The sequence below is a fragment of the Streptomyces nitrosporeus genome (assembly GCF_008704555.1).
Taxonomy (GTDB): Bacteria; Actinomycetota; Actinomycetes; order Streptomycetales; family Streptomycetaceae; genus Streptomyces; species Streptomyces nitrosporeus.
Map to the genome: position 1 here is coordinate 1,656,719 of NZ_CP023702.1, position 115,343 is coordinate 1,772,061.

95 protein-coding genes, 5 pseudogenes and 1 riboswitch (2 of these 101 running past the window's edge) are annotated in these 115,343 nt (G+C 71.6%); of the genes and pseudogenes, 44 read left to right on the forward strand and 56 right to left on the reverse strand.

Going from position 1 to position 115,343, the window contains the following annotated elements; all coding sequences use genetic code 11:
- The 3 genes from CP967_RS07025 to CP967_RS07035 form a co-directional block, all read right to left on the reverse strand.
- Nucleotides 1-121, reverse strand: the 5' end (the start) of a protein-coding gene (locus CP967_RS07025; RefSeq protein ID WP_150487122.1) for a non-ribosomal peptide synthetase. The gene continues 14,429 nt to the left of window position 1, outside the view; 121 of the gene's 14,550 nt are visible here — the first part of the coding sequence; the start codon lies at nt 119-121; its stop codon lies off the left edge, out of view.
- Between the two features lie 430 nt (nt 122-551).
- Entirely contained in the window at nt 552-770 is a 219-nt protein-coding gene (locus CP967_RS07030) for an MbtH family protein (protein WP_150487124.1), read from the reverse strand.
- Between the two features lie 548 nt (nt 771-1,318).
- Nucleotides 1,319-2,095 carry an IclR family transcriptional regulator gene (locus CP967_RS07035; RefSeq protein WP_150487125.1) on the reverse strand — a complete coding sequence of 259 codons (777 nt, stop codon included), beginning with the start codon at nt 2,093-2,095 and terminating at the stop codon, nt 1,319-1,321.
- 96 nt (nt 2,096-2,191) lie between these two features.
- On the opposite strand from CP967_RS07035, the gene CP967_RS07040 reads away from it, so the two are divergent.
- The 7 genes from CP967_RS07040 (at nt 2,192) to CP967_RS07070 (ending at nt 7,573) form a co-directional block, all read left to right on the forward strand.
- Nucleotides 2,192-3,352 (forward strand): cupin domain-containing protein, encoded by a 1,161-nt coding sequence (locus tag CP967_RS07040; protein ID WP_150487126.1) that lies wholly within the window; start codon nt 2,192-2,194, stop codon nt 3,350-3,352.
- A 2-nt stretch (nt 3,353-3,354) separates the two neighbouring features.
- Complete coding sequence (locus tag CP967_RS07045; RefSeq protein WP_150487127.1) at nt 3,355-4,182, forward strand: fumarylacetoacetate hydrolase family protein; 828 nt, start codon at nt 3,355-3,357, stop codon at nt 4,180-4,182.
- Nucleotides 4,179-4,811, forward strand: coding sequence for a maleylpyruvate isomerase N-terminal domain-containing protein (locus CP967_RS07050; protein ID WP_150487128.1), 633 nt, complete (start codon nt 4,179-4,181; stop codon nt 4,809-4,811). Before CP967_RS07045 ends, CP967_RS07050 begins: the two co-directional genes overlap by 4 nt.
- 27 nt (nt 4,812-4,838) lie before the next feature.
- On the forward strand, nt 4,839-6,104 hold the full coding sequence (locus tag CP967_RS07055) for an FAD-dependent monooxygenase (RefSeq protein WP_150491742.1): 1,266 nt from the start codon (nt 4,839-4,841) through the stop codon (nt 6,102-6,104).
- 126 nt (nt 6,105-6,230) lie between these two features.
- Nucleotides 6,231-6,584, forward strand: a complete 354-nt coding sequence (locus CP967_RS07060; RefSeq protein WP_150487129.1) for an STAS domain-containing protein — start codon at nt 6,231-6,233, stop codon at nt 6,582-6,584.
- Between the two features lie 94 nt (nt 6,585-6,678).
- Nucleotides 6,679-7,131 (forward strand): ATP-binding protein, encoded by a 453-nt coding sequence (locus CP967_RS07065; protein ID WP_229888338.1) that lies wholly within the window; start codon nt 6,679-6,681, stop codon nt 7,129-7,131.
- Nucleotides 7,132-7,210: 79 nt separating this feature from the next.
- Nucleotides 7,211-7,573 (forward strand): STAS domain-containing protein, encoded by a 363-nt coding sequence (locus CP967_RS07070; RefSeq protein WP_150487130.1) that lies wholly within the window; start codon nt 7,211-7,213, stop codon nt 7,571-7,573.
- A 51-nt stretch (nt 7,574-7,624) separates the two neighbouring features.
- On the opposite strand, the gene CP967_RS07075 is transcribed toward CP967_RS07070, so the two are convergent.
- From CP967_RS07075 to CP967_RS07090, 4 genes are all read right to left on the reverse strand, one after another.
- Nucleotides 7,625-8,014 (reverse strand): STAS domain-containing protein, encoded by a 390-nt coding sequence (locus tag CP967_RS07075; RefSeq protein ID WP_150487132.1) that lies wholly within the window; start codon nt 8,012-8,014, stop codon nt 7,625-7,627.
- Nucleotides 8,011-9,123, reverse strand: a complete 1,113-nt coding sequence (locus CP967_RS07080) for a cobalamin B12-binding domain-containing protein (protein WP_150487134.1) — start codon at nt 9,121-9,123, stop codon at nt 8,011-8,013. The genes CP967_RS07075 and CP967_RS07080 overlap by 4 nt, the downstream gene beginning before the upstream one ends.
- Nucleotides 9,120-10,799 carry a PP2C family protein-serine/threonine phosphatase gene (locus CP967_RS07085; protein WP_150487135.1) on the reverse strand — a complete coding sequence of 560 codons (1,680 nt, stop codon included), beginning with the start codon at nt 10,797-10,799 and terminating at the stop codon, nt 9,120-9,122. The genes CP967_RS07080 and CP967_RS07085 overlap by 4 nt, the downstream gene beginning before the upstream one ends.
- 295 nt (nt 10,800-11,094) lie before the next feature.
- Nucleotides 11,095-12,849: an ABC-F family ATP-binding cassette domain-containing protein gene (locus tag CP967_RS07090; protein WP_150487136.1), complete on the reverse strand. Its 1,755-nt coding sequence runs from the start codon at nt 12,847-12,849 to the stop codon at nt 11,095-11,097.
- A gap of 635 nt (nt 12,850-13,484) precedes the next feature.
- Between CP967_RS07090 and CP967_RS07095 the strand changes: the two genes are divergently transcribed.
- Entirely contained in the window at nt 13,485-15,896 is a 2,412-nt protein-coding gene (locus tag CP967_RS07095; RefSeq protein WP_229888337.1) for a glycoside hydrolase family 9 protein, read from the forward strand.
- A 335-nt stretch (nt 15,897-16,231) separates the two neighbouring features.
- On the opposite strand, the gene CP967_RS07100 is transcribed toward CP967_RS07095, so the two are convergent.
- On the reverse strand, nt 16,232-17,161 hold the full coding sequence (locus CP967_RS07100) for a quinone oxidoreductase family protein (RefSeq protein WP_150487137.1): 930 nt from the start codon (nt 17,159-17,161) through the stop codon (nt 16,232-16,234).
- A gap of 82 nt (nt 17,162-17,243) precedes the next feature.
- On the opposite strand from CP967_RS07100, the gene CP967_RS07105 reads away from it, so the two are divergent.
- Together CP967_RS07105 and CP967_RS07110 are read left to right on the forward strand one after the other, a co-directional pair.
- Entirely contained in the window at nt 17,244-17,729 is a 486-nt protein-coding gene (locus CP967_RS07105; RefSeq protein WP_150487138.1) for a MarR family winged helix-turn-helix transcriptional regulator, read from the forward strand.
- Nucleotides 17,730-18,104: 375 nt separating this feature from the next.
- Nucleotides 18,105-18,640, forward strand: a pseudogene (locus CP967_RS07110) (transposase); the annotation flags it as partial.
- A 33-nt stretch (nt 18,641-18,673) separates the two neighbouring features.
- Here CP967_RS07110 and CP967_RS07115 read toward each other — a convergent pair.
- A complete protein-coding gene (locus CP967_RS07115; protein WP_150487139.1) occupies nt 18,674-19,027 on the reverse strand; it encodes a hypothetical protein in 354 nt (117 codons plus the stop codon).
- A 9-nt stretch (nt 19,028-19,036) separates the two neighbouring features.
- Between CP967_RS07115 and CP967_RS07120 the strand changes: the two are divergent.
- Nucleotides 19,037-19,577: pseudogene (locus CP967_RS07120) on the forward strand (transposase); the annotation flags it as partial.
- Nucleotides 19,578-19,604: 27 nt separating this feature from the next.
- Here CP967_RS07120 and CP967_RS07125 read toward each other — a convergent pair.
- The 5 genes from CP967_RS07125 to CP967_RS07145 form a co-directional block, all read right to left on the reverse strand.
- A complete protein-coding gene (locus CP967_RS07125; RefSeq protein WP_229888336.1) occupies nt 19,605-20,006 on the reverse strand; it encodes a hypothetical protein in 402 nt (133 codons plus the stop codon).
- A gap of 124 nt (nt 20,007-20,130) precedes the next feature.
- Nucleotides 20,131-21,114, reverse strand: coding sequence for a phosphotransferase family protein (locus CP967_RS07130; RefSeq protein ID WP_150487140.1), 984 nt, complete (start codon nt 21,112-21,114; stop codon nt 20,131-20,133).
- A 277-nt stretch (nt 21,115-21,391) separates the two neighbouring features.
- Entirely contained in the window at nt 21,392-22,816 is a 1,425-nt protein-coding gene (locus CP967_RS07135) for a non-reducing end alpha-L-arabinofuranosidase family hydrolase (protein WP_150487141.1), read from the reverse strand.
- 645 nt (nt 22,817-23,461) lie between these two features.
- A complete protein-coding gene (locus CP967_RS07140; protein ID WP_150487142.1) occupies nt 23,462-24,112 on the reverse strand; it encodes a response regulator transcription factor in 651 nt (216 codons plus the stop codon).
- Nucleotide 24,113: 1 nt separating this feature from the next.
- Complete coding sequence (locus CP967_RS07145; RefSeq protein WP_150487143.1) at nt 24,114-25,340, reverse strand: sensor histidine kinase; 1,227 nt, start codon at nt 25,338-25,340, stop codon at nt 24,114-24,116.
- Between the two features lie 84 nt (nt 25,341-25,424).
- On the opposite strand from CP967_RS07145, the gene CP967_RS07150 reads away from it, so the two are divergent.
- Together CP967_RS07150 and CP967_RS07155 are read left to right on the forward strand one after the other, a co-directional pair.
- Nucleotides 25,425-26,390 carry an ABC transporter ATP-binding protein gene (locus tag CP967_RS07150; protein WP_150487144.1) on the forward strand — a complete coding sequence of 322 codons (966 nt, stop codon included), beginning with the start codon at nt 25,425-25,427 and terminating at the stop codon, nt 26,388-26,390.
- 2 nt (nt 26,391-26,392) lie between these two features.
- Nucleotides 26,393-27,142, forward strand: coding sequence for an ABC transporter permease (locus CP967_RS07155; RefSeq protein WP_150487145.1), 750 nt, complete (start codon nt 26,393-26,395; stop codon nt 27,140-27,142).
- Nucleotides 27,143-27,366: 224 nt separating this feature from the next.
- On the opposite strand, the gene CP967_RS07160 is transcribed toward CP967_RS07155, so the two are convergent.
- Complete coding sequence (locus CP967_RS07160) at nt 27,367-28,089, reverse strand: NUDIX hydrolase (RefSeq protein ID WP_150487146.1); 723 nt, start codon at nt 28,087-28,089, stop codon at nt 27,367-27,369.
- 169 nt (nt 28,090-28,258) lie between these two features.
- Here CP967_RS07160 and CP967_RS07165 point away from each other — a divergent pair, with 169 nt between their 5' ends.
- The 6 genes and pseudogenes from CP967_RS07165 to CP967_RS35375 all read left to right on the forward strand — a co-directional run.
- Nucleotides 28,259-29,929 carry a hypothetical protein gene (locus CP967_RS07165; RefSeq protein WP_208838863.1) on the forward strand — a complete coding sequence of 557 codons (1,671 nt, stop codon included), beginning with the start codon at nt 28,259-28,261 and terminating at the stop codon, nt 29,927-29,929.
- Nucleotides 29,926-30,846: a 5'-methylthioadenosine/S-adenosylhomocysteine nucleosidase family protein gene (locus tag CP967_RS07170; RefSeq protein ID WP_150487148.1), complete on the forward strand. Its 921-nt coding sequence runs from the start codon at nt 29,926-29,928 to the stop codon at nt 30,844-30,846. The genes CP967_RS07165 and CP967_RS07170 overlap by 4 nt, the downstream gene beginning before the upstream one ends.
- Before the next feature lie 49 nt (nt 30,847-30,895).
- On the forward strand, nt 30,896-31,561 hold the full coding sequence (locus tag CP967_RS07175) for a hypothetical protein (protein ID WP_150487149.1): 666 nt from the start codon (nt 30,896-30,898) through the stop codon (nt 31,559-31,561).
- A gap of 751 nt (nt 31,562-32,312) precedes the next feature.
- Nucleotides 32,313-33,746, forward strand: coding sequence for an endo-1,4-beta-xylanase (locus tag CP967_RS07180; protein ID WP_150487150.1), 1,434 nt, complete (start codon nt 32,313-32,315; stop codon nt 33,744-33,746).
- Between the two features lie 461 nt (nt 33,747-34,207).
- A pseudogene (locus tag CP967_RS35370) lies at nt 34,208-34,423 on the forward strand (transposase); the annotation flags it as partial.
- Nucleotides 34,424-34,548: 125 nt separating this feature from the next.
- A pseudogene (locus tag CP967_RS35375) lies at nt 34,549-34,803 on the forward strand (IS3 family transposase); the annotation flags it as partial.
- Between the two features lie 227 nt (nt 34,804-35,030).
- Here the strand turns inward: CP967_RS35375 and CP967_RS07200 are convergent.
- A complete protein-coding gene (locus CP967_RS07200) occupies nt 35,031-37,865 on the reverse strand; it encodes an AfsR/SARP family transcriptional regulator (protein WP_150487153.1) in 2,835 nt (944 codons plus the stop codon).
- A 100-nt stretch (nt 37,866-37,965) separates the two neighbouring features.
- On the opposite strand from CP967_RS07200, the gene CP967_RS07205 reads away from it, so the two are divergent.
- On the forward strand, nt 37,966-39,522 hold the full coding sequence (locus tag CP967_RS07205; protein ID WP_150487154.1) for an MFS transporter: 1,557 nt from the start codon (nt 37,966-37,968) through the stop codon (nt 39,520-39,522).
- 524 nt (nt 39,523-40,046) lie between these two features.
- Here the strand turns inward: CP967_RS07205 and CP967_RS07210 are convergent.
- Entirely contained in the window at nt 40,047-43,148 is a 3,102-nt protein-coding gene (locus CP967_RS07210; protein WP_229888335.1) for a VCBS repeat-containing protein, read from the reverse strand.
- Between the two features lie 260 nt (nt 43,149-43,408).
- On the opposite strand from CP967_RS07210, the gene CP967_RS07215 reads away from it, so the two are divergent.
- The 3 genes from CP967_RS07215 (at nt 43,409) to CP967_RS07225 (ending at nt 50,731) form a co-directional block, all read left to right on the forward strand.
- Nucleotides 43,409-49,804, forward strand: a complete 6,396-nt coding sequence (locus CP967_RS07215) for an RHS repeat domain-containing protein (RefSeq protein ID WP_150487155.1) — start codon at nt 43,409-43,411, stop codon at nt 49,802-49,804.
- 25 nt (nt 49,805-49,829) lie between these two features.
- Nucleotides 49,830-50,321 (forward strand): hypothetical protein, encoded by a 492-nt coding sequence (locus CP967_RS07220; protein ID WP_150487156.1) that lies wholly within the window; start codon nt 49,830-49,832, stop codon nt 50,319-50,321.
- A gap of 146 nt (nt 50,322-50,467) precedes the next feature.
- Nucleotides 50,468-50,731 (forward strand): DUF6191 domain-containing protein, encoded by a 264-nt coding sequence (locus CP967_RS07225; RefSeq protein ID WP_150487157.1) that lies wholly within the window; start codon nt 50,468-50,470, stop codon nt 50,729-50,731.
- 15 nt (nt 50,732-50,746) lie between these two features.
- Here CP967_RS07225 and CP967_RS07230 read toward each other — a convergent pair whose 3' ends face one another.
- A complete protein-coding gene (locus CP967_RS07230; protein ID WP_150487158.1) occupies nt 50,747-51,517 on the reverse strand; it encodes a hypothetical protein in 771 nt (256 codons plus the stop codon).
- Between the two features lie 193 nt (nt 51,518-51,710).
- On the opposite strand from CP967_RS07230, the pseudogene CP967_RS07235 reads away from it, so the two are divergent.
- The 6 genes and pseudogenes from CP967_RS07235 to CP967_RS07260 form a co-directional block, all read left to right on the forward strand.
- A pseudogene (locus tag CP967_RS07235) lies at nt 51,711-52,125 on the forward strand (spermine/spermidine synthase domain-containing protein); the annotation flags it as partial.
- A 307-nt stretch (nt 52,126-52,432) separates the two neighbouring features.
- The gene (locus CP967_RS07240) at nt 52,433-52,717 is read left to right on the forward strand and encodes a hypothetical protein (protein WP_150487159.1); all 285 of its coding nucleotides are present in this window, start codon (nt 52,433-52,435) and stop codon (nt 52,715-52,717) included.
- Nucleotides 52,714-53,115: a type II toxin-antitoxin system VapC family toxin gene (locus tag CP967_RS07245; RefSeq protein WP_150487160.1), complete on the forward strand. Its 402-nt coding sequence runs from the start codon at nt 52,714-52,716 to the stop codon at nt 53,113-53,115. The genes CP967_RS07240 and CP967_RS07245 overlap by 4 nt, the downstream gene beginning before the upstream one ends.
- A gap of 290 nt (nt 53,116-53,405) precedes the next feature.
- A protein-coding gene (locus CP967_RS07250; protein WP_150487161.1) for an IS3 family transposase occupies nt 53,406-54,610 on the forward strand; the annotation gives its coding sequence in 2 pieces (ribosomal slippage) (nt 53,406-53,697 and nt 53,697-54,610; 1,206 coding nt in all).
- Nucleotides 54,611-54,738: 128 nt separating this feature from the next.
- Entirely contained in the window at nt 54,739-55,068 is a 330-nt protein-coding gene (locus CP967_RS07255; RefSeq protein ID WP_280116542.1) for a toxin glutamine deamidase domain-containing protein, read from the forward strand.
- Between the two features lies 1 nt (nt 55,069).
- Nucleotides 55,070-55,351, forward strand: a complete 282-nt coding sequence (locus CP967_RS07260) for a hypothetical protein (RefSeq protein WP_150487162.1) — start codon at nt 55,070-55,072, stop codon at nt 55,349-55,351.
- 425 nt (nt 55,352-55,776) lie between these two features.
- Here the strand turns inward: CP967_RS07260 and CP967_RS07265 are convergent, their stop codons facing one another.
- Together CP967_RS07265 and CP967_RS07270 are read right to left on the reverse strand one after the other, a co-directional pair.
- A complete protein-coding gene (locus CP967_RS07265) occupies nt 55,777-57,120 on the reverse strand; it encodes a class I SAM-dependent RNA methyltransferase (RefSeq protein ID WP_150487163.1) in 1,344 nt (447 codons plus the stop codon).
- Between the two features lie 256 nt (nt 57,121-57,376).
- Complete coding sequence (locus CP967_RS07270) at nt 57,377-59,431, reverse strand: APC family permease (RefSeq protein WP_150487164.1); 2,055 nt, start codon at nt 59,429-59,431, stop codon at nt 57,377-57,379.
- 369 nt (nt 59,432-59,800) lie between these two features.
- Between CP967_RS07270 and CP967_RS07275 the strand changes: the two genes are divergently transcribed.
- Nucleotides 59,801-60,469, forward strand: a complete 669-nt coding sequence (locus CP967_RS07275) for a potassium channel family protein (RefSeq protein WP_014153600.1) — start codon at nt 59,801-59,803, stop codon at nt 60,467-60,469.
- Nucleotides 60,469-61,146 carry a potassium channel family protein gene (locus CP967_RS07280; RefSeq protein WP_150487165.1) on the forward strand — a complete coding sequence of 226 codons (678 nt, stop codon included), beginning with the start codon at nt 60,469-60,471 and terminating at the stop codon, nt 61,144-61,146. The genes CP967_RS07275 and CP967_RS07280 overlap by 1 nt, the downstream gene beginning before the upstream one ends.
- 98 nt (nt 61,147-61,244) lie before the next feature.
- On the opposite strand, the gene CP967_RS07285 is transcribed toward CP967_RS07280, so the two are convergent.
- The 13 genes from CP967_RS07285 to CP967_RS07340 all read right to left on the reverse strand — a co-directional run bounded on the left by CP967_RS07285 (nt 61,245) and on the right by CP967_RS07340 (nt 74,082).
- Nucleotides 61,245-62,093 carry a DUF3159 domain-containing protein gene (locus CP967_RS07285; protein ID WP_150487166.1) on the reverse strand — a complete coding sequence of 283 codons (849 nt, stop codon included), beginning with the start codon at nt 62,091-62,093 and terminating at the stop codon, nt 61,245-61,247.
- Between the two features lie 3 nt (nt 62,094-62,096).
- Nucleotides 62,097-62,513, reverse strand: coding sequence for an OB-fold nucleic acid binding domain-containing protein (locus CP967_RS07290; RefSeq protein WP_167535342.1), 417 nt, complete (start codon nt 62,511-62,513; stop codon nt 62,097-62,099).
- A 269-nt stretch (nt 62,514-62,782) separates the two neighbouring features.
- Nucleotides 62,783-63,475: a response regulator gene (locus CP967_RS07295; protein ID WP_150487168.1), complete on the reverse strand. Its 693-nt coding sequence runs from the start codon at nt 63,473-63,475 to the stop codon at nt 62,783-62,785.
- Nucleotides 63,476-63,597: 122 nt separating this feature from the next.
- Nucleotides 63,598-66,141, reverse strand: coding sequence for a sensor histidine kinase (locus tag CP967_RS07300; RefSeq protein ID WP_150487169.1), 2,544 nt, complete (start codon nt 66,139-66,141; stop codon nt 63,598-63,600).
- A gap of 139 nt (nt 66,142-66,280) precedes the next feature.
- Nucleotides 66,281-67,015, reverse strand: a complete 735-nt coding sequence (locus CP967_RS07305; protein ID WP_150487170.1) for an ABC transporter ATP-binding protein — start codon at nt 67,013-67,015, stop codon at nt 66,281-66,283.
- A gap of 142 nt (nt 67,016-67,157) precedes the next feature.
- Nucleotides 67,158-67,841, reverse strand: coding sequence for a potassium-transporting ATPase subunit C (locus CP967_RS07310; RefSeq protein ID WP_150487171.1), 684 nt, complete (start codon nt 67,839-67,841; stop codon nt 67,158-67,160).
- Nucleotides 67,842-67,861: 20 nt separating this feature from the next.
- Nucleotides 67,862-69,958, reverse strand: coding sequence for a potassium-transporting ATPase subunit KdpB (kdpB, locus tag CP967_RS07315; protein ID WP_150487172.1), 2,097 nt, complete (start codon nt 69,956-69,958; stop codon nt 67,862-67,864).
- Nucleotides 69,959-70,101: 143 nt separating this feature from the next.
- Nucleotides 70,102-71,766, reverse strand: a complete 1,665-nt coding sequence (kdpA, locus tag CP967_RS07320) for a potassium-transporting ATPase subunit KdpA (protein WP_150487173.1) — start codon at nt 71,764-71,766, stop codon at nt 70,102-70,104.
- Between the two features lie 7 nt (nt 71,767-71,773).
- On the reverse strand, nt 71,774-71,863 hold the full coding sequence (gene kdpF / locus CP967_RS07325; protein WP_150487174.1) for a K(+)-transporting ATPase subunit F: 90 nt from the start codon (nt 71,861-71,863) through the stop codon (nt 71,774-71,776).
- Nucleotides 71,860-71,988, reverse strand: a complete 129-nt coding sequence (locus CP967_RS35080; protein ID WP_268253019.1) for a hypothetical protein — start codon at nt 71,986-71,988, stop codon at nt 71,860-71,862. The genes kdpF and CP967_RS35080 overlap by 4 nt, the downstream gene beginning before the upstream one ends.
- A 210-nt stretch (nt 71,989-72,198) precedes the next feature.
- Nucleotides 72,199-72,969 (reverse strand): DUF3710 domain-containing protein, encoded by a 771-nt coding sequence (locus CP967_RS07330; RefSeq protein ID WP_150487175.1) that lies wholly within the window; start codon nt 72,967-72,969, stop codon nt 72,199-72,201.
- A gap of 1 nt (nt 72,970) precedes the next feature.
- A complete protein-coding gene (dut, locus tag CP967_RS07335; protein ID WP_150487176.1) occupies nt 72,971-73,498 on the reverse strand; it encodes a dUTP diphosphatase in 528 nt (175 codons plus the stop codon).
- Entirely contained in the window at nt 73,498-74,082 is a 585-nt protein-coding gene (locus CP967_RS07340) for a PaaI family thioesterase (RefSeq protein ID WP_150487177.1), read from the reverse strand. The genes dut and CP967_RS07340 overlap by 1 nt, the downstream gene beginning before the upstream one ends.
- A 58-nt stretch (nt 74,083-74,140) precedes the next feature.
- On the opposite strand from CP967_RS07340, the gene CP967_RS07345 reads away from it, so the two are divergent.
- Entirely contained in the window at nt 74,141-74,599 is a 459-nt protein-coding gene (locus CP967_RS07345; protein WP_150487178.1) for a DUF3093 domain-containing protein, read from the forward strand.
- 78 nt (nt 74,600-74,677) lie between these two features.
- On the opposite strand, the gene CP967_RS07350 is transcribed toward CP967_RS07345, so the two are convergent.
- From CP967_RS07350 to CP967_RS07365, 4 genes are all read right to left on the reverse strand, one after another.
- Nucleotides 74,678-75,634 carry a hypothetical protein gene (locus tag CP967_RS07350; protein ID WP_150487179.1) on the reverse strand — a complete coding sequence of 319 codons (957 nt, stop codon included), beginning with the start codon at nt 75,632-75,634 and terminating at the stop codon, nt 74,678-74,680.
- A gap of 12 nt (nt 75,635-75,646) precedes the next feature.
- On the reverse strand, nt 75,647-75,943 hold the full coding sequence (locus CP967_RS07355; RefSeq protein WP_003965732.1) for a DUF4193 domain-containing protein: 297 nt from the start codon (nt 75,941-75,943) through the stop codon (nt 75,647-75,649).
- A gap of 402 nt (nt 75,944-76,345) precedes the next feature.
- A complete protein-coding gene (locus CP967_RS07360; RefSeq protein WP_150487180.1) occupies nt 76,346-77,578 on the reverse strand; it encodes a sensor histidine kinase in 1,233 nt (410 codons plus the stop codon).
- A gap of 7 nt (nt 77,579-77,585) precedes the next feature.
- Nucleotides 77,586-78,239, reverse strand: coding sequence for a response regulator transcription factor (locus CP967_RS07365; protein WP_150487181.1), 654 nt, complete (start codon nt 78,237-78,239; stop codon nt 77,586-77,588).
- A 410-nt stretch (nt 78,240-78,649) separates the two neighbouring features.
- On the opposite strand from CP967_RS07365, the gene CP967_RS33890 reads away from it, so the two are divergent.
- Complete coding sequence (locus CP967_RS33890) at nt 78,650-78,823, forward strand: hypothetical protein (RefSeq protein WP_167535343.1); 174 nt, start codon at nt 78,650-78,652, stop codon at nt 78,821-78,823.
- Nucleotides 78,824-78,990: 167 nt separating this feature from the next.
- Here the strand turns inward: CP967_RS33890 and CP967_RS07370 are convergent, their stop codons facing one another.
- Entirely contained in the window at nt 78,991-79,791 is an 801-nt protein-coding gene (locus tag CP967_RS07370) for an inositol monophosphatase family protein (RefSeq protein ID WP_150487182.1), read from the reverse strand.
- 100 nt (nt 79,792-79,891) lie between these two features.
- Nucleotides 79,892-81,019 carry a ferrochelatase gene (locus CP967_RS07375; protein WP_150487183.1) on the reverse strand — a complete coding sequence of 376 codons (1,128 nt, stop codon included), beginning with the start codon at nt 81,017-81,019 and terminating at the stop codon, nt 79,892-79,894.
- A 144-nt stretch (nt 81,020-81,163) separates the two neighbouring features.
- On the opposite strand from CP967_RS07375, the gene CP967_RS07380 reads away from it, so the two are divergent.
- On the forward strand, nt 81,164-82,408 hold the full coding sequence (locus CP967_RS07380) for an MFS transporter (protein WP_150487184.1): 1,245 nt from the start codon (nt 81,164-81,166) through the stop codon (nt 82,406-82,408).
- Complete coding sequence (locus tag CP967_RS07385) at nt 82,368-83,687, forward strand: D-arabinono-1,4-lactone oxidase (RefSeq protein WP_150487185.1); 1,320 nt, start codon at nt 82,368-82,370, stop codon at nt 83,685-83,687. The genes CP967_RS07380 and CP967_RS07385 overlap by 41 nt, the downstream gene beginning before the upstream one ends.
- A gap of 101 nt (nt 83,688-83,788) precedes the next feature.
- On the opposite strand, the gene CP967_RS07390 is transcribed toward CP967_RS07385, so the two are convergent.
- Nucleotides 83,789-84,898 carry a hypothetical protein gene (locus tag CP967_RS07390; protein WP_150487186.1) on the reverse strand — a complete coding sequence of 370 codons (1,110 nt, stop codon included), beginning with the start codon at nt 84,896-84,898 and terminating at the stop codon, nt 83,789-83,791.
- Nucleotides 84,899-85,393: 495 nt separating this feature from the next.
- Between CP967_RS07390 and sepH the strand changes: the two genes are divergently transcribed.
- On the forward strand, nt 85,394-86,452 hold the full coding sequence (gene sepH, locus CP967_RS07395) for a septation protein SepH (protein WP_150487187.1): 1,059 nt from the start codon (nt 85,394-85,396) through the stop codon (nt 86,450-86,452).
- A 72-nt stretch (nt 86,453-86,524) separates the two neighbouring features.
- Here the strand turns inward: sepH and CP967_RS07400 are convergent, their stop codons facing one another.
- The gene (locus CP967_RS07400; protein WP_150487188.1) at nt 86,525-87,346 is read right to left on the reverse strand and encodes a sulfurtransferase; all 822 of its coding nucleotides are present in this window, start codon (nt 87,344-87,346) and stop codon (nt 86,525-86,527) included.
- Between the two features lie 230 nt (nt 87,347-87,576).
- Here CP967_RS07400 and CP967_RS07405 point away from each other — a divergent pair, with 230 nt between their 5' ends.
- Nucleotides 87,577-88,350 carry a VOC family protein gene (locus CP967_RS07405; protein ID WP_150487189.1) on the forward strand — a complete coding sequence of 258 codons (774 nt, stop codon included), beginning with the start codon at nt 87,577-87,579 and terminating at the stop codon, nt 88,348-88,350.
- A 45-nt stretch (nt 88,351-88,395) separates the two neighbouring features.
- Here CP967_RS07405 and CP967_RS07410 read toward each other — a convergent pair whose 3' ends face one another.
- The 4 genes from CP967_RS07410 to CP967_RS07425 all read right to left on the reverse strand — a co-directional run bounded on the left by CP967_RS07410 (nt 88,396) and on the right by CP967_RS07425 (nt 93,881).
- Nucleotides 88,396-89,046, reverse strand: coding sequence for a thymidine kinase (locus CP967_RS07410; protein ID WP_150487190.1), 651 nt, complete (start codon nt 89,044-89,046; stop codon nt 88,396-88,398).
- A 63-nt stretch (nt 89,047-89,109) separates the two neighbouring features.
- The gene (locus CP967_RS07415) at nt 89,110-90,297 is read right to left on the reverse strand and encodes an alkaline phosphatase family protein (RefSeq protein WP_150487191.1); all 1,188 of its coding nucleotides are present in this window, start codon (nt 90,295-90,297) and stop codon (nt 89,110-89,112) included.
- Nucleotides 90,297-90,893, reverse strand: coding sequence for a DUF5998 family protein (locus CP967_RS07420; protein WP_150487192.1), 597 nt, complete (start codon nt 90,891-90,893; stop codon nt 90,297-90,299). The genes CP967_RS07415 and CP967_RS07420 overlap by 1 nt, the downstream gene beginning before the upstream one ends.
- Before the next feature lie 90 nt (nt 90,894-90,983).
- A complete protein-coding gene (locus tag CP967_RS07425; RefSeq protein ID WP_150487193.1) occupies nt 90,984-93,881 on the reverse strand; it encodes a bifunctional acetate--CoA ligase family protein/GNAT family N-acetyltransferase in 2,898 nt (965 codons plus the stop codon).
- Between the two features lie 180 nt (nt 93,882-94,061).
- On the opposite strand from CP967_RS07425, the gene CP967_RS07430 reads away from it, so the two are divergent.
- Nucleotides 94,062-94,343 (forward strand): HPr family phosphocarrier protein, encoded by a 282-nt coding sequence (locus CP967_RS07430; protein ID WP_150487194.1) that lies wholly within the window; start codon nt 94,062-94,064, stop codon nt 94,341-94,343.
- A gap of 227 nt (nt 94,344-94,570) precedes the next feature.
- Here the strand turns inward: CP967_RS07430 and CP967_RS07435 are convergent, their stop codons facing one another.
- Together CP967_RS07435 and CP967_RS07440 are read right to left on the reverse strand one after the other, a co-directional pair.
- Nucleotides 94,571-95,266 (reverse strand): GntR family transcriptional regulator, encoded by a 696-nt coding sequence (locus CP967_RS07435; RefSeq protein WP_150487195.1) that lies wholly within the window; start codon nt 95,264-95,266, stop codon nt 94,571-94,573.
- 484 nt (nt 95,267-95,750) lie between these two features.
- Complete coding sequence (locus CP967_RS07440; protein ID WP_150487196.1) at nt 95,751-96,089, reverse strand: MerR family transcriptional regulator; 339 nt, start codon at nt 96,087-96,089, stop codon at nt 95,751-95,753.
- Between the two features lie 921 nt (nt 96,090-97,010).
- Here CP967_RS07440 and CP967_RS07445 point away from each other — a divergent pair.
- Nucleotides 97,011-97,367: a hypothetical protein gene (locus tag CP967_RS07445; protein WP_150487197.1), complete on the forward strand. Its 357-nt coding sequence runs from the start codon at nt 97,011-97,013 to the stop codon at nt 97,365-97,367.
- A gap of 400 nt (nt 97,368-97,767) precedes the next feature.
- Here CP967_RS07445 and CP967_RS07450 read toward each other — a convergent pair whose 3' ends face one another.
- Complete coding sequence (locus CP967_RS07450) at nt 97,768-97,971, reverse strand: cold-shock protein (RefSeq protein ID WP_014047008.1); 204 nt, start codon at nt 97,969-97,971, stop codon at nt 97,768-97,770.
- A 487-nt stretch (nt 97,972-98,458) separates the two neighbouring features.
- Between CP967_RS07450 and CP967_RS07455 the strand changes: the two genes are divergently transcribed.
- Together CP967_RS07455 and CP967_RS07460 are read left to right on the forward strand one after the other, a co-directional pair.
- Nucleotides 98,459-98,956 (forward strand): DUF2975 domain-containing protein, encoded by a 498-nt coding sequence (locus CP967_RS07455; protein WP_150487198.1) that lies wholly within the window; start codon nt 98,459-98,461, stop codon nt 98,954-98,956.
- Nucleotides 98,956-99,174: a helix-turn-helix domain-containing protein gene (locus CP967_RS07460; RefSeq protein ID WP_150487199.1), complete on the forward strand. Its 219-nt coding sequence runs from the start codon at nt 98,956-98,958 to the stop codon at nt 99,172-99,174. Before CP967_RS07455 ends, CP967_RS07460 begins: the two co-directional genes overlap by 1 nt.
- 135 nt (nt 99,175-99,309) lie before the next feature.
- Here CP967_RS07460 and CP967_RS07470 read toward each other — a convergent pair whose 3' ends face one another.
- The 3 genes from CP967_RS07470 to CP967_RS07480 all read right to left on the reverse strand — a co-directional run bounded on the left by CP967_RS07470 (nt 99,310) and on the right by CP967_RS07480 (nt 103,251).
- Entirely contained in the window at nt 99,310-100,074 is a 765-nt protein-coding gene (locus CP967_RS07470) for a M23 family metallopeptidase (RefSeq protein ID WP_150487200.1), read from the reverse strand.
- Between the two features lie 13 nt (nt 100,075-100,087).
- A riboswitch (cyclic di-AMP (ydaO/yuaA leader) is annotated at nt 100,088-100,254 on the reverse strand.
- A gap of 217 nt (nt 100,255-100,471) precedes the next feature.
- Nucleotides 100,472-101,854: a M16 family metallopeptidase gene (locus tag CP967_RS07475; RefSeq protein WP_150491747.1), complete on the reverse strand. Its 1,383-nt coding sequence runs from the start codon at nt 101,852-101,854 to the stop codon at nt 100,472-100,474.
- A gap of 26 nt (nt 101,855-101,880) precedes the next feature.
- Nucleotides 101,881-103,251 (reverse strand): M16 family metallopeptidase, encoded by a 1,371-nt coding sequence (locus tag CP967_RS07480; RefSeq protein ID WP_150487201.1) that lies wholly within the window; start codon nt 103,249-103,251, stop codon nt 101,881-101,883.
- Nucleotides 103,252-103,563: 312 nt separating this feature from the next.
- Here CP967_RS07480 and CP967_RS07485 point away from each other — a divergent pair, with 312 nt between their 5' ends.
- The gene (locus CP967_RS07485) at nt 103,564-106,020 is read left to right on the forward strand and encodes a DNA gyrase/topoisomerase IV subunit A (RefSeq protein ID WP_150487202.1); all 2,457 of its coding nucleotides are present in this window, start codon (nt 103,564-103,566) and stop codon (nt 106,018-106,020) included.
- Between the two features lie 132 nt (nt 106,021-106,152).
- Here the strand turns inward: CP967_RS07485 and CP967_RS07490 are convergent, their stop codons facing one another.
- Nucleotides 106,153-107,232: a CobW family GTP-binding protein gene (locus CP967_RS07490; RefSeq protein ID WP_150487203.1), complete on the reverse strand. Its 1,080-nt coding sequence runs from the start codon at nt 107,230-107,232 to the stop codon at nt 106,153-106,155.
- A 21-nt stretch (nt 107,233-107,253) separates the two neighbouring features.
- A complete protein-coding gene (locus CP967_RS07495) occupies nt 107,254-108,417 on the reverse strand; it encodes a citrate/2-methylcitrate synthase (RefSeq protein WP_150487204.1) in 1,164 nt (387 codons plus the stop codon).
- Between the two features lie 138 nt (nt 108,418-108,555).
- On the opposite strand from CP967_RS07495, the gene CP967_RS07500 reads away from it, so the two are divergent.
- Nucleotides 108,556-109,971 carry a citrate synthase gene (locus CP967_RS07500; RefSeq protein ID WP_150487205.1) on the forward strand — a complete coding sequence of 472 codons (1,416 nt, stop codon included), beginning with the start codon at nt 108,556-108,558 and terminating at the stop codon, nt 109,969-109,971.
- A 250-nt stretch (nt 109,972-110,221) separates the two neighbouring features.
- Here the strand turns inward: CP967_RS07500 and CP967_RS07505 are convergent, their stop codons facing one another.
- Entirely contained in the window at nt 110,222-112,348 is a 2,127-nt protein-coding gene (locus CP967_RS07505; protein WP_150487206.1) for a DNA gyrase/topoisomerase IV subunit B, read from the reverse strand.
- Between the two features lie 431 nt (nt 112,349-112,779).
- On the opposite strand from CP967_RS07505, the gene CP967_RS07510 reads away from it, so the two are divergent.
- On the forward strand, nt 112,780-113,010 hold the full coding sequence (locus tag CP967_RS07510; protein ID WP_014048767.1) for a DUF7455 domain-containing protein: 231 nt from the start codon (nt 112,780-112,782) through the stop codon (nt 113,008-113,010).
- Nucleotides 113,011-113,116: 106 nt separating this feature from the next.
- On the opposite strand, the gene CP967_RS07515 is transcribed toward CP967_RS07510, so the two are convergent.
- Both CP967_RS07515 and CP967_RS07520 read right to left on the reverse strand, forming a co-directional pair.
- Nucleotides 113,117-113,947 carry a S1 family peptidase gene (locus tag CP967_RS07515; RefSeq protein WP_150487207.1) on the reverse strand — a complete coding sequence of 277 codons (831 nt, stop codon included), beginning with the start codon at nt 113,945-113,947 and terminating at the stop codon, nt 113,117-113,119.
- A 169-nt stretch (nt 113,948-114,116) separates the two neighbouring features.
- On the reverse strand, nt 114,117-115,343 hold the 3' portion of the coding sequence (locus CP967_RS07520) for an RNA polymerase sigma factor (protein WP_150487208.1). It continues 318 nt past the right edge of the window; the window shows 1,227 of its 1,545 coding nt (coding positions 319-1,545); its start codon lies off the right edge, out of view — the gene reads right to left on this strand; it ends in the stop codon at nt 114,117-114,119.

The following is a 115,343-nucleotide window of genomic DNA, read 5'->3' on the forward strand; positions in this document are numbered from 1 at the left end:
CGTACCAGACGCCCTGCTGGGCCGGGGTCATCTCGAAGAACTCGCCGGAGAGCCCTTCGGAGGGCTCGCCGGAGAACTCTCCGGGAACCGTTCGCGAGGGGACGGAGCCGTTTTCGCGCATACCGATCTACACCTTTGGGGAGAGTTTTCGGGGACGAAGAGGAGGGCAGGCGAAAGCCGCCCGTGCCGGTGCGGTGGCGAAGGCCGGCACGGGCCCGGCGAGAACGACGGCGAGTGTCGCCGGTCCCGTGCCGTCAGTTACTACCGGGTCCCGCCGGCGCATCGCACGGCAGGCAGAACTCGCGGGAAGACCTCGTTCTTCTCCGTGCACCGAGGACGAGCAGTCCGAGTGCGCCGAGGACGAGTAGTCCGATAGCCCGGAAGAAGGATTCTGAATGCCTCATCAAGGCATAAGGAACATTCACAAACACGGCGCGATCGATTGACGCCCATACATGACCGATTCTGTTCGAATCAGAGTGGAATCGATCGAGTCTGGGCGTCAACACGTCGCCGACCTGGGATGCCGCACACAGCGGCCCGCTCCCCGGTCAGCCGGCGTCGGCCTCCATCGCCCGCACCAGGCCGGCGGGCCGCATATCGGTCCACACGGTCTCCACCGCCTCCAGACATTCCTGGCGCGTGCCTTCCCGGCCCTCGACACGCCAGCCGTCCGGGATGTCGATGTGCGCGGGCCACAGCGAGTACTGGGCCTCATCGTTCACCAGGACCACGAACCGCCCCGACTCGTCATCGAAAGGATTGGCCATGACCTTCCCCCACTTGTTCCGTTCCTGCTCTTTCCGGAGACGGTCACCGGTCGCCCGCGGGCGCCCGCACCGGACCGTTCCGGCGGTCGCGCCACGGGCAGATCCCCTCGTGGCGCACCCCCGACCGCGTGAATCGAAGATACGTTACGCCTTCGGATACGAGGGCACCCCCGATGACCGGGCCGGGTTTTCCCGGCTGCCCCGTTCACGCCAATCACACTAGAGGACCAACGACGGCTGCCGGTGCGAATTCCCTCGCTCATCCGGGAGGAATTAATCGAACACATAAAGAACGGATCCGCCGGGGACATATGCCCGCGCCTCGTGTACGAAAATATCAAGCCATGCGGTGTCCCTTTTATTCCGCTATCGCCCCATAGGGACAACCCCATTCCGGATAGCCTCCGGCGCGCGCCCGCAGACGCCACAGCACGCAAAGCGCACCCCGCGCTTCCGTGCGCCGGGCGTGTGCGCCCCGCGCAACCCGCCCCCGGCCGTAACCCCGAGGGGCATGGGTCCGCGCCACCGCGGTCACGGACGCGCGGCCGTCACCCCTCCCCCGCCAGGTCCCCCTCCAGCGCGTGTGCCGCGGTGTTCAGGACGGCCACCAGGGACCGGAGGTGCCGCGGGTCGTAGCGCGCGCCGGGCATGGACACCGACAGGCCGGCCACCGCCGTACCGTCCCGGTCGCGTACCGGTACGCCGACGGCGGTGAGTCCGCGCTCGGAGCGCCCCTGGTTGACGGCGAACCCGTTGCGGCGCAGACGCCGCAGCTCCGTGCGGAGGCGGGGGAGGTCGGGGAGCTCCCCGGGGCGGTCCCGGTAGCGCTTCGGGTCGTAGAGCTCGTCCAGTTCCCCGTCGGACAGGTCCGCGAGCAGCAGCAGGCCCGCGGTCGTGCGGTCGGCCGGGAAGACCATGCCCTCGCGGGAGCCGACCCGCAGGGCCTGGCCGCACTCGACACTGGCGATGAAGCGGGCCGTGTCCCCGGTGCGCACGGTCAGGTTCGTGGTCTCGTCCAGGAGGGCGGCGACCCGGTGCAGATGGGGCATCGCCACCGCGCGCAGCCGTGAGACGAGGGACCGGGAGTGCGCGGCGAGTTCCAGCACGGGTCCCGCCCGGTAGGCGCGGTTCTCGTCCTGCACGGCGAAGTCCCGGTAGACGAGCATGGCCAGGATCCGGTGGGCGGTGGACCTGGCGACGCCCAGCCGCTCGGCGATCCGCGCCACGGTGGTCTCGCCCTCCATCTGCAGGATGGTCGCCGCCCGCAGCGCGTGGTCCACGCTGGCGATGGGGTACGGCGGGGGCGTCCTGAGCTGCTTGTCCATGGCCCGTCCTCGTGTCGCCCGAGGTCCGTCCCCGGCTCGGATTCTGCTCTCCAGAATCTACATGTTCCTCTGGGCGGCACGGTGCACGCTGAGCCGGTGACTACCCCACCCGTCTCCCAGAACCCCGCCACGGTCTCCCCCGTCCGGCTCCAGGCCCTCCCCGGCGAGGGACGCCCCCAGGTCACCCCGGCTCTCGAAGAGCTGTACCGCGGCTTCGAGCAGGAACTGCTGGTGCCGCTGTGGACCGAGATCGGCGATCTGATGCCGGCTCATCCGCGCTCGCGCGCCGTACCGCACCTGTGGCGCTGGGAGCGGCTGCGGGAGCTGGCCGCACGGGCCGGCGACCTGGTGCCGGTCGGCCGGGGCGGCGAGCGCCGTGCGATCGCGCTGGCCAACCCCTCCCTCGGCGGCCGGCCGTACGCCACCCCGACCCTGTGGGCGGCCATCCAGTACCTGATGCCCGGTGAGGACGCCCCCGAGCACCGCCACACCCAGCACGCCTTCCGCTTCGTCGTCGAGGGCTCGGGCGTGTGGACGGTCGTCGGCGGCGACCCCGTGCCGATGAACCGCGGTGACTTCCTCCCGCAGGCGGGCTGGAACTGGCACGCCCACCACAACGCGTCGTCCGAGCCGATGGCCTGGATCGACGGCCTGGACATCCCCTTCCAGTACGCCACCGAGGCGCAGTTCTTCGAGTTCGGCCGCGACGGGATCAGCGACGCCGAGCGGATCACCCCGGAGCGGTCCCGCTCCGAGCGCCTGTGGGCCCACCCCGGCCTGCGCCCGCTGTCGGCCGCCCCCGCGGCGCCGGGCAGTCCGCTGCTGTCGTACAAGTGGGAGTACACGAACGCCGCCCTGGCCGACCAGCTCCTGCTGGAGAAGGAGGGGTTCGGCGGCACCGTCGGGCCCGGCCACGCCGCGGTGCGCTACTCCAGCCCGCACGACGGCTCCGACGTGCTGCCGACCGTCCGGGCGGAGTTCCACCGCATCGCCCGCGGTGCCGAGACCGTCCCGGTGCGCGAGACCGGTTCGTCCGTCTACCAGGTCTTCGACGGTTCCGGCGTGGTGACGGTCGGCGACAGGTCCTGGACGGTCGCCCGCGGCGACCTGTTCGCCGTCCCGTCCTGGGAGCCGTTCTCCGCCCGGTCCGAGGCCGGCCGGACCGACTCCGACGAGGGCGCCCTCGACCTCTTCCGCTTCTCCGACGCGCCCGTCTTCGAGGCGCTAGGGCTCAACCGCACCCAGAAGGACGCCTGACCATGAAGCTCGCCACCATCCGCACCGCCGCCGGGACCCGCGCGGTCCGCCTCGACGGCGAGGTCCTCGTCGACCTCGGGTACACCGACCTGGGCGCGCTGTTCGCCGAGCCCGGCTGGCAGGACGAGGCCGCGGCCGCCTCCGGCACCGCCTACCCGGCCGAGGGCGCGGACTTCGCGCCGGTCGTCCCCAGCCCTTCCAAGATCATCTGTGTCGGCCACAACTACACCGGCCACATCAAGGAGATGGGCCGGGAGCTGCCGAGCTACCCGACCCTCTTCCCGAAGTTCGCCGAGACCCTGCTGGGCGCGAACGACGACATCGTCAGGCCGGCCGAGACCGAGGCGTTCGACTGGGAGGTCGAACTGGCCGTCGTGATCGGGCGGAAGGTACGCCGTGCCGACGAGGAGCAGGCCGCCGGTGCCATCGCCGGTTTCACCGTCATGAACGACATCTCGGTGCGCGACTGGCAGTTCCGCACCATCGAGTGGACCCAGGGCAAGATCTGGGAGGCCACCACCCCGGTCGGCCCGTACGTCGTCACCCCCGACGAGGTCGGCGGCGTCCGCCCCGCCCTGGAGGTCAGGACGGTCGTCGACGGCCAGGTCATGCAGCGGGACGACACCGGCACGCTGCTGTTCGACCCGGTCTTCCTGGTGCGGTACATCTCCACCGTCATCACCCTGAACCCGGGCGACATCATCGCCACCGGCACCCCGGCCGGTGTGGGCAACGCCCGCGACCCCAAGGTCTTCCTCCTCCCCGGCCAGACCGTGACCACCGAGATCTCCGGTCTGGGCGCCTGCGTCAACAAGGTGGCCGGGGCGTGACCGGCGGCACACGGACCTTCGCCGACGCGCGGGAGTGGGCCCGCGCGGGCACCGCGCTGGTGCTGGACGCCGTCGCCGGCCTCGACGAAGCCGGCTTCGCGGCGGACAGCGCGCTGCCCGGGTGGACCCGTAAGCACCTCGCCGCGCACGTCGCCGCCAACGCCGACGCGCTGGGCAACCTGGTGCACTGGGCGGCCACCGGCGAGGAGCGGCCGATGTACGCCTCCGCCGACGAGCGCGCCGCCGGCATCGCCAGGGGGCCCGGACTCTCCGCCGACGAGCTCCGTTCCTGGCTGGCCGGCTCCGCGCACAGGCTGGCCGAAGGGCTGGACGCCCTCACCGAGGAGCAGTGGCGGCGCGAGGTGGTCACCGCTCAGGGCCGTACCGTCCCCGCCACCGAGCTGCCCTGGATGCGGGCCCGTGAGACCTGCGTCCACGCGGCCGACTTCGGCACCGGCGTGTCCTTCGCCGATCTCCCGGAGGGCTTCCTGGCCGCCCTGGCCGGCGAGATCAGCACCAAGCGCGGCCTCACCGGGCTGCCCGACGGCCCCCTCCCCGAGGTCGCCGCCTGGCTGGCCGGCCGGCCCCACACCCTTGCCGACGCCCCCGGGCTCGGCCCGTGGCTCTGAGGAGTGGAAGTCATGTCCGAACCTGATGTGATCATCGTCGGCGGCGGGATCGGCGGCCTCGGCGCGGCGTTCTCGCTGACCCGCCAGGGCCTGCGGGTCCGCCTGCTGGAGAGCGCCCCCTCCTTCGGCGAGGTCGGCGCGGGCATCCAGCTCGCTCCCAACTGCACCCGCATCCTCGACGACTACGGCCTTCTGGACGAGGCCAAGAGCCTCGGTGTCGTACCGGACGCGATGGTGATGCGCGACGCGGTCGACGGCGGCGAGCTGACCCGGCTGGACCTGCGCGACCTGGAGAAGCGTTACGGCTACCCCTATCTGGTCATCCACCGCAGCGACCTGCACGGGCTGCTGCTGCGCGCCTGCGAGCGCGCGGGCGTCGAGCTGGTCAACGACGCCCGGGTGGTGGCGTACGAGAACACCGCTGCCGGGGCCCGCGCCACCCTCGCCTCCGGCGGGACCCACGAGGCCGGCCTGGTCATCGCGGCCGACGGCCTGCACTCCGCCGCGCGCGGGCTGCTGGTCGACGACGAGCCCGTCTCCTCGGCGTACGTCGCCTACCGCGGGACGGTGCCCGCCGCGCAGCCGCGGGTCCAGGGCGCCGACCTCGGCGAGGTCGTGGTGTACGTCGGCCCGAAGTGCCACTTCGTCCACTACGGGCTGCGCGGCGGCGAGCTCCTCAACCAGGTCGCCGTCTTCGAGTCCCCCAGGGCTCTCGCCGGCCAGGAGGACTGGGGCACCCCGGACGAGCTCGACCAGGCCTTCGCCCGGACCTGCGACTTCGTCCAGGAGGGCCTGCCCTTCATGTGGCGCGACAAGTGGTGGCGGATGTTCGACCGCGAGCCGCTCATGAACTGGGTCCACGGCCGGATCGCCCTGCTCGGTGACTCGGCGCACCCGCCCCTGCAGTACATCGCGCAGGGCGCGATCATGGCGATCGAGGACGGCTGGGTGCTCGGTGAGCACGTCGCCCGCAGCCGGGCCGCCGACGGCACGGTCGACTGGGACGCCGCCCTCTGCGCCTACCAGGCGGTCCGCCCCGAACACTGCCGCCGGGTGCTCACCACCTCCCGCGCGTGGGGCGAGCTGTGGCACCTCGACGGCCTCGCCCGCGAGCAGCGCAACGCACTGCTGCGCGCCCGCGACACCTACGACTACGCGTTCGTGGACTGGCTGTACGGCCCGACCGCCCTGACGGCGGACCAGGAGCCCCCGATGTTCACCCCCGTCCCGCTGTCCTCGGTGGACCTCGGGGACGCGGCGGGCACCCCGGCGGCGGCCGGCACCGCCGTGTGAACCACCCGCCCCCGCGCCGGCCCGCACCCCTCCCCGGGTGCGGGCCGGCGCCGTCGTGTCCTCCCGGGGCCGTGGTGGGCACGGGCCCCGGCGCAACCTCTCCGAGGGCTGTAGGAAGATATGCCCATGGCAGGAAGCGATCTGCGGGTGGTCACGGAGACCGGGCCCGGCGGGGTTGTGGTGATCCGGGTGCACGGCGGTCTCGACGGGTGGTCGGGCTGCTCCGAGCTGTCCGACGCCCTGGTGGTTGCCGCCGGGAACAGTGCGGGACGTACGGTGGTAGACCTGTCCGGGGTCGGGTTCGCCGATTCCGCGGGGCTGCACGCGCTGCTCCGCGGCCTTCGGGCGCACGGGGAGACCGGAGCCCTGCTCATGCTGGCGGGTCCCCTCTCCGCGGGGGTGCACCGGCTGTTCGAGGTGACGGGGACGCTGGGCGCCTTCCGGTTCGTGAAGGACGTGGAGGCGGCCTTCACACCGTGACCGCGGTGCGCGGTCTCCTCGCGCCCTCGGTGACGGCACGTGTGATCCGGGGCACGTCGGGAACGCGAACGATGCGGTGAACGGGGAGTGGGGCATGACAGTGGACGGCGATCATCCGGTCGACGGCCCGGGCGGAGCCGTCGGCGGCGGCCCCCCGGGCCCTTCCGCGGTGCCGCACGTACCGCGGAACGCGGCCGCGGCCCGTGCCGTCGTCGCCGGTCTGCTGGACGCACGGTCGAAGGAACCGGGCGCGGCGCACCTCGCGGACACCACGCTGGCGGACGCCCTGCTGGTGACCTCGGAGCTGGTGACCAACGCGTTCCGGCACGGCGGCGGCCTCACCGGCTTCACGGCGGAGGTCAGCGCCGAGGGACTGCTGCTCACCGTGTCCGACGCCAGCCGCGAGGTGCCGTCCGTGACGGTCCACGGCCCCGGCTCCGACCTGGTGGGCGGTTACGGCTGGCCGCTGGTGCACCGGCTGTCGAGCCGGCTGACCGTCACCCCGTACCCCGGCGGCAAGCGCATCGCCGTCCTGATCGTCCTGTGATCCGCCGCCCCGACCGGGAAAAACGTCCTGACACCCGGTCACCTGCGGCGGAACCACGGCGCCTTGGCATACTCGTCGGATGATCGGCAACATCCCCCCACATCACGACGGGCCCGGTACGTCCTCGGTGCTCGCGGAATTCGAGCGGGCCGGCTGCTGGGTGGTCCAGGCACAGGGCGAGCTCGACTCCGACACCGTCGACCCCCTCTATCTGGCCATGTGGCAGGCCGCGGCCTCGTACGGCGTCGTCGTCCTGGACGCCACCTCGGTGACGTTCGGGGACTCCACCTTCCTCGGTCTGCTGCTCCAGATGCGCGAGGAGACGGAACTGCGCGTGGTCGCCACGAGTCCGCAACTGCTGCGTCTGTTCTCGCTGGCGGGGCTGGACCGGATGCTCGACTGCTACCCGGACCTCGGCGCGGCTCTGGCGGGACCGGGCTGAACATCCCGGCGCGGCCCGCGCCTCCGCCCCCCGGCCCTGCCCCCTGAGGGGTCAGGACCGGGGGGCGGGCCCGTCGTCGGCCCGCTCCTCGCCGTCCCGCGGGGCGCGCGCGCCGGAGGCGAAGACGACACCGATGCCGGTCACCTCGAACAGCCGCGTGAGGAAGGGCGGGGAGTTGTCCACGTGCAGCCGGATCCCCCGGGCGGCGGTGCGCCGGTGCACCAGGAGGAAGGTGGAGACCCCCATCGAGTCGCACAGGGTCAGGCGGGCGCAGTCCAGGTGCAGGTCCGTGAGGTCCGGGTCCCCGGCCAGGCAGGCGTCGGTGCGTCTCACGAGTTCGTCACAGCTGTCGTAGTCCAGATCGCCGGCCAGCCTGAGGTGTACGACGCCCGGCCGCGCATCCGTGAGGACGGTGAAGGGCGGAAGCGGCAGCGGGGTCATACGGGTTCTCCGGTTGTCGTGCCGGCCGGCGCGAGGAAGGCACCGAGGGCGCGGCGTGCGTTCGTCAGCAGCCGTCGGCTCCGGGGGAAGTCCGAGAGCTCGGCGGTGAGGATGTCCAGGGTCGGGTCCAGGGACACGGCGGGGACATGGCGTGCGGTGAGGATGCCGGCCGTCCAGGTCACGAAGGTGCTGAACAGCTCGTCGTCGTCCACGTAGAGCGCGACCGCCAGGTGGTCGAGGAGGTGGGCGACGTCCTCGGCCGTGCGCTCGCGCTGTTCCTCCGTGTAGGCGGCCATCGCCGGGAAGCGCTTCTCCAGCCGGGGCAGGACCTCGCGGACGAGCCGGGCCCGGTCGCGGGCGACATGGGTGTACTCCTGGTCCGACAGGTGCGGCAGGTCGTCCGTACGTACGTGCGCGCGGGCCCGGTCGGGCACCGGGACGCCGTCCTGGAGCAGCCGGGCCGCGGCGCGGGCGTCCGGCGCCCAGGCGTCGGCGCCCAGCAGGCGGGCGTAGCGCCCGTCGGGCCCGAAGGCCGCCCCGCCGACCAGGACGGGGACCCCCACCGCCTGGCAGGCGGTGACCGCCGCGTGGGCGACCGGCAGCCGGGTGGCGAGGGAGGAGGACAGGGCGACCGCGTCCGCGCCGCTGCTGTGCAGATGGGCCACGAGGTGCGGAGTGGGGACCTGGGCGCCCAGGAAGTCGACGCGCCAGCCGCGCAGTGTGAGTACCTCGGCGAGGAGCCTGGCCGGCAGCGCGTGCCATTCCTGGTCGACGCAGGCCACGGTGATCCGGCCGAGCCGGGGCGCGGTGCGGCGGGCCGGCCGGTGGGCGAGCGCGGCGATGACCCGCTCGGCTATCGCGCTGGCGGCGTGCTCGTTCGCCACGCTGAACCGGTTGGCCGCCCACTCCGCGCCGACCCTGGCCTGCACCGGGGCGATGACGTCCAGCAGGGCGGACTCGACGTCCAGCCCCTGGTCGATGGCCGTGAGGATGTGTCCGGTCGCGGTGTATTCGTCCCCGTCGGCCACCGCGGCCCACACCTGGTCCCGCAGAACCGGCAGAACCGGCGGGACCGGAAGATCCGTGCTGTTCTCGGTGTGCGTGTTCATCCGGTATACCTGCCCCGCGTGTGCCCGTTCACCGCACTTAGGTGGGTGGTGCGGGGGGCTGTGATCGCCACCACGGCCATGTCGTCGCGCCTGCCGTCGCCGAGCCACTGGGAAGCGAGCATCTGGACCCGTTCCACGACGGCCTCGCCCGGCATCCCCGCGCAGTCCGCCAGGGCTCTCGCCAGTCGCTCCTCGCCGAACATCTCGTCGCCGAGCGGGCCTCCCCGTGCCTCGGTGACGCCGTCGGTGTAGAGCAGGCACGTCTCGCCCGGCTGGAGAGAGGTCTCCACGGTCAGGGTCTCGATCCGGGGGAGGGCGCCGATCAGCGTGCCGCGGGTGGAGACCTCCTCGACCCGGCCGTCGTTGCGCACCACCAGCGGGGCGGGGTGGCCGGCGGAGGTGAGCAGGAGGCGTACCAGGCCCTCCTCGCGCTGGGCCGAGGCCAGCACCATGGTCGCGAAGCGGGTGTGGTGGGAGTTGAGGAGCGCGCCGTTCAGCAGTTGCAGCATCCGCTCGTGGTCGTGGGCCACGGGGGTCAGGGCCTCCACGGTGTTGCGGATCTTCCCGGTGAGCACCGCGGCCTCCAGGCCCTTCCCGCACACGTCACCGAGTACCACGAGGGTGGATTCCGAGTCCGAGCTCCCCGGGTGGACGTCGTAGAAGTCGCCGCCGACCCGTTCCCGGCTCCCGGCGGGCCGGTACCCGCCGGCGAACTCGACGCCGTGCGTACGGCGCAGCTGGGGCGGCAGCAGGTCGCGCATCAGCGTCTCGGTGATCGCGCTCTGCTCGGCGTACAGCCGTGCGGCGGAGAGGGCGGCACCGGCCCGCGCCGCGAACAGCCGGGCGAAGATCTCCTCGTTCTCGCTGAACTCCGCCCGGTCGCCGGTACGCAGCAGGATCAGAGCCCCGGCGGGCACTCCGTGGCCGGGCAGCGGGGTGACCGCGACCGAACCGACCTTCCCGGGGAACCCCTCGGGCAGCAGCCACGCGGGCAGCGCGGCCGGATCGATCCAGCGGGAGGGCACCGGCGGGAAGCCCTGGAGCGCCTCGCCGAGCCCGGGCACCAGGGAGAGGTCCGCCGTGACCGTGCTCCGGGTCACCCCCTGGCCCGCGACCGCGCTGGTGACGGGGAACTTCCGTCCGTCGCCGGGGGCCACGACGACGGCCGCGTCGGCCAGGTGCCGGGCGGCGAGCTGGGCCGTGACCTGCATGCACCTCTCGGTGTTGAGCGAGGAGAGCAGCACGTTGGACGCCTCGGCGAGGAAGCTGGTGCGCTCGCGTTCGGTGCTGAGCGCCTCCTCCGCCAGCCTGCGGCCGGTGTCGTCGACGAGCCACCACGCGGTGTCCCCGTCCGGCAGGTGTGAGGCGTGGGCCTCGTAGCTCCGGGCGCCTACCGTGCCCCGGAAACCCTGGAGGAGCGCCGGTGCGTCCGGACCGGCCGGGCCTCCGCGGCGCGCGCGGGTCTCGTCGTGGGCGCGCCTCAGCCAGGCGGGGACCGTGTCGGCGGGGGCGGCCCCGGGCGCCGCCTCTTCCAGCAGTGCGGTGGCGGCCTGGTTGGCCGTGCGGAGGGCTCCGGTGCGGTCGAGGACGAGTACGGGGTACGGGGCCGGGCCCCAGGCGTCGGCGGTGGGCCGGAGTTCGGAGATCGTGACGGAGGTGTCCTTCGGGTAGGCCATGAGGGGGACCCGTCGATGACGAGCCGCACCACCTTCCAACTGGACGGAAAAAGGATCTGTTCTGTGGCCACCATTGCCCAGAGGACTCACGGCTGGCAACCCGCCTCCCGCAGCCAGGGGTCCGGCTCATGGGTCAAAACACCGCAAAACGTCCATAATTATATGCCTCTATGTGATGTTTTTCCGGTTTCCTTCATGTGTCTTCGCACGCGGTGCGCCGGGGGCATCGCCGGTGGGCCGGGCACGCGGCGCGCAGGGCACGCGGTGCCGGCCGCGAGCCGCCGGTCCGCCCGGCTCACCGGGGCGCGGACGGCTGCCGGATCCGGCCGGGGCGGCGCAGGACGCCGTCCGCCAGCTCGACCACGTGGTCCGCGTAGCGTTCCCTCAGCGCCCTGTCATGGGTGACCAGCACCTTGGGTCCGGTGAACTCCTCGATGGCCTCCTGGAGTTGTTCCACCAGAGGAAGGCTGAGGTGGTTGGTCGGCTCGTCGAGGAGCAGCAGGCCGGGACGGGCGGCGAAGAGTTCCGCGATGCTCAGGCGGCGGCGCTGACCGGTGGAGAGCCGGTCCACCGGCACCGCGAGGTCCCTGCGGCGGAAGAGGCCGAACCGGCCGAGTTCGGCGTACGCCGTGTCCTGGTCGAGGGCCCGGCGCCGCGCGTAGACCTCCAGAAGGCTGCGGTGGCCGTCCTCGTACACGGTCTCCTGGGGCAGGTACCCCACGCGCACGCCTTCGCCCAGGGTCACGTCGCCGTGCTCGGCGGGCAGCACTCCGGCGAGGATCCGCAGCAGGGTCGACTTGCCCGCGCCGTTGGGCCCGGTGATCACGGTGAGGTCGCCGTCGCGGAGGGTGAGACCGATGTCGTGCAGGACGTCCCGGAACGCGATGTGGGCGGCCTCCAGCAGGGGCGGACCGGCCTCGGCCTGCTGCGGTGCGGGGCGCGGGGCGGTACCGGGCCCGCCGTCCCCGGTCCGGGCCCGGAAGCGCAGCGGCTCGGGGGGGCGCGGCACGGGCCGGTCGAGCAGGCGCTGGAGGTCGAGGCGGGCCGAGCGGGCCCGGTGCGCGAGGCCGGCCTGCACCCTGCCCCCGGTACGGCCGTAACTCATCTTCTCGTTGTCCCGTTTCAGGCCGCCGCCGTCGTCGGCGGAGGAGGCCCGCGCCAGCCGCTCGCGCACCCGGTCGGTCTCGTCCCGCCACTGGGCGTACCGGCGCTCCCAGCGGGCGCGGGCCGCACGCTGTTCCGCGAGGTAGTCGCGGTAACCGCCGCCGTGGCGTACGACGGTGCCGCGGGGGCCGTCCAGGTCCACGATGCCGGTGACGGCGTCCGTGAGCAGCGCGCGGTCGTGGGAGGCGATGACGCACGGACCGCGGTAGCGGCGGAGCCAGTCGGTCAGCCAGTCCGCCGCGCGGTCGTCCAGGTGGTTGGTGGGTTCGTCGAGGAGCAGGGCACAGGGGTCGGCGAGGACGAGTTCGGCGAGGGCGAGACGGGCCCGCTGCCCGCTGGAGAGCCGGGCCACCGGATGTGCCGGGGCCAGGCCGCCGAGCCCGAAGACGGCGAGGACCTCGCCGGTGCGGGCCTCCCGCTCCCAGCCGCCGCGGGCGCTGTGGAGGTCCTGGGTGCGGCTGTAGTCGGCGAGCAGGGCATCGAGGGCGGGCCCTTCGGCGTGCGTCATGTCCTCTTCGAGGACGCTGAGCCGGGCGGCGAGCGCGTCCAGTTCGGCGTGCGCGCGGTCCAGTACGTCGGTGACGCACCAGCCGGCCGGGAAGCCGGGCTCCTGCGGCAGGAATCCGACGCGGCCGGTGACCGCGCGCAGCACACTGCCGCGTTCGGGGGTGAGGTCGCGGGCGAGGACCCGCAGCAGGGTGGACTTGCCCAGCCCGTTCTCCCCGATCAGTCCGATGCGTTCGTCCGCCGCGACGGTCAGCGAGATGTCCCGCAGGACGGGCCGGTCGCCCAGGGCGTGGGACACACCCTCGGCCGCCAGGTGGGCCGCGCCGCGGCTGCCTGACAGGACGTCAGCGGGGTCGGGGAGCCGAGTGGTGTGTTCCATGGCTCCAGTATCGGGGGCGGTGGTTTCCCCGGACCGTTCCGTACTCACCCGTTGACAGGACGCGCTCACGCTGGCTTTATGAGCACGTCCATGGAAGCGCTCCCACGACGGCGCCGAAAACGCCGCCGCGGGCTGCCGCTCCCCTGGGCCAGGGCCGACCGCCACCCCCTCCGGTCACCGTCCCTGCCCGGTTCCCGGCTCCCCGGCCGGAATGCGGGAGCGCTCCCGCACCACCTGCGCCACCCCGCACCGCGCACGTGCACCACCGCACCGCACCGCACCGCACCACCGCCCCTCCGCACCGCGCACCACCGCACCGGCCCGCACCCCGCACGTGCACACCGCACCGCCTTGCATCGTCCCGCGCCACTGTCCAGCGCCCCGCCCCGCCCCGCACCCCCGCACCGCGCACGTGCACCACCGCACCGCCCCGTATCGCTCCGCGCCCCACCCCGCACCGCTGTCCAGCGCCCGCATCCCCGCCCCCACCCCGCTCCGCCTCCGCACGAGCCGCGCACCTCACGCCCCACCCGCCCCCTCCGCCGCATCGGCCCCGCCGGTACCGCCGTCCCCCGGCCCCGGCGGGGCGCCCACACCCGCCCGCCTGCCCACCTGCCCCACGGAAGGACGATCCGTTGCGCCTGTCCGCCCTCTCCCGCCCCTCACGCGCACCCTCCCCCCGCCCTTCCCCGCCCGGTGGTCCCCGCCGCTCCCGCTGGGGTGTCGCCCTCACCTCCGCGGCCGCGTTGCTCGCCGCCGCCCTCACGCCTCTCGCCGCCACCCCCGCCGAGGCGGCTCCGGCGTTCGCCTACGGTGAGGCGCTGCAGAAGTCCCTCTTCTTCTACGAGTCCCAGCGCTCCGGCCGTCTGCCCGAGGACAACCGTGTCTCCTGGCGCGGTGATTCGGCCCTGGACGACGGCAAGGACGCCGGCCTGGACCTGACCGGCGGCTGGTACGACGCCGGCGACCACGTGAAGTTCGGCCTGCCCATGGCGTACAGCGCCACCGTCCTGGCCTGGGGCGGCATCGAGCAGAAGGACGCGTACGCCGCCTCCGGCCAGCTGGATCACCTCAAGGACAACCTCCGTTTCGTCAACGACTACTTCGTCAAGGCGCACCCCTCCCCCACCGTGCTGTACGGGCAGGTGGGCAACGGCGCCGACGACCACAAGTGGTGGGGCCCGGCCGAGGTCATGCCGATGGCCCGTCCCGCGTACCGGATCGACGCCTCCTGCCCAGGGACGGACCTCGCCGGGCAGACCGCCGCCGCGATGGCCGCCTCCTCGATGCTGTTCACCGAGGACGACCCGGCGTACTCGGCGAAGCTGCTCACCCACGCGAAGCAGCTGTACACGTTCGCCGACACCTACCGCGGGAAGTACAGCGACTGCATCACCGACGCGAAGTCGTACTACAACTCCTGGAGCGGCTACCAGGACGAGCTGGTGTGGGGCGCGGTCTGGCTCTACCGGGCCACCGGTGACGCCGGCTACCTCGCCAAGGCCGAGACGTACTACGACGGCCTCTCCACCGAGCCGCAGACCACCACCCGCTCCTACCGGTGGACGCTCTCCTGGGACGACACCTCCTACGGCTCCTACGTCCTGCTCGCCCAGCTCACCGGCAAGCAGAGGTACATCGACGACACCAACCGGTGGCTGGACTGGTGGACGTCCGGGGTCAACGGTGCGAAGGTGCGCTACTCCCCCGGCGGCCAGGCCGTCCTGGACTCGTGGGGCTCCCTGCGGTACGCGGCCAACACCGCTTTCGCCGCGCTCTCCTACAGCGACTGGCTGACCGGCGACGAGACCCGCAAGGCCCGCTACCACGACTTCGCGGTACGCCAGATCAACTACGCGCTCGGTGACAACCCGCGCAAGGCGAGCTACGTCGTCGGCTTCGGCTCCAACCCGCCCACCAAGCCGCACCACCGCACCTCGCACGGCTCGTGGACCGACCAGATCAGCAGTCCCGCCGAGAGCCGCCACGTCCTCTACGGCGCCCTCGTCGGCGGACCGAGCGCACCTGACGACACCTACACCGACGACCGGCAGAACTACACGAACAACGAGGTCGCCACCGACTACAACGCGGCCTTCACCGGTGCGCTCGCCCGTCTGTACGCCGAGTACGGCGGCGATCCGCTCGCCGCGTTCCCGCCGGCCGAGACGCCGGACGGGCCCCAGGTGCTGGTGCAGGCCTCGGTGAACGCCTCCGGGGCGAACTTCACCGAGATCAAGGCGTACCTGGTCAACAAGTCCTCCTGGCCGGCACGCCCGCTGACGGACGCGTCGCTGCGGTACTACTTCACGCTGGAGCCGGGAGTCTCGCCCAAGGACATCACGGTCACCACCAACTACAACCAGTGCGGCACGACGAGTGGCCCGACGCGGCACGCGGACGACGTGTACTACGTGAGTGTGGACTGCTCGAACACGGTGATCGCGCCGGCCGGGCAGTCGGCCTACCGCAAGGAGGTCCAGTTCCGCATCGCCTCCTCGGGCGCCTGGGACCCCTCCGACGACTGGTCCTTCCAGGGGCTGCCCGCCACTGCGGGCGCCACCCCGGTGGACGCGCCGAACCTGGTGCTGCTGGACGGGGACGCGCGGCAGTGGGGAGCCCTGCCCGACGGATCCGGCCCCACGCCGACCCCGACACCCACGCCGACCCCTACACCCACGCCGACGCCCACGCCGACCCCCACTCCCACGCCGACGCCCACCCCCGCCCCGGGTGCCGCCTGTGCCGTCACCTACAAGGTCGGCTCCTCCTGGGGCAGCGGCTTCACCGCCGATGTCACCATCCGCAACACCGGCACCACCGCCGTGGACGGCTGGCGTCTCGGCTGGAACTTCACCGGCGCCGAGAAGGTGGCCAACGCCTGGAACGCGACCGCCACCCAGTCCGGCGCGGCCGTGACCGTCACCGACGGCGGCCACAACAAGGTGATCCCTCCGGGCTCTTCGGCGTCCTTCGGGTTCCAGGGGTCCGGCGCACCCGCCGCCTCCCCCACCGCCTTCACCCTCAACGGCGTTCCCTGCGCCTGAGCGGTGCCCCCGCGGGACTTCCGCAGGCTCTCGCGGGACTTCCGCGGGGCGGGGCAGGCCGTCGGGCCCACCACGAGGCTGTGGTGGGCCCGACGGCCGCGCCGCCCGGCTCCCCCTGCCCTGCCCCTGCCCCGGACACCGGCCCGCCCCTCGTATGCACCGTCCGCTGACCACCTCCCGCCTCCCGCCTCCCGCCTCCCGCCTCCCGCCTCCCGCCTCCCGCCTCCCGCCTGACGAAGCATCAGGCGACCCGAGAGGGGACCGCACGAGGCGGAGCCACGCCCCCCGGAAGCCTTCTCCGGCCTACGGAGCGGCGAGGGCGGGGCCCGGAGGCCCTACGGCACGAGGACGAGGCGCTCGTCGGTCCGGTGGTCGTTCCACGCCGCGCCGACCCGGGCCAGCGGCACGGCCCGTGCCTGGACGTCGATGCTGCCGTCGGTCACCGCGGCGGCCAGTTCGGGCAGTTCGGCGATGAAGTCGCGGGGGCTGACCGATCCGATGCCGCTGCCCACGATCCGCAGCCGGGCCGCGCGCAGCGCGGCCGAGGGGACCGGGGCCGAGTCGCCCGCGACGGAGCCGATCTGGACCCAGGTGAGCGGGGCGGAGCGGTCGGTCCGGGCGGTGAGGAGCGGGAGCATGGCGTCCGCGGCGGGCGCCCCCCACACGAAGTCGAGGACGACGTCGGCGTCGGCCGCTGCGGCGATCCCGTCGAAGGTGAGCACCTGGTCCGCACCGAGGCCCGGCAGGGTTCCGAGGCGGGCGGTGTCACGGCCGGCGGCGAAGACCTGAGCGGCGCCGAACCGCTTGGCGATCTGGACGGCCATGCGCCCGGCGCTGCCGGTGGCACCGAGGACAAGCACGCGCTGCCCCTCCCGGAAGGTGATGCGGCGGCGCAGCGCGACCCAGGAGGACATGCCCGGGTTCATCGCGGCGGCGATCCGGACGGGGTCCACGTCGTCGGGCAGGAGGACACTGCGGCGTACGTCGATCACGGTGCGCTCGGCGAACGTACCGGAATCCGTGTCGTCCAGGACCGCGTAGCGCAGCCGGCCCGAGGCGTCGCGGACCACGCCGTCGACGCCGGGCACCAGCGGAAAGCGGCCGGTGGCGGAGTAATGGGTGCCGTTCGCCTTGGCCCGGGTGAGGTGGTGCAGGCCCGCCGCGAGGACCTCGACGACCCTCTCGTGCTCGCCCCGGGCGACGGGTTCGGGGCGTTCGCCGTAGGCGGGCGGTGCGTCGTGCGCCGTGATGACCGCAGCATGCATGAGGGACTCCCTGGTTGGTTTGTATTCCCAATCAAAACCAGAGTTATTGGTAATACAAACAATGTCAAGTAGGGTGGCGGTCATGGCTCACGACGACCCCACGGGCGCCCCGACGGCTCACGACGACCCCACGGACGCCCTGATCGACGGCCTGGTCCGCAGCGCCTTCCAGATCATGGGCGTGCTCACCCGCATCGGGGCCGAGCACGATCTGTCCCTCACCCAGCTGCGTGTGCTCGGAATCCTGCGGGACCGCCGCCCCCGCATGAGCGACCTGGCGGCCTTCCTCGGCCTCGACAAGTCGACCCTGTCCGGCCTCATCGACCGCGCCGAACGGCGCGGGCTGCTCGCACGCGGCGCCAGCCCCGAGGACAGGCGTGCCGTCGTCGTCCTGATCACCGACGCGGGACGCGACCTCGCCGAACGTATGGACGAGGAAATCCGGGAGGCCCTCGCACCGGCCACCGGCCGCCTCGGACCGGAACAGCGCCGGCAGCTCGCGCAGCTCCTCGAACCCGTCCTCACCCCACCGCTGCCGGCCGCGCCGCGCCCCACCGGCCGGCGCTGAGGAGAGGCCGCGGGCCCACGGCCGGGCGCGTCCCCTGAAGGCTGTCCCCTGCGCGTCATCCCGACACTGTTGGCCAATTCCTTGGGCTGAACGTGGCGTCGGCCTTCACGGCCCGGTGTGGCCGTGAAGGCCGACGTCGTGTCCGGGAGGGCCGGTGTCGTTGCACGCCAGGAAGATCGACGGGGTTCTGGAGGAGACGGCCCGAATGGCACGGGCCGCGTTCCCGAGGGGCAGCCTGGCGATGCGGATCCGTGACGAGTCGGGCGAGCCGTTCCCGGACGCGGACTTCGCCGGGCTGTATCCGAACAGGGGGAGCCGGCGTGGTCGCACGCCAGGCCGGCCCTGGTGTGCGGGCGGTAAAAGAGCTACTGACTGGTGATCAACGGCCTTCCCTTCCGGCAACGGACCGGCATCCCGTGGCGGGACCTGCCCATGCGATTCGGCAAGTGGAAGGCGGTGCATGACAGGCACCGCAGGTGGTCGGCGGACGGCACCTGGGACAGGATCTCGCGGGCCGTCCAGGCCGACGCCGGTAGCGAGGGCCGTCCCGACCGGACGATGGCGACGGGTGGACTCGACGGTCTGCCGGGCGCACCAGCACGCGGCCGGAGCATCCTCAGCCGCGACAAGGCGTACAACTCCCGCCACAACCGCCGCTGTCTGCGACGCCGACAGATCCGGCACACCCTCCCCGAGCGCCGCGACCAGCAGCCCACCGGCAAAACCGCGGTAGCAAAGGCGGGCGGCCAACCGGCTTCGACCGGGCCCGGTATGCCCGCAGGAACGAGGTCGAGCGCACGATCAACGCCCCCAAGGGCTTCAGTGCCGCACCCACTCGATTCGGCAAACGGGCTTACGTCTTCCACGGCACGGTGACCGTCACCGCGATCCGGCTCCGGCTCCGCTCTTGAGCCTCTTCTCGCCTGCTTCCGGCCCGCCCCGGCCTACCGCAGGACGGGCCGGTTGGCGGATGTGTACTCGGCCGCGATGTCGAACACGCCGGCACAGCGGGGGCATTCAGCCTTGCCGAAGAGGGAGGCGATTCCGTCAGCGAGTACCTCGTGCCCGTCGAGGACAGCGGTCTCGTACATCCACCGGCCGGTACCGGAGAGCGCCTCGGAGGGCGCCGGCCGTAGGTCACGGCGGTCCACGTCGCCCAGGTTCCGGTCCCGGATCGCTGAATAGTGCCCGTGGTCCCCGACGGCGATCGTCACTTCCACGGCGCAGTGGGGGCACGCCAGGTGGGAGAAGTCATCCGTGAAGTCCCCCAGGACGGCACTCCAGTGGTACTCCTCCATGGCCGCGAGCGCATCGAGGAAGGCCGCGACGCCGAGCCCAGCGCCTGCATCCTCGACGCCCGGAGCATCAAGACCTCGGCCAACGTGCCCGCGACCGGCCAGGGCATCGACGCGGGCAAGAAGATCGCAGGCCGCAAACGGCACATCGGCGTCGACACCGTCGGCCTTCTCCTGGCCGTCTGGGTACTGCCGCCGGCGTCTCCGACAAGCCGGCGGAATCCGCCTGCTCTCGAACATCGCCGGAGGCCACCCTTGCGTCACCAAGGCGTGGGCCGACAGCGGCTACCGCACCAAGGCCATCGACCACGGCGCCCGCCTGGGCATCGACGTCGAAGTCATCCGCCGCGACCCCGCCCAGAAGGGCTTCAAGGTGATCCCGCGGCGCTGGGTCGTCGAGCGGGCCTTCGGCTGGCTCATGCACCACCGCCGCCTCGCCCGCGACTACGAAACCCACCCACACCGCTCCGAAGCCATGATCAACATAGCGATGATCGACCTCATGAGCCGCAGACTCACCCGCGAATCGACCCACAACTGGCGCGACAGCTGAACGGCGGCAGCGTCGGGCTCCTGCGAATCACAGCAGGTAGGGCCACAAGCTGACGGTGTTCCGCTCCACACTGATCTCGACCCACGTTCCATCAACAGCAGTCGATGGCGGCAGGTCGGCGAGGTCGAACAGGATGTGGGTTCCAGCTACTTCCAGCATGGCTCCGCCATCGCCCGCCAAGCCCAGCCGCCCCCGAAAGACGATCCGACCGCCTTCCTCCTCATCCACCCCGGGTGAAAATGAAGTGGCCGGTCGAGTGTTGCCGCCCCAGACCACGTCCTCTTCAACAGTCCACTCCACATGATGTTCGCGGCCCACTCCCGTCGGTTCGCCGCACCAGAACGCCGCAGCGGCACCCACCTCCGAGCGCACCCGAACCGTCGCCCGCCCGTCGGCGACCTGCCCCACCGCCTCCACCTGAACCAACACCCCGCAAGCATCCACGACAGTTTGGTGTTCCCAAACACTCTCGCCAGGACAAAACGCTCTTCAACAGCCCTCCGGCCCACTCCGCAGGACTCCTGCCCGTAGGCGTTCGCTCCAGCGATGAGGTTCAGGCATAGCGGCCGAAAAGGGCTCCAATGTATCCCTCCAGCCTTTGAGCCAGTACACCGGCTGTCAGATCGACGCGGCCCAGTTCACGCCAGGGGACGGCGACCTTCTCCGCGTCCGGAGCGAATCCCAGCGCGTCCAGCAGCCGCCAGTAGAGAGGAGCAGTGCCGTCTTCAGCCAAGGTTCCTCCCGCGGCGACGTAGCGGTCGGCAAAGCGCATACCGGCGGGAATCCCGTGCAGCAGAGCGAGGGCCGTCGAGCAATGAGCCACGTCCAAGTCGGCCGGCCCCCAGGAAGTCTCCACCCAGTCGACGACCCCACTGATCTGGAGATCATCACCGGTACCCGTGAAGAGGACGTTGCCGGGATGGAAGTCCCGATGCAGGAAGCAGCCCTGATAGGCCGGGGGCTCCTGGCGGATGACGTCGACAGCCCGCTGCCAGAGCTCAGGCCGCTCGGTCGCCACGGGCAGAGTCACTCGCTCGGGGGCGGCCCATGCCTGGTAGGTGCGAGGCCGTTGTCGCGTGGTCACCGCCAGCTGATGGATCCGCACCAGCTGCCGGGCCAGCAGTTCAGCGCGGTCATCAGCGTCCTGGTCGTCCAGGCGCACGGTCCCTGGCAGCAGGGACATCAGCAAGGAGGGGTGATCGCAGTACTGCGCCGTCGCATCCACCGTTACGAGCGTGGCCGCAGGCACGTCCGTGTCGCCGAGGAGGCGCAGGACAGCCGCCTCACGGGTCAGCAGACCCCCCGCGTGCCGAACGAAGAAGGGCTTGACGAAGGACCGGAGGACGAGTGAGCGCCGGCCGCCTGGACCACGGAGGTCAAGGCGGCGCATCTCCGACGTCCAGCCGCCACGCAGGTGCACAACATTTTCGATGTGCTCCGCCTCGGACAACCCCTTCTCCACCCAGGAGCGCGTGGCACCCCAGCCTTGACCGCCGGGATCCGCGCCGATGCCCTCGACCCCCTCATCCGAAACCATGCGGGCAGACTATCCGCCCCCCAGTCAGCGCATCCCGGGAACCGGGTTCGCCAACAGTGTCGTCATGCCTGCCGGGGAAAGAGGAGGAGGGCGCGTCGCGTCACCGGGGCGGCCGAGGGCCGCCGGGGGCGACCGGCGTGCGCTCGGGGCGCAGAAGGCGTCATGGAACTCCGCCCCCGTCTTGGCCCGGCCCGCGTGCACCCCCCTCCGCACACCGGTGGCCGTGTCCCGTCCCGGTCCCCGGGGATCGCATCGCGGCCCCCGGGAACCGGCAAGGTCAGCGCCGCAGGGTGAGGACCCCCGGCCGCCACGGCAGCCGGTTGTACTCGCCGCCCGCGTCGGGCGCCTTGCCCTGGTAGAGGAACCGCAGGTTGCAGGGGTCGACGGTCATGGTCTGGTCGGGGTTGTCGCGGACCAGGTCGCCGTGGCTGATGTCGTTGGTCCAGGTGGCACCGCTGTTGGCCTTGCCCGCGAAGGGGCTGCTCTCGGTGGCGGCCTGCGGGGTCCACGTCCCGTTCAGGCTGGAGGCCGTGAAGGAGCGGAAGTAGCGCCCGTTCGCACCCATCGCCTCGACGATCATGAGGTACTGGCTCCGGTCCTTGACCTTGTAGACCTGGACGCCCTCGAACAGGTTGGCCTTCGTGTCGCTCATGACCGTCGTGTACGACGAGCCGAAGCTGCCCGGGAAGTTCCCGATCGGCATGCTCGCCCGGTAGATCTTCCCGTTGTCACCGGCGAAGAACAGGTACATGTTCTGTCCGTCGGCGATCAGGGTCTGATCGATCGGGCCGGTGTCGGATCCGGAGATGCTCCCGGTGAACAGCGGCTGCGGGGAGGACCAGCCGTTGGGGTCGGCGGGGTTGCTCGACGTGCGGTAGATGAAGGGCCACGCGCCCCACTGGTACGCCAGTACCCAGATGTTCTTGGGCGCGAAGTAGAACAGCGTGGGCGCCACCGCGGCCTGGCTCATTCCCGTCTGGCCGGCCGACGCCATGTCCGGCCAGTCCGTGAAGGGACTGAACATCATCGAACCGTACGACGACCCCGACACGTTCGACGCGTAGACCAGGTGCTTGCCGTTGTGGGTCACGGTGGTGAAGTCCTTCACCGCGGCCCACCCGTTCGCCGGCTGCGCCAGCACGCCCGTAGACGTCCACCGGTACGCCGACGGAAGGGAACACGTGCCGTCCGTCGGCGGCGTCGCGGGCAGACCGGTCCACTTCTGGTTGCTGCCGCCGTTGCACGTCCAGAGCTGGACCGCTGTGCCGTTGGCCGTACCGGCGCCCGCGGCCTCCAGGCACAGCCCGGACTCCACGCCGACGACCGTGCCGTCGGAGTTCACCCGCCACTGCTGGTTCGCACCGCCGGAGCAGCCCCAGATCTGCACCCTGGTACCGGGTGTGGTGGCGTGGCCCGGAACGTCCAGGCACTTGTCGCCGTACACGGTCAGCTGGCCGCTGTCCGTCGACGTCCACTGCTGGTTGGTCCCGCCCCAGCAGTCGTAGAGCTGGAGGGTAGTGCCGTCGGTCCGTTCGCCGCCCGTCACGTCGACGCACCGGCCCGAACCGGCACCGCGCAGGGCGCCGCTGGCGGCCGCCTGGGCCGGGGTGGCGACAAGCATCGCCGCCAGCGCCGCCAGGACCGCGACCGCGGCGGCGAGCACCGCGGGCGTGCGCCCGCGGCTGAGACTTCCTCTGTACATGGGGACTTCCCCAACCTGTGGTGGGTGGTTCCGGCCGGTCCCGTCGGAGGCCGGCCGGACTGCCGGGGCGGTGCTGTGCTGTGCGGCCCGCGGGCACCACGGCGGACCGCTTGCGCCTTCTCCGTGCCTCGCCGACGTGCGACGACAGGAAAAGAAATGACGAGAGCATGACATATACGCACGACGACCCCCTTCGGGCCCGCCGTCCGGGACACGGCTCGAAGACGCCCTGCCGCACCGTGGAGCGACTTCGCCATGTTCGCAATATCGAACAAAGGTCGAAGTACCGAGCAACCTGAATGATAGGGAACCGGCTAGCGACGTCAATACTTCTCACATGTATCGCCATCGGAACCGAAACATTTCGTAGCGGCCGTCCGAAGAACTTCGCACGTCACACCGCCAGTTCGCCGATCTCCGCCCTCTCCTGCCACCGAGCGGAGCGTTCCCGCAGCCGGCGCGGGCGCCTTTCGACCGCATCTCCACCACCCCGGACGGGTCGGCTTTCCGAATGACCCCGGAAATTTCGGCGTTCCCCTTCCGGCCCCGGGAAAGGGCGCCGGACGGGCGTCACGCCCAAGAGACCCCGGCACCCCGACGCCCCGGGCACGGCACTCCGGACACGGCACTCCGGACACGGCGCCCTCAGCGCAGCTCGATGAAGCCCGCCTCATAGGCGAACACCACGGCCTGCGTACGGTCCCGGGCCCCCAGTTTGGCCAGGGTGCTGCTGACATGGGTCTTGACCGTCTGCACCCCGAGGAACAGCTCCGCGGCGATCTCCGCGTTCGACATCCCCCGGCCCATCAGGCGCAGCACCTCCGCCTCCCGCTCGGTGAACCGCACACGGGCCGGCCCGCCCCCGGCGTCCCGCCTGCGCCGTCCCGACACCAGGCCGCGGATGGCGGAGGGGAAGAGCACCGAGTCCCCCGTGGCCACGGTGCGCACGGCCTGGACGATCTCGGCCGGCCGGGACCGCTTGAGCAGGAACCCCGAAGCCCCCTCGCGCAGCGCCTCGTAGACGTAGTCGTCGCGCTCGAAGGTGGTGATCACGAGTACGCGGGGCGGCCGCGGTACCCGCGCCATGAGTTCGCGTGTGGCGGCGATGCCGTCGACCCGGGGCATCCGGACATCCATGATCACCACGTCCGGCCGCAGCTCCAGCACCTTGGTGACCACCTCGGAGCCGTCGGACGCCTCGCCGACGACGGTGATTCCCGGGCTGTTGCCGAGGATGGCGGACAGTCCGGTGCGGACGAGTTCCTCGTCGTCGACGAGGAGGACGGAGATGGTCATCTCAGGATCCCAACCGTAGGGGCAGAGAGGCGCTGACGGTCCAGCGCCCCGACTCGGCTCCGGCGGTGGCCCGGCCGCCGAGGAGTGCGGCCCTCTCCCGCAGGCCGCGCAGGCCCTTGCCCGTGCCCGGTACCCGGCCGGCCTCCTCCACCAGGGTATTCGCCACCGAGATCTCCAACCGGCCCCCCGTGATGTCCAGTCCGATGTCCACGGCAGAACCGGGAGCGTGCTTCATGGCGTTGGTCAGTGACTCCTGGATGATGCGGTACGCCTCACGGGCGACCACGCCGGGCACCTCCTCGAAGCTCGCGGCGGCCCGGCAGGTGACGGCCACTCCGGCCGCCCGGCTCGCCTCCAGCAACGGCCCGATGTCCTCCAGCGTGGGGCGCGCCGCCCGGACCGGCCCGTCCTCCTCCCCCTTCAGATAGCCGAGGGTGCGTTCCAGATCCTCCAGTGCGCGCCGGCCGGTCTCCTCGATCGCGGTGAGGGCACGGACCACGAAGTCCCGGTCCACGTCGATCAGTTCGCGGGCCGCCCCGGCCTGGAGGACGCTCGCCGTGAGGGCGTGTCCGAGGGAGTCGTGCAGTTCGCCCGCCAGCCGGTTGCGCGCCAGGAGGTCCTCCGCCCGCCGTTCCGCGTCCGCGAGCCGCTCCGCGGGCGACGGCCCCAGCAGCCTTGCCGCCAGCATGAGCTGCACCTCGCCCGCCCCGACGACCACGACGGCGACCAGGAGCAGCAGGGGCGGTACGAACACCAGGTACCAGATGTGCTCGCGGCCCCCCTGGATCTCCAGTCCCATGGCCCGGTGGACTCCCCCGGCCGCCGGCGCGGCCGCCACCGTGCCCGTCAGGGACAGCAGTTGGGCCAGCAGGCCGGCGAACAGCAGCCCCCACCACATCCGCACGACGAGCCAGACGCCGGTGCGCCGGCGTTCCGTGAAGCTGTCCGCCCTGGCCAGGCTGATTTCGTTCTCGTCCCGCGGCACCAGCAGCAGCCGGGCCTGGATCCCCTCGGCGCGCCGCACCCCCGGCAGCATGCCCAGCAGCAGCAGGAGGGGCACCGGGACGAGCGCCGAGAGGAGGAGGGTCCTCGCGAGGGACTCGGGGAACCCCGGGTAGACCAGCGTGCACACCGGTCCCACCGCCGCGCCGGTGAGCAGGTGCAGGGCACGGGTGTAGGTGCGCCCCCGGGCCAGGACGGCGAGCCCAGACGCGGGCGTGGCGGCCATCGTGTCTCTCCTCCCTCCCCGGAGGGAGGCGACTCCCGCCTCCGGGGGATCCGCTGTACGCGGCGAAACGGTTGGCTCAAGGACATGAAGAACGACAGGGAGATCACGAACGGTACGGGAGCCGCGCCCGCCATCGATGTGGCGGGCCTGGTCAAGTCCTACGGCGGCAGGACCGTGGTGGACGGCCTGACCTTCCAGGTGCGGGCCGGAGCGGTCACCGGCTTCCTCGGCCCCAACGGCGCCGGGAAGTCCACGACCATGCGGATGGTGCTCGGCCTGGACCGCCCCACCCGAGGCCGCGTGCTCGTCTCCGGCCGGCCCTACCGGGCCCTGCGCGAACCCCTGCGGCACGTCGGCGCCCTGCTGGACGCGGGAGCGGTCCACCCCGGCCGGACCGCTCGCGACCACCTCCTCTGCGTCTCCCGTGCCAACCGCATCCCCGGCACCCGGGTCGGAGAAGTACTGGAACAGGTCGGCCTGACCACCGCCGCCGGACGCCGCACCGGTGGATTCTCCCTCGGTATGCGCCAGCGCCTGGGCATCGCCACCGCCCTGCTCGGCGACCCGCGGGTCCTGATCCTGGACGAACCCGTCAACGGCCTGGACCCCGAGGGCATCCGGTGGCTGCGCCGCTTCCTGAAGGACAGGGCGGCCGAGGGCCGCGCGGTGCTCGTCTCCAGCCATCTGATGACCGAAACGGCCCTGCTCGCCGACCACCTGGTCATCATCGGAAAAGGCCGCCTGCTCGCCGACGTCTCCATGGCCGGATTCGCCGCGGAACACGGCCGCGTCCGCGTCCGGGTGGGAACCACCGAACCGGTACGGCTGCGCGCCGCCCTGGAACGCGGGAACCTCCGGGTGGAGACCGCCGCCGACGGCGCCCTCGAGGTGTACGGGACCGGCCCCGCCGAGGTCGGCCGGATCGCCGCCCGTGAGGGGACCCCCGTCCTGGAACTCTCCCGGACCGAGGACTCCCTGGAAGACGCCTTCATGCGCATGACCGCCGACTCGGTGGAATACGCGACACGGCCTCTCGGAAAGGCGGTCTGAACATGTCCTTCGTCGCGGTACTCCACTCGGAGTGGACGAAGATCCGCTCGGTCCGCTCGGCCGCCTGGGCCCTGCCGCTGTCCGCCGCCCTCCTCATCGGCATCGGCGCCGGTGTGTGCGGCTCGGTCGGTGCCGCCGAGTCCGACGCCGAGGACTTCGACCCGGTCCAGCTCGGCTACTACGGCCTCTTCTTCGCTCATGTCGTCGTGATCGCCTTCGCGGTCCTGGTGGTCGGCAACGAGTACAGCACGGGCACCATCCGCACCTCCCTGGCCGCCGTCCCCCGGCGCGGCCTCCTCTACGGCGCCAAACTGACCACCGGCGCCGCACTCGCCCTGGCAGCCGGGGCGACCGCCTCGGCCGGCACCTTCCTCGCCTCGCAGAGCCTGCTCGGTGAACACGGCCTCTCCCCCGGCGACGAGGGAGCCGTCCGCGCCGTCGTCGCCGGAGCCCTCTACTTCCCCCTGCTGGCCCTCATGTGCATGGGCGTCACCGCGATGCTCCGCAGCCGGACGCTCTCCATGGGCCTCCTCGTCCCCGTCCTCTTCCTCGTCTCCCCCGTCCTCGCCGAGATCCCCGGCCTGCGCGCCCTGTCCTGGTACCTCCCGGACCGCGCCGGCCAGTACGCCCTGCGGTCCGTCCCCGACCCGGCCGCCCCCTACACCCCGGCGGCCGGCCTCCTGGTCCTCGCGCTCTGGGCGTCCGCGGCGACGGCGGGCGGCTGGCTCGTCCTCCGCAGGCGCGACGCGTGACCGGGGCGGTACAGCCGAACGGCGGCCCGGAGGAGCCACCTGGTACGGCGTGAGGGGACGGCGGTGTCACCAGCCGCCCCTTCGTACCGTTCGCCCTCCCCGGACGCGCAGCCGCACCAGCGGCAGGACCACGCGACCACCGCCGGCCTTCACCGGAGGGGCCGCGCCCGAACAGCCCTGCCCCCCATACTCCGGGCCGTTACCGGAGCCGGGAATCCGGCCGGCTACGCGGGCTGCCCGCCGGCGCGCAGCAGTGGCGGACTCAACACCCATGCGCTCCCTCTGCGGTAGAGCGCGGCCGGGCGGCCCGTGGAAGGCATCCTCTGCCCGCCCGTGGCTTCCACGAACCCCGTGGTTCCCAGCACCTTGCGCCGGAAGTTACTCGGGTCCAGCGACTGCCCCCAGACGACCTCATAGACCGTACGCAACTCGCTGAGGGTGAACTCAGAGGCGCAGAAGGCCGTGGCGACAGGGGTGTACTCGAGTTTGCGCCGGACCTCTTCCAAAGCCTCGGCAAGGATCTCGGAATGATCGAATGCCAGTCTCGTCCCGTCCCGGCCGAGCTCTTCCACCGTTGCCCAGTAGGCGTTTTCCGCATCGGTGCCACCCACAGGCACGGGCAGGTCCGGCCCGAGGGCCAGGTATGCGACGGTGACCACCCGCCCTCTCGGGTCCCGGCCCGGATCACCGTAAGCACCCAGCTGTTCCAGGTGCAACGCCCCACCGTCGATACCGGCTTCCTCCCTCAACTCGCGCAGCGCTCCTTCACGCAAGGTCTCGCTCTTCTGGACATACCCGCCGGGGAGCGCGGGCCGGCCGAGGAAGGGCTCCACTCCTCGGTCGACCAGAAGAACCATCAGGTGATCGCCTCGCAGCGTGAAAATCGCCAGATCCACCGTTACCCACGAAGCCTCCACCTCATCGGAGTCTTTCAGCCAGTCATCCACGGGACCCCCTAAAGGTCACATTGACTCAAACACTCTCGCCACTTATGGTCACACAGACCTTAACCTCAGGAGGCGAGGGCAGGGCATGACCACCTCCCCCGTACAGTCGGCAAAGGTTTCAGGCGAGGAACTCACGGACGCGACACGGCACTTATGCGCGGGGCCCTACGTGGACGAACATTTCCGCGACCTCGTGATCGACAAGATCTGCACATCACCGCACCGCAGGGTCGCCCCTTCCTACGGGTTCGACATCGTCCCCGTCATGCGCCACGCATGGCGGGCCGCCGCCCTCGCGGCCGTTCCGCGCGTCACACTGCTGGGATCCGTGATCGCACCCGCGTGCGTGGGCGCCCTGCCCGCGAGCGTCCTCGTGGCATGCGGCCTCGCCCTCCTGTGCCTGCTCCGTCTGGCCCTGCTCATACATCGGGGCGACCGCGAGCCCCGGAGCAGCCGGAAGCCGGGGCGCCGCAACAAGGAGATGCGGTACCGCCATCGACGCCGTCTCCAGCGTTTCCTCCCGCGGAGGAAGTCGGAGAAGTCACAGGCGCTGCGACGTGTCGGAGGGATCGCGTTCGGCCTGGTGGCGACCGGCCTCGCGATCGGTCTCGTCCACCCCCGTCACGCCGCCACGGCCCTCCACGTGGGGGCGGGCATCGTACTCATGTGCCTCGCCGTCGGGGCTCTGCGTCAGCTGCAGCTCAACCGGATCCTCCGGACGCCGTCCCTGCGTCCCGTCCGGCTGTCCCCCCGGCAACAGGTCGCCGACGTCCAGCAGAGGGACGTCCACACCGTGTACCGCCGTCTCCGCCACAGCCAGGACGAGGAAGCGGCCGACGACGACCTGACCGTGTTCACCCTCTTCGGCGAGGAGTCGCCCTTCATCGGTGCCGGAGAGATCGTCTACCAGTGGAACCCGCCCATGAGCGTCCAGCTCCTGCGACCCGTCGAGGACGACGACACCCCCCTGCACGAACGGGAACACCCCGTACCCCCGTTCCAGGCCCATGAGCTCGTCGAGCACCTGCGCAAGGCGGTCCACCTGCTGAACACCGACAGCCACGATGTCCGCCTGCCCGCCCAGGTCAGAGACCGCGTCTACGTGTCCGAGACCGACGTGGCAACCGACCGCTCCCTGCTCCCCCGGAAGCTCACCGACGTGGATCTGCGGGAGATCATCAACACGCCGGGGTCGAGAGGACATCACTTCCTCGAGGTCACGACACCGCTGGAGGGCGCGGAGTACGTCGCGACCGTCCTGCTCCACGTGAGCGTACGGGGACGGACCCTGATCATCTCCACGGCGGCATGCGTGCTCGCACATACGCCGAGGTCCTTCCAGCGGACAGCCGAATTCGGCCAGCACGGCCTCATCGCGGTCGTATGGGCCGCTTTCCGCGAACTGGCCACGCTCCCCCAGCAGGTCCAGCGTTCATGGCGGATCCTCCACTACCTCCTCGCCCTGGCCAAAGCCGCCGCCCTGCCCCCGGATCTCACCTCCACGCCGATCCGCAACGTCCTCATCGGCAGTCGCGTGAGCATCCGGGAACAGCCGGCTCAGACGTGGTCCAAGGTGCAACTGGAGAAGACCGACATCCTCGGCCGGATGAAGACGATCGAACAGCGTCTTCTCCGGGCGGCAGGCGACTTCCTGCTGACCAAGGGCGTGGACGCGTCAGAGTTCAACAACCGGGCACTCAAGATCATCAACAGCGGAATCTTCAACTTCGGTGACAACAACACCATCAGCAACAACGCCGTAGGCGATGCGGCCCAAGTCAGCGCACCGGCGCACCCTGCCACAGGAACCGACAGCCCCAGCGACGGAGGAACCACGTGAACACCGACCGAGGCATCAGCGCCCATGGAAACGGCAACACCATCAGCAACAACGCCGTGGGCGAACACGCCCAGGTCATCGCGACACCGTCCGCAGAACGGATCGGCACACCGGCGACCGGCTCCACGGCCCCAGCGGACCGGGATACGTGGGACATCGGGATCGTCACCATCCTCAGCGAGGAACTGCGCGCACTGTGCGACGAGTTGAAACTCGAACGGCACAAGGAGCCGGGCGGCCTCTACTTCTATCGCGGAGAACACACCACTCCGGACTCGACCGTCCGCGTCGTCGCCACCCAGACCCAGAGCCAAGGGCAGCGGTCGGCCATGGCCGCCCTGGAGAATCTGCGCCGCCATTACGCGCCCCGGCTGTGGGCTCTCGTCGGTGTGGGGGGAGGCATCCACGACGAGCACGCCCGCATCGGGAACGTCATCGTCTCGACCGAGGTCGTCTACTACGAGAACCGCAAGATCAATCCACTCGGGGACATCCGCAGGCGTGGCGAACACCGGCAGGCCCCGGCCCAGGTGGTGCACGCCGTGAACGCGTTCTTCACCGAACACGGCACCCCCGCCCGTATCCACGGCCAGCCGGCCTCGCAGCCCTCACAGGAGTACTACGAGGTGTATCCGGGGCTGATCGGCTCCGGTGAAGCGGTCATCGCCGACCGCGACAGCGACATCCGCCGATACCTCGCGCACTACAACGAGAAAGTGCTGGCGGTGGACATGGAAGCGGGCGGCTTGAGCCAGTACTGGCAGGAGAACTCGGTCCAGGACGAGACGAACCCCGGCTGGGTCGTCATCCGAGGGGTCTCCGACAACGCCGACGAGGAGAAGGGGCACGCGCACCACGGACTCGCGGCCCGGAACGCAGCCCATGTGCTGCGGCTTCTGCTGCCCTTCCTCTGCTGACGGATCGAGGCCCCGCCGCACGCGACCCGACACCGGAAGAGGGCTTTACATGAACGACCTTCTGACAGGGATCCTCGGCTCTCTGGCGGCCAGCGCGATCCTCATCGTTCTCGGCCTGCTACGCGGCGCCCGTCCCATGTGGTGGCTGGTCGCCGTCTGCTCCCGGTACACGAGGACCGGGCTCGGGCGCGTATACCTCCACCAGACCTCCGCCGAACAGGACCTCGCTCGCGATCTGCGACGAGCCCGCTGGGTCAAAGTCCTGGCAGGCCGGGGGAACGTGCTCACCCGTGAGGTCTTCTCACCCCTGTGGTCGGCGGACCCGGCCACGCAGACCGTCCAGATCCTCCTGCCCGACCCCGACTCCGGGCAGGACTCGTGGCTCGACCGGCGCTCCCAGGAGATAGCCCGGTTCGATCCGGGCTACACCCGGGATCTGCTCAGAAGCCAGGTCCGGACGAACATCGACTACCTGGCCCGGGTGGCACAGACGAGGGACGGCATCGAACTGCGCACCTTCAACCTGCCGAACAACTGCCGCGTGATCGCGACGGATCATGCCGCCTACCTCACTTTCTACGGTGCGTCGGCACACGGCAGGAACTCCCCCTGCCTGTACGCCCGGGCTCCCGGCATCCTGTACAGCGCCGCCCTGCGCCAGTTCGACGCGGCCTGGGCACACGCCACACCGACTCTTCCGGCGTCTCTTCCCTGACGAACCGGGAAACCCGTCTGAGGCGACAGGCCCTCACGACGAGCGTCGACAGCCCGGTGCCCGGGTGGGCACGCGGTGCGCCGCCGCCGGCGCGCCCGCCTGAAGCCTCGGGTCAGGCAGCCTTCCTCACCGGCGCAGGGATCGCGAGCAGGCGCCTTGGCCGGGCCGGGGGCGAGCGGCCGTACCACATGAGCTGCGCGCCTCCTGGGGACCGGTTCAAGGTGACCTCGGTGGACAGCGAACGGAAGCACCGTGGGTCCGGGACGTTCTCGAAAGTTTCGATAATTCCTGGATACCCTGACGCCACAAGCTAGGGATGCGGGGCACTCCGGTCAAGGCTTGCCACCGTCCTGTCCACAAACAACGCCTGCCCTTCGGCCCCTACAAGGAATCGCTCCGGCCGGGCCTCTCCTGAGCGTACGCACACATTTCACCAGCTCAGGGCCCACACACAGGGGGGAGGACGGACAAGCGGCGTCCGCGCACCCGCCCGACCGCAGAGCTGCGACGTCCGCCTGCGGCAACGCCGGGCCGCATTCCAACTCACCAGGGTGTCGAAATGTTTCGAATAATCAATCGAAACTTATTCTGTCAAAACTATTGACGGCCCATCACCGGCGCCTCAATCATCCCTGTCTGAGGAACTGGCCATGGTTCGGCACACCGAACGCCGGCCTCGGCATTCCGTGCTGCACGACAGATCCGCGCACTGTTTCAGTCCTTCCGTGATTCCCCCCTTGGAGGCACAGTCATGGGCTCCTACGCCCTTCCCGGACCCACTGTCCGCCGGAAAGCTCGCAGCCTGCTGTTGGGGCTGGTCGTCGGCGCCCTCGGCGCGTCCGCCGCTCTGATCGCGCCACCGGAAGCACACGCCGCCGAGAGCACACTCGGCGCCGCGGCGGCGCAGAGCGGCCGCTATTTCGGCACCGCCATCGCCTCGGGCAGGCTCAACGACTCGACATACACGTCGATCGCGAACCGCGAGTTCAACATGGTGACGGCGGAGAACGAGATGAAGATCGACGCCACCGAACCGCAGCGGGGCCAGTTCAACTTCAGCTCCGCCGACCGCGTCTACAACTGGGCGGTGCAGAACGGCAAGCAGGTGCGCGGCCACACCCTGGCCTGGCACTCCCAGCAGCCCGGCTGGATGCAGAGCCTCAGCGGCAACGATCTGCGCCAAGCGATGGTCGGCCACATCAACGGCGTGATGGCCCACTACAAGGGCAAGATCGTCCAATGGGACGTCGTGAACGAGGCGTTCGCCGACGGAAGTTCGGGAGCCCGACGCGACTCCAACCTGCAGCGCAGCGGCAACGACTGGATCGAGCTCGCCTTCCGCACCGCACGCGCCGCCGACCCGTCCGCCAAGCTCTGCTACAACGACTACAACGTCGAGGACTGGACCTGGGCCAAGACCCAGGCCATGTACTCCATGGTCCGGGACTTCAAGCAGCGCGGTGTGCCGATCGACTGCGTCGGCTTCCAGGCGCACTTCAACAGCGGCAGCCCCTACAACAGCAACTTCCGCACCACCCTGCAGAACTTCGCCGCCCTCGGCGTCGACGTGGCCGTCACCGAGCTGGACATCCAGGGCGCCTCGCCCACGACCTACGCCAACGTGACCAACGACTGCCTGGCCGTCGCGCGCTGCCTCGGCGTCACCGTCTGGGGTGTGCGCGACAGCGACTCCTGGCGGGCGGAGCACACGCCGCTGCTGTTCAACAACGACGGAAGCAAGAAGGCCGCCTACTCCGCCGTCCTCAACGCGCTCAACGCAGGCGACACAACTGAGCCCCCGGCGGATTCCGGACAGATCAAGGGCGTCGGTTCGAACCGCTGCCTGGATGTGCCCAACGCCAGTACCAGCGACGGCACCCAGCTCCAGCTGTGGGACTGCGGCAGCGGCACCAACCAGCAGTGGGTGGCCACCGCCTCGGGTGAGTTCCGGGTCTACGGCGACAAGTGTCTGGACGCCGCCGGCACGAGCAACGGCAGCAAGGTCCAGATCTACAGCTGCTGGGGCGGCGACAACCAGAAATGGCGCGTCAACTCCGACGGATCCATCGTCGGCGTCCAGTCCGGCCTCTGCCTGGACGCCGTCGGGACCGGCACCGCCAACGGCACCCGGATCCAGCTCTACTCCTGCTCGAACGGCAGCAACCAGCGCTGGACCCTCACCTGACGGGACCCGCCCTCGACTGACGGGCCCCGCCCTCGACGAGGACGCGGACCGATGACGGCCTGCGGGACGGCTTCGCCCACTCCTTCAGGAAGACATCCCCGATGGGAGGGCCGCCGCCATGGTGACGGCGGCCCTCCCGTCGGCACGCTCACCGCAGCGGGTCCGGTGCCCGTCGAGGGGGTGACGAGGGCACGGGTTCCTGGTGGGTCCCGGCCGGTCACACCAGCGGCAGGACGCAGGACGCAGGACGCCCCGGCGTCCACCACCGAGGGCGCGCCGGTGCACGTGCGACGACGGAGCCGGCCTGCAGCCGGCCGTTAGACCCGGGTCCGCACAGCAAGCGGTTCAACTCGCGGGCCGGTTGCCGCCACCGCCCCGGTGAGGCCACCGGGCCTTGATCCCTGATGTTGGACACACGAGACACTGGATCCTGCGGATCTGAGAACGGGCATCTCGTGGTCATGAAGAACTACCCGCCTCAGTTCAAGGCGGACGCGGTCGCGCTGTACGAGTCGCGGCCGGAAGCGACGGTCAGGTCGGTCGCCGCCGATCCGGGGATCAACCCGGAGACCTTGCGGAACCGGGTGAGGGCAGCCGGGGTGAGCCGTCCCCGGGGACGGGGGACGCAGGAAACCTCTCAGCCGGCGGTGCCGTGGGAGGCGGAGAACGCCGCCTTGCGGAAGAAGGTCCGTGAGCTGGGGAGGAACGCGAGATCCTGCGCAAAGCCGCCAAGTATTTCGCCGGGGAGACGCGCTGGTGAACCGCTTCCAGTGTGTCGCCGGCCTTCCAGCGCCGTCACGGCGTGGAGCGGCTGTGCAGCATCCTCGGCGTCAGCCGCTCGGGCTTCTGCTACTGGCGCCGGACAGCCGCGGACCGATCCGCCCGGCAGGCGGCCGAGGCCCGCCTGGCCGCCCGGATACGGGCGGTGCATCTCGAGTCGGACGGCACTTACGGAGCCCCGAGGATCACCGCCGAGCTGCGCGAGGAGAACGGTGAGGCGGTCAACCACAAGCGGGTCGCCAGGATCATGCGGGCGTCGGGGATCGAGGGGGTCCGGTTGCGTCGCCGGCACCGCACCACGGTCCCCGACCCGGCCGCGACCAAGGCGCCGGACCTGATCGGCCGCGGCTTCACCGCGGACAGACCGAACACGAAGTACGTCGGTGACATCACCTACCTGCCCGTCGACGGCGGGAAATCCTGCTACCTGGCGACCGTCATCGACCCGGAGCGCGGGGCCCGCCGCACCCGGAGGGGACGCCGGTCACGGCCCCGGCGGTTCAATCACGCCCGGGCGACGAGGTCCAGTTCCACCAGCGCGGCAGCGGCGTGCGCGGCGTGGCCCGAGGACTGGCTCTTGGCCAGGGCCCGGTTCAGATGGGATGTGGCGGCGTCCCGGTCACCGCGGAGCCGTGCGGCATGCCCGAGGCCGATCTCGGCACGGATCTCGCCCCGGTGATAGGCGCGTTCGGCCGACACGGACAGGGCGCGCTCGTACAACTCCGTCGCCCGCTCGGTGAGGCCGCTCGACAGCGCTGCCCTGCCGAGGAAGGTCAGCGTCTCGACGACCTCGGTCCACAGGCCGAGCTCCTCGGCCATCAGGAGCCCCTCGCGGTGCAGCCGTTCGGTCCGCGCGCGGTCGCCCTCGCGTTCGGCCGCGAGCGCCAGGGCCCGGGTGGCCCGGAGCCGGCCCCAGCGGTCGTCGACCTCGCGGAACAGCGCGGCGCCCAGCTCCGCCGACCCGTCCCGGTCCGGGGCGTGGCTCGCCAGCTCCACCAGGGCCGCGGCCTGGCCCCAGCGGTCCCGGGCGGCGCGGGCCCCGGCCAGGCTGGCCTCCACCAGCCGCCGCCCCTCGCGGTGGTGGCCGCGGCCGGTCAGCCCGGTGCCGACGAACCACTGGAGCCGGGCCTTCAGCACCGGGTCCTCGACCCCTGCGGCGGGGTCCTCGCCCGCCGGGCCGGGCACGGCGTCGGCCTGCGAGGTGCGCAGCTCGACACCGGCCAGCCAGACCCGTGCCGTCAGGCGCGCGGCCGGCGCGGCCCCGGCGTCGGCCGCCAGCGCCGTCCGCAGCGACCTGCGGGCCTCGGGGAACCGTCCGCGCAGGAACCAGTACCAGGCCAGCGCGTTCACCAGCCGCACCGCGTACCCGGCGGGGCCCCGGGCGACCGCGAGGTCCAGGGCACGGCGCAGATTGACGGTCTCCGCGTTGAGGCGTTCCAGGGAACACCGCTGGTCCGGGCCGCGCAGCCGCTCGCTCTCCCGCTCGGCCGACTCGGTGCAGTACCGCACGAAGCGCGCGCGTACGGCGTTCTCCTCGTCCGCCTCCGCCAGCCGCTCGGCGCAGTAGGCGGCCACCGATTCGAGCAGCCGGAACCGGTCGCCCTCACGGACCACCAGCGAGCGGTCCACCAGCCGGGAGAGCAGGTCGGGGATCCGCTCGGCGGGCAACTCCCCGTCGGCGCAGACCGCTTGGGCGGAGGGCATGACGCAGCCGTCGGCATGCACGACCAGGCGGCGCAGCACGGTGCGCTCGTCCGGCGGCAGCAGCTGCCAGCTCCAGTCGAGCATGCCCCGCAGCGTCTGCTGGCGGTCCGGGAGTCCGCGCACCCGTACGTCAGGCCGGGCGAACCGGTCGTCCAGCCGGGCGGCGAGCTCCTGCGGGCTCAGCGTCCGCAGCCGGGACGCGACGAGTTCCAGGGCGAGCGGAATCCCGTCGAGGCGGCGGCAGATGGTGGCGACGGCCTCCGCGTTGTCCGCGTCGAGGGCGAAACCGGGCGCCGCGGCGGCGGCTCGCTGCACGAACAGCTCGACGGCGCTGGACCGGGCGACCGCCTGCGGACCGGTGTGTTCCGGCAACGACAGCGGCGGCACCGGGTGCACCACCTCGCCGGGGATGTCCAGGGCTTCCTGGCTGGTGAGCAGGAGGTGGGCCGCCGGCACGGCCGACAGCAAGGTCCTGGCGAGCACGGCGACCGGTTCGACGAGGTGCTCGCAGTTGTCCAGCAGGATCAGCAGCCGCTTGTCGGCCACCGCCTGGCACAGCCAGCCCACCAGGTCGTCCAGGTCCGGTTCGGTCGCGGCGGTGTCGCACAGGCCCAGCGTCGTGATGACGCGTTCGGCGATGTCGTCCGGGCCGGACGCGGCGCCCAGGCCGGCCAGCTCGACCAGCCACACCCCGTCGGCGTACCGCCCGGCCGCGTCGCCCGCCGCGGTGATCGCCAGCCGCGTCTTGCCCACCCCGCCGAGGCCGGTGAGGGTGACGAGACGGGGGTTCGCGCCGGGGTCCAGCCGGGCCAGCACCTGCGCGGCCGCCTCGCGCCGGCCGATCAGCGGGGTCAGCGGAGCGGGCAGGTTCGTCCGGCACGACCGCGACCCGATCGCCGGCGTGGCCAGCTGCGGCTCCTGGCGCAGGATCGCCTCGTGCAGCGCGGCGGCCTCCGGACCGGGCGAGGCGCCCAGCTCCTCGGCCAGCTCCCGGCGCAGCTCCTGGAAGCTCTGCAGCGCGTCGCCCTGCCGCCCGGAGCGGTACAGGGCGCGCATGTGGGCCATGCGCAGCCGCTCGCGCAGCGGGTGCCGCGCCACCACCGCCCCCAGTTCCGCCGCCAGCGCCGCGTGCTCGCCCAGGGTCAGCCGGACCTCGGCGTGGTCCTCGACGACGGCCAGGCGCAGCTCCTCCAGCCGGGCGATCTCACTGCGGGCGAACAGGGATTCGGCCACGTCCGCGTAGGCCGGGCCCCGCCACAGGGCGAGCGCGTCGGCGAACAGGTCCGCCTTCACCGCCGGCTCCCGGTGGGCGCGGGCGCGGTCGGCGAGCTCCTGGAACCTCAGGGCGTCGACCACGGCGTCCGCGAGCAGCAGCCGGTAGCCGGCGGGCTCGCGGACCACCTGCTCCCGGCCCAGCACCCGGCGCAGCTGGGAGATCTTGGTCTGCAGGGTGTTGGCGGACCCGCCCGGCGGGTTGCTCGCCCACAGGTCCTCGATGAGGCGGTCCGCCGGCACCGGCCCGCCACCGTGGACAAGCAGGTTCGCCAGCAGGGCGCGCACCTTCGCTTCGGGGACCCTGACCAGCCGCCCCTCGGAGTCCCAGACAGCCAGCGGGCCGAGCACCCCGTAACGCATGGCCGCAGTCTATCGCCGAACGACCCTCAGGAAACCGTGCGTGGGGGGCGGCACAGTGGCGGTCGCATACCGACGATCCGAGAAGAAGGCAGGAAGTGCCATGAGCACAACGACCGCAGGCAAGGCGGGAGCCCGGGAGTGGGGAGGGCTGGCCGTCCTCTCGTTGCCCACCGTGCTGCTGGGCCTCGACGTCACCGTGCTGTACCTGACCCTCCCCTCACTGTCCGAGGATCTGCGCCCGTCCGGTACCCAAGAGCTGTGGATCATGGACGCCTACGGGTTCCTGATCGCCGGCTTCCTGCTCACCATGGGCACGTTGGGCGACCGGATCGGCCGCCGCCGGCTGCTGATGATCGGGGCGGCGGCCTTCGGTGCCGTCTCGGTGCTGGCGGCCTACGCCACCAGCGCCGACATGCTCATCGCCGCGCGGGCGGCCCTCGGGGTCGCCGGTGCCACCCTGATGCCGTCCACGCTGGCCCTGATCAGCAACATGTTCGCCAACCAGCGGCAGCGCTCCCTGGCGATCGGTGTCTGGGCCACGAGCTTCGCGCTCGGCATGGCGCTCGGCCCGGTGGTCGGCGGGGTGATGCTGGACCACTTCTGGTGGGGTTCGGTGTTCCTCCTGGCGGTGCCGGTCGCGATCGTGCTGCTGGTGGCCGCGCCGCTCCTGATCCCCGAGTACTCGGCGCCGCGGAGCGGCAGGTTCGACCTGGTCAGCGTGACGCTGTCCCTGCTCGCGATCCTGCCGGCGGTCTACGCGGTGAAGCGCTTCGCCAAGGACGGCCTCGATCTGCCGATGGTCGCCGCCGCGCTGATCGGCGCGGTCTTCGCGGTGCTGTTCGTCCGCAGGCAGGGCAGGCTGGAGAGCCCGCTGCTGGATGTGCGCCTGTTCGCCGACCGGACGTTCAGCGCCGCGCTGAGCGTGCTGCTCGCCGGTCTCGTCGGCGTCGGCGGCTCGATGCTGCTGATCACCCAGCAGCTCCAGTTCGTGGAGGGGCTGCCGCCGGTCGAGGCGGGGCTGTGGATGGGCCCGCCCGCCCTGCTGATGTTCCTGGCCGCGATCGGCTCGCCCCTGGTCGCGCGGCGGGTGCCGCCGGGTCTCGTGGTGGCGGCCACCCTGGCGCTGTCCACGGTCGGATACGTCCTGCTCGCCCTGGTGGGCCCCTCGGGCGGCATCGCCCTGATGGTCGTCGGATTCGGCCTCGTCTACCTCGGGCTCGGGGCGATCGCGGCCCTGGGCACGGACCTGGTGGTCGGGGCGGCCCCGCCGGAGAAGGCGGGCTCGGCCTCGGCGATGTCGGAGACCGTGCAGGAACTGGGCCTCGCGCTCGGTGTGGCGGTCCTGGGCAGCCTGGCGACCGCGGTCTACCGCGGCCGGATCGACGGCAGCATCCCCGCCGGCACCCCGTCGGACGTGGCCGACGCCGCGGGCGACAGCCTCGCCGGCGCCGTCGCCTCGGCCCAGCAGATGCCCGCCGACTGGCTCGGCCTCGCCAAGGAGGCCGCCACCTCCGGCATGAACACGGCGATGGTCGTGGCCGCGGCGTGCACCGTGGTCCTGTCGGTCCTGTCCGCCGTCGTGCTGCGGCACGTCGGAGCCATCAGCGACGAACCGGAAGCCGCGGCGGAGGCGAAGCCGGTGGAGTCGCGGGTCTGAGCGGCCGCGCCCCGCGCCCGCCACTCCCGCTCGCGGGGGCGGCGGGGCAGCGGGCGGCGGGCGCGGGTGGCGGGCGCGGGTGGCGGGGCGGTGGGCGGCGGGGCGGCGCGCGAGCACCGGAATACGCCTCGGGCCGCGTGGCGCCCGGAAACAGCAGCTCCAAGGGCGGTGGCGTGCTTTATGCGCAGGACGGGCGCTGATGTACCGCGGTCCGGAGAACAGCGTGACCCGGACCGCACCCGCCTGTTCTCCCTGAGTGGCCGGAGAGCACCAGGCGGTCGGCACCTGAGCAGCTCGTCCCGGAGTTCGGTGACGCCGTGACGGAGCTGCATCTCGCCAGGAAGCGCACAGCCGCCCTCGAAGAGGGTTCGTCGTAGGCCGGGGCCGCCTGGCGAAGGCGATCGGCCCACCCGGACCGGAGGCCGGGTGGGCCGATCGCCGTGTTACCGGCCGCATGCCGGTCCAGCACCGAATCGGTGCCGTACCGAAGCACTTGCCGCGGGTTCGTTCCGGAGCGGCGCCCCTTACGACAGGGCCGTCATCGGCTGCCAGCCGCCGGTGCCGACGACCACCGGAGTACCGACGAGGCCGGTCGCGCGGCCCGGAACGAACTCCAGACCCGCCGTGGTGTTCGAGGTGGTGGTCCACAGGTCGGGGACCCCGTCGCCGTTGGAGTCACCGCTGGCCGTGATCAGGGGCCGGGCCGTGGTGGTCCAGCCGGTGGCGTACGGGGTCCGGCTGCTGCCCGCGCCCAGGGAGGCCGGGTCGGTGCCGCCGTCGGGGATGCCGTCGCCGTCCGTGTCGCCGTTGCCGTGACCGTGGTAGAGCCACACCGCACCGTTGGTGGTGTCGCGTGCTACGAGGTCGACATGGCCGTCGCCGTCGACGTCACCCGGTGAAGCCAGTTGCATCCGGGCCCAGCCGGAGGACCCGATCGGGTAGCCGGGCTGGATGGCGCCGCCCGAGTATCCGGGCAGGAACCACAGCCGGTCACCGATCACCGCGACGAAGTCGGGGGTGGACGACTCCTCCCCCGTGGACACATCGCCGAGCGAAACGATCTGGGTGATGGTGCTGGGGTCGATGGCCAGGTCGGTCTCCGGATCCGCGAAGAAGTAGACCTCCTGCCTGGTGTCGTCGGTGAACTCGCCCAGTCCGTTGTTGGGGTAGAGCCAGAGCTTGCCGTCCGACCTGCGGGCGACCAGGTCCTCGTAGAAGTCCTCGGTCCAGTCGCCGCGGTGGGTCAGCAGCGCGTTGCCCCATCCGGTGGCCGTTCCCTGCGGGACCACCGTCGCCACGGCGCCGCCGCCGGTGCCGCCATAGAGCCGCAGTCTGCCGTCCCCGTCGGCGGTGAACATGTCGGGCAGACCGTCGCCGTTCACGTCTCCCGGCTTGTCCATGATGCCCGGGCTCTTCGCGTAGAACTTGTACGGATAGATCGGACCGGCGTTCTTGCCGGCGTCGAATGCCTGGACGTAGAGCGTGTGCGGGCCGGGAGTGAGCGGAGTCACCTTGGCCGACGCGTCACCACCTGCCGCAGCGGGCTTGACGGTGTTGTTCGGCGGAGTGCGGTCGAGCCCCCACCGGTACTCGACGATGTCGCTCACACCACCGGCCCCGAAGACGAACTCGCCCTCGGTACGCGCCGGCGCGCCCTCGATGCCCTCAGGGAAGACGCCTCCGGTGGACGTCACGGTCGGCATCACCGACGGAGCCGTCGGGTCGAAGCCGAAGCGGCAGCCGCTCGCGCCCTTCGTCGGTGTCCAGTCGGAGGCGAAGGCGGCGTCGCCCACGTCCTCGACCTGCGCCTTCCAGGAGAACTGGCCGTTGCTCGCGCTCTTGTACTGGTCCAGCAGGGCCTTGCTGACGACGATCCTGGCCTGTACGCCCTTGGGATCGTTCGCCAGCACGGTCTTGCGGACCTTCTTGTCGAAGATGATGCCGGGGGCCACGTCGTGCTTGCCCGTCGCCCACAGGTGGAACTGGACGTTGACGTCACCGCCGTCCGGGTCCCACACCTGCGCGGTCAGGGTGACATCGGTGTTGCCGACGGTCACGTACGTGGTGCCGTTGCCGCACTCGTTCGTACCGACCTTGGTGCTCGGCGAGGTGTCCAGCGCCCAGGGCGCCTTCGGCGGGCGGTTGAACTCGACGATCAGCTTGGCGTCGGGCTTGAACTTCTTCCAGCTGTAGACGTCCTTGGCGTCCTCCGCGCTCTGCGGGGCGCGCAGACCGAAGGTGATGTTGCTCCACTTGCCCGCCGCGGCCTTGATGGCCGCGTCGTTGGCGATGAAGTCCACGGGCTTGTCCGCACAGCCGACGTTCTCGTTGCCGTGGGCGTAGTTGCGGATGTCCTGGCGGGTGGACTGGCTGGGCTGGTTGCTCCACGTGGTCGCTGAACTGATGCCACCCGTCAGGTAGAGCTCGACGGGCTTGGGCGTGCAGGACCACGCGTGCGTTTCGGTGATCTGGAACTGCGCGTCCACGACCTTCACGCCGGCGAGGAACTTGGAGTCGACCCGGAAGTACGAGCGTGCGGTGCCCCCGGTGGACGACTCGTAACCGACGCGGGCCTCGCTGGTGGTACCGCCGTTCCAGCCGGTGCCGTTCCAGTAGCTGTCGTTCGGGTGCGGCTTGTACGCGATGGTCCACGCCTGGCGCGTGCCGGTCACCCGGGGGTCGATGTAGACCGGGTACGTCGTCTTCGGCGAGTTGAGCAGTTCCTGGTCGGGCCGCAGGGTCAGCCGGTCGGGGGAGACCTCGACGTCGACGGTGCTGCTGCGCGTGCCCGGCGTGAGGTCGGTAGGGGTCTCGGCGACGGGAGGAGCGGATGCCGCGAGGCGGCTCACGGTACCGCTCGCCGCGGGAGGATCTTCGGCCTCGGCGCCGGAGGAGTCCCACATCCGGGCGGTGGAGGTGGCGAACACCGTCTGGCCTGCGGGGTTGGAAGCCGTGAGCGAACCCGAGTCGGCGTCCTGCTTCAGGGTGAGGCCGTCGGCCTTCAGCCCGTAACCGACCTCGGCGAGTTCGGGGTTGGCCGCCGCCTCGGCGGTCTTGACGATCAGGGCCTGGCTGAATCCGTCCACGCTCGCGGCGACAGCCAGGTCGACGCCCGGCAGGACCTCCCGGTACGTGGCGGTCGAGCCCTCCAGCACGGGGACCGGCAGCGGTTCCGGCCAGCTCATCGAGAGAGTGCGGCCCTGATCGGAGAGGGTGACCAGCGGAGTGCTGCCGCCCGCGGAGAACGTCATGGTCCCGGCGGCCGCCTTGGGTGCGATCCGGCCCGCGACCTCGGCGAGGGTGGTGTCGATCGGGGTCCAGGACCCTTCGCGCCTGACCCGGACCGGGAGGGTGTGCTGCGTGTGGCGCAGGTTCCCGTTGGGCAGCGCGTGGGTCTCGCTGGTCTCCGAGCGCTTCGACAACAACTCGACCGGCTCGCCCGTGCGTTCGGCGGTCAAGAACGCGGCGTCATCCGCGCTGAGGCTGGTCTTTGCAGGCCGGATCTCCTCGGCTGCGGCAGGACCGGCGGGGACGAGTCCCAGCGAGCCGCCGACCATCGCGGCGGCGAGCGCCGTGCGCGTCAGTCTTCGCGCCGGTCTCTCTCTCCCTGTGGATATGTGTGGCATACGCAGAGCCCCCCAGGACGTCTGTTCGTGGGTGTTTTTCGGCGAACAGTACACGCCTGAGGGGCAAGCGTTTTGCGTGGTCTTGACTGCCCAAATGGCCTTTCATGGCATTCCCTTGACTTGCCGTAGAGTTTAGGCCCGCCTAATGTCGCCGCGTTCATATGTTCGGTTGCTTAGGGTGGGGAAAAAAGTTGCGTCAACTACTGAGACATCTAAGGTATTTGGGACACTGGCACAGATCTGCGTCCTTCGTCGTCTTCATGGCGCTGATGATCACGTTCGTGCCGGACGACCCTGCGGCGGCCGGCGTCGGGAAGACGCGGCTCGCCGAGCTGGAGCGGGAACGTTCCGTGACCGGACGCGACTTCGAGGCCGAGCGGCCCGCCGTCAGGAACGACGCCGCGAAGGACTGGGCACCGTCCAGGGGCAAGCTCCCCGTCGGTGACTTCACCGTCCAGGTGTCCGAAGGCGAAACGGGGAAGCCGGCGGCCTCGGCCGGAGCCTCTGCTCGCGGCACCCTCGGTTCGCAGGCTCCCGCCTTCGCGGACATGCCGGTCAGGCTGAAGAAGGTCTCCGCCAAGGAGGCCGGAACCGCCCGTACCACCGCCCGGACCGCGGAGGACCCCGCGCCCGTGGGCGCGGCTGCCGAGGTCGTGGTCAAGGAACAGGCGATCGCCCGCGCCGCGGGTGTGGACGGCGTGCTGTTCACCGCCGCTCCGGTGGAGACCGGGACCGCCCCTCCCGCGTCGGGAGCGGTCGAGATCGAACTGGACTACTCGGCGGTCAAGGACACCTACGGCGGTGACTGGGGATCGCGCCTGCGGATGGTCCGGCTGCCCGCGTGCGCGCTGACCACCCCGAAGAAGGCCGAGTGCCGTACCCGGACGGAACTGGGCGGCTCCAACGACGCGGCCGGTCACACGGTCAGCGCGACCGTCGACCTCCAGCAGCCCGCTCCGGCCACGCGCGCCGCGGCCGGAGCGCCGATGGTGCTGGCCGCCGTCGCTGCCGCGGCCGGTCCCGGCGGCAGCCACGAGGCGACCTCGCTGTCGCCCACCGGCTCCTGGATGGCAGGCAGTTCGTCCGGCGGCTTCGCCTGGTCCTACCCGGTGGAGGCACCGGAGGTCCCCGGGGGCCCGCAGCCCGAGATCGAGCTGTCGTACTCCTCGCAGAACGTGGACGGCCGTACCGCCTCCACCAACAGCCAGTCCTCCTGGATAGCCGAGGGCTGGGACTACGAACCCGGGTTCATCGAGCGCCGCTTCAAGTCCTGTGCCGACGACAAGGGCAAGGTCAACGACAAGGCCCCCAACAACAGCGGCGAGAGCGCCGATCTGTGCTGGGGCTCGGACCACGTGGTGATGTCGCTCGGAGGCAGCTCCACGGAGCTGGTCAAGAAGGACGGCACCGACGAATGGCGTCCGGCCGACGACGACGGCAGCCGTCTGGAGCGCAAGACCGGCGCGGACAACGGTGCTCACGAAGGTGAGTACTGGATCCTGACCGGCACCGACGGGGTGAAGTACCACTTCGGCCTGAACAAGCTGCCCGGCGCGGCCGCCCAGCGCACCAACTCCGCGCTCACGGTACCCGTGTTCGGGAACCACCCCGATGATCCGTGCTACGCCACCACCTTCGCGGCCTCCGACTGCGCACAGGCGTACCGGTGGAATCTGGACTACGTCACCGACCCCCTCGGGGACGCGATGACGCTGTGGTGGAACAAGGAGACCAACCACTACGGCCAGCACATGAAGGCCGACCAGCGGATCGCGTACACCCGTGCGGCACATCTGTCGCGTATCGACTACGGGCAGCGTACGAACGCCCTCTTCTCGGAGCTGCCGGCCGGGCGGGTCAACTTCACCACGGCCGAGCGCTGCGTCCCCGACTCCGTTTTCGACTGCGCCGAATCCAGGCGGACGGCCGCCAACGCCAAGTACTGGCCCGACACTCCGCTCGACCAGGAGTGCGCGTCGGGAGCGCAGTGCACCGACAAGTACTCGCCGACGTTCTGGTCCACCAAGCGCCTCACCAGGATCAGCACCCAGGTGCTGGCCGGTTCCGCGCTGAAGGACGTCGACGCGTGGGCTCTGGACCAGAAGTTCCCGGCCACCGGTGACGGCTCGTCGCCCGCGCTGTGGCTGGAGTCCATCACCCGCACCGGCTACGGCGCCGGTGGCAGCGCGTCCATGCCGAAGGTGTCCTTCGCCGGAACCCAGATGGACAACCGCGTCGACGGGATAGAGGGCCTTCCCCCGTACTCCCGCCTGCGCGTCCACGCCATCGACACGGAGACCGGCGGACGCATCGGCGTCACCTACTCGCCGCGTGAGTGCCAGGCGCTGGAGCCGCGCAGGATGCCGGTTTCGCCCGAGACCAACACGATGCGCTGCTACCCGCAGTACTGGACCCCGAAGGGCGCGCTCAAGCCCGTCCAGGACTGGTTCCACAAGTACGTCGCCACTCAGGTCCGCGAGGACGACCTGGTCACCGACGCGCCCGACAAGGTCACTTCCTACGAATACCTCGGCTCCCCCGCATGGGCCTACGACGACGGGGAGTTCACCGAGAACAAGGAACGCACGTGGTCGCAGTACCGAGGGTACGAGCGCGTCCGCACGCGCGTCGGCTCCGGTACGGACGTCAAACAGCTGACCGAGGACCGTTACTTCCGCGGTATGCACGGCGACAAGCTGCCCACGGGGACCCGGACCGCGTCCGTGGTCGACTCCCAGGGCGGCAGTACGCCCGACCTGGGCCACTACCAGGGCCAGCAGCGTGAGCAGATCCTCTACGAGTCCGACGGCGGCGCCGTGGACTCGTCGACCCTGACCACGGCCTGGGCCGTGAAGACGGCGAGCCGTACGCGGCCGGGCACCACCCCGCTCGAAGCGTGGATGGCCCGCCCGCAGACCGTCACCACCCGTGAACGGGTGAAGGGCGAGACCTGGCGGACCTCCAGCGAGACGACCAAGTACGACACCTACGGCCTGCCGTACCAGGTGGACGAGACGACGCCCGGCGGCAAGCGGATCTGCTCGCAGATCTCGTACGCCCGCAACACCGCGTCGCACCTGCTGGAGTCGCAGTCACGCGAGCTGACCACACTGGGCGCCTGCGGCACCACAGGCGGCAAGGTCGTCGAGGACTCCCGCACGCTCTACGACGGTCTCGCCTTCGGTGCCGCTCCCCTCAAGGGGCTGGCCACCGAGATACAGGAGCTGAACGCCGAGGGCGACGGTTACCTGACGGTGGAGAGGACCGAGTACGACATCCACGGCCGGGAGACGGCGACCTGGGACGGTGAGAACCGCAAGACGTCCGTCGTCAACACCCCCCTCACCAGGGCCCGTCCGGTCATGACGGTCACCACGGACCCGCTGCTGCACACCGAGACCACGGAGTTCGACGACGTACGCGGCCTGCCGGTCAAGGAGACCGACGCGAACGGCAAGTCGGCCACCATGGAGTACGACCCGCTCGGCCGGCTGCTGAAGGTCTGGGAGACCGACCGCGATCCGCTCCTCCAGACGCCCACCGCCACCTACGAGTACAGCATCACCCGTGACAAGCCCACGGTCGTCACCCACCGGTCGCTGAAGGACAACGGCGAGTACGCCGTCTCCTACGAGATCATGGACGGGCTCCTGCGCGAGCGGCAGACGCAGGACGAGGCGGTGGCCGGAGCCGGCCGCATCGTCAACGACACGTTCTACGACTCGGCCGGCCGCGAGTGGAAGACCAACGACGGCTACTTCAACGAGGCCGAGCCCGAGCCGGCGCTGCTGGCGGTGGGCGACAACGAGGTCCCCTCGCAGAACCGCACCACGTTCAACGGCATGGGCGAGGCTGTGGCGGAGGTCGCCTACCACCGGGGTGCCGAGAAGTTCCGGACCACCACCGAGCGCGACGGCGACGTCTCCACGACGGTGCCGCCCGAGGGCGACACCGTCACCGCCACCTTCTACGACGCCGAGGGCCGTACCTCGCGCGTCAGGGAGTACACCGACGAGGCCCGCAGCACATGGCGGGAGACCCTCTACGAGTACGACGACCTCGACAACGTCGTGAAGATCACGGCGCCCGGCGGCGGGGTCACCTCCTTCGAGTACGACGGAAGGGGCCGGCAGACCGCGTCCACCGATCCGGACGGCGGCCGGACCACCGTCACCTACGACAACTCCGACGCCGTCAGTTCGACCACCGGCCCGCGCGGCAACACGCTGGTGACGACCCTCGACGCCGGAGGCCGTCCCACGGCACTGCGCGAGGGCACCCCGGACGGGCCCAAGCGGGTCGAGTGGACCTACGACACCCTCGCCAAGGGACTGCCGACCGCGGCGATCCGCTACGAGAACGGCCGCGAGTACCGCGAGGAGGTCACGGCCTACGACAACGCCTACCGGGTGAAGTCCACGAAGACGGTCATCCCCGCCGAGGAGACGGGTCTGGGAGGCACCTACGAGTACAAGTACGGCTACACACCCACCGGCAACCTCGCCACCGCCCAGGTGCCGGGCGTCGGCGGACTCGTCAACGAGACGGTGGTGTTCCGGTACAACTCGGACGACATGCCGATCTCCATCGGCGGCGCGGCCCCGTACGTCAACGACGTCAAGTATTCGGCGTTCGGTGAGATCCTGCGCACCGACGCGGGCTCAGCGGCCAGGAAGGTCTACGGGACCTACCTGTACGACGAGTTCACCCGGCGTCTGAGCCAGTCGACCTTCGACCGGTCCGTCGCCCCGGGCCGGATCAGCGACACCGCGTACACGTACGACGCCGCCGGCAATGTCACCGGGATCAAGGACACCCCCGGCGAGGCCGCACCGGACAGCGGCAGGACCGACACGCAGTGCTTCGTGTACAACCAGCTGCGGCAGATGACGTCCGCCTGGACGGCGAAGGACACCTGCCAGGCCGCGCCCTCCAAGGACACGGTCGGCGGACCGGAGGCGTACTGGCAGACCTATGCCTTCGACGCCGCCGGAAACCGTACCCAGCTCGTCGAGAAGGACCCCGCCGGCGACACCGCCAAGGACGTCACCAGGACCTACGCCTACGGCAGGTCCGGCATCGGCGGACCGAACGCCCTCGCCGAGGTCACGGCCACCGGCCCCGGAGGCGAGAAGCGGAGCGCCTTCACGTACGACGACGCCGGCAACACCCTCACCCGGCAGCACAACGGCGTCACCCAGACGCTGGAGTGGGACACCGAGAACCAGTTGCGCTCGGTGTCGGAGCCGGCGCCGGGCGGCGGGACGAAGACCACGTCCTACCTGTACGGAGCCGACGGTTCACGGCTGATCCGCACCGACTCCGACGGCAGCAGGACGCTGTACCTCGGCGAGGCCGAGCTCAAGATCAGCGCGGACAACACCACCAAGACGGCTGAGCGGTTCTACGCCCATCCCGACGGTGCCGCCACCGTCCGTGCCACGGGCGGTACACGGCAGCTGATGCTGGCCGACCACCACGGTTCGTCGAACACCATCGTCGACCTGGTCGCCACCGGCATGAGCGTCACCCGGCGCAAGCTCATGCCCTTCGGTGAGGCGCGGGGAACGCAGCCCACGACCTGGCCCGGTTCCCGCGGCTTCGTCGGCGGCACCGTGGACGAGGACACCGGACTGACCCGGCTCGGTGTCCGCGACTACGACCCCGCCACCGGACGGTTCCTCTCCATCGACCCCATGGTCGACTACAGCCAGCCCGCCACCATCAACCCGTACGCGTACAGCAACAACGCCCCGGCCACCTTCTCCGACCCCAGTGGGCTCTTCTGGCCCATCGTGGTCGTCATCGGCCTCCGGGCCGCCCAGATCGCCCTCCGCAAGGCCGCCCAGCGCCGGCTGGCGCAGGAGGTACTGCGCAAGAAGCTGCGGGAGAAGGCCAAGCGCGAGGCGGCGGCTCTCAAGCGCCGCCAGGAGGCCGAGCGCAAGCGCGCCAAGGCGAAGGCCGAGCGCGAAGCGGCGAAGAAGCGCGCGGCGGCCAAGCGCGCCGCCGCGAAGAAGGCGGCTGCCAAGCGCGCCGCGGCGAAGAAGGCGGCTCAGCGCCGGGCGGCTGCTCAGGCCCGCATCAAGTCGCAGCGAGCGGCGGCCAAGCGGGCCGCCGCACAGCGTGCCGCGGCCCGCAAGGCGGCGGCACGGCCGAAGCCGAAGTCCCGTCCCAGGAGCCAGCCCAGGCCGAGGCCGAAGCCCTCACAGGCGAAGCGGCCGGCGCAGAAGGTCGTGAAGAAGGCCGCTTCCGAGGCCAAGTCGGAGGGCAGGGAGCAAGCGAAGGAAACTGCCCAGGAACAGGTCGCCGAGTGGAGCGAGGGCCAGGAGGACCCGGCGTCGGCGGCCCGGTACGCGCGTGATCTCACAGGCCACGAGGACAAGGGAAAACACCCCGCTTATACTGGCGGCTTCGATCCGAGCGATCCCAGCAGGGTGTTCGTGGGCTGTTCCTCCAACCCCACCAATTGTGCGGAAGAGGACGTGGAGCGCCAGGTGGGCCGAGGGCCCGCCAACGTGGTGTTCACCAAGGCGTTCGGATGGCGTGCCAAGAAGTGGGTCGAGATCCCCATCTGCAAGCGGTGCCAGGCCCGGTACAAGCGGAGTCAGTTCCCGCCGGACGCCGTCTACGACGAGGGTGGGGCGTGGTCCGAGTGACGCACGAGAACAGGAGGAGTGTCCGGTGAGCAGACAGCTGGCCGAGGTGGAGATCGCCCGCACGCGGTGGGAGGACTTCCGGACTCTCGGTGCCCGGGCCGACGGTGTGCCCGACGCCCTGCGCCGGCTTCTCGCCGCCGGCGGCGAGGACGAGGCCATGGGGGCCTACTGGGACCTCGAGAACGTCGTGGTCGTCCAGGGGCAGTTGCACAGTGCCGCCCTGCCGACGGTCTCCGTTCTCCTGGCGGGTCTGCTCGACGAGCTGTCGGCGGACGCCCGGGACCTGGTCCTGGAGCTCCTTCAGCAGATCGTCATGGGCGAATCCGACCGGGACGAGGCCGCCCTGGGCAACACCGACCTGGGTGACCGCTGCCGGGAGGCCGCGCGAGCAGGCCTGTGGCTCGTCTACCGCGAACTGGGTACCCGGCGCCGTGAGACGGCGGAGGCCATCCTGGAACGCATCGAGGACGACAAGCCGAGGCTCGCCGCCTATCTGGCCGGTGTCCGGGGCAAGTAGCGTGCGGACACTTCGGCCGTCCGGCTGAAGTGGCGGGGCCCCTGGAGACCGGTTCGTCCCTCCAGGGGCCCTTTCCGTACCCTCGACGGGGGCACCTCCCCCGTACGACCCGGCGGGTCACCGCCCCGACAGGTTAAGGAGTGGTCATGTTCGGTACCTTCGACCAGCTTTTCGCACCCGGTAGGCGGCACACCGAGGAAGAGCGGCGCAGGCAGGAACTGGTCCTGGAGGAGGCCGGGGACGCCGATCCCGGCAGGGGGCCGATAGACCTCAGCAGCGGTGTGGTCCTTGTACGCCAGGTGCGCGCCTCGGAGCCGAGCGGGGCCTCGGAACCGCGCAGTGCCCCCGAACCGAGCAGTGCCCCGGAGCCGCGCAGTGCCCCGGAACCGCAGGCCGCCGGGAACGGCTGACGGCGGCCCGGCGCGTCACCACGCGTCCTCGTCCTCGGGTGACTGCCAGAGGAAACGGCCCTCGTTCCCGTCCGGTGAGAGGAACGCGTACCCCACTCCGCCGTCACCGAAGTTGATCCAGAAGGGCAGCCGGTCCACGGCGAGCTGCACGAGGAGCTGCCAGTCCTCGCCGAGGTCCTCCTCCTCGCCCTGCAGCCAGTGGGGCCGGATGTCCGGACCGCCGAAGAACTGCAGACGGGCGTCGGCGTGCCGGCGTCTCAGCGAGGCCACCGCGTCCGCCGACACGCCGGTGTCCGGGAGCGGGCCCCGCCCAGGCTCCCAGGCGGACACCAGCCGCACCTGTCCCCCACCGCCCGGAACCCGTCCGGCGAACGCCGGCAGTGCGGCGGGCCCCTCCAGCGGTTCCGCGGGCATCACGGCCCCCGGCCAGGCCGCGTCGTACGGCTCTGGCACATGGTCCGCTCCCGCGGTGGGCCCCTCGGCCTGCCCGAGTACGGTCACGAAGGGGGGTACGCGCCCGCCGGGCTGGATCAGCAGGGCGTTCTCCCCGGCTTCCGGCTCCCAGGTCCCGTCGACGAACCCCTCCTCGCTGTCCGCCATGAACAGGTACGCCAGGCGGCCGCCCGGAAGCGCGAACTGCCCGATGAACTGCATGGGCTCACCGCTCGACCGCGACACCGGCCAGGCCGGCCGCTCCAGCCAGACGGGCTGCCCACCGATCTTGGTCACGGCCTGGCTCACGCGGCGCCCCGCGGGAGCGAAGGCGAGGGGAACGGGCATGGGCATGGAGCCTCCAGGGGGGGCGGGTCCGGTCTGACCGCCGTACGGCCCACCAGGGGCGGCCTCGGCGGCAGGGGTGTCGAACGGGTGAACGTCCCGAACGCTAGCTTCCTCACCGCTACGGAACGGCCCCGGGCCCCTGGGCCGCCCCACCCCCCGACTGCCAGAAAGCGATCGCCATGTCGAAGACGGGGACGGGGCCGCCGTCCTCGCCGTACTCGGAACGGTGTACGTACTGGCCGACGACATCGGGGCCACGGCCCGGCAGCAGCTCTACCGCGACCCGATCGTCCACGCCGTACCAGGACATCCTCGTCACCCGGTCCACCGCCTTCACGAAGAAGCCCGACACGCGGCTGTTCCTCAACGGCGACCTGCGACTCTCCTCCGTGGACGAGTACCGCCGCCACGAGGCCCTCGTCCATCCCGCCCTGCCGGGAAAGCCCTCATCCGTGCTGGTCCTGGGCGGCGGTGACGCGTCGGCCCTCCGGGAGGTCCTGCGCTACGCCGATGTCGAGGAGGTGACGCTCGTCGACCTCGATCCGGCGATCACGCGGCTCGCCCGCACCTACGGGCCCCTGCTCGAACTCAACGACCACGCGCTCGGTGCACCCGCCAGAAGCCGGTACCAGCACTCGTATGCGCACACCACCCGAACCCGCAGGTCAGGAGCCCTTTGCGGCCGGTTCGAGGATGGCGACACACTCCACGTGGTGCGTCATCGGGAACATGTAGAGCCAGAACAGGTGAAAGAAAACCGCAGGTCAACAGCATGCCGACCGTAAAACGGGCTCAAGATCAATGTGCATTGCGTGCACTATGGGCGTTACGTGCGACCCCTGACGCACGCCCGAAGCGCACCTGGAGTTCTGCGTCGCCGAGAATCTCGTCGTATGGCATTCGAAATGGCATACTTGTGTCATGGCTGACGACGACACCGATTTCCCTCCTGGCGACGGTCCTACCAGTGGAATCTCCGTCTCACTGACCGCCGGTACTCTGCAAGCGATCCGTGAGCGGGTCGGCAAGCGGGGCGTGTCCGCCTACCTGGAGAGGGCCGCACAGCAGCAGATCGAGCGCGACTACCTGGACGAGCTGATCGCCGACTTCGACAAAACCCATGGCCCCGCCGACCCCGAGGCCGTCGCCGCCAAGCGAGCCAAGCTCACCGGCGGCACCACCTCCGATGCCGGGGCAGCTGCGTGAGCGGCGCCCTCATCCTGGACAGCGAGGGCCTAGCCAAGGCCGTACAACGCGACCGCGAGGTCCACGAATGGCTCGCCGCCGCCCGCGACGCCGACCTTCCCGTGATCACCTCGGCAGCCGTACTCGTCGAAGTGATCCACCCCCGGATCAACGACGCCGCGCTGAAGTGGACGCTATCCCGACTCCGCGTCGAGCCTGTCACCCAGACCCTCGCCCAATCCGCCGCCGGCCTGCTGCGCGCGGCCGGCCTGCACGGCCACAAGTACGCCATCGACGCCATGCTCTGCGCCACCGCCCTCGCCCAGCCGGGCCGCCGCGTCACCATCCTGACCTCCGACGTCGAGGACGTCACCATGCTCACCGCGGACTACCCTCGCGTGAATGCCGAGAAGGTCTGATCCGCAACCGTGTGCTTTCGTCGACTTCACCATTTCCTGGCCAGCCCGACCTCGTCGACGGCCAGGGGCCTTCGTGCAGTACGCCTCTCGGTTTGCTACCGGGCGGCGCCCTTTGCCTATCTGACCGTCCAGGCGGCATAGAACAGCAGGGGGTTGGGGGCGAACGCCACGGTCAGCATCCCGACGGCCGCAAGGGCCGAGCCGCCTACCCTGACCAGGTGCGGGGGCCTTGACCCCTGATGTTGGACACACGAGACACTGGATCCTGCGGATCTGAGAACGGACATCTCGTGGTCATGAAGAACTACCCGCCTCAGTTCAGGGCGGACGCGGTCGCTCTGTACGAGTCGCGGCCCGAAGCGACGGTCAGGTCGGTCGCAGCCGATCCGGGGATCAACCCGGAGACCCTGCGGAACCGGGTGAGGGCAGCCGGAGTGAGCCGTCCCCGGGGACGGGGGACGCAGGAACCCTCTCAGCAGGCGGTGCCGTTGGAGGCGGAGAACGCCGCCTTGCGGAAGAAGGTCCGTGAGCTGGAGGAGGAACGCGAGATCCTGCGCAAAGCGGCGAAGTATTTCGCCGGGGAGACGCGCTGGTGAACCGCTTCCAGTGTGTCGCCGACCTCCAGCGCCGTCACGGCGTGAAGCGGCTGTGCAGCATCCTCGGCGTCAGCCGCTCGAGCTTCTGCTACTGGCGCCGCACAGCCGCGGACCGGTCCGCCCGGCAGGCGGCCGAGGCCCGCCTGGCCGCCCGGATACGGGCCGTGCACCAGGAATCGGACGGCACCTACGGAGCCCCAGGAATCACCGCCGAACTCCGCGAGACGAGCGTCGAGGTGGTCAACCACAAGCGGGTCGCCAGGATCATGCGGGCGTCGGGGATCGAGGGGGTCCGGTTGCGTCGCCGGCACCGCACCACAGTCCCCGACCCGGCCGCGGCCAAGGCGCCGGACCTGATCGGCCGCGACTTCACCGCGGACAGACCGAACACGAAGCACGTCGGTGGCATCACCTGCCTGCCCGTCGACGGCGGGAAATCCTGCTACCTGGCGACCGTCATCGACCTCGCATCACGCCGTCCGGCCGGCTGGGCAATCGCCGACCACATGCGCGCGGACCTCGTCACCGACGCCCTGGCCGCAGCGGTCCGCACCCGTGGCAGCCTCGCCGGATCGATCATGCACACCGACCACGGAGCCCAGTACACGAGCAGGATTTTCGCCGAAGCCTGCAGGTCAGCAGGGGTTCGACGAAGCATGAGCGCGGTCGGGTCCAGCGCGGACAACGCACTCGCCGAGTCCTTCAACGCCACCTTCAAACGCGAGACCCTGCAAGGACGAAAGAGTCGGCCAACCGAGCGCGAGGCCCGCCTCGACGCCTTCCGACGACTCCACCGCTACAACACCCGACGCCGGCACTCCCGCCTCGGACAACGATCACCGAACGCCTTCGAGGAGGCTCTCAAACTCACACCAACTACGCTGGCCAAAGCCGCATAACCCGGGTTCAGGATTCGGGGTCAAGGCCCGAGCCCGAGTCAACGCGATTCGGCCTTCCCTACTACACGCCCGAGACCCCGTCCTCGCGGCAGCGCATCAACCCAGAGGGTGGCAGGAGGAACTGCGGGCTGTGCGCTACAGCGGGTGACGATCTCATGGCCGGCCGCAACCCGAACTCCGTCCCCGGGGCCGACCGGCCCATGACCAGGGCTGAGGTGTCGGCAGCCACAGGTCTCCCGTTCCGCAGCGTCGGGGACTTGAATGTCATCGTCAGCGACATGCTGCGCTGGGGGCCGGGAGCACGTGCAATCGTGGGGGCCTGGCCGCAGAAGGGGATCGGCCATTACTTCAACGTCGCCAATATCGACGGCAAGGTGGTATTCCTCGACTTCCAGTCAGGCAAGGCCAACCCAGCCGCGAGCAGGTACCGCGACTGCTACATCATGAGGACCAACTGACATGCTCGACAGGGAACAGGCCGAGCGCAGAGCCGCGGAGTTCCTCGCAGGCGAAAGCCGGTCCTGGGGACCGTCCTCATCTGTCCGAATCATCTCCGAGTACTGCTTCACTGACGGGGGGCAGTTCATCGCTCCCTACGACCACATCGACTACCTCGACCACGGGCGCGAGGACATGCAGCTAGGAGGAAACCTACCGGTCGCGGTCGACCTGACCACCGGATCCTGCCGCTTCATCGGCTGGGAGGAGGCGGACGTCTTCATGGAACGCAACCTACTCTGAACAGGAGCCGCCCCGAGCACGCACAGCGGGCCTCGCCGAAAGCACCCTGGCGAGACCCGCTCTCGTGTGTCCGACATCAGGGATCAAGGCCCACCAATGAACGTAGGCCGGGATGGCAGCTCACACCGCCGCTGGGGAGTGCAGCGGGACCCCCCTACCGGAGTCCCCTGCCTTGTGCCGATGGTCCGGTCCGCACGGGCCCAGCCGGAGAGGTCCGTGAGGTTGAGACTTCCGAATTCGAGCGTCACACGGGCGTCAAGAATCTCCGAACGAGACCTTGAAGGCGTCGCCACTACAAGCCCCTCCCTCATGAATTCGCAGGTCAGGTGGCCTACAAGGGTCGATCAGTCCGCTCGACCCGCTGTACCTCGGAAAACATGTCGAACAACCCCGGCCATGCCTGAGCAACCTTAGAAAACCGCAGGTCAGACACCCTTGTCGGCAGGCTCCAGAATCGCTACGCACTCAACGTGCGAGGTCATCGGGAACAGGTCGAACGCCCGCAGCGTCCGCACCCGGTAGCCGCCCTCCCGGAAGTACGCGATGTCCCGCGCCAGTGCCGCCGGGTCGCAGGCGACGTACGCGATGCGGCGTGCGCCCAGTGAGGAGAGGTGCTTGACCGTGGCCTTGCCGGCGCCCGCGCGCGGCGGGTCGAGGACGATCAGGTCGCATTCGGTGATGCCGGTGCGGGGCAGGACCTGGTCGACCTTGCCGTGTTCGATGCGGACCCGGTCGAGGTCCTTCAGGTTGTGCCGGGCGTCCTCGACCGCGCGCTTGCCGGACTCGATGCCCAGCACCGCGCCCTTCTCGCCGATGCGCTGGCCGATGGCGCCGGCGAAGAGGCCGACACCGCAGTAGAGGTCGAGGGCGGTGTCGTTCTTGCGGGGCAGCAGGCCCTGCATGACCGCGCGGACCAGGGTGTCGGCGGCCTGCGGGTGGACCTGCCAGAAGCCGCCGGAGCCGACGCGGTAGGTGCGGTCGTCGGCGCGTTCGCGGACGAAGGCGCGGCCGTGGACGCGGTGGACGCCGCCGTCCTTCTCGTCGACGCGGAGCACGGAGACGGGCTTGTCCAGTTCGACGAGGGGGAGGCGGCCGCCCTCGCGCGGGGTCAGGATGACCTGGCGGTCGTGGGAGCCGGTGGCGGAGATGGCCTCCACCGCGGCCATCTGCGGCCAGTCGCGCTTCTCGACGCCCAGTTCGGTGACGCCCGGAGCGGCGATCATGCAGTGGTCGATCGGCTGGACGTCGTGCGAACGGTGCTTGCGCAGTCCGGCGCGGCCGTCGGCGTCGACGGCGTACTGGACGCGGGTGCGCCAGGAGGGGACCTGGCCCGCCGGGAGCTTGTCGCCCTCGGCCGGCATGACCGTACCGTCCCAGCCGGCTTCCTCGGGGGTGAGGCCCGCGAGGCGCTGGAGCTGCTCGGCGATCACCTCGCCCTTGAGGCGGCGCTGGGCTCCGGGCTTGGCGTGCTGCCAGTCGCAGCCGCCGCACTTGCCGGGTCCGGCGTACGGGCACGGGGCCTCGACCCGGTCCTTGGACGCCTCGACGACGGTGACGGCGTCGGCGCGCAGGAAGCGGGAGTCGCTCGACCCCTCGGTGACCCGGGCGACGACCTTCTCGCCGGGCAGGGTGTGCCGTACGAAGAGGACCTGGCCCTCGGCCGTACGCGCGATGCAGTGGCCGCCGTGGGCGACGGGGCCGACCTCGACCTCGTACTCCCGGCCGACCAGCGACTCCCCGGCCGGCGACGGGGTGGATTCGTTCTGCATGAGGGGGTTGCTCCAGAGATCGGGGAGGGGTACGGCGAGGTGGGACGGCCGGACGACAGCCCACCAGTCTACGTGGGCCGAGGCTCGCCGCCGACCACCCGCCGGATCGCCCCGGCCGGGAGGACCGGCCGCCGGCCGCCCGCCGGGAGAACCCGCCCCGGCACCCCCGCCGGAAGAGCTCCCTCCGGTACACCCCGCCGGAAGAGCCCGCTCCGGCGCCCCCGGCCGGGGGGCCGGTGGCGTCCGGCCGGGCCGGTCAGCTCTTGTGGTGGTGCGGCTCCTTGTGCCGCCGTTCCACCGGTCCGCGGCGGACCGAGCCCGGGGCCGTCCACTCCGCGCGCCTGCGGGCGCGCAGTTTCGCCGCCTCGGAGGACTCCAGCTGGTACGGCACCGAGGTGACCATCACGCCCGGGGTGAACAGCAGCCGGCCCTTCAGCCGCAGGGCGCTCTGGTTGTGCAGCAGGTGCTCGTACCAGTGGCCGACGACGTACTCGGGGATGTAGACGCTGATGACGTCGCGGGGCCGGTCCTTGCGGAGTGCCTTGACGTAGTCGATGACCGGGCGGGTCACCTCGCGGTAGGGCGAGTCGAGGATCTTCAGCGGGATGTCGATGCCGCGCCGCTCCCAGTCCTCCCTCAGTGCCTTGGTCTCGGCCGCGTCGACGCTGATGGAGAGCGCCTCCAGCTGGTCGGAGCGGACCAGCTTGGCGTAGGCCAGGGCGCGCAGCGTCGGCCGGTGCAGCTTGGAGACCAGGACGATGGAGTGCACGCGCGAGGGCCGGATGGTGTCGTCGCCGGACGGCTCGTCGGGGGCGGCGATCTCCTCGGCGACCCGGTCGTAGTGGCGGCGGATGGCGGTCATGGTGCCGAAGAAGATCACCATGCCGAGGAGGGCGACCCAGGCGCCGTGGGTGAACTTGGTGGCCAGGACGACGACGAGGACGAGGCCGGTGAAGAAGGCGCCGAAGGTGTTGATCGCCCGGGAGCGGATCATGTGGCGGCGCCGCGCCGGGTCCTGCTCGGTGCGCAGGTGGCGGTTCCAGTGCCGGACCATACCGGTCTGGCTGAGGGTGAAGGAGACGAAGACGCCGACGATGTACAGCTGGATGAGGCGGGTGGAGTCCGCACCGTAGATCCAGACGAGCAGGATCGCGGCGCCGGCGAGCAGCACGATGCCGTTGGAGAAGGCGAGCCGGTCGCCGCGGGTGTGCAGCTGCCGCGGCAGGTAGCGGTCCTGGGCGAGGATGGAGCCGAGCAGCGGGAAGCCGTTGTACGCGGTGTTGGCCGCGAGGAAGAGCACCAGGGCGGTGGCCGCGGCCAGCAGGACGAAGAAGAACGTGCCGTCGCCGAAGACCGCCGCGGCGACCTGGGAGATCACCGGGTCCTGTACGAAGCCCTCGCCGACCGGGGACCCGTTGTGGATGAGGTCCTTCGCCGGGTTCTCCGCCATCTTCACGTCGGTGACCATGGCGAGGCCGATGATGCCGCAGAACATGGTGACGGCCAGCAGGCCCATCGCGGCCAGGGTGGTCGCCGCGTTCTTGCTCTTCGGCTTGCGGAAGGCGGGGACGCCGTTGCTGATCGCCTCGACACCGGTGAGCGCCGCGCAGCCGGAGGAGAAGGCGCGCAGCAGCAGGAAGACGAGGGCGAAGCCGGCCAGCCCCTGGTGTTCGGGCTTGATCTCGTAGTCCGAGGTCGGCGCGTGCATGGTGTCGCCGAGGACCACGGAGCGGAAGACGCCCCAGACCAGCATGGCGAAGACGCCGGCCACGAAGAGGTACGTGGGGATGGCGAAGAGCTTCCCGGACTCCTTGACGCCGCGCAGGTTCATCAGGGTCAGCAGGACGATCGCGCCGACGGCGCAGAGCGTCTTGTGCTCCACGACGAAGGGGATGGCGGAGCCGAGGTTCTCCACGCCGGAGGAGATCGACACGGCGACCGTGAGGACGTAGTCGACGAGGAGGGCGCTGGCGACCGTCAGACCGGCCTTGGGGCCGAGGTTGGTGTTCGCGACCTCGTAGTCGCCGCCGCCGCTCGGGTAGGCGCGGACGTTCTGCCGGTAGGAGGCGACGACCGTGAACATGAGCACCACGACGGCCACGGCGATCCACGGGCTGAAGTGGTACGCCGACACGCCCGCGATGGACAGCACGAGGAGGACTTCTCCCGGTGCGTAGGCCACGGAGGACAGCGGGTCGGACGCGAAGACGGGGAGCGCGATGCGCTTCGGGAGGAGCGTCTCCCCCAGCTTGTCGCTGCGCAGCGCCCGGCCGATCAGGATCCGTTTGGGCACGTCGGTCAGTTTGGACACGCTGAGGATCGTAAGCGCTGCGGGGAGGGTGCTCGGGGCCACCACCCGGCCGGAACCCGGAAAACCTTCATAATTACCCGCCTCCACCGCGAAAGTCCATGGAATCCTTAACGGAATATTTGCGGTTCGGCCGGTCCGGGGCGTCTTCCGGCCACCCTCCGGACGCTCCCGTGGCGGGTTGCCGTCAACTCCGGGACACGGCGTACGCACACGCGGGTGAGGTGTGCGATCCCGGTCCGCATAAGCTCGTCCCCGGGCAACGGCGAGGGCGGTTGCCTCCGTTGTTCTGCCCCGCAAGCTGAGAGAGAAGTGTGAGCAGGGTGTTTTCGCAGGTCATCGGGTCGATCAGGACTGCGAGGTAGGCGCAAGGTGCACATCGTCATCATGGGTTGCGGGCGCGTCGGAGCCGCTCTCGCACAGACCCTGGAGCAGCAGGGGCACACGGTCGCCGTGATCGACCAGGACCCCACGGCCTTCCGGCGCCTCGGCTCCGGGTTCGGCGGCCGACGGGTGAGCGGGGTCGGTTTCGACCAGGACACCCTGCGTGAGGCGGGGATCGAGGAGGCCGGGGCGTTCGCCGCGGTCAGCAGCGGCGACAACTCCAACATCATCGCGGCCCGGGTGGCCCGCGAGATGTTCGGTATCGAGAACGTCGCGGCGCGCATCTACGACCCTCGGCGCGCCGAGGTCTACCAGCGTCTGGGCATCCCCACCGTGGCGACGGTCCGCTGGACCGCCGACCAGATGCTGCGGCGGCTCCTGCCGTCGGGCGCCGAGCCGCTGTGGCGGGATCCGAGCGGTGGTGTGCAGCTCGCCGAGGTCCACACCACCCCCTCGTGGATCGGCCACAAGATCAGCACCCTGCAGGAGGAGACCGGCGTCCGTGTCGCCTTCCTCACCCGTCTGGGCGAGGCCATACTGCCGACGTCGCAGACGGTGCTGCAGGAGGGCGACCTGGTCCACGTGATGATGCGTACGGACGAGATCGCGAAGGTCGAGGAAGCCTTCGCCGAGGGTCCTGAGGAGGGCGGTCACTGATGCGCGTGTCGATTGCCGGGGCGGGTGCGGTGGGCCGTTCCATCGCGGCCGAGCTCCTGGAGAACGGGCACGAGGTGCTGCTGATCGACAAGGCTCCGACCGCCATCTCGGTGGAGCGGGTCCCGATGGCCGAGTGGCTGCTGGCGGACGCCTGTGAGATCACCTCGCTCGACGAGGCGGCGCTCCAGCGGTGCAACGTCGTGATCGCCGCGACGGGCGACGACAAGGTCAACCTGGTCGTGTCCCTGCTGGCCAAGACGGAGTACGGCGTCCCGCGGGTGGTGGCCCGCGTCAACAACCCGAAGAACGAGTGGCTGTTCAACGAGTCCTGGGGCGTGGACGTCGCGGTGTCCACACCGCGTCTGATGTCGGCCCTGGTCGAGGAGGCGGTGAGCGTCGGCGACCTGGTCCGGCTGCTGCGCTTCAGCCACGGCGACGCCAACCTGGTGGAGCTCACGCTGCCCCCGGAGTCGGCGCTGGCCGGCACCCTGGTCGGCGACGTGGCCTGGCCGGAGGACACCTCGCTGGTCACCATCATCCGCGGTACGCGCGTCCTGACGCCGAGCCCGGAGGAGACCCTGGAGTCCGGTGACGAGCTGCTGTTCGTGGCCGCGCAGGCGCGCGAGGAGCAGCTGGAGGACCTGCTGTCGGTCCGCCGCGACCCGTCCGGGGACTGAACGCGGGCCAAAAGGCGCCCGTCCGGGTGTGACGAAGGGCCCCCGCCGCGCTCGCGTGGCGGGGGCCCTTCGCCGTGTCGTACGCGTACGGGCGGGGGTCAGCCCTCGTGCCCCGCACCGCCGGGCGGGCGTACGGCGGCCTCGCCGGACACGGCCTCGTCGGCGGCGGCCTTGCGGGCCTTCTCGGCCTCCTCCCGCGCCTCCATCTCCGCGAAGACGTCGATGGGCGGCGGTGCCTTGGCGAGGAAGATCCAGGTCAGGTACACCGCGAGCAGGAACGGTGGGATCTTGAGGGCGACCAGGACCCAGCCGAGCTGGGTGGTGTCGGCCCACCAGTAGAGCGGGAAGAGGATCGCGCACTTGGCGAGGAGGATGAACCCCCAGGCGTAACTCGCCTTGGCGTAGGCCTTCTTGCGGCCGGGGTTCCTGGTGCGCCAGGAGAGGTTCTCCTTGAACACCGGGCCGAGGACGACCCCGATCAGCGGTGCTCCGGCGAGGGTCGTGACGATGTAGGCGAGCGCCAGGCCGAGGGTGTAGAGCATGCCCGGCAGGTAGAAGTCCTTGGCATCGCCGGTCATCCTCGCGAAGAGGACACCGAAGGCGACGCCGAAGACCCCGCTGAAGGCGTGCTTGACGGTGTCCCGCCGGATCAGGCGTACGACGACGAGGAGCAGGGAGACCGCCAGTGCGGCGATCGCCGAGGCCTTGAGGTCCTTGTTGATGGTGAAGACCGTGACGAAGAGCAGTCCGGGCAGGACCGTCTCCACCATGCCGCGCACGCCGCCGAACGCCTCGAAGAGGACGGCTTCGGTGACCGCCTTCGTCGCGGCGCTCTGCTCGCCCTCGCCGTGCGGCCGGGCCGCGTGGCGTCCCCTGTCGGGGCGGGACGGGTCATCGGGACGGTGAGGCTGGTCCGTGTCGGACGTCGGCTTGTCGAGAGACGTCACCGGCTACTCCTTGCCGAGCGGTCGGAGTTCGTATTTGGGGTTGAACAGCACCCGGCGCCCGTGACTCATGGCGATGCGGCCCGAGGCTATGAGCTTGCGGCCCGGTTCGATGCCGACGATGGAACGCCGGCCCAGCCAGACCACGTCGAGCGGCGCGGTGCCGTCGAAGAGCTCCGCCTCCAGAGCGGGCACTCCGGCCCGCGGGCGCAAGGTGACCGTCCGCAAGGTACCAGTGACCTTGACGATCTGGCGGTCCGTGCACTCGGAGATGCGCGTGCAGCCCGAAGCGTGCGAGTCCTCCCGCAGCTCCTCCGACTCCAGGTCCTCCTGGGAGCTGGAGAGCCGGTCGAGCATGCGGCGGAAGCGGCCGGACGGCCTCGAAGCCCGGTCTGGCTTCCCGGATCGGGGAACAGCGCTCATACCCGAAGGGTACCGGTCGTCCACGACGGGAGCGGGCGCCAGGTGTGTCACCCGTACGGAGGACCCGGCAAGCCCTCACCGGGCCCGGCGGAGGCCCGGACGGAACCTGACGGAGGGCCCGGCAGGGACCCGGCGAAGGGCCCGGCCGGAACCTTGACGAAGAACCCGGCAGGAACCCGGCGAAGGGCCCGGCCGGAACCTTGACGAAGAACCCGGCGGAGGACCCGCGGAAGGGCCCCGGCGCCCCGGTCCGTTCCCCCCGAGGGCGGTCAGCCGCGTTCGAAGCGGTATCCCATGCCCGGTTCGGTCACGAAGTGCCGGGGGTGGGAGGGGTCGGCCTCCAGCTTCCGCCGGAGCTGGGCCATGTAGACCCGCAGGTAGTTGGTCTCGGTGCCGTACGACGGTCCCCAGACCTCCTGGAGCAGCTGCTTCTGGCTGACGAGTCGCCCGCCGTTGCGGACCAGGACCTCCAGCAGGTGCCACTCCGTGGGCGTGAGCCGTACGTCACGGCCCTGCCGGTTCACCTTCTTCGCCGCGAGGTCCACGGTGAAGCCCTCGGTCTCCACGACCGCCAGGCCGTCGGTGCCGTCCTGGCCGACGGGTTCGGCCCGGCGTACCGCGGCCCGCAGCCGGGCCAGGAGCTCGTCCATGCCGAAGGGCTTGGTGACGTAGTCGTCGGCCCCGGCGTCCAGGGCCTCGACCTTCTCGTCCGAGGTGTGCCGGGCGGACAGGACGAGGATCGGTACCCGGGTCCAGCCGCGCAGCCCTCTGATCACCTCGACCCCGTCCATGTCGGGCAGTCCGAGGTCGAGGACGACGACGTCGGGGTGGCGGGCGGCGGCGAGCCGGAGCGCGGTGGCGCCGTCGGGCGCCGAGTCCACCTCGTAGCGGCGCGCCTTCAGATTGATCACGAGGGCGCGCACGAGCTGCGGCTCGTCGTCGACCACCAGCACCCTGGTCATCGCGGTCCTGCCTTTCCGGAAGGTGTGTACGGGCCCGGGCGGGTGCCCGGGCGTGAGGGGGAGGGCTGCCTTCCGGCCGGGGGACGGCTGTCCCCCGCGAAGGGCGCGGACGGCCGTCCCTCTCAGGGGACGGCCCGCTCCGGGCGTGCGGGCCCGTCCCGTACCTGTCCGGGGGCGGCCCTGAGGGTGAGGACCATGGTGAGGCCGCCGCCGGGGGTGTCCTCGGCGTCCAGGGTGCCGCCCATGGCCTCGACGAAACCGCGGGCGACGGGGAGCCCGAGGCCCACCCCGGCGCCGCGCGGGGCGTCGCCGTAGCGCTGGAACGGCTCGAAGATGCGTTCCTTGCCCTCGTCGGGCACCCCTCTGCCCCGGTCGGCCACGCGCAGTTCGACGCGTTCGCCCAGGGCGCTGGCGGCGACGGTGACGAGCTGCCCGTCCGGGCTGTACTTGACCGCGTTCTCCACGATGTTGGCGACGGCCCGCTCCAGCAGCCCGGGGTCGACGGCCACCATCGGCAGGGTCTCCGGGATGTCGAGGTCGACGCTGCCCTCCGGCACCCCGCCGAGGGCCACCGGCACGACCTCGTCGAGGTCGATCTCCCGGATCAGCGGGGTGACGGTGCCCGTCTGGAGGCGGGACATGTCGAGCAGGTTGCCGACCAGGTGGTCCAGCCGGTCGGCCCCGGCCTCGATACCGGCCAGGAACTCCGCCTCGTCCTCGGCGGACCAGGAGACGTCGGCGGAACGCAGGGAGCTGACGGCGGCCTTGATGGCGGCGAGCGGGGTGCGCAGGTCATGGCTGACGGCGGCGAGGAGCGCGGTCCGGATCCGGTTGCCCTCGGCGAGCCGCCGGGCCGCCTCCGCCTCGTCCACCAGGCGCTGCCGGTCGAGCATGACGGCGGCCTGCGCGGCGAAGGCGCCGAGCACGCGGCGGTCCTCGGCGGGCAGGACCCGGCCGGAGAGGGCCAGCGCCATGTGGTCGCCGACGGGCATGTCCACGTCCGCGTCCTCGGGGCGGACGGCGGGCGTGGGGCCGACGGCCCCGGCACGGGTCCAGGGCTCCAGGTCGTTCTGCCGTTCGAGCAGGGCGACGGACTCCATGCCGAAGGTCTCGCGCACCCGGTCCAGCAGGGCGTGCAGGGCCGTCTCGCCGCGCAGCACGCTTCCGGCCAGGGCCGACAGGATCTCCGACTCGGCGCGCAGCCGGGCGGCCTGATGGGTGCGGCGGGCAGCCAGGTCCACCACGGAGGCGACCGCGACCGCCACCGCGAAGAAGATCACGATCGCGACGAAGTTCTCGGGGTCCTGCACCGTCAGGGTGTGGGTGGGCGGGGTGAACCAGTAGTTCAGGAGCATCGAGCCGACGGCTGCGGAGGCGAGCGCCGGTCTCAGTCCGCCGATCAGGGCGGCGACGACGGTCAGGAAGAGGAAGAGCAGGACGTCGTTGGCGAGGCCCGGGCCGTTCTCCATGCCGTACAGGAGCAGGGAGAGCAGGGCCGGTCCGCCGACACCGACCGCCCAGCCCCACAGGATGCGGGTGCGGCCGAGCCGGGTGCCGCGGGCGATGGGCAGTCCGCGCCCCTTGGCCACCTCTTCGTGCGTGACGATGTGGACGTCGAGGTCGGGGCCGGACTCCCGGGCCACGGTGGCGCCGACCCCGGGGCCGTAGACGTACTGCCAGGCCTTGCGGCGGCTGGAGCCGAGGACGACCTGGGTGGCGTTGACGCCCCGGGCGAAGTCGAGCAGGGCGATGGGTATGTCGTCGCCGATGACGTGGTGGAAGGTGCCGCCGAGGTCCTCGACCAGGGTGCGCTGGACCGCGAGTTCCTTGGGTGAGGCGGAGGTGAGCCCGTCGCTGCGGGCGATGTAGACGGCGAGGATCTCGCTGCCCGAGCCCTTGGCGGCCATCCGGGACGCCCGGCGGATGAGCGTACGGCCCTCGGGGCCTCCGGTCAGGCCGACGACGATGCGCTCGCGGGCCTGCCAGGGGGTGGAGATGTCGTGTTCGCCGCGGTACTGCTGGAGGTATTCGTCGACCCGGTCGGCGACCCAGAGCAGGGCCAGCTCGCGCAGGGCGGTGAGGTTGCCGGGCCGGAAGTAGTTGGACAGGGCCGCGTCGACCTTGTCGGACCGGTAGATGTTGCCGTGGGCCATGCGCCGGCGCAGCGCCTGGGGGGACATGTCGACCAGTTCGATCTGGTCGGCCCGGCGGGCGACCTCGTCGGGGACCGTCTCCTGCTGCCGTACGCCGGTGATGGACTCGACGACGTCGCCGAGGGACTCCAGGTGCTGGATGTTGACGGTCGATATCACGTCGATGCCGGCCCGGAGCAGTTCCTCCACGTCCTGCCAGCGCTTGGCGTTGCGGGACCCGGGCACGTTGGTGTGGGCCAGTTCGTCGACGAGGGCGACGGCGGGGGCGCGTTCCAGGACGGCGTCGACGTCCATCTCGGAGAAGACGGCGGAGCGGTACTCGATGTCACGGCGGCGGATCTGCTCCAGGCCGTGCAGCAGCACCTCGGTACGGGGCCGGCCGTGGTGCTCCACGAACGCGACGACGCAGTCGGTGCCCCGTTCCACCCTCCGGTGGGCCTCGGAGAGCATCGCGTACGTCTTTCCCACACCGGGCGCCGCACCCAGGTAGATCCGCAGTTTGCCGCGTGCCATGGCACCGTCGTCTTTCCTCGAACAGGGCCGCCACCTGTGCGGAGGCCCAGACCGAAGCTACCCCGACACGGTGCGGTCCCGGGTTCGGGGAGGTGCCTCCGGGGTCCGTATTGACGGGATTCTGACGCGCCCGGGCGGCTCAGACGTGTTCGACGATGTGCCCGTCGCCGAGTTCGAGGACCCGGTCGGCGAAACCGAGCAGCTGGGGGTCGTGGGTGGCGACGAGCGCGGTGACGCCCTCGCTGCGCACCACGGCGCGCAGCAGTTCCATGACCGCGAGGCCGGTCTCCGCGTCGAGCTGCCCGGTGGGCTCGTCGGCGATGAGGAGCGCGGGCCGGTTGGCGAGCGCGCGGGCGATGGCGACACGCTGCTGCTGGCCGCCGGAGAGCTCGCCGGGGCGCTGCTGGGCGTGGTCGGCGAGGCCGACCAGGGAGAGCAGCAGGCCCACGCGTTCCTCCCGTTCGCGGGGGTCCGCCTTGCGCAGCCGCAGGGGCACGCCGACGTTCTCCGCCGCGGTCAGGATCGGGATCAGGCCGAACGACTGGAAGATGAAGCCGATGCGGTCGCGGCGGAGCTCCAGCAGTCCGTCCTCGCCGAGCCCGGAGATCTCGGTGCCGCCGACGGTGATCCGGCCGCTGTCGGGGGTGTCGAGCCCGCCGACGAGGTTGAGCAGGGTGGTCTTGCCGGAACCGGAGCGGCCCTTGAGGGCGACCAGCTCGCCGCGCGGGATCTCGAAGGACACCCCGCGCAGGGCGTGCACGGCCCCGGCGCCGGTCCCGTAGGAGCGGTGCAGGTCCTCGACGCGGATCATGGCGTCGGCGCCGGGTCCCTCCGCCAGTGCCGTGCCGTGCTGTCCCCCGGTGTGCTGTGTCATCGCTCTCCCCCGTGCGTACGCTGCCGTGCGTACCGCTCCTCGGCCGCCGCCAGTATGTGCGCGATGCGTCCGGTGGGGCAATGCCCTCCTGGTCACGGCCGGGCCGGGCGCGCTCCGGGGGCGTGCCCGGCCCGTACGGGGGTCATCGGCGGGGTGCGCTCCCGCCGTCCGCCAGCTCCCTCAGCGCCGTGTTGAGCGCGAGGACGTTGACCCGGGGCTCCCCCATGAAGCCGAGGACGCGCCCCTCGGTGTGCTCACGGACCAGCCGGGCCACCCGCTCGTACGGCAGGCCGTTGCGCTCTGCGACACGGCGGGCCTGGAGCCGGGCGTACTCCGGCGAGATGTGCGGGTCGAGGCCGGATGCGGAGGAGGTGACGGCGTCGGCCGGTACGTCGGCGGGGTCGACGGGGTGGCCGGGGACGGAGTTGTCCCTCACGACGGCGGCCTTGGTGCCGGCGACCCGGCTGGTCAGCACCCGGCTGTCGCCGGAGAGGTTGGTCGCGCCGGAGAGAAGCAGGGTGTAGCGGGTGTTGACGCTGTTGGTGCCGAGGCCCTCGGACGGGCGCGGCTGGAAGAGGCGGAGGTCCGGTCCGGGGGACTCCTCGCCGTCCTTGGGCGGCAGGTCGTAGCGCTGGCCGATGAGGGCCGAGCCGACGACCCGGCCGTCGTGGGTGACCTCGGAGCCGTTGGCCTTGTCCGGGAAGAGTGCCTGGGCTACGCCGGTGACGGCGAGCGGGTAGAGGACCCCGCACAGGACGGTGAGGGCGAGCAGGGCGCGGAGTCCCGCGCCGAGCAGCCGTGCGGTGGTTTTCGCGGGATTGTTCATGAGGGTGCGACGCTCCGGTTTCAGCGCAGTCCCGGTATCAGGGACAGGACCAGGTCGATGAGCTTGATGCCGATGAAGGGGGCGACGAGTCCGCCGAGCCCGTAGACGGCGAGGTTGCGGCGCAGCATCCGGTCGGCCCCGGCCGGCCGGTAGCGGACGCCCTTCAGGGCGAGCGGCACCAGGGCGACGATGATCAGGGCGTTGAAGATCACGGCCGAGAGGATCGCCGTCCGGGGGGAGGACAGGTCCATGATGTTGAGCTTGTCCAGGCCCGGGTACACGGCGGCGAACATCGCGGGGATGATCGCGAAGTACTTGGCGACGTCGTTGGCTATCGAGAACGTGGTCAGGGCGCCCCGGGTGATCAGCAGCTGCTTGCCGATGGCGACGATCTCGATGAGCTTGGTGGGGTCGGAGTCCAGATCGACCATGTTCCCGGCCTCCTTGGCGGCCGAGGTGCCGGTGTTCATGGCGACACCGACGTCCGCCTGGGCGAGTGCGGGGGCGTCGTTGGTCCCGTCACCGGTCATCGCGACGAGCCTGCCGCCGGCCTGCTCCCGTTTGATCAGGGCCATCTTGTCCTCGGGGGTGGCCTCCGCCAGGTAGTCGTCGACGCCGGCCTCCTCCGCGACGGCCTTCGCGGTCAGCGGGTTGTCCCCGGTGATCATGACCGTACGGATGCCCATGCGCCGCAGTTCGGCGAAACGTTCCCGCATCCCCGGCTTGACGACGTCCTTGAGGTGGATCACCCCGAGGACCCGTGCTCCCCGGGAATCCTCGACGGCCACCAGCAGCGGGGTGCCGCCGGCCTTCGCGATCAGTTCGGTGAGCACCTCGGCGTCCGGGGGGACGCTGCCGCCGCGCCCGGTGACCCAGGCCGTCACCGACCCCGCCGCCCCTTTGCGGACCAGGCGGCCGCCGGTGTCCACCCCGGACATCCGGGTCTGCGCGGTGAACGGGACCCACTCGGCTCCGGTCTGTTCGTCCCGGTGGCGCGCGCGCAGGCCGTGGTCCCGCTCGGCGAGGGACACGACGGAGCGGCCCTCGGGCGTCTCGTCGGCCAGGGAGGAGAGCTGGGCGGCCTCGGCGAGCTCGGTCCCGGTGACGCCCTTGACGGGCAGGAACTCGGCGGCCTGCCGGCTGCCCATGGTGATGGTGCCCGTCTTGTCGAGCAGCAGGGTGGAGACGTCCCCGGCCGCCTCGACGGCCCGGCCGGACATGGCGAGCACGTTGCGCTGCACCAGCCGGTCCATCCCGGCGATCCCGATCGCGGAGAGCAGGGCGCCGATGGTCGTGGGGATGAGGCAGACCAGCAGCGCCGCCAGCACGGTCATCGACTGTTCCCGGCCCGCGTACACGGCGAAGGGCTGCAGGGTGACGACGGCCAGCAGGAAGACGACGGTGAGGGACGCCAGCAGGATGTCGAGGGCGGTCTCGTTGGGTGTCTTCTGCCGGGCGGCCCCTTCCACCAGGCCGATCATCCGGTCGATGAACGTCTCGCCCGGCTCGGCGGTGATCCTGACGACGATCCGGTCGGAGAGCACCCTCGTCCCTCCGGTGACGGCGCTGCGGTCGCCGCCCGACTCGCGGATCACCGGGGCGGACTCCCCGGTGATCGCCGACTCGTCGACGCTCGCCACGCCCTCGACGACGTCGCCGTCGCCCGGGACGAGGTCGCCGGCCTCGCAGACCACCAGGTCACCGACGCGCAGGTCGGTACCGGGGACGCGTTCCTCGTTCCTGCCGATGACCCGGCGGGCGACGGCGCCGGTCCGTGCCGCGCGCAGGGTGTCGGCCTGCGCCTTGCCGCGCCCCTCGGCGACGGCTTCGGCCAGGTTGGCGAAGAGGGTAGTCAGCCAGAGCCAGGCGGTGATCGCCCAGCCGAACCAGTCCCCCGGGTCCAGCGCGGCCAGGACCGTGGTGAGCACGGACCCGGTCAGCACGACGAACATCACCGGGGACTTGGCCATGACCCGGGGGTCCAGCTTGCGTACGGCGTCGGGCAGGGACCTCAGCAGCTGTCCGGGGTCGAACAGTCCCTTGGGGCTCCCGCCGCCCTGCTGCCGGCCTGCGGGCCTGTCCTGCTGCGGGGTGGGTGCGTGGACGGTGACGGACATCGGTTCCTCTTGCTCCGAGGGGTTCGAAGACGGTGAGAGCTGCGCCGGCCGGGACGGCTGTGTCTGCAGGGCCTGTTGTGTCTGTTGTGTCTGCCGGGTCTGCTGTGGTGCCTGGGGCCGCTGCGGCGGCTTCGGGAGACCGGTCATGACGCCAGCCCCTCGGCCAGCGGCCCGAGCGCGAGCGCCGGGAAGTAGGTCAGACCGGTGACGATCACGACGGTCCCGGCCAGCAGTCCGCTGAAGAGAGGTTTCTGCGTGCGCAGGGTGCCCGCCGTCGGCGGTACGGGGCTCTGCCGGGCCAGGGAGCCGGCCAGCGCCAGGACGAACACCATCGGCAGGAAGCGTCCCAGGAGCATCGCGAGCCCGATGGTGGTGTTGAACCACTGGGTGTCGGCGTTCAGCCCCGCGAAGGCGGAGCCGTTGTTGTTCGCACCGGAGGTGTAGGCGTAGAGGATCTCGGAGAAACCGTGCGCGCCGGTGTTCGTCATGGAGCCGGCCGGGGTGGGCAGGGCCAGGGCCGCGGCGGTGAGGCCGAGCACCAGGGCGGGTGTGATCAGGATGTAGCAGGCCGCGAGCTTGATCTCGCGGATGCCGATCTTCTTGCCCAGGTACTCGGGTGTGCGCCCGACCATGAGGCCCGCGAGGAACACCGCGACGACCGCCATGACCAGCATCCCGTAGAGGCCGGAGCCCACGCCGCCGGGCGCGATCTCGCCGAGCTGCATGCCCAGCATGGTGATGCCGCCGCCGAGGCCCGTGAAGGAGGAGTGGAAGGAGTTCACCGCGCCCGTGGACGTCAGGGTGGTGGCCACCGCGAAGATCGACGAGCCGGCGATCCCGAACCTGGTCTCCTTGCCTTCCATCGCCCCGCCCGCGATCTCGAACGCGGGCCCGTGGTGGGCGGATTCGGTCCACATCATGAGCGCGGTGAAGCCCAGCCAGAAGGCGGCCATCGTCGCGAGGATCGCGTACCCCTGCCTGAGGGAGCCCACCATCCGGCCGAAGGTACGGGTCATCGCGAAGGGGATGAGCAGGATCAGGAAGACCTCGAAGAGGTTGGAGAACCCGTTGGGGTTCTCGAAGGGGTGGGACGAGTTGGCGTTGAAGTAGCCGCCGCCGTTCGTGCCCAGCTCCTTGATGACTTCCTGGGAGGCGACCGCGCCGCCGTTGAACTGCTGGACGGAGCCGTCGAACTGCCCGACCCCGTGGATGCCGGAGAAGTTCTGGATGACGCCGGTGGCGGCCAGCACGAGCGCGCCGACGACGGAGAGCGGCAGCAGGATCCGGACGGTGCCGCGCACCAGATCGGCCCAGAAGTTGCCGAGTTCCCCGGTACGGGACCGGGCGAAGCCCCGGACGAGGGCCACGGCGACGGCCATGCCGACCGCGGCCGAGACGAAGTTCTGGACCGCGAGGCCGCCGGTCTGCACGACGTGGCCCATGGCCTGCTCGCCGTAGTAGGACTGCCAGTTGGTGTTGGCGACGAAGGACGCCGCCGTGTTGAACGCCTGGTCGGGGTCGATCGGGACGAAACCGAGGGACCCGGGCAGCACGCCCTGGAGCCGTTGCAGGAGGTAGAGGAAGAGGACGCCCACCACCGAGAAGGCGAGGACCCCGCGCAGGTAGGCGGGCCAGCGCATCTCGGTGCGGGGGTCGGCGCCGACGGCCCGGTAGATCCACTTCTCGACCCGCAGGTCCTTCGTCGAGGAGTAGACCCGCGCCATGTGGTCGCCGAGCGGGCGGTAGGCCAGGGCCAGGGCCGCGACGAGCGCGAGCACCTGGAGGGCACCGGAGAGGACGGGGCTCATGTCGCGCTCAGAACCTCTCGGGGAAGAGAAGGGCGAGGACGAGGTAGCCCAGCAGGGCCACGGCCACGACGAGGCCGGTGATGTTCTCGGCGGTCACAGCTTGGTCACCCCCCGGGCGACGAGGGCCACCAGCGCGAAGACCGCGATCGTGGTGACGACGAAGGCCACGTCGGCCATCGTGTGCTCCTGAGTGAGGTCGGTTCTTGGGGACCCCCTGAGCAAACCCCCGCCGAAGACCGCCGCGGCCTGCGTTGATGCCTTCCATACGGCCGCCGTCCCACCCTTGACGCGGCCCCTACGGACCCGATACGCGCCCCTGACGGACCGGGCCCGGCCTCCCCGCGGCACCGGGGCGCCACCCCCGCGCGGGCACACGAAAGCCGGTGGGCCGCACCCCGTGGAGGGGGCGGCCCACCGGCTTTCGTGAGCGGGTCAGCGCACCTCGGTGATCTCCGGGCCGCGCTGGAGCTGGCCCATGCCGCCGGAGAACTTCGAGTTCGTCTGCTCCTCCTGCTGCACGCCCTCGGGCACCATCTGGGCGTCGTTGGGCAGCTTGAGGACGATCGGGTCACGGGGGGCCATCGGGCCGTCCCCGCGGACCACCACGGTGTCCCGGAAGACCGTCTCCAGCAGACCCGCGGCCTGCGGCTGCACCGCGCCCTGGCCGGAGATCACCCCGCGCAGGAACCACCGCGGGCCGTCGACGCCGACGAAGCGCACCAGCTGGACGCCGTTCGTCCCGTCCGGGAGCTGTACGGGCACCTGCGCGCGCAGTTCCCAGCCCAGCGGGCCCTCGACCTCGTCGATGACCCCGCCCTGCTGGGTGATGCCCGAGGCGATCTCCTCGCGCACCTCGCCCCAGATGCCCTCCTTCTTGGGGGCGGCGAAGGCCTGGAGCTGGATCGCGCTGTCGCGCAGCACGACGGTGGCCGCGACGATCGCGTCGCCGGCGACCTCCACGCGCAGTTCCATGCCCTCGACCCCGGGGACGAAGATGCCGCCCAGGTCCACCCGGCCCTCGCCGGGCCTGGTCACCTCGGAGAGGTCCCACGGCCCGTCCGGCCGGGGGGCCGGCGGAAGGTTCGTCCGGCGCGCGCCCGCGGCGTCGTCGGTGTCATCGAGCTCGTCGACGACCTGCTCGGCCTCGCGTGCCTCGTCCGCCGAGTCCTTGGCGGAACCACTGTTCTTGCGACGTCCGAACACGTCACTGTCCTTCCCGGTCGGATACGACCGAAGCGTAGCTGTTCCCACCCTGGGTGTTACCGCCCCTGACGTCCCCCACGGCGGCGTGACCGCCGGTGGACCCGAAGCCTGCCCCGGCCCGAGCCGAGCCGGGGAGCTCCGCCACCTCGTGGAAGCGGATCTTCTCGACCTGCTGGACGACCAGTTGGGCAATCCGGTCGAACCGTTCGAACCGCACGGTCTCGCGTGGATCGAGGTTGACCAGGATCACCTTGATCTCCCCACGGTACCCGGCATCAACCGTCCCCGGGGCATTCACCAGGGCGACTCCGCAGCGGGCGGCGAGTCCGGAACGGGGGTGCACGAAGGCCGCGTAACCGTCGGGCAGCGCGATCGAGACCCCGGTGGGCAGCACGGCCCGCTCCCCCGGGGCGAGCTCGGCGGCCTCGGTGGTGACCAGGTCGGCTCCGGCGTCGCCCGGGTGCCCGTAAGCGGGAAGCGGGACCTCCGGGTCGAGACGGCGGATGAGCACGTCCACGGGAGGGCGCATCAGGGGTTCACCTCGAAGGCACGGGCGCGCCGGACGGTGTCCGGGTCGGACATGGCCGCCTCGATCTCCTCCGAGCGGCCGTTGTCGATGAAGTGGTCCACCTTGACCTCGATGAAGAGGGCCTCGGCGCGCACCGCGACCGGGCCGTCGGGGCCCCCGGTCCGGCCGGTCGCCCGGCAGTAGATCTTCCGCTTGTGCACCGCCGTGACCTCGGCGTCCAGGAAGAGAGTGGTACCGACCGGCACCGGCCGGACGTAGTCGGTCTCCAGCCGTCCGGTCACCGCGATGACGCGCAGCAGCCAGCTCAGCGCGCCGAGGGTCTCGTCCAGCGCCGTGGCCAGCACGCCGCCGTGTGCGAGACCCGGAGCTCCCTGGTGGGCGGGCTGGACGGTGAATTCGGCGGTGACGCCCACGCCTTCCCCGGCCCGGGCGGCCAGGTGCAGCCCGTGCGGCTGCCCGTCCCCGCACCCGAAGCAGTGGTCGTAGTGCGACCCGAGGAGTTCGCCGGGGGCGGGGGCGTCGGGGTGCCGGACCGGCGCCACCGCGTCCGCGGGGGGTGTCAGGCCTTCAGATGTTCCACTCACAGGCGCAGACCTTACCCGCGCCACCGGACACCGGTGGCTCCGTGCCAGTCTTGGACGCATGCAGCCTTCCACATCGCCTTTCGACGAACGTCTCACCGCGCCCCGTTCGTGGTGGTTCATCGCCTTCCTGATCGGTATCGCCTGTGCGCTGATGCTCCTGCCGCTGGGGACCCTGCCGATGCTCGGCGGCCTGGCGGGCGGGACCGCCCTCTCGGCGATGGCGGTCAGCGGCTACGGCTCCGCGCGGATCCGGGTCGTGGCGGGGGCCCTGGTCGCGGGCGACGCCCGGATCCCGCTGACGGCGCTCGGCACGGCCGAGGTGCTGGACGGGGAGGAGGCGCGCGCCTGGCGTACGTACAAGGCGGACACCCGGGCGTTCATGCTGCTGCGCAGCTACATCCCGACGGCGGTCCGGGTGGAGGTCACCGATCCGGCGGACCCGACCCCGTACCTCTATCTGTCGACCCGGGAGCCCGAGGCCCTGGCCGCGGCGCTCTCCCCCGCCGTACGCGCCTGAGGGCCCCGGACGGGAGAAGGGGCTCCCGCGGGCCGGGGCGGGCGGTGTACGGGCGGGCCCGGGGGCCTGCGGGCGGGCTCAGCGGCCGGGGTCGTCGTCGTACCCCTCGGGCAGCTCCTTCGCGGGCCGCTCGGGCTGCTCCAGCGGCGGCAGCTCCACAAGGCGGTCCCAGGGGACCTGATGGCGCCGGAGGTCCTTCCTGACCCGGTCGGCGAGCTTCCGGGTGTCCCGGCGGTTCATCAGCGCGCCGACGGCGGCACCGACCATGAAGGGGATGAGGTTGGGCAGGTCACGCGCCATGCGCTTCATGATCTGCTGGCGCAGCTCGCGCTTCATCTGCCCGCCCAGCGCCGCGTTGAGCGTGGTGGGGCGGGACACGTCGATGCCGCGTTCCTCGGTCCAGGACGTCAGGTACGCGGTGCTGCGCTGGGTGAGGTTGCCCGGAGGGCGCAGCCCGTAGACCTCGTGGAGTTCGGCGACGAGCTTCATCTCCACGGCGGCCACCCCGGTGATCTCGGCGGCCAGCTCGGCCAGCATCGCCGGCGGTACGGGCATCATCGCCGCGGCGCCGATGCCGGCGCCCACGGTGGCGGTCGCGTTGCAGGCGCCGGCCACGAGTTTGTCGGCGAGCTCTTCGGGACCGAGCCCGGGGAACTGCCTGCGCAGGGTCGCCAGGTCGCGGACGGGGACCCTGGGCGCGGTGTCGATGATCCGGTCGGCCAGCCGGCCGGCCATCGCGCGGGCCCCTGCTCCGCCCTTCAGCACGCCCCGCCGCAGGCCGCGCAGCCGCTCGGCACGGGAGGCGGGGTCCGCCCCGTCCCGCTCTCCGGGCTCCTGCGGTGCCGCCCCCGCCGGGACCGCTTCGAGCGAGGCCGGGCGGCCCCGCTCGTCGGATGTGCCGGGATAGGCCGGCAGGGCGGCCCGGGGCTCGGCAGGGGCGCTCGCGCCTTCCGCCGGACCTGTACCGCCCTGATGTGCCTCCGACGGCTTCGTGCGCCGCAGGCGCCGCTTCCGGAACGGTGTGTCGCCTGCCACGGCCGGCCGGCCTCAGTCGCAGTCGCGGCAGATGGGCTGGCCGTTCTTCTCGCGGGCCAGCTGGCTGCGGTGGTGGACCAGGAAGCAGCTCATGCAGGTGAACTCGTCAGCCTGCTTGGGCAGCACCCGCACGGCGAGCTCTTCGTTGGACAGGTCCGCGCCGGGCAGTTCGAGTCCCTCTGCCGCGTCGAACTCGTCGACGTCGACGGCCGAGGCCGTCTTGTCGCTCCGGCGGGCCTTGAGCTCCTCGAGGCTGTCCTGATCGACGTCGTCGTCGGTCTTGCGTGGAGTGTCGTAATCCGTTGCCATGTCGCTCTCCCCCTCTTGGGTGTTGGGTGTCTCAGCGCACGTAACGCGTGAGAGGCCGGACTTGTGCCCGACCTGAGGCGGAGATTTTGCCTCACATCAAGGTCTGTTACTCAATCGACACCCAACCGGATCCCTCCGTAGCGATCGGCTTGGGTGGCGAAGGGGACCGTACACGGTCCCCGGACTGCGGTTTACGGGCGCCACCCCGTGTACTTCCCGTGATACCACCCCCCGAAAACCCGGACTTTTCCAGGCATCGCGGGAAGAAGGCGATCACGGAGCGTAGAGAGACCGGAAATCGCTTCTGTGATCGATCACACAGGAGCGCACCGCCGGAACGGGCCAGAATTTCCGCCCAAAGCGAACAGGTCCATCCAATGCCGCTTCACGCGGCGAAGTGTCTCAGACCGGAAGGGTGACGCGCATCACGAGGCCTCCCCCTTCGCGGGGCTCCGCGATGATACGGCCGCCGTGGGCCCGCGCGACGGACCGCGCGATCGACAGGCCGAGCCCGACCCCCTTGTCGCTGCCCGTACGCTCCGTACGCAGCCGTCTGAACGGCTCGAAGAGGTTGTCGATCTCGTAGGCGGGCACCACCGGCCCGGTGTTCGAGACGGTCAGCAGGGCCTGTCCGTGCTGCAGCTCGGTGCCGACCTCCACCCAGCCGTTCTCGGCGGTGTTGTAGCGGACGGCGTTCTGGACGAGGTTCAGCGCGATCCTCTCCAGCAGGACGCCGTTGCCCTGGACGACCGCGGGTGCCCGCTCGCCGCGGATCTCGACGCCCCTGGTGGCGGCCTCGGCCCTGGTCTGGTCGATGGCCCGGCCGGCCACCTCGGCCAGGTCGACCGGCTTGCGTTCCACGATCTGGTTGTCGCTGCGGGCCAGCAGCAGCAGCCCCTCGACCAGCTGTTCGCTGCGCTCGTTGGTGGCCAGGAGCGTCCTGCCCAGCTGGTGCAGCTCGGGCGGGGCCTCCGGGTCGGAGAGGTGGACCTCCAGCAGGGTGCGGTTGATCGCCAGAGGTGTGCGCAGTTCGTGCGAGGCGTTGCCCACGAACCGCTGCTGGGCCGTGAACGCCCTCTCCAGGCGGTCCAGCATCTCGTCGAAGGTGTCCGCCAGTTCCTTCAGCTCGTCGTCCGGCCCGTCCAGCTCGATCCGCCGGGTCAGGTCGGTGCCGACGACGCGCCGGGCGGTCCGGGTGATCCGGCCGAGCGGGGACAGGACACGGCCCGCCATCGCGTAGCCGAAGGCGAAGGCGATGACGCTGAGGCCCACCAGGGCCAGCAGTGAGCGGTTCAGCAGGGTGTCGAGCGCGTGGTCGCGCTGCTGGTTGGCGCAGGCGTTCAGCGCGTCGTTGAACGCCTCGGGGGTGGCCTTGGTCGGCAGGTCGCAGACCTCGCTGCTGACCTGGCCGTTCACCACCTCGAACGGCAGGTCGCTGCCCACGTCCAGGGCCTGGGCCGCCAGCATGTAGATGATCGAGAGCAGCAGGATGCCGGCGATCAGGAACATCCCGCCGTACAGCAGGGTGAGCCGTATCCGGATGGTCGGGCGCAGCCAGGGGTACGGCGAGTCCTGCGGCTTGGGCTCCCAGGTCGGTTTCGGGGGCGCCTTCACGGGCGCCGGGGAAGGGGGCACGGGGCGCTCAGATCCGGTATCCGGAACCGGGCACGGTGACGATGACGGGAGGCTCGCCCAGCTTGCGGCGCAGGGTCATGACGGTGACCCGCACCACGTTGGTGAAGGGGTCGGTGTTCTCGTCCCAGGCCTTCTCCAGCAGCTGCTCGGCCGAGACGACGGCGCCCTCGCTGCGCATCAGCACCTCCAGCACGGCGAACTCCTTCGGGGCGAGCTGGATCTCCTGCTCGTCCCGGAAGACCTCGCGGCGGTTGGGGTCCAGCTTGATGCCGGCCCGCTCCAGCACCGGCGGCAGCGCGACGGTGGTCCGCCGCCCCAGGGCCCGGACGCGGGCGGTCAGCTCGCTGAACGCGAACGGTTTGGGGAGGTAGTCGTCCGCTCCGAGTTCCAGTCCCTCCACCCGGTCGCTGACGTCCCCGGACGCGGTGAGCATCAGCACCCGGGTGGGCATGCCCATCTCGACGATCCGGCGGCAGACGTCGTCGCCGTGCACCAGCGGGAGGTCCCGGTCCAGCACGACGACGTCGTAGTCGTTGACCCCGACCCTCTCCAGGGCGGCCGCCCCGTCGTAGACGACGTCGACGGCCATGGCCTCCCGGCGCAGTCCGGTGGCCACCGCATCGGCGAGCAGCTGCTCGTCCTCGACGACGAGTACGCGCACGGCGCAGTCCTTCCCTCGGTCCTTCGGAACACAGGCCGAGCGGCCGGTCCCCGGCCGCTCGCCGCACGTCAGCGGCACCGACTGTGCGCGTCCATCCTGCCTGCAACGCGCATAAACCGGCGGTAAGACCTCACGGCCCCGCCGGCCGCCCGCCGTGCCGGGCACCCGGCGGGCACGGTGGGAGGTCCCGGGGCGCCCGCAGGGAATTCGTCGGATTCCCGGGCCAGTTGAGGTTTCCCCCGTTCCCGGCAGGGGGAGGACGAATGCACACCCGCGATCACGCCCTGCATGTGGCGCACCACGGCCCGCTCCGCTCCCGGAGGGATCGCGTGATCACCCGCACTCCGGTTCCCGCCGGAGGATTCCCGGGCACACCCCCGTGCCACCGACCCACGACGAGGGGGCGCATCATGGACGCTTTCACCGCAGGTCTGCTGCAACGGATCAGGACCACCGAATCCGACCTCACCAAGGCTCGGGAGACGGGCGACGACTTCCTCGCGGATGTCGAGCAGAGCGAGCTGGACGACCTGCGTCGTCTCGCCGCCGAGCACGGCGTGGAGGTCGGCGCACCGAGCGTCTGAGCCGGCGCGGGAAGGCCCCGGGCACTGTCCAGGTGCCGGGGCCTTCCGTCGCTCCGCCACGGCCCCAGGAGGCCCTTTCCCGGTCTCCTGGGGCCGTGGTGCGTCCTGGGGCCGTGGGGCGCTCTGAGACCGTGGCGCGCCCTGGGGCGCCTTCCGCCCGGTGCCCCTCAGTCGTGCCAGGCCCCCAGGTCCTCCAGCAGGGCCTGGAGCGGTTCGAAGACCCCGGGGGTCGCGGCGACGGTCAGCTCCCGGTCCGGGCGCCGGCCGGGGCGGCCCCCGGTGAGCGCGCCCGCCTCCCGGGCGATCAGGTCGCCGGCCGCCAGATCCCAGGGGTGCAGCCCCCGCTCGTAGTAGCCGTCGAGCCGGCCGGCCGCCACGTCGCACAGGTCGACCGCGGCGGAACCGCCGCGCCGGATGTCGCGCAGCCGCGGGATCAGGCGCTCGGCCACCGCCGCCTGGTGGGTGCGTACCTCGGTGACGTAGTTGAAGCCGGTCGAGACCAGTGCCTGGCCGAGCGGTGCGGCGGGGCGGCAGCGCAGGGGTTCGCCGTTGAGGCGGGCGCCGCCGCCGAGGACGGCGTGGAAGGTCTCCCGCCGCATCGGGGCCTCGACCACGCCCACCACCCGCTCGCCGTCGCGCTCGGCGGCGATGGACACGGCCCAGGTCGGCAGGCCGTAGAGGTAGTTCACCGTGCCGTCGAGCGGGTCGATGACCCAGCGGATGCCGCTGCTGCCCTCGGAACTGGCGCCCTCCTCCCCGAGGAAGCCGTCGGCGGGCCGGCGGTCGGAGAGGAAGCCGGTGATCAGCTTCTCGGCGCCGATGTCCATCTCCGTGACGACGTCGACGGGGCTGGACTTCGTCGCCGCGACGCCGAGGTCGTCGGGACGGCCGTCCCGCAGCAGGGCACCGGCGCGGCGGGCGGCCTCCAGGGCCAGGTCGAGCAGTTCGGACAGCAGGGGGTCGGTCACAACGCTCCAGGGGTCGGGGCCGGCCGGGCCGCGTCCGCCGAAGGGGTGGGCGGACGGCCGGAGGCCGGACGGTTCGGCGGGCGTACGGTCCGCGGGAGGGTCAGGCGTACGGGCTGTCCGCGCCGGCCGCGGCGGGCTTGGGGGCCCTGGCCGGGCAGCAGCCGACCGGGCAGAGGTCGTGCGAGGGGCCCAGCGCGCCCAGCGCGCACCGCTCCACCGGCAGCCCCCGCTCGGCGGCGGCCCGCTCCAGCACGAGCTCGCGCACGGCCGCGGCGAACCGGGGGTCGGCTCCGACCGTCGCCGACCGGCGGACCGGCAGGCCGAGCTCGGCGGCCTTGGCGGTGGCCTCGGTGTCGAGGTCGTAGAGCACCTCCATGTGGTCGGAGACGAACCCGATGGGGATCATCACGGCCGCGGGGACGCCCTCGCCGTGGAGCGTCTCCAGGTGGTCGCAGATGTCGGGCTCCAGCCACGGGATGTGCGGGGCGCCGCTGCGCGACTGGTAGACCAGGTCCCAGGGGTGGTCGACGCCCGTCTCCTCACGCACCGCCCCGGCGATGACCCGGGCCACGTCCAGGTGCTCGGCGACGTACGAGCCGCCGTCGCCGTGGGTCTCCACCGGGCCCGAGGTGTCGGCCGCCGCGGTGGGGACGGAGTGCGTGGTGAAGACGAGGCGCGCGCCCGCCCGGACGTCCTCGGGGAGGTCCGCGAGCGAGGCCAGCACCCCGTCGGTCATGGGCCGCACGAACCCGGGGTGGTTGAAGTAGTGCCGCAGCTTGTCCACGCGCGGTACCGGCAGCCCCTCCGCCTCCAGGGCGGCCAGCGAGTCGGCGAGGTTCTCGCGGTACTGCCGGCACCCGGAGTACGAGGCGTAGGCGCTGGTCGCGAGGACGGCGATCCGGCGGTGCCCGTCGGCGACCATCTCGCGCAGGGTGTCGGTGAGGTACGGCGCCCAGTTGCGGTTGCCCCAGTACACCGGGAGGCCGAGGCCGTGCTCGGCGAAGTCCTCGCGCAGGGCGTCCAGCAGGTCGCGGTTCTGTCCGTTGATGGGACTGACGCCGCCGAAGAGGAAGTAGTGCTTGCCGACCTCCTTGAGCCGTTCCTCGGGGATGCCCCGGCCGCGGGTCACGTTCGCCAGGAACGGGACCACGTCGTCAGGGCCCTCGGGACCGCCGAAGGAGAGCAGGAGCAGGGCGTCGTAGGGTGCGGGACCACGCAGATCGGGCATGCCCCCGATCCTGCCACCCGCCGGTGACAACCGGACAGGCGCCGTCCGGTGGTGTCCGGGATCCGGATCCGCCCGTGCGGCACGGGCCAGGCCGTAAGCTGTGTCGGCTATCGACACACCTGACAGGCCCCACCGGAGTACGCCGTGCCCAGCCCTTATCGCGCCGTCTTCGACGCACCGGGAACCCTCGCCTTCTCCGCCGCCGGATTCCTCGGCCGCATGCCGCTGTCCATGATGGGGATCGGCGTGGTGACGATGGTGTCGCAGATCACCGGCCGTTACGGACTGGCAGGCGCCCTCTCCGCCACGCTCGCCATGGCGGCGGCGGTCATGGGCCCGCAGGTGTCGCGGCTGGTCGACCGCTACGGCCAGCGGCGGGTGCTGCGCCCGGTCACGCTGGTGGCCGCCGCCGCGGTCGCGGGACTGCTGGTCTGCGCACAGCAGGGGTTCCCCGAGTGGACCCTGTTCGTCTTCGCGGTGGGTGCCGGGTGCGTCCCGAGCATGGGCTCGATGGTCCGCGCCCGGTGGGCCGCGATCTACCGCGGGTCGTCCCGGGACCTGCACACCGCGTACTCGTGGGAGTCGATCGTCGACGAGGTGTGCTTCATCTTCGGCCCGATCGTCTCCATCGGGCTGTCCACCGCGTGGTTCCCGGAGGCCGGTCCGCTGCTCGCCGGGGTGTTCCTGGTCATCGGCGTGTTCTGGCTGACCGCCCAGCGGGCCACCGAGCCGCGGCCCGCTTCGCCCAAGGACCGCACGGGCGGTTCCGCCCTGCGCTCGCGGGGACTCCAGGTCCTGGTGTCCGCCTTCGTGGCCACCGGCGCGATCTTCGGCGCGGTGGACGTGGTGACGGTGGCCTTCGCCGAGGAGCGCGGCCACAAGGCCTCGGCCAGCCTCGTGCTGGCCGTCTACGCCCTGGGCTCCTGCCTGGCCGGAGCCGTCTTCGGACTGCTGCACCTGAAGGGCAGCCCCTCCACCAGGTGGCTGCTGGGGGTCTGCGCGATGGCCGTGAGTATGATCCCCCTCCAACTGGCCGGGAGCCTGCCGTTCCTGGCCGTGGCGCTCTTCGTCGCGGGTCTGGCCATCGCACCGACCATGGTCACCACCATGGCCCTCGTCGAGCAGCACGTGCCGCGCACCCAGCTGACCGAGGGCATGACCTGGACCAGCACCGGGCTTGCGGTCGGGGTGGCCCTCGGCTCCTCCGCCGCGGGCTGGGTGGTCGACGCCTCCGGTGCCCGGGCGGGGTACGTGGTGCCGGCGGTGGCGGGGGCGCTCGCGGCCGCGGTGGCGCTCCGGGGTTATCGCCGGCTCGCGGAGCCGGCAGCGACGGGAGGGCGCGGGGAAGATGACCGAGACCTACGCAACGACGGCGAGCACGTGGCGTAACTGGGCGGGCAACGTCACCGCCCGGCCGGCCCGGGCGGTGACCCCCGCCTCGGTGGAGGAACTGGCCGAGGTGCTCCGCAGGGCCTCCGAGGACGGACTGCGGGTCAAACCGGCCGGCACCGGGCACTCCTTCACCGCGACCGCCGCGACCGACGGCGTCCACATACGCCCGGACCTGCTCACCGGCATCCGGGAGGTGGACCGTACGGCGATGACGGTGACGGTCGAGGCCGGGACCCCGCTGAAGCGGCTCAACACCGCGCTCGCCCGGGAGGGGCTCTCCCTCACCAACATGGGCGACATCATGGAGCAGACGGTCGCCGGGGCCACCTCCACCGGCACCCACGGCACCGGCCGGGACTCGGCGTCCCTCGCGGCGCAGATCCGGGCGCTCGAACTGGTCACCGCCGACGGCACACTGCTGCGCTGCTCGCCCGAGGAGCACCCCGACGTGTTCGCCGCCGCCCGTGTCGGGCTCGGCGCGCTCGGCGTGATCACCGCGATCACCTTCGCCGTCGAACCGGTCTTCCTGCTGACGGCCCGTGAGGAGCCGATGACCTTCGACCGGGTCACGGCCGACTTCGGCCGGCTGGTCGCCGAGAACGAGCACTTCGAGTTCTACTGGTTCCCGCACACCGGCAACTGCAACACCAAGCGCAACAACCGCAGCGCCGGTCTCGCCGCGCCGCCCGGCAGGGTCAGCGGCTGGATCGAGGACGAGCTGCTCTCCAACGGGATCTTCCAGGCCGCCTGTTCGGTCGGCCGCGCGTTCCCCGGCGCCATCCCCTCGATCGCCCGGGTCTCCAGCCGCGCGCTCTCGGCGCGCACGTACACGGACATCCCGTACAAGGTCTTCACCAGCCCCCGGCGGGTGCGGTTCGTCGAGATGGAGTACGCCCTGCCGCGGGAGGCGGCCGTCCCGGCGCTGCGCGAGCTGAGGGCCATGATCGACCGTTCACCGCTGCGCGTCAGCTTCCCCGTGGAGGTCCGCACGGCGCCCGCGGACGACATCGCCCTCTCCACGGCCTCGGGCCGGGACAGCGCCTACATCGCGGTCCACATGTACCGGGGCACCCCGTACCGGGCGTACTTCACCGCGGTCGAGCGGATCATGACGGGGCACGGCGGCCGCCCGCACTGGGGGAAGATCCACACCCGGGACGCCGCGTACCTCGCCGAGGCATACCCGCGGTTCGGCGAGTTCACCGCCGTACGCGACCGGCTCGACCCGGACCGCCTCTTCGGCAACGACTACCTGCGGCGGGTCCTCGGCGACTGAGCGGCCGCCGTCCGGGGCGTGTTCCCGGGGCGGCGCGGCTCACGGAACGTGTCCCCCCGCCCCGTGGGGGCCGGACGGCGCCTTCCGGGCCGGGGCGCCGGTCACCGGCCGGTGTCCGGCGGGGCCCCGCCCGCCGGGGCGTCCTCGGCCGGGGCGTCGCCGGAGGCGGTCGGCTCCGGCGCGGCGGGGGCGCTGCTCTCCGGAGCGGCGGACCCGGTGGGTGCGGGCGGGGTGGTCCCGCCGGTGGCGGAGGGAGCGGGTTCCGGGCCGGTGGTGGACGGGGCGCCGGTGCCCGGGTCCGTGCCGGGTTCCGTGTTCCGGTCCCCGTCCGAGCCGGTACCGGACGGTGCCGGGGTGCCCCGGTCCGGAGCACCGTCGTCCGGGCCGCCGTCGTCCTGCCGCTCCGTACCGTCGTCCGCGGGGGCGGGGTCGGTCGTCCCGTGGCCCCCGCCGCCGCGCACCACGGAACCGACGGTGGTGCCGCCGCCTCCGCTGAGGTCGTTGCCGGTGGCCAGTTCGTAGACGGTGATACCGCCCATCGCCACGGCGAAGACCGCGGCGGCGGCGAGGAGCGGGCGTTTCCAGCCGCGGACCCGGGTGCCGTGGGTACGGGCCTCGGAGTACTCGTCGCCGGTCTCCCCGAACGCCCCGGGCACCGCTTTGGCCGTGCTGCCGGGCGGCCGGGTCCCGTCCGGGCGCACCGCGCCGAGGAGCTGGGTGCGCTCCGGGTCCACCGTGCCGAGGAGCCGGGTCCGGTCCGGGTCCACCGCGCCGAGGAGCCGGGTGCGCTCCGGGTCGGCGGCCTTCAGCGGCCGGGTGCGCTCCGGGTCGTCCGCGGTGGTGCCCGTGCGGTCCCGCTCCGGCCGGACCGTGCGCAGCGCCGTCGTGGCCGTGTCGTCGTCCCGCGGCGGGGAGGCGGAGGCCGGTTCCCGGGTGCGGACGGTCACCTGCCGGCCGCCGGGGTGCTTCACATGGACCGTCACCTCACGGATCTGTTCACCCGTACGACGGAAGAAGTGCTGGAAGACCGATCCCCCGCAGGTGGCGACCACGCTCATCACCCCGGCGCCGGCGATCGTGCCGTACACGCCCAGCTGCGAGGCCATCACCGCTGCCGCGACCGCCGCCAGCGCGCTGCCCGCGACCTGCGGCAGGCTCAGGTCTATGCGCCTTTCCTTACCTTCCGCATCACTCTGCGGCTTCTGAACCATTACCAGCCCCTGCTCGACAACTACCCCAGCTTGCACCAGGAAGGGACATATGAGCGAAGCGAATAGTTCCGCTTCCGTGGATTGTGTGAAGCAGCACACCCGCCGGGCGCGTTCCGCCGGCCGCCGGGCGGCCCCCTCCCGCACCCACCAGGACTTCGGCGGCGCGCCGGTCCACCCAGGTGGCCCCGAATGGAGTACTGTGACGAGCCCTGGGGCCGGACTCCCGATACGGGGGGCCGGACCTGCGGGAGGGGGCCGAAGGGCGGCACTCGAACCGGCGGCGCCGCGGCATCGCACGGGCGCCTGCGAAATGGAGTGACCACCGGGTCGCTACGCGTCGCGCACAGGTACCGTGCTTCCTGGTGATCCAGGGCCGAGGTCCGGCACGCCGGGTAACTTGGCAAGGTTGTGGCAGGCTGAACCCGGGCAGGTCACACTCGACTAGCGGAAGCAGCGACGCACGTGACGTCGGCAGGCACCACCCGGGAGGTTCCCATGCCCGAACTGCGTGTCGTGGCCGTCTCGAACGACGGCACACGACTGGTGCTCAAGGCTGCCGACAGCACGGAGTACACGCTCCCGATCGACGAGCGGTTGCGTGCCGCCGTGCGCAACGACCGCGCCCGGCTCGGCCAGATCGAGATCGAGGTGGAGAGCCACCTCCGCCCCCGTGACATCCAGGCGCGGATACGAGCAGGCGCCTCCGCCGAGGAGGTCGCCCAGTTCGCCGGTATCCCGGTGGACCGGGTGCGCCGCTTCGAGGGCCCCGTCCTCGCGGAACGCGCCTTCATGGCCGAGCGGGCCCGTAAGACGCAGGTGCGGCGTCCCGGTGAGAACACCGGTCCGCAGCTGGGCGAGGCGGTCCAGGAGCGGCTGCTGCTGCGCGGCGCCGACCGGGACACCGTCCAGTGGGACTCGTGGCGCCGGGACGACGGCACCTGGGAAGTCCTGCTGGTCTACCGTGTCGCCGGCGAGCCCCACTCCGCGAGCTGGACCTACGACCCGCCGCGCAGGCTGGTGCAGGCCGTCGACGACGAGGCCCGTTCGCTGATCGGGGAGACCGACGAGGTCGCCGCGCCCGAGCCCAGTTTCCCCTTCGTGCCACGGATCGCGCGGCTGCCGCGCGACCGCCCGCTGGACCGGGCCCTGGACCGGCAGATCGAGCGGCCGGCCCCGCCCGCCCCGGAGCCGGAGGAACGCGTCGGCGGGATCTCGGCGGGCGAACGCGATTCGCTGACCAGCCTGCTGGAGGCGGTGCCCAGCTTCCGGGGCGACATGGTGGTGCCGGAGCGGCCGACGCAGCCGGAACCCCCGGCGATCGAACCGGCGGTCCAGGAGCCGGAGGCCGACGAGTCCCCGGCGGCGGCGTCCGCCGGCGCGGGTTCGGCGTACGCGGACGTGCTGATGCCGCGCGCGGTGGCCGGCCACCGGGACCGGCTGACCGGTACGACGGACCGGCAGGCCGAGGCGGACGGTGTCCGTCCGGGGCGCCGGGCCGCGGTGCCCAGCTGGGACGAGATCGTCTTCGGCACCCGCCGCAAGAAGCAGGACTGAGCTCCGGCCCGTTCCCCTGACGGCGAAGGCCCGCACGCGACGGCGTGCGGGCCTTCTTCGTGGTGTGTGCCGTCACCGGGGGCCGGTGGCGACGGGGCGGGTGCCGTCGAAGGTCCATTCGGACCAGGAGCCCACGTAGAGGGCGGCCCGGTGCCCCGCGATCTCCAGGGCCAGGATCTCCTGGGCGGCCGAGACACCGGAGCCGCAGTAGACGCCGATCTCGGTACCGGGGGCGGCGCCCAGGGCCGCGAAGCGGGCGGCGAGCTGCCCGGCGGGCAGGAAGCGTCCGTCCTCGGCGACGTTCCCGGCGGTCGGGGCGGAGACCGCGCCGGGGATGTGCCCGGCGACCGGGTCGATGGGTTCGACCTCGCCCCGGTAGCGCTCCGCCGCCCTGGCGTCGAGCAGCAGCCCGGAGGCGGCGAGCGCGGCGGCGGCGTCCGCGTCCAGCAGGGGCAGCGCGCCCGGCTCGGGCCGGAAGTCGCCTTCGCCGGGCTCCGGGTCCTTCGTGGAGAGCTCACCGGTCCACGCGGGGAGTCCGCCGTCCAGCACCCGGACGTCGGGGTGGCCGGTCCAGCGCAGCAGCCACCAGGCCCGGGCCGCCGCCCAGCCCTGCCCGCCGTCGTAGACCACCACCGGGGTGTCCCGGCGGACCCCGGCGCGCCGCATGGCGGCGCCGAAGGTCGTCAGGTCCGGCAGGGGGTGGCGTCCGCCGCTTCCGGCCGGCCCGGCCAGTTCGGCCTCGAGATCGACGAACACCGCACCCGGGATGTGGCCGGTGTCGTAGCCGATGCGGCCGTGGGGGCCGCCCATTTCGTAACGCACGTCCAGGAACACCGGCGGACGCGGTCCCGTGAATTCGCTCATGCATTCGGATGCGGTGATGATGGGCTTCATGGGTGCCATCTTCGCCCAGGAATCATCCCTGACACAGGGAATGAAAAGGAAATACCACTACAAAGCATTCTTCTCGTGCGACTCGGAGTCCGAAACGCCGCGCGGCCAGGGTGCCTGGGGACCTCGGTGATGCAAGCATCTGCACGGAGCCGAAGGCGCCCGTACCGGTGGACAGCACTCGGCTCCGTTTCCCCCGTACGGCCACCCCGATGGTACGAGGAGAGAAGAACATGACCGAGGCTGCCGCACTCCACACACCAGGAGCCCCGTGCTGGGTGAGTCTGATCGTGCACCGGCTCAGCGCGACCGAGGATTTCTACGGCCGCTTGTTCGGCTGGGAGTTCAGACCCGGTCCCGAGGAACTGGGGCCCTATGTGCGGGCCTTGCTGCACGGCAAGGAGGTCGCGGGTATCGGGCAGCTGCCCCCGAACCGGCATCTCCCGATCGCCTGGACGACCTATCTCGCGTCGAAGGACGCGGACGTGACAGCCGAGGCCATCCGTTCCTGCGGGGGGACGGTGGCCGTCGGCCCGCTCGACGCCGGGCAGGCCGGCCGCCTGGTGATCGCGTCCGACCCGTGCGGGGCGGTCTTCGGTGTCTGGCAGGCCCGTGAGCACCTGGGTACGACCCTGGCCGGCGAGCCGGGCACCCCGGTCTGGAACGAGCTGCTGACCCGGGAGACCTCGTCGGTCGCCAAGTTCTACCAGGCGGTGTTCGGCTTCGGGACGGACGCGGTCGTCTCGGCCGACTTCGACTACCAGACCCTGCGGCTGGAGGGCCGGGCGGTGGCGGCCCTGCACGGGGTGGGCCACGCGCTGCCCCGTGACCGCGGACCGCACTGGATGACCTACTTCGAGGTGGCCGACACCGACGAGGCGGCCGCGCGCGTGGCGGAACTCGGAGGGCAGGTGCTCCGCCCTCCGCGGGAGGCGTCCGGCAAGCGGGTGGCCACCGTCGCCGACCCGGAGGGCGCGGTGTTCACCGTCCAGCAGTCGTCGCGCTGAGAAGGGCCGTCCCGGGGCGGCCGGAGACGGCGGCCCCGGCCCGGGTCAGGGGGCGGTGACCGGCAGGACGTCCGGGGAGAGCGCTCCGGCGCGGGCGGAGGCCGCGGTCGTCCGGCGGAGGTGGTGGCGGCGGCACAGGACCTCGTAACCGGTCTCCGCCGCCGGGCGGTTCACGTCCCCCACGACGATCTGGGCGCCCGCCACGACCATCTCCCCGTCCACCGTACGGGCGTTGTGGGTGGCGCGGGCGCCGCACCAGCACAGCGCCTCGACCTGGAGCTGCTCTATCCGGTCCGCCAGTTCGATCAGCCGCTGGGAGCCCGGGAAGAGCCTGGTGCGGAAGTCGGTGGTGATGCCGAAGGCGAAGACGTCCAGTCCGAGGTCGTCCACGACCCTGGCGAGCTGGTCGATCTGCTCGGGGGCGAGGAACTGGGCCTCGTCCACGATGACGTAGTCCGCCTTGCCGCCCTTGGAGAACTGGTCGACCAGGTAGGCGTACAGATCCATGCCTTCGCTCGCCTCCACCGCCTCCGTCACCAGTCCCAGCCGCGAGGAGAGCTTCCCCTCCCCCGCCCGGTCGTCACGGGTGAAGATCACACCACGGAGCCCCCGGGCCGAGCGGTTGTGCCCGATCTGGAGTGCCAGGGTGCTCTTTCCGCAGTCCATCGTCCCGGAGAAGAACACGAGCTCGGGCATGGGAAGTCGAAGGCCTTTCGGGAGCGGTACGGAATACGGGGTGCGGGGCGCGGGCGCGAGGGGTCAGGTACGGACTTCGAGGAGCGGGACGAGGAGTTCCGCCGGGGTCAGCGAGCCGTGCATGCCGGCCATCGCCGACTCGTGGGGCTCGTTGACCGACGCGGTGATCACCACGTCGTCGTGGGCGGCCGCCACCACGTCGCCGATCCTGCCGTAAACCCGCTCGTCGACCCGCGGCCCGAACCAGCCCGCGGCCACGGCCTCCTCGCGGCTCGCCACCCAGAACTGCTCGCCGAGCACCTCCCGCCAGACGGCCAGCACATCGGCCCCGGCCCCGGGGACGGCGTACACATGGCGGGCCCGGCCCTCGCCGCCGAGCAGGGCGACACCGGCACCGAGCTCCCAGTCCTCGTCGAAGTCGATCCGGGACCGCTCGTCGAAGGGGATGTCGACCATCCCGTGGTCGGCGGTGATGTACAGCGCGGTGCGGGGCGGGAGCTGCTCAGCCAGGCGGCGGGCGAGCCCGTCCGCGTACATCAGCCGGCCCCGCCAGGCGTCGGAGTCGGTACCGAAGCGGTGGCCGGCACCGTCGACCTCGCTGTAGTACGTGTAGACGAGGGACCGGTCGCCCGCGGCGAGCCGCTCGGCGGCGAGGTCCATCCGCTCCTCGCCGGAGAGCCTGCCGAGGAAGGACCCTCCGCTGAGGGCGATCCTGGTGAGCGGGGTGTGCTCGAACGCGGGTGCGGATACCTGGGCCGTGCGCACGCCCGCGGCGTGGGCCTGCTCGAAGACCGTCGGGTACGGCTGCCAGACCCTGGGCTCGGTCCACGGCTTCCAGCGCAGCTGGTTCATCAGCGCGCCGGCGTCCGGGTCGCGGACCGTGTAACCGGGCAGGCCGTGCGCGCCGGGGGGCAGCCCCGTGCCCACCGAGGCGAGCGAGGTCGCCGTGGTGGAGGGGAACCCCGCCGTCAGGGGGCGGCCGGTGCCGCCGCGCGAGGTGGGCAGCAGCGAGTGCAGGAAGGGCGCCTCGTCCGGGTGCGACCGGATCTGCTCCCAGCCGAGGCCGTCGATGAGGAAGACGCAGTTCCGGTCGGCGGGGGTGAGCTCGGGGATCACCGCCTCGAAACCCGGTACGCCCTGGCCGGCGACGAGCGTCGGCAGCAGGTCGGCGAGCGCGCCGCCGCCGTATTCGGGCACGGGGGCGGTGTCGGGTGCGAGCAGGACGGGGTCCTGCCAGGCCGGCTGGGCCATCAGCGGCCGGTCACGGCGGTGGCCGCGGTGGCTTCGGAGAGCGCCTGGGCGAAGGCGAGCGTCTGCCGCACGGCGTCCGGGCCGTCACCGGTCTCACTGACGCGCAGGCTCAGGTCGTCGGCGGTGGTGTTGCCGGTGTAGCCGTGGTCGGCGTCGCAGTTGGGGTCGCCGCAGGCGGCGGGTTCCAGGTCGATCCGGGAGACGGCACCCCAGCCGATCGTCAGGACCACCTCGCGGGGCAGGGTCCCCGGCACGTACTTCTCGGGGTTGGCCACCACCCGGCTGAGGACGACGGAGGAGATCCGCCCCAGCTTGACCGACTCCGTGGACGTCGTGGCGAAGGGCGTGGGGGAGCTGGTGTCCGCGGCCTGCTCGTCGGTGTGGCTCACGATGAAGCGCGTGCCCGTCAGGACGAGGACCGTGACATGGCGCCGCACCTCGTTGGAGTCGAAGGTGGTCTCCTGGTGCACCAGGTACGACGAGACCGGCTCCCCTCCGACGGCGGCCTCCACCGCCTCGGCCACGAGGGCCGGGTAGTAGCCGCTGCGCTCGATCGCCGCGCGCAGCCCCTGGGTCGTCGTACCGGTCTTTGCCATGCGGACCATCCTACGGGGGGCCGCCGACTGCCGGGGACGCCCCGCGCGGCCCGCCCCGCGCCCGCACGGGGCGCCGGGCGGGTCCGCGGCTCAGTAGCTGGGGAGCCGGCGGGGGCCGAGGTCGGTCCGGGCGGGTGCGGGGGCGAGCCGGACGCCCGCGCCCAGGACGGTCAGCCCGCGGGTGGCCACCACGACGGGCTCCAGGCCCACCGAGACCACCTCGGGGTGGTCGTCCACCAGCCGGGACACCCGCAGGAGCAGTTCCTCGAGCGCGGGGGTGTCCACCGGCGCCGATCCGCGCCACCCGAAGAGCAGTGGTGCGGCCCGGATGGAGCGGATCAGCTCGGAGGCGTCCCGGTCGGTGGCCGGCACCAGCCGGTGGGCGGTGTCACCGAGCAGCTCCGAGGGTGTGCCCGCCAGGCCGAAGGAGAGGACGGCACCGGCGGTGGCGTCGATCGAGGCCCGTACGACGGTGTCGACGCCCCGGGGCGCCATGGCCTGGACGACCGGCCGGAGCTCCGCGGGTGTGCCGAGCAGGCCGGTCAGCTCGCCGTAGGCCCGGCGCAGGGCCTCCTCCCCCGGCAGGTCGAGCCGGACGCCGCCGAGGTCGGAGCGGTGCCGCAGGTGGGGGGCGGTGGTCTTGAGCGCCACCGGGTAGCCGAGCCGTGCGGCGGCGGCGACCGCGCTCTCCACGTCCGGGGCCGGCAGCGCGGGGCGCACGGTGATGCCGTACAGGCCGAGGAGTCCGGCGGCCTCCTCATGGGTGAGGGGGCGGCCCCGGGGGTCCGGGTCCGGGCCGAGCAGGGAGTCGATCAGGTCGGCCGCGGCCTGCTCGTCGATCGTCTCGTCCAGGAACTCGGGGACCTTGCCGGGGGTGGCGGCCTGGCGGCGCCACCGGGCGTACCGCACGGCCTCGGCGAGTGCGCGGACGGCCCGCTCGGCGGCGGGGTAGGCGGGGATCCGGCGCACGCGGCGGGCGCTGTCCGGCTCCCCCGGCCCCTCCTGCCCGCCGGTGTCCCCCTGCCTGCCGGTGTCCTCCGGTCCGCCCGGCGGGAGGGCGGCCCGTCCGCCGGGCGGCGCCTGGGCGGCCGGGCCCGCGGGCGCGTCGGGGGGTGCGGTGCTCGCGGCCTCGGCGAGGGCTCCGGCCAGGCCGCCCATCTCCACGTGCACCACGGCCACCGGCTTCGCGGGCCGGGAGGCGGCCGCCTCCCGCAGGGCCGCGGCCAGCACCTCGCCGTCACCGGTGTGCGCCTCGCCGTTCTCGCCCACCCACGGGATGGCCGTGACGATCACGGCGTCGCACCCCGGATCGTCCAGTGCTTCCGCCAGCGCGTCCCGGAAGTCCTGCGGCAGGGCCTCCGTCGTGAGGTCGCGGGGCGGCCGCGGGCGCAGGCCCTCGGCCAGGCAGGCGTCGTAGGTGAGGAGTCCGAGCGACTCGGAGTTGCCGAGGATCGCCACCCGGGGCCCCGCCGGCAGGGGCTGGTCGGCGAGGAGCCGGCCGACGTCGACCATCTCCGTCACCGTGTCGACCCGGATCACGCCCGCCTGGCGCATCAGCGCGGAGACGGTCGCGTCGGGGACCCTGCTCACCGGCACCGTGTGGCCGGGCGGGGTGGAGCCGCTGTGCCGGGCGCCCTTCACGACGACCACGGGCTTCACCGCGGCGGTCCGCCGGGCGAGCCGGTGGAACTTGCGCGGGTTGCCGAAGGACTCCAGGTAGAGCAGGGCCACCTCGGTGTCCTGGTCCTCGTACCAGTACTGCAGGACGTCGTTGCCGGAGAGGTCGGCCCGGTTGCCGGCGGAGATGAAGGTCGACAGGCCCGCCCCACGGCCGTGCAGGCCTGACAGGACGGCGATCCCGATCGCGCCGGACTGGGTGAACAGCCCGATGTGCCCGGTGGCGGGCGACTCGGGGGCGAGCGAGGCGTTCAGCCGGACGGCGGGGGCCGTGTTGATGATCCCGAAGGCGTTCGGGCCGATGATCCGCATCCCGTAGGAGCGGGCCCGGCGGACGAGTTCACGCTGGCGCTCCCGGCCCGCCGCACCGCGCTCCGCGTAACCGGCGGAGACGACGACCAGGCCGCGGACGCCGTGCTCACCGCAGTCCGTGACGGCCTGGGGCACCCGGTCGGCCGGTACGGCGACGACCGCGAGATCCACCTTCTCGCCGATCCCGCGCAGCGAGCGGTGCGCGGGCACCGAGTCGATGGTCTCCAGCTCCGCCGGGAAGGAGCTGTTCACGGCGTACACGCGTCCCGTGAAACCCGAGGCGAGGAGGTTGCGCAGGACCGTGCGGCCCACCCCGCCCGGAGTCCTGCCCGTACCGATGACGGCGACCGAACCGGGCGCCAGCAGACGCTGCACCGAGCGGGCCTCGGCCCGCTGCTCACGGCCGCGCTGGACGGCGAGCGATTCGGCCGTGGGCTCGATGTCGAGGGTGAGGTGGACGGCACCGTCCTCGAAGCTGCGCTGCTGGGTGTAGCCGGCGTCCCGGAACACCTTGATCATCTTGGTGTTGGCGGGCAGCACCTCCGCGGCGAACCGGCGGATACCGCGCTCGCGGGCGACCGCGGCGATGTGTTCGAGCATGGTGGACGCCACACCGCGCCCCTGGTGCGCGTCCTGGACGAGGAAGGCGACCTCCGCCTCGTCCGCGGGCGCGGAGGCCGGCCGGCCCTGGGCGTCGATCCGGTCGTAGCGCACGGTGGCGATGATCTCGCCGCCGACCGTGACGGCCAGCCCCACCCGGTCCACGTAGTCGTGATGGGTGAAGCGGCGCACGTCCTTGGCGGAGAGGCGTGGATACGGGGCGAAGAAGCGGTAGTACTTCGACTCGTCGGACACCTGCTCGTAGAAGCTGACCAGCCGCTCGGCGTCGTCGGTGGCGATCGGCCTCACGCGGGCGGTGCCACCGTCGCGGAGGACCACATCCGCTTCCCAGTGGTCGGGGTACGCGTGATGCGGACTCTGGTCCGACATGGGCTCCATGCGGGAAGCCTACGGCTCACCCGTATCCGGCCGCGGGAGGGCTACGGTGGGAGCGGGCCGCGCCACCGGGCGCGTACCGCGTGGGAGTCCGGTCCGGACGACTGTTCCGGTCCCACCGGCGCCGCGCGGACGGCAGGTCCGCCCCGCAAGGGGCACGAGTGATTCGCGAAGGGCAGAACCATGGCTGAGCGCCGCGTCAACGTCGGCTGGACCGAGGGCCTGCACGCCCGCCCCGCTTCCATCTTCGTCCGTGCCGCCACGGCTTCCGGCATCCCGGTCGGCATCGCCAAGGCCGACGGTCCGCCGGTGAACGCCGCCTCCATGCTGGCCGTGCTCGGCCTGGGCGTCCAGGGAGGCGAGGAGATCGTCCTCTCCTCGGAGGCCGAGGACGCCGAGGCCGCCCTGGACCGGCTGGCGAAGCTGGTCGCCGAGGGGCTCGGGGAGCTCCCCGAGACGGTCTGAGACCGGCCGGTACGGACCGGCTCCCCCTTCCCGTGGTGGGACCGCGGACCCTGCCCGGGGTCCGCGGTCCCGTTGTTCCCGGGGCCGGGAGAACGAGTCCGCGAGCCGGACGAATTCACGTTCCCGATATGCGCGGGGCGCCGGGCAGAAACGCCGAGGACAAATGAATCCGGGCAGCCGGAAGAAAGCCTCGCGACTCGCGGCCTTATTTGTATACGGCGCATGTGTTAATACCTGAGGCCCGCAGTGTTTACGACATGTTGCGAAGTTCTCACGCGCGGCACCCCGGCCTTCTGAGCGGGCCGTCGCAGCCGGTGGGCGGCCGTGGCCCGCTCGGTGTGCTGCGCGGTCAGCGCCCTGGCGCGTTCCGCGTCGCCGCGCGCCACGGCGTCCACGATCGCCCCGTGCTCGGCCCAGGAATCGGCCGGCCGGGCGGGCCGCTCGACCGTGTACATCCAGGCGATCTTGTGCCGTAGCTGGGTGAGCAGAGCGATCAGCGCGGGGCTCCCCGACGCCTGGGCCAGCGTCTCGTGGAACCAGCCGCCCAGCGACCTCAGGTCTTCGCCCTCCCCCCGGCGCACCCGCTCCTGACCCAGTCTGACCAGGCCACGGAGCACCTTGAGGTGGGCCTCGGTGCGGCGCTGGGCGGCACGGGCGGCCCCGAGCGGCTCCAGCAGCATCCGGATCTCCAGCAGGTCTGCGGCCTCCTGTTCGGTGGGCTCGGCGACACAGGCGCCGGCGTGCCGGCGGGTGACGACGAACCCTTCCGACTCCAGGGTGCGCAGAGCCTCGCGCACCGGGACGCGGGAGACCCCGTAGCGACGCGCGAGCACCTCCTCGGTGAGGCGGCTGCCGCGCGCGAAGACACCGGAGACGATGTCGTCACGGATTGCCGTGCATACCGAATGCGCGGGAATGCGCATGTCCGAACCTCCGCCTTAATCCCCGCGAAACGCGGCCGATCGACGCCTGTTCCGTGACTCTATTGCAATCCGCGCGCGTTTCCGACGGCAGGGCGGAATCCATGGATATCTTCCGGCCGGAAAACGGCTCGGCACGGCTTCGGCCGGCCCGCGCGGGAAGAGGTGCCGGGCCCCGGTCCGAGGGGTCTTCGGGCCGGATCGCGATCCGCTGCCGCGGACCGGTCCGGTGCCGCGGAGAAAGGCGCCGGGGCCGGGCGGGCGCGCCCGCAGGCCAAAGGGACCGGCGCCCCGTGGGGCGGAGGGACCGGCGACGGCGGGGCAGAGGGGCGGCCGGTGGCGGAGCGGCCGACGGCGGGCGGGAAGGGGCCTGCGGACGGAGGTGACGGCGGGCGGGGGAAAGCCTGCGGACGGAGGGGTGGCGGTGCCCGCGTGAGCGGGGTCCCGCACGCGCCGCCCTCGTGGGCGCCGGGCCCGGACGGGCCGCTCAGTCCGAACTGTCGTCCGCCTTCGCCGCCGCCCGGCGGTATTCGGCGTTGATGCGCTGGGCCTCCTCGAGCTGGTCCTCGAGGATGATGATCCGGCAGGCGGCCTCGATCGGGGTGCCCTGGTCGACGAGTTCCCGGGCCCGGGCCGCGATCCGCAGCTGATAGCGGGAGTAGCGCCGGTGGCCGCCCTCGGACCGCAGCGGGGTGATGAGCCGGGCCTCGCCCAGAGCGCGGAGGAAGCCGGCGTTGGTGCCGAGCATCTCCACCGCCCGCCCCATCGTGTAGGCGGGGTAGTCGTCGTCGTCGAGCCGGCCGCCGAGCGGATTGTCCGCTGTCATCTGCACCTCTTCCTGGGAACGCGTCGAGGGGCCTTGGTGCCGTACGGCACCAAGGCCCCGAAGGAAATTCAACACCATCCGCCGGCTTCGATGCTGCGCCGGCCTTCTGTTTCCGCAGGTCCGCCCCGAGAGGGGAGGCCGTGCGGGGATCGCGGCTGCCTGACCGGGGACCACCTTCCGTTCCGGGGGTCTTGCGGTGCCCGGGCCGCACCCCTCGCGCCCGGGCGATCCTGATGGCGTCTTCCTCCTCTGCCGGAATACCGTCTCCGCCGCGCGGGCGGTCGCCGCCGATGCCCCCGGTGTGGCGGGCACCTTCCCGGCAGCCGCCCTCCCGCCCCTTACGTCCGGGGCGGGAGGGGCCACTGCCGATCCCAGCACGCGCGCCCGCAGTCCGGCGCCTTTGCTGGGTTCACCTCATGGAACGACTGCGGTTCTTCCCACTGGGTCATACCGCGGCGGCCCCTGGAACCGCGGGCCGCCCGGTGCGGCGCCAGTCCCGTCACCGTCCTGCTACCACCTGGCTCCGGAACTCCGCCACCGCACCGTACTGCGACTGCTGCTGCCCGGCAGTCCATCCCTGCCGGGCTCTCGAACCTTGGCTACGGAAGAAATATTAGGCACGGAAGAGCGCGTTGTCTACCTTCGCCAAGACAGATTCTGGCGTGTCGGCCGATGAGGTATCCAGGTGCGTACGGATCAGAGGTCGAGCAGGTCCTCTCCGGGCCTCCCCCGCTCCCCCACACGGCCGACGCTGCTCCGTGACTCCCGCCACACGCCCGCCGGAGCGGGGGCCGGCCCGTCCGGTCGGGGCGGGCGACGGGGCCCCTCCCACGCGGACGCCACCGCCGGGGCGGGGCCACCGGCCGCCGTCCCCCGGGCCTCCGGTTCCACCCGCCCGGCCCGTGAATAGAATCGGCTCTCATGTCGAAGCCTGACGAACTGCTCGTCGACGTCGCCGCCATGGTGGAGTCCGGGCACAGCAATCAGATGTCCTTGACCGTCGTGACCGGTGGGAGCGTCATCACCGGGCGACTGGCCCCCGAAGCCGTGTGGAGGCAGCGGGTGTCGGAGGTCCTGACGGACTCCGCCCGCCTGGGCGAGTTCGCCGACATCTTCACCGCCACCGACGGCCCCGAGGACGGCCCTCCCACGCATCTCCACTTCCATGTCGCCCGCATCCTCCAGGGGACGGTGGGCATTCCGGAGACCGGCGGGATGTACCGGGTCTCCATCGAGGACGTCACCGCCTGGACCGTGGGCGACTTCAGCTACCACTGATACCGGCGCACCGGCGGGCGCGGTGCGCCGGCCGGTGCGCCGCGCCGCCTCGCGTCACGGAAACGAACCCGAGCGAAAACCGAGAAAAAGAGAACACGATACGGCTGGGCCGTACCCGTGCCCGGCCGCAGGAAAAGCGACCGGGCACGGGTACGTATCTCCGGAACGGGGCACAAAAAAATCCCGCGCCAGGGCGCGGGGACCGGAGACAGGGCCGGAAACCCGGGATGCGGCAGGGCCGGTACCCGATATCACGAAGAACCGGATCAGCGGACCGGAACAGGAAAGGACGGGGCCAAAAAAGCCGGGTCCGGGATTTCACCGAAGGGCCGACCTCGGCCCGGACGGCGCCGGGGCCCGCACCTTCAGGAGGTGCGGGCCCCGGCGCGTGGGCGCGAGATCAGGCGGGAACGATGTTCTCGGCCGTCGGGCCCTTCTGGCCCTGCGCGATGTCGAAGTTCACCTTCTGGCCTTCCTGCAGCTCACGGAAGCCCTGGGCGGCGATGTTCGAGTAGTGGGCGAACACGTCGGCGCCGCCACCGTCCTGCTCGATGAAGCCGAAGCCCTTTTCCGCGTTGAACCACTTCACGGTGCCAGATGCCATGTCTGTCTCCTTCGGGGTGATACCCGGAGCCCACACCGTGTGGCCTCCGGTTGTCGCACGCCGTTCACCCCGACCGGCCGATGACCGGAAATACTTGAATGCGGTCCGAGGTGGTTGCCACCTCGGAGACACCTACGTTTTGGGATCCACAACTGCAACTGACTTCGACAGTAGCACGGTGGCGACCGCACGGAATGATCCGGAATTCCGAACGACCCACCGGCGGAGATTCCCTCGCCGCACCCCTTCGTTATTTCTCACTCCGCGGGAACACATATCGACGCGCCGGAGAAGAAGCATTTCGGGGTGGCGCCCACCGGACCGGGACACCCCCACGGCTCCACCGGCCGGCCACGAGCCGGCGGAGGGCGGGCGTCCGGGGCGTTTCGGATACCCGCCCCGCCTTCACGGGCACCGGCACCGCACCCCTTGCTCGACCTATCGCTTATCGATAGCTTTCTATCGTTGGACGATCGAGGGAGAGATGATGGGACGCATGACCGTGCTCGCCCTGCGGGCGGTACTCGCGGCACTGCTCATGGGCTCGGTATTCGTACAGGCCGTGATGGTGCCGCTGCTGGCCATGGATCTGGGTGACCTCGCCGCGGATCACGCGTATCTGCGGACCCCGCTGCTCACGATCGTCGTCCTGGGCTTCGTGACGGTCGAGATCGTCCTGGTCTGCGTATGGCGGCTGGTGACGATGGTCCGGCGCGGGACGGTCTTCTCGCACGCCGCCTTCCGCCATGTGCACGTGGTGATCGGCGCTGTCGTGGCGGCCGCCCTGCTGGTCCTCGCCCTCGCGGTCCTCCTGGCCCCCGGCGAAGCCGTGGCCCCGGGCGTGGTGCTCCTGGTCTGCGGGGCGGCCGTCGCCGTCCTCGGTGTGGCGCTCGTCGTGCTCGTGCTGCGGATGCTGCTCGCCCAGGCCGTCGCACGTGACGTCGAGGCGGCGCGGATGCGGGCCGAACTGGACGTGGTGATCTGATGCCGATCGTCGTCGGCATCGATGTGATGCTCGCGAAGCGGAAGATGTCCGTGGGCGAGCTCGCGGAACGGGTCGGGATCACCCCCGCCAACCTCGCGGTGCTCAAGAACGGACGGGCGAAGGCGGTCCGCTTCGCGACACTCGCGGCGCTGTGCGAGGCGCTCGACTGCCAGCCGGGAGACCTGCTGCGGTGGGAGGCGGCCGAGGAGGAGGGGTGACCGGCCGGCCGCCGTGGACGCCGGGCCGCCCCGGAGCCCCGCGCCCGGCCCGTGCCGGGGGGCCGGGCGCGGGACGGGGAGCCGGTGCGGGACGGGGGCCGGGCGTGGGACGGGGCCCGGTGCGGACCGCGTCGCTCAGAGCTGGACGCCGTGCGAACGGAGGTAGGCGACCGGGTCCATGTCGGAGCCGTAGTCCGGGGTCGTACGGGCCTCGAAGTGCAGGTGCGGGCCCGTGGAGTTGCCGGTGGAGCCGGAGAGGCCGATCTGCCGGCCCGCGGCGACGCTCTGGCCGACGGACACGTCGATCGAGGAGAGGTGTCCGTACTGGGTGTAGGTGCCGTCCGTCATCCGGAGCACGACGTTGTTGCCGTACGCGCCTCCCCATCCGGCTTCGACGACCGTGCCGGCGCCCACCGCGACGACGGAGCTGCCGGACGCGGCGCGGAAGTCCACGCCCGAGTGGCTGCCGGAGGACCAGAGGGAGCCCCCGGACCTGTAGCCGGTGGTGACGTACGAGCCGGCGACCGGGAGGCGGAAGGCGTTGAGCCGGGCGCGTTCGGCGGCACGGGCGGCGCGGGCCTCGGCCTCGCGGGCCTCCTCGGCGCGCGCCTCGGCCCTGCGCTCGGCCTCCGCCTGGGCCTCCGCCTTCGCGGCGAGCTCGGCCTGGCGCAGCTGGGCCTCGGCCTGGGCGTCGATCCGGTCGGCGAGGGTGCTGCCCATCGAGACGGCCTGGGTCAGTCCGGTGCCCCCCGCCGGGGCCGCTTCCGCGGCGAGGGCCGGGGAGGCTGCGGCGCCGACGACGCCGGCGGCGGCCAGGACCGCGACACCGGCGGCCCGGGTGCTCCTGCGGGCCGGACGGCTCGGGGCACGGTGCTTCCCGGTGGCACGGGTGAACGCCATGGAGGGGCGGTTCCTTTCCTTCCTTCTCGCCTACCGGGTTAGCTGACGGGTTCGGAGCAGGAAGGTCTCCTACGGGCACCTGGGCCCTCGCGGGGCCCGGACGTCCGATTCACCCCAGGGACACGGTGGGTCCCCGGCTCCCCTGGCTCGCGCCTGACGGGGACTCGGCGATGGCTGCCCGGCGCCGCGGATGCGGCATACGTCCGGCGGACAGCCGAGCCGACGCTAGGCGGGAGGGCTTTCGATCACCAAGCGGACAGGCCCTTTTGTCGGACATCCCACAGGGCATACCCCCTCTTTCGGACCATTCCGGGCGTGGGGTGGCGTGGGTACGCCAGGGGCCCCGGCGAGCGCTTCCGCTCGCCGGGGCCCCTGGGAGGAGGACGGTGACCGTCCGTCAGCCGTTGACGACCGTCACCTCTCCGATGCCCAGTTCCCGCACCGGGCCGGCGATCCGGGCGGCGTCCCCGACCAGCACGGTGACGAGCCGGTCCACCGGGAAGGCGTTCACCACGGCGGCGGTCGCCTCGACCGTGCCGGTCTCGGCCAGGCGCGCGTACAGGTGGGCCTGGTAGTCGTCCGGGAGGTGCTGCTCCACCTGGTCGGCCAGGGTCGCCGCGACGGAGGCGGCGGTCTCGAACTTCAGCGGGGCGACGCCCACGAGGTTCTGCACCGCGGTCTCCCGCTCGGCGTCGGTGAGCCCTTCCGCCGCCAGCGTCCGCAGGACCTTCCACAGGTCCTCCAGCGCGGGGCCGGTGGACTCGGTGTCCACCGAGCCGCTGATGGCCAGCATCGCTGCTCCGGTCGCCCCGGCGGCGGAGCCGGGCGCGGTGGAGCGCAGCACCTGGGCGAAGGCCCGGACGCCGTAGGTGTAGCCCTTCTCCTCACGCAGGACCCGGTCCAGCCGTGAGGTGAGGGTTCCGCCCAGGCAGTAGGTGCCGAGGACCTGGGCCGGCCAGACGCTGTCGTGGCGGTCGGCGCCGATCCGGCCGATCAGCAGCTGGGTCTGCACGGCTCCGGGGCGGTCGACGACGATCACCCGGCCGGTGTCGTCCGCGGTGATCGGGGGGACCGGACGGGCCTGGGCGGTGTTCCCGGACCAGTCGCCGAGAGTACCGGCGAGCAGGGCGTCCAGATCGACGCCGGTGAGGTCGCCGACGATCACCGCGGTGGCGGTGGACGGCCGCACATGGGCGTCGTAGAAGGCCCGTACGGCGGCCGCGTCGATGCTCCGCACGGTCTCCTCGGTGCCCTGGCGGGGCCGGGACATCCGCGCGGTGGCCGGGAAGAGCTCCCTGGAGAGCTGCTTGGCGGCACGCCGGGCCGGATTGGCCTGCTCGTGCGGGATCTCGTCCAGGCGGTTGCCGACCAGGCGCTCCACCTCGTCCTCCGCGAAGGCGGGGGCCCGCAGCGCCTCGGCGACCAGGCCCAGCGCCTTGGCCAGCCGGGAGACCGGGACCTCCAGCGAGACCCGTACACCCGGGTGGTCGGCGTGGGCGTCGAGGGTGGCGCCGCACCGTTCCAGTTCGGCGGCGAACTCCTCGGCGGAGCGCTTGTCGGTGCCCTCCGACAGTGCGCGCGCCATGATCGTGGCCACACCGTCCAGGCCCTCGGGCTCGGCGTCCAGCGGTGCCTGGAGGAAGATCTCCACGGCGACGACCTGCTGGCCGGGCCGGTGGCAGCGCAGCACGGTCAGGCCGTTGGGCAGGGCGCCCCGGTCGGGCGCCGGGAAGGCCCAGGGCCGGGCCTCGCCCGCGGTCGGCTGCGGGTGGTACTCCATCGCTACTCCCGTCACGGCGGCGTCGGTCACTTGTCCGCCCCCTCGTGCGCGTCGGTGCCGGCGTCCTGTGCCGCCGCGTCGCTGTCGTCGGCCGGTTCGACCGGTTCGTAGACCAGCACCGCCCTGTTGTCCGGGCGCAGCCGCTCCTGGGCGACCGCCCTGACCTCCTCGGCCGTCACGTCCAGCACCCGCCCCACGGCGGTGAGGGCGAGCTGGGGGTCGCCGAAGAGGACGGCGTAGCGGCACAGTTCGTCGGCGCGGCCCGCGACCGTGCCGAGCCGGTCCAGCCACTCGCGTTCCAGCTGGGCCTGGGCGCGTTCCATCTCCTCGGGGGTGGGGCCTTCGGCGGCGAAGCGCGTCAGCTCGTCGTCGACGGCCGCCTCGATCCGCTCCACCTCGACCCCGCCGGACGTCTTGACGTCCAGCCAGCCCAGCGAGGGCGCGCCGGCGAGCCTGAGCAGTCCGAAGCCCGCGGCGACCGCCGTACGGTCGCGGCGGACCAGGCGGTTGTGCAGGCGGGAGGACTCCCCGCCGCCGAGCACGGTCAGCGCGAGGTCGGCTGCGTCGCACGCGCGGGTGCCGTCGTGCGGGAGGCGGTAGGCGGCCATCAGGGCGCGGGCCGGCACCTCCTCGTGGACGACCTCGCGCAGCTGCCCGCCGATGACGTCGGGGAGCGTGCCGTCACGCGGCGGCTGCTTGCCGTCGTGGGAGGGGATGGAGCCGAAGTACTTCTCGATCCAGGCGAGCGTCTGCTCCGGGTCGATGTCGCCGACGACGGAGAGCACCGCGTTGTTGGGGGCGTAGTACGTACGGAAGAAGGTGCGCGCGTCCTCGAGGGTCGCGGCGTCCAGATCGGCCATCGAGCCGATCGGGGTGTGGTGGTAGGGGTGGCCCTCCGGGTACGCCAGCGCCGTGAGCCTCTCGAAGGCGGTGCCGTAGGGGACGTTGTCGTAGCGCTGGCGGCGTTCGTTCTTCACGACGTCACGCTGGTTCTCCATCGACTCCTCGTCGAGCGCGGCGAGCAGTGAGCCCATCCGGTCGGCTTCGAGCCACAGGGCCAGCTCCAGCTGGTGCGCGGGCATCGTCTCGAAGTAGTTGGTGCGCTCGAAGCTGGTGGTGCCGTTGAGCGAGCCGCCGGCGCCCTGCACCAGCTCGAAGTGCCCGTTCCCCTTGACCTGGCCGGAGCCCTGGAACATCAGGTGCTCGAAGAGGTGAGCCAGACCGGTGCGGCCCTTGACCTCGTGGCGGGAACCGACGTCGTACCAGAGGCAGACGGCGGCGACGGGGGTCAGATGGTCCTCCGAGAGCACCACGCGCAGGCCGTTGGCCAGGCGGTGCTCGGTCGCCGTCAAACCGCCGGAACCGGCCTGGGCTGTGGCCGTGTGACCCATGGGCATGTACGTCCCTTCGATCGGTACAGGATTTCCTGCCGGACCTGCCACTGTAAGCAAGCGCACGGGTACCTGGCGAAGTTCCCGTCAGGTGAATGTTGTCGTGGATACGGCCGTGGGGGGCCGCGCGCGGGGGCGGGGGTCTGCGCGGCGAAGGGCCCGGGGGTGATCGCGGAGGGGCTCTCCGGGCGGGCCGCGGCACGCGTCCTCGCCCGCTTCGGACGGGTCGAGGTCGGGGTTGTCAGTCGGGCGGTCCACAATGGTCGGCGTCAGAACCTGAGGTTGCCCGACAGAATCTGTGAAGGAGTCGCAGCCGCGATGGCCCGCCGCAGCACGAAGACCCCGCCGCCGGACGACTTCGAGGAGAAGATCCTCGACATCGACGTCGTCGACGAAATGCAGGGCTCCTTCCTCGAGTACGCGTACTCGGTGATCTACTCCAGGGCGCTGCCCGACGCCCGTGACGGCATGAAGCCCGTGCACCGTCGCATCGTGTCCCAGATGAACGAGATGGGACTGCGCCCCGACCGCGGTTACGTCAAGTGCGCCCGGGTCGTGGGCGACGTGATGGGCAAGCTGCACCCGCACGGTGACGCGTCGATCTACGACGCCCTGGTGCGCATGGCACAGCCGTTCTCCATGCGGCTGCCCCTGGTCGACGGCCACGGCAACTTCGGTTCGCTGGGCAACGACGACCCGCCGGCCGCCATGCGGTACACCGAGTGCCGGATGGCCGACGCCACGTCGCTGATGACGGAGTCGATCGACGAGGACACCGTCGACTTCCAGTCGAACTACGACGGCCAGGAGCGAGAACCGGTCGTTCTCCCCGCCGCCTACCCGAACCTCCTGGTCAACGGGGCTTCGGGCATCGCCGTCGGGATGGCGACCAACATGCCGCCGCACAACCTGGGCGAGGTGATCTCGGCCGCCCGGCATCTCATCAGGCATCCGAACGCCGACCTCGACACGCTGATGCGGTTCGTCCCCGGTCCGGATCTGCCGACCGGCGGGCGGATCGTGGGTCTCGGCGGCGTCAAGGACGCCTACGCGTCGGGCCGCGGCACGTTCAGGATCCGCGCCACGGTCGCCATAGAGAACGTCACCGCCCGCCGCAAGGGCCTGGTCGTCACCGAACTCCCCTTCTCCGTCGGGCCGGAGAAGGTGGTCTCCAAGATCAAGGACCTCGTCGGTTCCAAGAAGCTCCAGGGCATCGCGGACGTCAAGGACCTCACGGACCGTGAGCACGGTCTGCGCCTGGTGATCGAGGTGAAGAACGGCTTCGTACCGGAGGCCGTTCTGGAGCAGCTCTACAAGCTGACGCCGATGGAGGAGTCCTTCGGCATCAACAACGTGGCGCTGGTGGACGGGCAGCCGCTCACCCTGGGTCTCAAGGAACTGCTGGAGGTCTACCTCGACCACCGCTTCGAGGTGGTGCGCCGACGCAGCGAGTTCCGCCGGACCAAGCGGCGCGACCGGCTGCACCTGGTCGAGGGCCTGCTCGTCGCCCTGCTCGACATCGACGAGGTCATCCGGATCATCCGGGACAGCGACAACTCCGCCCAGGCCAAGGAGCGCCTGATGGAGCACTTCTCGCTGAGCGAGATCCAGACGCAGTACATCCTGGAGACCCCGCTGCGCCGGCTCACCCGCTTCGACCGGGTCGAGCTGGAGAGCGAGCGCGACCGGCTGCACGGGGAGATCACCTCACTGACCGCGATCCTGGAGTCGGACGCGGAGCTGCGCAAGCTGGTCTCCTCCGAACTGGCCGCGGTGGCGAAGAAGTTCGGCACCGACCGGCGTACGGTGCTGCTGGAGTCGGCGGGCACGCAGGTGGCCTCGGTGCCGCTGGAGGTGGCCGACGACCCGTGCCAGGTGCTGCTCTCCTCGACCGGTCTGCTGGCCCGTACGGCGGGTCCCGGCCCGATCGTGGTGCCCGAGGGCTCCAAGCGCGCCAAGCACGACGCGATCGTCTCGGCCGTCCCGGCGACGGCGCGCGGCGACGTGGGGGCGGTGACGTCCTCCGGGCGGCTGCTGCGGCTGTCGGTGATCGACCTGCCGCAGCTGCCCGACACGCACGCGGCCCCCACTCTCGCGGGCGGGGCCCAGATCTCCGAGTTCCTGACGCTGGAGGCGGACGAGGAGCTGGTCTGCCTCACCACGCTGGACGAGGAGTCACCGGGCCTGGCCATCGGCACCCTCCAGGGGGTGGTGAAGCGGGTGGTGCCCGACTATCCGCCGAACAAGGACGAGCTGGGGGTCATCGCGCTGAAGGACGGCGACCGGATCGTCGGCGCGACCCAGTTGCGGACGGGTGAGGAGGACCTGGTCTTCATCACCTCGGACGCCCAGCTGCTGCGTTACCCGGCCGCGCAGGTGCGTCCGCAGGGGCGTCCGGCGGGCGGTATGGCGGGCGTGAAGCTGGCGGCGGGCGCGAGCGTCCTGTCGTTCACCGCGGTCGATCCGGCGGCGGACGCCGTGGTGTTCACGGTCGCCGGTTCGCACGGCACACTGGACGACTCCGAGCACACGGCGAAGCTCACGCCGTTCGACCAGTATCCGCGCAAGGGCCGTGCCACCGGCGGGGTGCGCTGTCAGCGCTTCCTCAAGGGCGAGGACGTCCTGGTGTTCGCCTGGGCGGGGGCCGTTCCGGCCCGCGCCGCGCAGAAGAACGGAGCGCCGGCCGAGCTGCCCGCCCCGGACCCGCGCCGTGACGGTTCCGGGACGCCCTTGGCGAGCCCGGTCGCGGTGATCGCCGGGGCGCTGCCGCAGTAGGCGGAGCGGTCCCGGCCGCCGCGGTGAGCGGCGGCCGGGACCCCAGGCCCCCGCTCCCGGGGGTTCCGGTCCCCCGGTGCGGGGCGCGGGTGCCGGGCGCCGTACCGCCGGTGCGGCCGGGTGTCCGCCCGGTCAGGGGCCGTCGGGCGGTCCGGGCTCCCCGTCCGGCTGCCGCACGTAGCGCAGTACGCCCCACATGCCGCGTTCCAGTGCCTCGGTGGGCTCCTGACGTTCGTCCCGGCACGCGGCCAGCTCCTTGTGCAGCGCCTCGGCGTCGATGCCGGACCCGATCAGCACCAGCTGGGTGCGGCGCGTCTCGTCCCGGGTCCACGGCCTCGGCGTGAATCCCAGGAAACCGCCGACCGCGTGCAGGGCGTAGGTGTGGTCCGGGTCGCCCGCGCCGAAGTCGACGTACCCCTTGATCCGGTACAGCCCCTGGGGACGCGAGTCGAGGAAGGCCATGAACCGGCGGGGGTCCAGCGGCACGCCGGAGCTGAAGGAGACGCTTTCGTACGCGGTGTGCAGGTGCTCCTCATGGTCGCCGGCCGTCTCCCTCAGCAGGTCCTCGAAGGTCAGCTGGCGGACGCCCTCGTCCCGGTCCGGCCCGAGCACCGGATCGAAGAGCAGACCGGGGTCGATCCTCCCGTAGGCGGAACGGACGACGGCCGCCCTGCTCCCGGTCGCGGCGACGGCCTCGTGCACGGCGGCCAGCTCCGGGCCGCTCACCCGGTCCGTCTTGTTCAGGACGACGAGGTCGGCGGCCCTGATGTGCCGGCCGAGCTCCGGGTGGCGCTCGTGCGTGGCCGGGAACTCGGCCGCGTCCACCACCTCGACCAGCCCTCCGTACCGGATGCGGTCGTTGTCGCTGGCCAGCAGCATCCGCACGAGTTCCTGGGGTTCGGCGAGGCCGCTCGCCTCGATCACGATCACGTCGAGCCGGACGGCCGGCCCGGTCAGGGTGTCCAGGTAGCCGTCGAGTTCGCTCGCGTCGACGGCACAGCACAGGCATCCGTTGCCGAGGGACACGGTCGATCCGACCTGTCCCGCGACCGTCATGGCGTCGATCTCGATGGAGCCGAAATCGTTGACGACCACCCCGATCCTGTTGCCGGAGCGGTTGCGGAGCAGATGGTTCAGCAGGGTCGTCTTGCCGGATCCCAGGAACCCCGCGAGGACGACGACCGGAATCTGCTGGGCACGGGACGGGGTCAACGGGGCCTTCCTCGGGGTCGCTCAGGGGGCGGGCACGGGCTGCGGCGGCGGGGCGCCGACATAGCGTGCCGCCGGGCGGATGATCTTGGAGTCCTCCGCCTGCTCCAGGATATTGGCGCTCCAGCCGACCACCCGTGCCGCGCAGAAGGTGGGCGTGAACATCTCACGCGGCAGCCCGCACAGCTCCATGACCACCCCGGCGTAGAACTCGACGTTGGTGTGCAGCTCCCGGCCCGGCTTGAGTTCGGCCAGTACGGCCTCCACCCGCCGCTCCACCTCGACGGCGAAGTCGACGAGCGGGCCGCCGAACTCCTGGGCGATCGAGCGGAGCATCCGTGAGCGGGGGTCCTCGGTGCGGTACACGGGATGCCCGAAGCCCATGATCCGGGCGCCGCCGAGGATCTGTTCGCGGATCCAGCCGTCGATGCGCTCGGGGGTGCCGATGGCGTCCAGGGTGTCCAGGGCCCGGCTGGGCGCCCCGCCGTGCAGCGGTCCGGAGAGCGCGCCCACGGCGGCGACCAGGCAGGCGGCCATGTCGGCCCCGGTGGAGGCGACGACACGGGCGGTGAACGTCGAGGCGTTGAAGCCGTGGTCGACGGCCGAGATGAGGTACCGCTCGATCGCCGAGGCGCGTGCGGCGTCCGGCTCGGTGCCGGTGAGCATGTACAGGTAGTTCGCCGCGAAGGGCAGGTCCTCGCGCGGTTCGACCGGCTCCAGCCCCTGGCCGAGCCGGTACAGGGCGGTCAGCAGCGTGGGTACGGCGGCACAGAGTGCGAGCGCGTCGGCGAGCCGCCGGCCGGCCGGGAGGTCGTAGACCGGGCGCAGGCCCGATCCCGCCCCGAGCAGGGAGAGCGCCGTCCGCAGTCCGGCCGAAGGGCCGGAGACCGCGCTGGTCCGGGCGATGCCGGGGAGGGCCTCACGCACCTCTGCGGGCAGCCGTCGCAGCCCGGCGGTGCGGGCGGCGAAGCGGGCGCTCTCGGCCCGGCCGGGCAGTTCCCCGTGGAACATCAGGTACCAGACGTCCTCGAAGCCGCGCCGCTGCGCGAGCTCGATCGCCGAGTAGTGGCGGTAGTGGTAGAACCCCTCGCGCCCTCGGACGTCGCCGAGCGCGGTGCCGGTGACGATCACACCGGCGAGACCGCGGGGCGCGTCGAGCGGTGCGGGATCCGTACGCGGAACAGTCATGGTCGGGCCTCTCTTCCGTCCGCCGGGACAGCAGGACATTGATTTCACTGTTCATCATTGACTCAACTTCCGTCAATATTGATTGAATCAATATAAAGTCTGCGATGCATGTGGACGGAGTATGGATACGGTGATCTCATGACGCTCGACGCAGCACAGGGCCCCGGCCCGGAACGGAGCGCCGGAACGGCCCCGGGGCCGGTGCCCGGCACGGCCCAGGGCCCGGTGTCCGGCACGGCCCCGGGGCCCGGCACAACCGCCTCCGCTCCCCCGGCCGCGCACCGGCTCACCACCCGTGAGACGGCCGAACTCCTGGGCGTCAAGCCCGAGACGGTCTACGCCTATGTGAGCCGGGGGCAGCTGAGCAGCAGACGCGCGCCCGGCACCCGGGGCAGCACGTTCGACGCGGCCGAGGTGCGCGCGCTGGCCCGCCGGACCGGGCGCAGGGAGCAGCAGGCCGCGTCCGCCGCGGGCGAGCCCGCCATCCGTACCGGCCTCACGCTCATCGAGCACGACCGCTACCACTTCCGGGGCGTCGACGCGACGGAACTGGCCCGCCGCTACGGGTACGAGGAGGTCGCCGAGTGGCTCTGGACGGGCGAACTCCGCGCGGGCACCCGGTTCACCGCGCCCGAGGAGTCGCTGGCGGCCGCACGGCGCACCGTGGCCACACTGCCGGAGCACAGCGATTCGGCGGACCGGCTGCGGGTCGCGGTGGTCGCGGCGGCGGCGATGGACCCGCTGCGCTTCGACCTCTCCCCGGACGGGGTTCTGAACAGCGCCCGCGGCCTGATCCCCACCATGGTGGGCGCGCTGCCGCCGGCCGGCGGCGCGCCACGGGGACAGGCGGAAGGCGGCGGCCAGGACGGCTCCCTGGCCACCCGGTTGTGGCCGAGGCTGTCGGCGCTTCCCGCCGACGCCCCGTCACTGGCCGTGCTGGACACGGCGCTCGCCCTGCTGGCCGACCACGACCTGGCGACATCGACACTGGCCGCCCGGGTCGCCGCCTCCGCCCACGCCCATCCGTACGCCGTGGTCCTGGCCGGGCTCGGGGTCCTGGAAGGGCCGCTGCACGGCGCGGCGAGCGGCCTGGCCCACCGGATGCTGACCGAGGCCGTCGCGCGGGGCAGCGCGGCACCGGTCGTCGCGGACCATCTGCGCGCGGGGCGCCGGGTGCCGGGGCTGGGGCACCGCCTCTACACCGGTGAGGACCCGCGCGCCACGGCGCTCCTCGGCCTGCTCGCCCGGGTCCCGAGGGCCGCGGCCGCTCTGGAGGCGGCCCGCGACGTGGTCGCCACCACCGCCCGCCACGCCCCCCTGCACGCCAATGTGGATCTGGCCCTGGCCGTGCTCTCCGTCTCCTGCGGGATGCCGGCGGACGCGGGTGAGACGGTGTTCGCGGTGTCCCGTACCGCGGGCTGGATCGCCCACGCGCTGGAGGAGTACGCCGAGCGGCCCCTGCGGATGAGGCCCAGCGGGCAGTACGACGGCCCCGTGCCCCCGCGGCCGGTCCCCGGCCCGGGGGACCGCGCCGGGGACGGCGCGGCCGGGTGACGGCGGCACCGCCGGACGGGGCGCGGCCGGGGCGCGGGGGAGGGGCGGGGCCCGCCACGCCGCCTCCCAGCGGACGGCCCCCTCGTCCGCGGGCCTTTCCGGCCGCGCGGCCGGAAGGGACACCCGGGAGGATTACAGGCGCTTCGTCCGGCGGGCTTCACCCTTCCAGGTGAAGGAAGCGGCGGGAGCGGCCCGTGGGCGGGAACGCCCTCCCCGCGCCCGGGGCGGGGAGGGCGTGGCGGGCCGCGGGTCAGACGTCGATACGCGAACGGTCCAGGGTGGCCGCCGAGCTGGTGATGAACTCCTTGCGGGGCGCGACCTCGTTGCCCATGAGCAGGTCGAAGATCCGCTCGGAGGATTCCAGGTCACCGATGTTGATCCGGCGCAGCGTGCGGTGCCGCGGGTCCATCGTCGTCTCCGCGAGCTGGTCCGCGTCCATCTCCCCGAGACCCTTGTAGCGCTGGATCGAGTCCTTGAACCGGACGTTCTTGCGCTGGAGCTCCAGCAGGGTCTGCCGCAGCTCGTTGTCCGAGTAGGTGTAGATGTACTTGTCCTGGCCCTTCTTCGGCTGGACCAGCTCGATCCGGTGCAGCGGGGGCACGGCGGCGAAGACCCGGCCCGCCTCGACCATCGGCCGCATGTACCGCTGGAAGAGCGTGAGCAGCAGGGTGCGGATGTGGGAGCCGTCGACATCGGCGTCCGTCATCATGATGACCTTGCCGTAGCGGGCCGCGTCGATGTCGAAGGTGCGCCCGGAGCCGGCTCCTATGACCTGGATGATGGCACCGCACTCGGCGTTCTTGAGCATGTCCGAGACCGACGACTTCTGGACGTTGAGGATCTTCCCCCGGATCGGCAGCAGCGCCTGGAACTCGCTGTTGCGGGCCAGCTTGGCCGTACCGAGAGCCGAGTCCCCCTCCACGATGAACAGCTCGCTGCGCTCCACGTCGTCGCTGCGGCAGTCGGCGAGCTTCGCCGGCAGGGACGAGGACTCCAGCGCGGTCTTGCGGCGCTGCGCGTCCTTGTGCTGGCGTGCGGCGATACGGGTCCGGGCGGCGGCCACCGCCTTGTCCAGCACCGCCCGCGCCTGGGCCTTGGCGTCCCGCTTGGTGGAGGTGAGGAACGCCTTGAGCTCCTTGGCCACCACGTTGGCGACGATCCGGTTGGCGGCCGAGGTGCCCAGGACCTCCTTGGTCTGCCCCTCGAACTGCGGCTCGGCCAGCCGTACGGTGACCACGGCCGTGAGGCCTTCGAGGGCGTCGTCCTTGACGATGTCGTCCTCGGCGACGCGCAGCAGCTTCGCGGAGCGCAGCACCTCGTTCACCGTCCGGGTCAGGGACCGCTCGAAACCGGTGACGTGGGTGCCGCCCTTGGGGGTGGCGATGATGTTGACGAAGGACCGGACCGTGGTGTCGTACCCGGTGCCCCAGCGCAGCGCGATGTCCACGCCCAGCTCGCGGGTGACCTCGGTCGGCGTCATGTGGCCGCGCTCGTCCAGGACCGGCACGGTCTCCTTGAACGTCCCGGTGCCCGTCAGGCGCTGGACGTCGCAGACGGCCCTGTCCCGGGCCAGGTACTCGCAGAACTCGCTGATCCCGCCGTCGAAGCGGAACGTCTCCTCGGTCTTGCCCCCGCCGTCGATGCCGCGCTCGTCGCGCACGACGATGGTGAGGCCCGGGACGAGGAACGCGGTCTGCCGGGCACGCTGGTAGAGCGTCTCCAGGTCCAGCTTGGCGTCCTTCAGGAAGATCTGCCGGTCCGCCCAGTACCTCACCCGGGTACCCGTGCGCGTCTTGGGGATCCTCTTGCCCTTGCGCAGGCCGTTCGCCGGGTCGAAGGGGCTTTCGGCCCCCTGCTCGGTGAACATGCCGGGGACGCCCCGGCGGAAGCTGATCGAGTGGGTCGCGCTGTTGCGGTCGACCTCGACGTCGAGCCGCGCGGAGAGGGCGTTCACCACCGAGGCGCCCACGCCGTGCAGGCCGCCGGAGGCCGCGTACGAGCCACCGCCGAACTTCCCGCCGGCGTGCAGTTTGGTCATGACGACCTCGACGCCGGAGAGCCCGGTCTTGGGCTCGACGTCGACGGGGATGCCGCGGCCGTTGTCCCGGACCTCGACGGAGGTGTCGTCGTGGAGGATGACCTCGATCATGTCGCAGTAGCCCCCGAGGGCTTCGTCGACCGAGTTGTCGATGATCTCCCAGAGGCAGTGCATGAGACCGCGGCTGTCCGTGGAGCCGATGTACATACCCGGACGCTTGCGCACGGCTTCGAGACCCTCGAGGACGAGGAGGTGCCGAGCGGTGTAGTTGGAGCTCTCCCTGTCTGCGCCGCCTGCTCCGGTCAGCAGCGCAGTGGACGGCACGGAATCGGCGGTCACGCGGTTCGCTCCTCGCTGAATTTCATCTGGGTCCCCGTGGGTGTCGGGCTCGGCCTCGGTAGCCGCTGAGAGCCTACAGAGCCCTGGTAGAGCGGTTGTAACGCCACCCAGGGGGAATCCTTATGCTAGTCCAGCTTCGCATACACGTTCGATCATCCTTCGGGGTGACGTGCACATCACGTTCCCTTCGAGGCATGAACCATTTAGGCTCCGGGCACGTCCTCATGAACAACCGGCAAGCCAGCCGGAGGACCGGCCCACCCAGCAACGCGAAACCGTAGCGCTACGCAATACGGCACATTCGCCGCCAACCGGCAACAGACAGCCATCCTGAGAAGAAGTTTCGAAGAAATGCCACGAGCGGGAACGTTTTCGGCCTGGTTGGATGTTGACCCTGGTACGACAGCTCGTCGAGCTAGAGAAGAGGCGACGTGACTACTGTTCTGACCCCCGCGAGCCCGCTGACCGCAGCAGACCGCTGTGACCGTTGCGGCGCACAGGCCTATCTGCGCGTCGTCCTCATCAGCGGCGGTGAACTGCTCTTCTGTGCCCACCACGGGCGCAAGTTCGAGCCGGAACTCAAGAAGATCGCCGCGGAAATACAGGATGAGACGGATCGGCTCACCGCCGCGCAGGCGAGTGCTGCCGACGAGGAACACTGACACCTCGCATCCACGACGAGCCAGGGGCCCGGTCCTCGACCGGCCGACGGGCGGCCTTCCCTAAGGGGAGAGCCGCCCGTTCTCGTATGCGCGCGTGCCGGGAGGGTCAGGGCTCTCCGGGCATCCAGCCGATCGCCGCCGAGACACGGGTGTAGACGCCGGGACTGCCCGGGCTCCCGCAGCCGCTGCCCCAGGAGACGAGGCCGATAAGCCTCCCGTCGGCCACCAGGGGCCCTCCGCTGTCGCCCTGGCAGGCGTCACGGCCTCCCGCGGTGTCCCCGGCGCAGAGCATGGACGAGGCGTCGTACGCGCCGCGGGGGCCGCCCGGGTAGGCGCGGACGCACGAGCTGTCCGGCAGCACCTGTACGTCGGACGCGTGGAGCGTGGCCGCGTAGGCGCCGTAGCCCGTCGTGTCCCCCCATCCGTACACCGTGGCCTCGTTACCGGCCGTGTACGCCGCGTCCCCCTCGGCGGCCATCGGTATCACCCCGTCCCCCGGGAGCGGCTGCTCCAGGGTGAGTACGGCGAGGTCCCCGGCGTTCGTCCCGGGGTCGTAGTCCGGGTTGACCCAGGCGGACCGTACGGGGACCTCCTGACCGCCCGGTCCGCTCAGATCGTCCCGGCCGGCTATGACGCGCAGATCGCGGATCCCGGACGCCTCACCGCCGAGGACCGTCCGGCCCATGCAGTGCGCGGCCGTCAGCACCGTGGTGGGCCCGATCGCCACCGCTCCGCAGAACTGGCCCGCACGCTCTGCCCCGAACCGGTCACGGCTGGAGAGCGCCACCGCCCAGGGGCTGTCCGCGACGGACACCGGACGGCCGCCCACGACGATGCTGTCCGCCGCTGCGGGGGCGGGCCCACCGAGGGGTATGAGGGCCGTCAGAGCGGCCAGTGCGAAGGCCGGGGGCAGGACACGGGCGGGAACGCGGGGCATGAGGACTCCTGACGCCGAGTGTGACAGTGCCTGCTCAGCGTCATCCGGCGGTGCGCCGTCCGCACCCGCAGCGGGCACGGCGCGCCGGGCCAAAGGACAGCACACCACCGAGGCCCGGACCCTTCTCGGGTCCGGGCCCTCGGTGGTGTGTCCGCCCTGAGGGCTGCCCCTAGTCCAGGTAGTCGCGCAGCACCTGGGAACGCGAGGGGTGGCGCAGCTTCGACATCGTCTTCGACTCGATCTGGCGGATCCGCTCACGCGTCACGCCGTAGACCTTGCCGATCTCGTCCAGCGTCTTCGGCTGGCCGTCGGTGAGACCGAAACGCATCGAGACCACACCCGCCTCACGCTCGGAGAGCGTGTCGAGCACGGAGTGCAGCTGCTCCTGGAGCAGCGTGAAGCTGACCGCGTCGGCCGGGACGACGGCCTCGGAGTCCTCGATCAGGTCTCCGAACTCGCTGTCGCCGTCCTCACCCAGGGGGGTGTGCAGCGAGATCGGCTCGCGGCCGTACTTCTGGACCTCGATGACCTTCTCGGGGGTCATGTCGAGTTCCTTGGCCAGCTCCTCCGGGGTGGGCTCACGGCCCAGGTCCTGGAGCATCTGGCGCTGTACCCGGGCCAGCTTGTTGATGACCTCGACCATGTGCACCGGGATACGGATGGTGCGGGCCTGGTCCGCCATGGCGCGGGTGATCGCCTGACGGATCCACCAGGTGGCGTACGTGGAGAACTTGTAGCCCTTGGTGTAGTCGAACTTCTCGACGGCGCGGATCAGGCCGAGGTTGCCCTCCTGGATCAGGTCCAGGAAGAGCATGCCGCGCCCGGTGTAGCGCTTGGCCAGCGAGACCACCAGACGGAGGTTGGCCTCCAGCAGGTGGTTCTTGGCCCGGCGCCCGTCCTCGGCGATGATCTCCAGCTCGCGCTTGAGCTTCGGCGCGAGCTTGTCGGAGTTGGCCAGCTTGTCCTCGGCGAAGAGCCCCGCCTCGATGCGCTTGGCGAGCTCGACCTCCTGCTCGGCGTTGAGGAGGGGGACCTTGCCGATCTGCTTCAGGTAGTCCTTGACCGGGTCGGCCGTGGCGCCGGCGACGGCGACCTGCTGCGCGGGCGCGTCGTCCTCGTCGTCGTCGGAGAGGACGAAGCCCTTGTTCTCGCCCTCGCCCTCCTCTTCCTCGCCCTTGCCGGCCTTGACGTCCTCGATCGCCTCGTCACCGTCGAGGAGCTCGTCGTCCTGCTTGCCGGACTTCTTCGACGCGGTCTTCTTGGCGGTGGCCTTCTTCGCCGCGGTCTTCTTGGCGACCGTCTTCTTGGCCGCGGCCTTCTTCGCGGGGGCGGCCACGGCTTCGTCGGCCCCCGCCTCCGCGCCGCCAGCGGCCGGGGCCGCGGAGGCCGCGACGGT

Coding starts and splice junctions, on each gene's coding strand:
- CP967_RS07030 (WP_150487124.1), bottom strand. CDS start 770: ATGGCCAATCCTTTCGATGACGAGTCGGGGCGGTTCGTGGTCCTGGTG.
- CP967_RS07035 (WP_150487125.1), bottom strand. CDS start 2,095: ATGGACAAGCAGCTCAGGACGCCCCCGCCGTACCCCATCGCCAGCGTG.
- CP967_RS07045 (WP_150487127.1), top strand. CDS start 3,355: ATGAAGCTCGCCACCATCCGCACCGCCGCCGGGACCCGCGCGGTCCGC.
- CP967_RS07060 (WP_150487129.1), top strand. CDS start 6,231: ATGGCAGGAAGCGATCTGCGGGTGGTCACGGAGACCGGGCCCGGCGGG.
- CP967_RS07065 (WP_229888338.1), top strand. CDS start 6,679: ATGACAGTGGACGGCGATCATCCGGTCGACGGCCCGGGCGGAGCCGTC.
- CP967_RS07070 (WP_150487130.1), top strand. CDS start 7,211: ATGATCGGCAACATCCCCCCACATCACGACGGGCCCGGTACGTCCTCG.
- CP967_RS07075 (WP_150487132.1), bottom strand. CDS start 8,014: ATGACCCCGCTGCCGCTTCCGCCCTTCACCGTCCTCACGGATGCGCGG.
- CP967_RS07080 (WP_150487134.1), bottom strand. CDS start 9,123: ATGAACACGCACACCGAGAACAGCACGGATCTTCCGGTCCCGCCGGTT.
- CP967_RS07085 (WP_150487135.1), bottom strand. CDS start 10,799: ATGGCCTACCCGAAGGACACCTCCGTCACGATCTCCGAACTCCGGCCC.
- CP967_RS07090 (WP_150487136.1), bottom strand. CDS start 12,849: ATGGAACACACCACTCGGCTCCCCGACCCCGCTGACGTCCTGTCAGGC.
- CP967_RS07100 (WP_150487137.1), bottom strand. CDS start 17,161: ATGCATGCTGCGGTCATCACGGCGCACGACGCACCGCCCGCCTACGGC.
- CP967_RS07105 (WP_150487138.1), top strand. CDS start 17,244: ATGGCTCACGACGACCCCACGGGCGCCCCGACGGCTCACGACGACCCC.
- CP967_RS07115 (WP_150487139.1), bottom strand. CDS start 19,027: ATGGAGGAGTACCACTGGAGTGCCGTCCTGGGGGACTTCACGGATGAC.
- CP967_RS07130 (WP_150487140.1), bottom strand. CDS start 21,114: ATGGTTTCGGATGAGGGGGTCGAGGGCATCGGCGCGGATCCCGGCGGT.
- CP967_RS07135 (WP_150487141.1), bottom strand. CDS start 22,816: ATGTACAGAGGAAGTCTCAGCCGCGGGCGCACGCCCGCGGTGCTCGCC.
- CP967_RS07140 (WP_150487142.1), bottom strand. CDS start 24,112: ATGACCATCTCCGTCCTCCTCGTCGACGACGAGGAACTCGTCCGCACC.
- CP967_RS07145 (WP_150487143.1), bottom strand. CDS start 25,340: ATGGCCGCCACGCCCGCGTCTGGGCTCGCCGTCCTGGCCCGGGGGCGC.
- CP967_RS07150 (WP_150487144.1), top strand. CDS start 25,425: ATGAAGAACGACAGGGAGATCACGAACGGTACGGGAGCCGCGCCCGCC.
- CP967_RS07155 (WP_150487145.1), top strand. CDS start 26,393: ATGTCCTTCGTCGCGGTACTCCACTCGGAGTGGACGAAGATCCGCTCG.
- CP967_RS07175 (WP_150487149.1), top strand. CDS start 30,896: ATGAACGACCTTCTGACAGGGATCCTCGGCTCTCTGGCGGCCAGCGCG.
- CP967_RS07180 (WP_150487150.1), top strand. CDS start 32,313: ATGGGCTCCTACGCCCTTCCCGGACCCACTGTCCGCCGGAAAGCTCGC.
- CP967_RS07200 (WP_150487153.1), bottom strand. CDS start 37,865: ATGCGTTACGGGGTGCTCGGCCCGCTGGCTGTCTGGGACTCCGAGGGG.
- CP967_RS07205 (WP_150487154.1), top strand. CDS start 37,966: ATGAGCACAACGACCGCAGGCAAGGCGGGAGCCCGGGAGTGGGGAGGG.
- CP967_RS07210 (WP_229888335.1), bottom strand. CDS start 43,148: ATGCCACACATATCCACAGGGAGAGAGAGACCGGCGCGAAGACTGACG.
- CP967_RS07215 (WP_150487155.1), top strand. CDS start 43,409: ATGGCGCTGATGATCACGTTCGTGCCGGACGACCCTGCGGCGGCCGGC.
- CP967_RS07225 (WP_150487157.1), top strand. CDS start 50,468: ATGTTCGGTACCTTCGACCAGCTTTTCGCACCCGGTAGGCGGCACACC.
- CP967_RS07230 (WP_150487158.1), bottom strand. CDS start 51,517: ATGCCCATGCCCGTTCCCCTCGCCTTCGCTCCCGCGGGGCGCCGCGTG.
- CP967_RS07240 (WP_150487159.1), top strand. CDS start 52,433: ATGGCTGACGACGACACCGATTTCCCTCCTGGCGACGGTCCTACCAGT.
- CP967_RS07260 (WP_150487162.1), top strand. CDS start 55,070: ATGCTCGACAGGGAACAGGCCGAGCGCAGAGCCGCGGAGTTCCTCGCA.
- CP967_RS07265 (WP_150487163.1), bottom strand. CDS start 57,120: ATGCAGAACGAATCCACCCCGTCGCCGGCCGGGGAGTCGCTGGTCGGC.
- CP967_RS07280 (WP_150487165.1), top strand. CDS start 60,469: ATGCGCGTGTCGATTGCCGGGGCGGGTGCGGTGGGCCGTTCCATCGCG.
- CP967_RS07290 (WP_167535342.1), bottom strand. CDS start 62,513: ATGAGCGCTGTTCCCCGATCCGGGAAGCCAGACCGGGCTTCGAGGCCG.
- CP967_RS07295 (WP_150487168.1), bottom strand. CDS start 63,475: ATGACCAGGGTGCTGGTGGTCGACGACGAGCCGCAGCTCGTGCGCGCC.
- CP967_RS07300 (WP_150487169.1), bottom strand. CDS start 66,141: ATGGCACGCGGCAAACTGCGGATCTACCTGGGTGCGGCGCCCGGTGTG.
- CP967_RS07305 (WP_150487170.1), bottom strand. CDS start 67,015: ATGACACAGCACACCGGGGGACAGCACGGCACGGCACTGGCGGAGGGA.
- CP967_RS07310 (WP_150487171.1), bottom strand. CDS start 67,841: ATGAACAATCCCGCGAAAACCACCGCACGGCTGCTCGGCGCGGGACTC.
- kdpB (WP_150487172.1), bottom strand. CDS start 69,958: ATGTCCGTCACCGTCCACGCACCCACCCCGCAGCAGGACAGGCCCGCA.
- kdpA (WP_150487173.1), bottom strand. CDS start 71,766: ATGAGCCCCGTCCTCTCCGGTGCCCTCCAGGTGCTCGCGCTCGTCGCG.
- dut (WP_150487176.1), bottom strand. CDS start 73,498: ATGCGCCCTCCCGTGGACGTGCTCATCCGCCGTCTCGACCCGGAGGTC.
- CP967_RS07345 (WP_150487178.1), top strand. CDS start 74,141: ATGCAGCCTTCCACATCGCCTTTCGACGAACGTCTCACCGCGCCCCGT.
- CP967_RS07355 (WP_003965732.1), bottom strand. CDS start 75,943: ATGGCAACGGATTACGACACTCCACGCAAGACCGACGACGACGTCGAT.
- CP967_RS33890 (WP_167535343.1), top strand. CDS start 78,650: ATGGACGCTTTCACCGCAGGTCTGCTGCAACGGATCAGGACCACCGAA.
- CP967_RS07375 (WP_150487183.1), bottom strand. CDS start 81,019: ATGCCCGATCTGCGTGGTCCCGCACCCTACGACGCCCTGCTCCTGCTC.
- CP967_RS07385 (WP_150487185.1), top strand. CDS start 82,368: ATGACCGAGACCTACGCAACGACGGCGAGCACGTGGCGTAACTGGGCG.
- CP967_RS07390 (WP_150487186.1), bottom strand. CDS start 84,898: ATGGTTCAGAAGCCGCAGAGTGATGCGGAAGGTAAGGAAAGGCGCATA.
- sepH (WP_150487187.1), top strand. CDS start 85,394: ATGCCCGAACTGCGTGTCGTGGCCGTCTCGAACGACGGCACACGACTG.
- CP967_RS07400 (WP_150487188.1), bottom strand. CDS start 87,346: ATGAAGCCCATCATCACCGCATCCGAATGCATGAGCGAATTCACGGGA.
- CP967_RS07405 (WP_150487189.1), top strand. CDS start 87,577: ATGACCGAGGCTGCCGCACTCCACACACCAGGAGCCCCGTGCTGGGTG.
- CP967_RS07410 (WP_150487190.1), bottom strand. CDS start 89,046: ATGCCCGAGCTCGTGTTCTTCTCCGGGACGATGGACTGCGGAAAGAGC.
- CP967_RS07415 (WP_150487191.1), bottom strand. CDS start 90,297: ATGGCCCAGCCGGCCTGGCAGGACCCCGTCCTGCTCGCACCCGACACC.
- CP967_RS07420 (WP_150487192.1), bottom strand. CDS start 90,893: ATGGCAAAGACCGGTACGACGACCCAGGGGCTGCGCGCGGCGATCGAG.
- CP967_RS07425 (WP_150487193.1), bottom strand. CDS start 93,881: ATGGAGCCCATGTCGGACCAGAGTCCGCATCACGCGTACCCCGACCAC.
- CP967_RS07430 (WP_150487194.1), top strand. CDS start 94,062: ATGGCTGAGCGCCGCGTCAACGTCGGCTGGACCGAGGGCCTGCACGCC.
- CP967_RS07435 (WP_150487195.1), bottom strand. CDS start 95,266: ATGCGCATTCCCGCGCATTCGGTATGCACGGCAATCCGTGACGACATC.
- CP967_RS07440 (WP_150487196.1), bottom strand. CDS start 96,089: ATGACAGCGGACAATCCGCTCGGCGGCCGGCTCGACGACGACGACTAC.
- CP967_RS07445 (WP_150487197.1), top strand. CDS start 97,011: ATGTCGAAGCCTGACGAACTGCTCGTCGACGTCGCCGCCATGGTGGAG.
- CP967_RS07450 (WP_014047008.1), bottom strand. CDS start 97,971: ATGGCATCTGGCACCGTGAAGTGGTTCAACGCGGAAAAGGGCTTCGGC.
- CP967_RS07455 (WP_150487198.1), top strand. CDS start 98,459: ATGGGACGCATGACCGTGCTCGCCCTGCGGGCGGTACTCGCGGCACTG.
- CP967_RS07460 (WP_150487199.1), top strand. CDS start 98,956: ATGCCGATCGTCGTCGGCATCGATGTGATGCTCGCGAAGCGGAAGATG.
- CP967_RS07470 (WP_150487200.1), bottom strand. CDS start 100,074: ATGGCGTTCACCCGTGCCACCGGGAAGCACCGTGCCCCGAGCCGTCCG.
- CP967_RS07475 (WP_150491747.1), bottom strand. CDS start 101,854: ATGGAGTACCACCCGCAGCCGACCGCGGGCGAGGCCCGGCCCTGGGCC.
- CP967_RS07480 (WP_150487201.1), bottom strand. CDS start 103,251: ATGCCCATGGGTCACACGGCCACAGCCCAGGCCGGTTCCGGCGGTTTG.
- CP967_RS07485 (WP_150487202.1), top strand. CDS start 103,564: ATGGCCCGCCGCAGCACGAAGACCCCGCCGCCGGACGACTTCGAGGAG.
- CP967_RS07495 (WP_150487204.1), bottom strand. CDS start 108,417: ATGACTGTTCCGCGTACGGATCCCGCACCGCTCGACGCGCCCCGCGGT.
- CP967_RS07500 (WP_150487205.1), top strand. CDS start 108,556: ATGACGCTCGACGCAGCACAGGGCCCCGGCCCGGAACGGAGCGCCGGA.
- CP967_RS07515 (WP_150487207.1), bottom strand. CDS start 113,947: ATGCCCCGCGTTCCCGCCCGTGTCCTGCCCCCGGCCTTCGCACTGGCC.